We start from the raw sequence: 115,343 nt of genomic DNA, 5'->3' as shown, positions 1-115,343 counted from the left end.
TTCTATTTTATACAGGTAAATATGACATTTTCAAAAGACTTACTCAAAAATCGTATTTAAAGCATTTATTCCGAAGATTTTATATAGTGTATTTTCATAAGGATGCTTCGTTATTCCACTCCTCGCAATGATCCTAGCAATCTAAAAGTTATTATCTTTGTGCCTGTCAAAATAAAATTATGAGTATTCACATCAGTGCCAACAAAGGAGAAATTGCTAAAGTAGTATTGCAGCCGGGGGATCCGCTTCGTGCACAGTATATTGCTGAAAATTATTTAGAAAACGCAAAACTGGTAAGCAAAACCCGGGGGATCTTTTATTATACAGGTCTTTATAAAGGAAAAGAAATTACGGTAGGTGCCAGTGGAATGGGCTTTCCGAGCATCGGGATCTATTCTTTTGAGTTATTTACGGAATATGAAGTAGATACGATCATCAGAATCGGAACCTGCGGAGCTTATCATACAGATCTTAAGCTTTTTGATATTTTAAATATTGAAAATGCAGCCAGCGAAAGTACCTATGCTAAATATGCATGGGGAATTGAAGACGAAATCATTTCCCACCAGGGAAACATTTTTGATACCATTAATGAAACGGCTAAAGAATTATCATTACATGCTAAAGCGATCAATGTACACAGTAGTGACATTTTTTACAGAAAAGATCCTGACACTCCTGCTATTGCTACAAAATATAACTGTCCGGCAGTAGAAATGGAAGCCTTCGGATTATTTGCGAATGCCCAACATTTAGGAAAAAACGCAGCGACTATTCTTACCGTGACTGACATTATTCCAACTCACGAAAAAATTTCAGCTGATGAAAGAGAAAAAGCTTTGAATCCGATGATGGAACTGGCTTTGGAATCAGCATTGAAAAGTTTATAAAGAAGGGCGAAAAGGCAAAACAGGAAAACTGCTGGGTATCTATTCCTTTTTGCAACAATATCAGCCTTTTTGCAATTTGCTAAAAAAAGAGCTTTACTGTATCAGTAGAGCTCTTTTTTATAATCTGAAAAAATTTCTGGAGGTTTCCGTGGTTTCCTCTGCCACTTCGGACAGGCTTATTCTCTTGAAAAGAGCAATCGTTTGTGCTACATAAGGCAGAAAAGAAGGTTCATTACGCCTGTTCCGTATCCTCGGCATATTTTTCGGAAGCATGAAAGGGGCATCTGTTTCAATCATCATTCTGTCCAGTGGAGTATATTTGATAACATCTTCCAGCTGCTTAAATCTCTTCTCATCACTGATGGCTCCCGTAAATCCCAGATAGAATCCTTTATCCAGATACACTTTCGCTTCATCCAACGTTCCGGTAAAACAGTGTACTACCGCTTCAGGCAGTCGGGAAAGATAATCATCTGTTATTTCGTTAAACCTTTTAAAAGCTGATCTTTCATGAAGGAAAAGCGGTTTATCGACTTCTATGGCCAGTTCCAGCTGAGCCTGATAACATTTTTCCTGTATGGGTCTTGGGGAGAAATCACGATCAAAATCCAGTCCGCATTCTCCTACTGAAACTACATGATCTTTTTTCAGGAGTGTCCGAAGTTCACGGATATTTTCAGGGGCAAAAGATGTGGCATCGTGGGGATGAATTCCTGCTGTTGAAAATAAAATCTCAGGATATTCTTCTGCTATTTCAGCAGATGTCCTGCTTCCCCGCACACTTGTTCCTGTAAGGATGATATGTTCCACTCCGCTGTCCAGAGCCCGGTTGATAATTTCGTCATGTTCATTATAGAACTGTTTATTGGTCAGGTTGATGCCAATATCAATGTATGTATTCATTTTTTTAATAATTTTCCATTCATTTCAATAATCCATAGACTCAGTTTTTATAGCGGCGAAGTTATGAACCTGCTGCGCAATCTTTTTACACAGATAAAAATAATGTGTTTTTATTCGTTGATAAATTTTTCGAGGAAACCTATTAATCTGGTTCCTCCATGGCTCCACCTGATCCCGTGGCCTTCTTTTTCCCTGACTTCAAAGACAGGCCCGTGTTGATAATGAAAGAAAACATTCCACCAGGTTTTATGTTCAAGGATATAATGGATCTTATGCATTACTTTCTCCTGTTTCTGACGATTATTTCCCTTGACTTCGCCCCAGAAATGATCATCCATTCTTCCGGTATGTTTTTCCCAGGCTCTTTGGGCAATGGTAATTTCATGGTTGAAAGGTTGCCGGCAGGCTTCAATAAGGACTTCAGCAAGAGGAGGAACTGCATTTTCATCACGAATGCTGGCAGAGGTAAGCCTTTGTCCTAAAGCAATAAGCCAGTCTTCAAACGGTATTTCCTCCAGGAGCTTTGCTTTAGCCTCATCAGAAACATTGTCATTGAGAATATGGATGAATCTGGTGAAAATCTTTTGGTGGTCAATCTTTATTTCTTCATTAAAGTATGGCAGATCCCATGCTAAGCTATGGTCTTTAGATTTCTGAATGTTTTTTTCAAGACATTCCAGATGCTCTTCTGCTAAAACAGCCTGATACTGCTTCTTCCAGGAAGCTGAAATAAAAGGGATATAGTGTTCAAAAAAGCTCATCCTTTACCTTATTTTTACCAGATTGACGGGAAGTTTTTCTTCCTGTATCAAATAACCAATCAGATTAAACCATTCTTTACAGTGATCCAGAATCCAGGCATCCGAGGACACGATGATTTCTGAACTTTCAGCTAAGAATTTATCGGGATTGAACTGCATTGCTGCTTCCCAGTTCAATTGATTTTCTACCGCAAAGTCAAGGATAGTCTGTTTAATTCTTCCGCTGTTGGAAACCGGCTGATCAAAAATCCATACCAGTTTCTGAATTTGATTTTTCTTAAAAAATAAGGCGACAAGCTCAACAGCCCTTAATGTCTGACTGACTCTTTTATACGTCCCGTGAACTCCTGAAAGATCACGATAGCAACCGTCGAGCCCTTCAAAAATATAAGCTTCAGAAAGCAGGCTTTCCAGCAGGATCAGAATATTAAAACCGTCAAGATAAACTGTTTTATTTTTTAAGTATGCCGCTTTTACGTGTTTTAATTGCCTGCCCAGAATCTGGTCTTCAGAAGCTGATGCTCCCCGTAATGCCTGTATCTGTCTCGTTTTTAATCTATACCTGTTTCCGACAAGTTCTGAAGATGCCTTTTCTGCATACCCTCTCGTCAGGAGATACTGCATGTCCTCCACAGCCCACTTCAGTGTACTGACCTGTTTTTCTGAACCGAACAGGGGATCATCACCTGTATTCTTTCCGCGGTTTCTGTTATTCATATTCAAAAATAGTTTTTTAAGGGGAAATAATAATTAAGTGTAAAAGGAGTTTTTATCCGGGATCTCCATCAACCTGACTTTATCAATTCTACAGCATTCAAAATCAGCAGTTATATTTTCTACAACAAAAGAGATACTTTATACAAAGTTTTGATTGTAATTAGAAATATGTTTGCAGAGATTTAATACTATCCTTATGAATACACTGAAAAAATTATGTTATCTGTTGGCAGCAATGCTTTCATCAGCACCTTTGGTATCATGCTCTGATCATGATGACGAAATCGTTATCGAACAGCAGACTCCTTCACAGGTGCTGGCGTCTACTCCATGGGAAACCACAGGGGCCAAAGACAAAAATGGGAATACTGTAGCATTAACGGATGCCAGTGTAGCTGGCTATGTAGGTTTTGCTTACTTCAAAGGAGACGGAAAATTCGCTATTTATGGATTGGATGATGTATTGCGATCAAGAGGAACCTGGTCTGTAGATGCCCAGGGTAAAAAAAGAACGATCACCGCTCTTAACCCTGATGGTTCTACCATCTTCACCCGTGATGTTGATATTCTTGTTTTAAATAAAAATGAATTCACGTACAGAATCTACCCTAGCGCTACTGATCTATCTCTATACTACGACATCATTCATACAAGAACTTCTCATGCTGAACCGGACAATGGACAACTCACCCTGGCGTCTACTCCATGGGAAACCACAGGAGTGAAGGATAAAGACGGAAATAATGTAGCGTTAACAGAGGCCAGCGTTGCCGGATATGTAGGCTTCTCTTATTTCAAGGCGAACGGAACATTTAAAATTGTGGGGCTGGACGATGTTTTCAGATCTCAGGGAAAATGGTCTATTTCTGCTGACGGAAAGAAAAGAACTCTGATCGGGATCAATCCCACGACAGGAGCTGTCATCTTCACCAGAATTGTAGATATCCTTACCCTGAACGAAACGACATTCACTTACAGAATTATTCCTGATACGGCTAATCCAAGTGTATTTTACGATATTATTCACACTAAGGTAAACCATAATGAACCTCAGTAGTGATTGTTTTTTATAATAAGGGAGAACCTGCCGGATACAGGCAGGTTTTTTTTAATATATCAATCTTAAGATCAGATGTATTCTTCCCACCATTTTTTCCAGGGTGCAGTATAAAGCTTATGTAAGTTCACTTTTTCCCCTATAACAGGCAATGTAATAGGCTGATGATTTTCCTCCGCGTATTTTGAAACCAACTCCAGAGGTTCGTACCAGGTGTGCTGAGACAATTTAAATTTTGAATGGTGCACGGGAATAAAGTTTTTAGCTTTCAGTTCCTTCACCTCAGTAATGATCTGTTCCGGCAGAGAATGGATGTAGGGCCATTTTTCATTGTATTGTCCACATTCCATGACTGCCAGATCAAACGGACCATACTGCTCTCCTATTTCGGTAAAGTGATTACCATAGCCGCTGTCTCCTCCTAAAAATAAATTCATGCTTGGAGTTTTCAATACAAAGGAAGTCCAGAGTGATATATTTCTGTTCAATAATCTTCCGGAAAAATGTCTTGCCGGTGTCAGCGTAATCTTAAAACCGTCTGCAATATCAACACTTTCCCACCAGTTCTTCTCTACAATTTTTTCTGAAGGCCATCCCCAATATTCAAAGTGCTGCCCTGTTCCTAAACCACAGATAACCGTTCCCACTTTATTTTTCAAAGCCTGAACGGTCTTATAATCCAGGTGATCCCAATGATCATGGGAGATCAGTAAAAAGTCGATATCCGGCATGTGCTCAGGTTTATAATAGTCTGCTCCCTGAAATGCTTTTACGGACCCGGGCATGGGAGAAGCATTCCCGCTGAAAACAGGATCTATCAAAAAGCGTTTACCATCGATCTGGATGAAATACGAACTGTGTCCAAACCATACCAGAACATTTTCTTGAGGCTGAAGATTTTTCAAGTCTGTGATCACAAACGGGAGCGTTGTGCGGGGGGAGGTATTTTCTATTTTACGTAAGGTTCCCAGAAGAGCCTTTGTCATACTCTCACCTTCCAATAAAGCCGGTGTAATGAGGATATTCTGAAACTTTCCGTTATTGTAATTGGAAAGTGTACTGAAATATTCTTTTCTTTTTTCATCAGGGAATTGCCCGAGCTGTTTTACTAAATTCATTCTTTTATTTTTTACATCCTAAGTCTCTCTTCTTCCAGATCCAGTCTTGTTAAATAATGTCTGATATACTCTTCGTCGATATTCGGATTGCGCCTGTTTTCTTCCCGAAGCCAGATCCGCTGCTGTTCGAGGGTCTCAAAATAAATTTCTTTGGCTTCATCAGACAGCTTATGAACCGAATCTTCCTGATCTTCCTGTTCCCAGCGGTCCATCAGACGGTTAAAATATTCGTTCTCATTTCTCCGTTCTTTATAATTTTCATCAAGATAGTTGAACGCGACGCGACGCATCTCTTTTCGTAAAAAATGTTCTGATTCTTCCTCAGATAGATATCCGCCGTTAGAATCGGATAATTTGAGTTTCTTGATCAATGCCGGTAATGTGAGCCCCTGAAGAATCAAAGTAACCAGGATTACGACAAAAGTAATGAAGAGAATAAGATCACGATGCGGAAAAGGCTGTCCGTTTTCCATAATGACCGGAATGGATAAGGCCGCTGCCAGAGAAACCACCCCGCGCATTCCTGTCCAGCCCATCAGTATGGGAGCTTTCATGCCCGGATCTCTGTCGGCTACGTTAATAAAATTCCGCATGATCAAGGTGATGAATACCGCTCCAAAAGAAGCAATAAAACGCACAATAATCAATACTGCTGTAATCAATAATCCATAGGAGACTGCTTCAGAAAGACTTATTCCCTCTTTATTCAAACCTACCATAATTTCCGGAAGATCCAACCCGATCAGCAAAAATACGATTCCGTTGATAAGAAATACGAAACTCCCCCATACATTAGAGCCTCTCAGCCTGGATTCTGAAGTCCGGAAAATTTCATGTCTCCTCACAGAAAGAAATAACCCGCCGCTTACAACCGCCAGTACACCGGAGGCATGAACTTCCTCAGCAGCGATATACATCACATAGGGAGCTACAAGACTGAGTATGGCATCCATATTGACATCGGTAGGAAATATTTTTTCAATCTTAAGGAAGACAAATGCCAGTATAATCCCTATTCCAAGGCCTCCAAAGACCATCCATCCAAAACTTAAAGCTGCATCCTGCCAGATAAACTGCCCGGTAGCCACAGCCACCATTGCAAACCGGAATATGATAAGAGAAGAAGCGTCATTGAACAGGCTTTCCCCTTCTAAAACAGTGGCTGCATTTTTGGGAACCTTTACAAATTTTAAAATAGCTCCGGCACTCACCGCATCCGGCGGAGATACAATTCCTCCCAATACAAAACCTAATGCCAGTGAAAATCCGGGGATATACAAATTCGCTACAAAAGCCACCGATATGGCCGTAAGGAAAACAACCACAAAGGCAAAACTGGTAATGATGCGCCTCAGTTTCCATATTTCCTTCCACGATACCGCAAAGGCCGCTTCATACAGCAGCGGAGGCAGAAAGATAATAAATATAAGTTCCGGATCAATTTTTATCACCGGCAGCCCGGGAATAAAACTGATCAGCAGCCCTGCCACAACCAATATAATGGGGTATGCCACTTTCAAACGATTAGCCAGCATAATAGACCCAATAATGGCCAGGACGAGTCCTAAATAATAAATAAAATTCTCCACCATTTGTTTTATCAATTAATAATTTTAAACCAAATTAAATAATTTTTGATAAATATTATCTCTATACTTTGATTTTACTTTAACAGAAAAAATAAAGACTATCGCTGCGAAACCTGCCCAATACTTGGGGTAATCAACCGCCTGGCTGCAGGAATCTGTGAAAGAAACCGCGATATCAATTCCGGTACATTATTTTAAAAGATCATTTTTCCAAGTTTATACAGTAAAAAGCCCGATACTGAAGTGATAAGCAGCATGAAGGCAATCATTTTCAAAGTAGTCATCCAATACTTTCTTCTATCAAATCTACCATGGACAGGATTGATATGGTATACCTCATAGATTAACGGATCTATACGCAAATCCGGTCTAAAACAGGTAATCCCCTGAATAAATTTTATCCTCAGTGCTTTCAAATTTCCGATATAATAAGTGAAACCGGCATCCACTCCGTTAAAATCAACCTCAGTTACAGCGCCTCTGTCATTTACTTTCAATGCATATATTTTGTTTCTGGGGCTGATACTCACATCATATTCATCAAAAGACCATTTTTCCAGATAAATATAAAGAATCTCATCCACACTTCCGTCCTCTCTTTCATAATGAATTCCTTTATCATCTACGATAATCCTTTTAACAGCTCTATTCATTGTTTTTTTAAGGTGACGTACAAAACGATAGAGACCTATCGCTAAAACAGGATAATAAAGTATTGAAACGACAGCAAGCACTTCCCACCGTTTACAAATTAGAACAGGAAATACTAAAAGGAAAAGAAACATTCCCAACAATAAAAGGGATCCGAAAATCCTGGCCAGCCAGGTGATCCCCCACCATGGTCTGGAAACTAATGGCAAAAATTCTTTTCTTATATCCTTTTGCATAGGTTCAATATACGAAAAAAGTTAAAAATAAGCATATAGAAAAGAGCTGCAGTGGCATGCTGCAGCTCTTTTAATACAAAATTGAAAATAAGATAAGTCTACTAAAACTATGAATAAAAATAAAATTATATGATTGTATATGTTTTCTCTGTAACCGTATGATAAGTGTCGGAAATTACATTGTCTACAAACCTCCATTCTGCCTGGGAACTTCCTGAGGTAAATGTTACATGCAGGTATCCCCTTTTATACAGATTGGCATATTCCAGATCATCAATCAGTACTGAAAATGCCTGGGCCAACTCTATTGCTTTTGCAGGATCTGCGGTTATTCCCAGGTAACCTTCAAGTCCAGGAGATGAAACTGAACTGCAGGCCAGTTCCGTCCCTACAGAATTCCCTTGGGCATCGGTAAGTTTTCCCAGCCATGCATTGTGGGTATCACCAGCCAGGACAATTACTTTTTTTCCGGCAAGAACAGAATACAGCTGCTCTCTTTCCATAAAATATCCATCCCAGGCATCCAGATTATATGGCAATGTAGCTGTAAGTCTTGCTATTTCCTGCGGAGTAAGGGTGGGATCCTGTTGTTTTTGTCTCATTTTAAGGACGACCAATTGAGAAATGGTATTCTGCAAAGTCAGCATGGTAGCCGGTTGTGCACTTCCATATATCTTTATTTCTGCCAGAATCTGATTCAGGACCATCAGCAATTCGGCAGGGACCATCATTTTGGTCATTAAGATCTGCTGTCCCAATACTTTCCACTTTGCGGTATCGGCATTGATCCGGGAGCTCAGCCATGACATCTGCTCGCTTCCGATCAGCTTTCTGCTGGGGCTTAAAAAGTCTGTTTTAAACTGAGCCTGGTTAAAGTTTCCTGCATTATCCAGATAGTCTGAGTACTCCATCTGCTTATCTCTTGCGATCACCCGGGTATCCATCATGTAAAGGGAAACAATATTTCCGAAGTTGAAACTTCTGTAAATTCTCAGGTCTTTCCCTGTTTTAAGTGGGATATATTCACTGTAAGCCTGGAATGCGGCCATTTTTCTTGCCTGGAAGTCTCCTTCGTCAGGCTGATGATTTTCAGCTCCGGATTTATAGGTATCATTGGCAAATTCGTGATCATCCCATACACAGATAAATGGTTTTTTCTGATGAAGAAGCTGAAGATTTTTATCTCCTCTGTATTGTCTGTATCTTTCCCGGTAGTCATTCAGCGTCAGGATTTCCTTAGCTGGTTGATGTGCCCGCCCAAGCTGGTTGGTATAGGGATTGGTTCCGTATTGTCCGGGGGCATATTCGTAGATATAATCTCCAAGATGTACTACAACATCGGCTTCAGAGCCGGCAATTGCTCCATATACATTAAAAAGTCCGGCAGGAAAATTAGAACAGGATACTACAGCCATTTTCACTTCATTTACAGTATCTGTTTTTGAAGGCAATGTGCGCGTTTCACCAACGACACTGGTTTCTTTGGTCTTTATGTTATAAAATCTGTAATAGTATTTTGTATGGGACGGGATATCCTGCACATCTACTGCAATGGTAAAATCGTTGACCTGTGTTGCGCTGGCCTTTCCTCTCCTTACCACTTCTGAAAAATTACTGTTTCTGCTTATTTCCCAGGTAATCTCAGCATCCATACCTACAGAATATCTTGTCCAGATGATGACTCCGGTTGCGGTAGGATCGAAACTCGCTACTCCGGATTCAAATCCGGCATTTTTAAGACCGCCCGGTGCATTTTCATCACTATGGGTAAAATCATCCTTACAGCTTTCAATTAAAGGAGCAATAAAAATACCTCCTGCTGCCATTAATGAATTTTTAAGAAACCTCCTTCTGTTCAGTTGGCTGTTGTTTTCCATCATTCCTTTTTTTGCAAAGCAACGTTATCTTCGGAAGAAGGCTGTTAACTTAATTTTAATTATTCTTTATGGTTTTTTTAAACATATGTTTAACATAATATCTTAAACAATTCTTAAGATCTGAAACCGTTTCTCATTTAAAAAGCGGCTATCGTAACATAGCAGTCACTCATTCAAATCTTATCAGACCGTTAATAAAAAAAATTCTAAAAAAATATTCAATTATATCCTTTTTTTAATATTTAATTATAAATTAGCAATGAAAATGAAAGAAAGATAAGCGATATGAAGTTTTCTAAAGGATTTATTACCTTTCTGACAGTAGCGGCGGTCTCTTGTGGAAGCAACAGAATGATGAATCTTCCGCAGGAACTCCCGGGTAAAGAGGCTCATCGTATTCACTTTTCTAAAAATGAAAACGGTTATATTCACTTTTCCAAGGAAGTCAACTATATCCCTTACTATCTGGAGGTATATCAGGCTGACAGCTTAAGCATCATAGGCAAAAACCAGGAAGCTTTTGAAAAGTTAGACAAGCTGTTTAAAGTGTATGAACCTTTGAATCAGATCAATTATGAGGAGTATAAAAATTATCTTACGCTCTCTTATCTGACTGATCATAAATCGAGTCTTAAAGAAAATACTCTTTTCTTTATTAAAAGATTTGGCTATCCTTATAATCGTTCAAGAAATGACAGTATTATGGGGCTGATTTTTAAGGAAAACGAGATCGATGAGAACCTTGTGGCCCTAGAAAACAATAAGCTTTTAAAGAAAATAAATACGGGATTAAGAGATACGCTGGCAGATATTTATAAAAAGGATCAATATTACCGGATGAATATAAGCGATCCTGTAAAAATGGACTCCATAGATCAGGTGAATGAAAAAATACTGGTCAGAATTTTTAAAAAATATGGGGTTCCTGATGAGAAACTGATCGGAACTTTTTATATGAATAGTGGAGACAGCAGCTATGCCAATAGTTTTTATATTCCATTATTGCACACTAAGGATTCTATACGGCTTCACTACTTCATTCCCATACTGAAAAAGGCTGTGGCAGAAGGAAAGTTCAGTCCAACCTCTTATGCCAATATGATAGACCAGTATTATCTGTACGGCAATAAGAAACAAATGTACGGAAGCTATTTAAACCGTGATTACACCATAGCTCCCGTACAGAATGAAAAGCAACTTGATTCTTTACGTAAATCAATAGGCTTACCGAGTGTAAGCAATTATTTATGGAAGAATAAAGCATATTTTAAATAAAAACATAATAACCTAAAAACTTTTTTCTATGAAAAAATTACAATCAATCTCTAAGTTTGAGAGCAACATTATTTCAAAAAACACCCAATCATTAATCAATGGCGGCAGCCAAACTCTTCAGCCGCAGGAGAACATCACTTGTGTAAGTTCTCAGGGTTCTGATACACAAACGGTAACTTATGATGATAACCGTACTGTGGTTTCTACCGGACCTATTATTGTCTGGAAAGGCATGTCAAATGACCTGGGATAATTAAGAAACAGATATTAATTGTATCTACACTATGTAATTGAAGAGCATTCTGGAATGCTCTTCTCTTTTTATTGATCACTATGATATTAATTTTTTCTGAGGAAACAGATACCTCTACAAACGATGTCGTCAACTGGTTCAGACATTTAAACACAGATTTTGTAATTATCAACAATCTTTTCCCTGCAAATATCAACTGGATAAAGGATGATATGACTATCGAACAGGATAATCGGATCATCAGATTATCAGAAGTAAAAGCCGTACTTTACAGAAGAGGAAATATGAACTTTGTTCCTGAAAAAGTGGATTTTGCGCCCCTACAATCCCTAATACAGAAGGAATTCGTTAATCTTTCGGAAATATTTAATTATGAGATTTCCTTAAAAAGAAATATCAACAGTTTTAATAATTCAACGGTCAACAAATATATTGTAAGCGATATCGCGGGCAAAGTAAAATTGCGGGTTCCAAAGGATTATATTATTACCTCGGCTGAAGAGCTGCAAAAGATCATGGCTACCACGCCCAGGCTTATTACAAAGACACTTTCAGGGTCTTCCATTGTGGGGCTGGATGACACCAAATTCGGTGTGGTCTATACAAAACTCATCACCCGGAAGATGTTGAAAAATATTGAAATCTTTCAGCCCACCTATTTCCAGGAATATATTGAAAAAAGATATGAACTCAGGATTTTTTATCTGGGAGGAAAATTCTGGACAATGGCTATATTTTCTCAAAATGACAAGAAAACAGCCGTGGATTTCAGAAACTATAATTTTGAAAAGCCTAACAGAACAGTTCCTTTTACCCTACCAAAAGATATTGAAGAAAAACTGACCACCTTAATGAAAACCCTGCAGCTCAATTGCGGCTCTATCGATATGATCGTTTCTAAAGAGATGCAATATTACTTTTTAGAAGTCAACCCGATCGGCCAGTTCGGGATGGTATCCCAGCCCTGCAATTATAATTTAGAAAAGGAAATAGCCCATTACCTCAACCATGAAGAATAAAGATTTTTTTAAAATTATTGATGAAAATAAAGAAAAACTGCCATTGAGCATTAACCATATTGTTCTAAAGGACAGGCGAAAAGAAAAGATCATATCCAAAAAGATAAGTTCCAGCAGGATGCATAAAACCAATACATACGATGTAGTACCCTTTTATAAATCTATTATTTTATTATGAATTATTTTAAAATGTTCTCCAACTGTATCCTGGCCAAAGGGCATAACCGATCGGTTATTTCCGATTTGCAGAGACAGGTATCCGAGACCATTCCCAACGACTTATACGAAATCATTGAATCACTGAATGCTAAAAAAAGCATCAGTGAAATCTATGAGGAATATGGGATAGAAAATCAGGAGATCATCGCTGAATATCTGGAATTCCTTACGGAAAAAGAATTTGGATTTCCCTGTACTGAAGAAGAATATGATTGGTTTCCCGCGCTCAATAAAACATTTAATTATCCCTCGGAAATAAGCAATACCATTATAGAACTAAAGCCGGAGAATATCAATACCTTAGATTTTCTGATTCGGCAGTTATCGGATTTACAATGTGAAAATATAGTCCTGGTATTCTATGAAAGGATTAGTGAACAGGAATTCAGTACCATTGCAGCCTCTTTGCAGACCTATCCTATCAGATCGTTAGAGGTGGTTTGCCCTTATTCCGTTATGGTAGATCAGCTCTTCCTTAAAAATCTTAATACCGTCATACCATTGACGAGAATTACATTTTTTGGAGCGGATCATGATATGGTTAATTACTGGGATGAAGAGGTCTTCTTTGACCGGGTGTATACGACAAAAAAAATCACTTCTTTTAAATATTGTGGAGTCGTTGATTCCAGGTATTTCAACACCAATCTTCCCAAAGTACTGGAGGCCGTTAATCATAATTCCTGCCTCCATAAAAAAATAGCCATTGATGCAGAAGGTCATATTAAAAACTGCCCTGCCATGCCCCAAAGCTTTGGTAATATAAAAGATACAAGCCTGAAAGATGCATTGCAGCGTAAAGATTTTAAGCAGTACTGGGATCTTACTAAAGATCATATGGATACCTGTAAAGATTGTGAATTTCGGTATATCTGCACCGATTGCAGAGCGTATACAGAGCGTACACAAACCAATCACCGGGGGCTTGATATTTCCAAGCCATTGAAATGCGGGTATAACCCTTACACGGGCGAATGGGAAGAATGGAGTACAAATCCGCTAAAACAAGAGGCAATACGGTTCTACCAAATGCAAAATCTTGTATAAAAACTCATATTTGAGTACTTATTTAACAATAACAGGGGTAAAAACCATTTTACCCCTTAATTTTTCAATGTAAATTTTTCGTAACATAACCGTTTCTTAGAAAAAAATAAATCAAATAAAGTGAAAATCAGAACGAACTTACAATCTATTGAAAGCAAGAAATTTAGACCTGCCTATTGCATTGTATCTCAAATTTTTCTAATCCTGAACAGGTACGAATCAATAAAAAAAATTATGTTAAATTGAAAATAAAAACTTATAAAATCAAAACAAAACACAATACAATTAAAAAATATTTAATACATTCGCATCAGAACTAAAAAACTTTTAATCAAAATCAAATTACTCATGAAAAAAACCATGTTATTGCTTGGGTGGCTTTCCCTGGCGTTATTACCTAATCTTGCATGTTCAAATTTAGATTCCAATGACAATGTTGTAGAAAACAGTAATTTTACAGCACAACATACCGGCAACACCGCGGTTACCAACAAAATAGACCTTGACCCGGCTATTATAGTCAAAGCCTCCAATACCATCAGAGATGAGGTAAAAAGCGATCCCAAATTGATAGAAAGGCTGAGAAATCCTCCTATCGTGAACGGACAGGCTCAATATGTGAATCAGACTATTTTGGATCGTTTCCTTGATGTTGCGAATCTTAACCAGTACAGTTCTCAGATCACAGTGGATTTCGTCAATAAAATGATCGCCGAAAGTGTGGAGATGTATAAAGTAGGCGCTGATAACTATATTCAGAATTCAAAACTTCTTTCCGCGGGCTATAAGGATTATTATCAAAGGTTAATTAATGAAGATGTAACGGTAGATGATTTCAAAAACGAGGCTCAGTTTATGAGCTTATCAGCACTTGAGCAGGATAATCTTGTCTATGCCGACAGCCTTATCACTTATCTTAACACTTCAAGACTTGTCAAGTACTGGGAAGTGGGTGTTATTGCAGGAATGAGTATAGGAACAATGATTGGAGGCTACCCGATCGGAACTCTTGTTGGAGGAATTGTAGGCGGGCTTATCGGATCTTGTTTTGACAAATAACAACTTTGGTCTTAGTACTATTCATTATCTGAAGCATCCTGTCTCAAACAGATGCTCAATGCCAATGAAATAACAGCTTAAAATCTAATTCACCATTGAATTTTATAAAAAAACAGAGGGTAACAGGACTCTTTTTAATAGTATTGATCTTCCTTTTTTCTTGTAAAAAGGGAGGTCAGTCCTATTACAGCGGTATTCATTTTCAAAAGGATAAGGTGTATATATTTTACAGGGAAACCAAATCCAAGGCCGGAGAAATTGCAAGATCCTATAATAAAAGTAATTGCAGCTATTCTCATGTGGCCGTTGGAGGATTCCTTAATGGTAAAATGACCTTATTTCATATCCTGTATGATGAGAAGAAACAGAAAAATAAAAAAACAGAGCTTATAGTTCAGGATATTGATGATTTTTATAATCCTGAAGATGAGGATGTAAAATCAGGAGCCATCCTCCAGGTGAACGAAATCACGGCAAAAGATTTTGCTCACTTCAAAAATATAGTAACGAAGCTGTCTGCCCAAAAACTGAAATTTGACACTCATTTTGATCTGAACAATGACAACCAATATTATTGTTCTGAACTGGTCACCCATGTACTGGAATCTGTAAACGGGAAATACACTATAAAACCTTCTGCAAAAAAGATCACCGGTTTGGATGCTGCTATTTTAGGTAAAGATACATTGGTCTATTATCCGGTAGACCAATTCCTGAACGACCACCGTTTTACGCCTCTAAAAAGATGGCAAAGCATTAAGAACTAAAATGAGAGCTTTTATCTTTTAACAATCAAAATATCCTTATAAAAAAACTAACCTTAATTTAAATTAACAACTAACCATGAAAAAAACAATTTATATGCTTGGATGCCTATCCATAGTATTAATGCCTAACATCGCATGCTCTAATCTGGATTCCAATGATAATGCAGTGGAAACCACAAGCATGGCCACGCAAAGCGGAAGTTCAAATTTTTCAACCGGCAAAGACATCGTGGATCCGGCTGTAATGGTTAAAGCCAGCAGCATTATCAGAGATGAAGTAAAGAGTGATCTTCAATTGGTAGAAAGGTTCAGAAATCCTCCTATCGTAAACGGAAAGGCTCAGTATGTGGATAAAGCGATTTTAGACCACATGATCACAGCCGCTAATCTTACACAATACAGCTCTCAGATCACAGTAGATATGGTGAATAGAATGGTAGCCGAAAGTATCGAGATGCAAAAAGTGGGATTTGACAAATATATGAGCAATTCTAAACTCCTTTCACCGGTAATGAAGGACTATGTAAACAGATTGGCCTATGATGATGTGACTATACAGGACTTTCAGGCGGAAAGCAATTTCATCAACTTATCGGATAACGAGCAGAATATCCTGGCGAATATGGACAATTTCAACACTTATTATAACAGCTCAAGACTGATCTTCACAGGTTTCGGCGCAGGATTCGGGATGATCATCGGAGGAATGCTTTTCGGAATGCCGGGAATGATCATCGGAGGAATTGTAGGAGGAATTGTAGGATCCATTTTTGACAAATAATACTTTAAATATACCTTCATTTAAAACAAATAATTTAAATAACTAACCATGAAAAAAACAATCTATATGCTTGGATGTTTATCCATAGTATTGTTACCTAACATTGCATGTTCAAATTTAGACTCTAATGAAAGCACGCCTGCCCAGGTGGAGACTGCCAGTCTTCTGCAGCCTGGCAGCGGTAATGTCTCAACGGGTAAATTCACTGTAGATCCGGCGTTAATTACCAAGGCAGGAAGCATTATGAGGGATGAAATAAAAAACAATGCCCAACTCGCTGCGAGATTAAGAAAACCACCTATCGTCAATGGCCAGGCGCAATATGTTGACCAGGCGATTTTAGATCACCTGATCTCAATTACCAACCTAAGCCAGTACAGCTCCCAGATCACAGTGGATATGGTGAATAGAATGATTGCCGAAAGCGTTGAGATGGAAAAAGTAGGGTATGAAAGCTATATTAAAAACACGAAATATATTTCTACCAATATGAAAGACTATTTTAACAGATTGGCATACGATGATGTAACAGCTGCTGATTTCCAGACGGAAGCCAACTTTATTAATCTATCGGACAATGAACAATCTGTTCTTTACAATATGGATAGTTTAGTTACTTACTCAAATACTTCTAAACTTATAGGAGGCGGCTTCGGAATGCTGTTCGGTGCAGGAATAGGAGGTATGATATTTGGTCCGGCAGGCTTCATAGTAGGTGCTGTCATCGGATTTGCTTTTGGATCGCTTATCGATAAATAAAGAATATAATTATTTTTTTATCAGCATTGAACCTTGCTCAGGCAGGCGGCAACAATGATTATAAAAGTAATTATTTTTAAATGTGTGATATGAATGGTGGCCTTTCCTTTGTGGGAAGGCCGTTTTATATAGAATCAATGATATAGTAAAAGGTGTATAAAATGATTAAAAAAACTGTTTTGGTGATATTCCTTTAATGATTGGATATTATTTTTACCATCCCATGGTTATCCAACTAAAAGAAACGGAAAGTCTGCCATCTATTGATTTTAAACCGGTTTTTGAAAGTGAAATTTCTTTAGAAACCCATAATTTAGGCCTTCAAAACAGCAATCCCGGCTGGATCTCTCCTATTAAAACAATATGTTCGTAAACCTTGTAACCCGATTTGACCGCTATAATCTACCTATTTTAATCATCAGATAACTCTATTTTGAAAAAGAACAGTTTTGATTATAAAAAATGGCAGCAGATTAAGTGAAACAATCATTAAAATAGCAATACAAATTAATTCAAAATTTCAATTTCCATTAAAATCAAAAAAAATAAAATAGTATTTCAATGTAAAGTATTCATCATTATAGATTATTTTTAGTAAACATATATTCACATGACTGTGAATAAAAAAATATTTGTATCCTTGTAAAGACTGCAATCACAAACAGTTATAAATATTGAAACATTCCCAATCATGAAAAAAGTGATTTTAATAGCAGCTTTCGGAGCTGCCGGATTTGTTGGTGCAAAACCCACTGACGTAAAAATTGTAAAAAAAGCTCAAGTAGTATTCCAATTATGTGGAGTAATGGTAACTTATTTTGACTCACAGGGAAGACCATATGATCAAAAATGGTTTACATCTGATCAATCTTCTCTAAGCGCCTGTCAATCATATCAAGATGGAGTTATAGCAAATTTAAAGAGTCAAGGATTTAGAGTTGAAAAGGCTGCAACCGGAGCCAGTACAGATTTAAACTAATTCGTATGAAAAATTACTTTCTTTTTATCGTTTTATTAACAGGAAACGTATTAGCACAAAAACAAATACATATACAATATCTAAATGTCAGATCTGCAATAGCAAATGTTCACGAAGACCTGTATACTGATGGTACAAATGTAATTTCTAAACAGGATGGAAATATTATATATACCAATCCCGAATATAATACAAAAAAGAAAGGAAAAGACTATTTCTTTATTTCAAATATTGACAGCAATACAAAAGTCTTCAAAGATTTTCTATTTACGGAAAGTATTGGATATTCTTCGGAAAATAATTATTTCGTTCATGATAAAGTTCCAAAAATAGACTGGGTAATAGATGAAAATTCTACTAGAACTATCCTAGGATATAATTGTACAAAAGCCACAGCAAAATTTAGAGGGTCAGATATTACAGCTTATTTCACAAAAAAAATTCCATATCCTATAGGTCCTTTTAAATTTTATGGCTTACCTGGAGCAATACTTGATGTAAGAGTTGATAGGCAGGATTATGATTTGTGGAAAGCCATTAAAGTTGAAACTGACTATAAAGCTAAGGTTGATTATCAACCACAATTTCCTGATCTTGAAAAATTACAAATGAAAAGACTTATTGAATTGAAGGATAAAGATCGTGAAAGATTTTCAAGCAAAGTATCAGTCCCTGGAAGTACCGGTAAAAGCGCAGCTAAAAGATTTGGAGTCGAAAAAATATTTGAATGGGAAAACGAGCCCGAAAAATAAAATAACTCATCATTACCCTTTACTACCTTTATTCTTTACTAAAAAGAATGATTTTGGAAAGAAATCCCCAGAATCTTTTCTTAAACCTGACAACCCCGATTTAATCACTGAAAAACAATTTAGTATACACAATCTTTTTTATTCTCAATTTTCTTTTATTTTCTGCGCAAAAAAATAAAGCTGCTATGGAAATAATTATGAAACAAAATTAATTTCTGATAGCTTGGACCGAGATATTTAGCTCAACAATTCCCTAGTCAACCCTAAAAATGAAAATTATGATTCTCACCTTTTTTGGAATTACTTGATTGATAATGTTCATCGATATCTAATTTTTGCTTAAGAAACCGGCTCTTTAACTTTACAACATTTTGATATGCAGCATAGTTGCAGTCAAAAAATAAAAAAAGCACCTACATTTCTGTAAGTGCTTGATTTGAAATGTGGTCCCACCTGGGCTCGAACCAGGGACATATTTCATCTTGATATTTAATAACTTAAAATACTTATCTTAATCAAGGTATGCCTAAAAGTATGCCTTTGGTGCTATATATAAATAATCTACAACAATCCTTCATCATTAAAACTTGTATAATTCTCTTTAGTAATGATGATGCTATCAAGAAGAGCTATATCAAGTAGCTTACAAGCTGTATTAAGCTTCTTTACTATAGCTAAATCTGCATTACTTGGATTAAGATTGCCACCTGGGTGGTTATGTACTAATATTAATCCAGTTGCTAAACATTTCAAGGCTACTGATAAAATCAGTCTAATATCTACTAAGCTACTTGTAATACCTCCTTTAGATAGGCTATAGAAGCCAATGACAGTATTTGAAGAGTTTACGAAGAGTATTTTTACCTCTTCTTGCATTTCTATTATCCTTTTATCCCAGATTGTTCTAATAACTTCTATTACATTAGTACTCATGGTGAGCTTAGTTTGAGATATTTTGAAGGGGTGGTATGTTACCTGTATCTCTGATACTATTGTTTCTGTATTCATTTTTTTTGGAGTATGTGAGGAAGCTTATTTCACATTTTTTGTTACCCCAAAATCATAAAAATTGATTAGATTTCACTATTGATTTCAGAAATAACAGGAAGTCTGTCTAGTGCAATTTTATCATTTAAATTCAATGGAAAATTTTTAATAAAAATAAATTCTATGTTTATATAAACAGCAGATAATAGGTTATTTAATAATAGTAAAAGTTCTTTCTTCAGCTGATCAGTTTTATTCTGGTTTACCAAATAACTGTCATCGTCAGGAACAATGTAAGTAGTGAGTAAATGGGTATCATCTGTCTTTTTTTGAATAGTCGTAAATGATGAAAGGATGCTATCATGAGTGCCAATAATATTTTCTATGTCGGTCAATAAAACGGTAAACTCTCCTACTACAAGCTTCCTTTCCAAACGTCCCAGGCATTCCAGTTCTCCCCGGCTATTCCAACGTCCTAAATCTCCGGATTTATACATTTGTTTTCCTTCAAAAAATGGATCAGGGATAAATCTTTCTACATTCATCTTGGGATTATCCATATATTCTTTTGCAAGACCACTTCCTGCGATATAGATTTCTCCGACCTCATCTCCATCAACTGGCATTAACAAATTATTTAGCAAATATATACGCGAATTACTAATGGGGTTACCAACAGGGATCAACCCTGTCGTATTATTATTTTTATCAAATTCATAGATCATACAGCCTACAGTAGCTTCGGTAGGACCATATTCATTATATATTTTAATTTTTTCACCAAATAGCCGGGTAATTTTATGACATAATTTTGCACTTAAATCTTCTCCTCCTAAGATAAAAGCTTTTACCCTGCTATGAATATATTGCTGTTGAGAAGCTGCAGAAGCTGCAACTGAAAGTAATTGTGAGGGAGTTAATTTGATGATATCTACTTTATTTTCTTTAATAGCCTGTAAAACGGGCGTTTCTTCTTCATCGCCTGTATATACAACAATGGATCCTCCACTGATTAAAGGAACAAAAAGAGAGGTAATGGTTAAATCAAAAGAAACAGAGGTTATCAGGGGAAAATTACAGGTAACCCCGTTGCAATATTTATGCATTGCCCAAAAGCAATAATTGACCAATGATCTGTGAGAGATGGCAACCCGTTTCGGTCTGCCTGAAGTTCCTGAAGTGTACATAACGTATGCCGTACTTTCTATATTGATAGGAGCTTTGCTTTCAACACTTTTATTGATTTTATTTACCGATAATGAGGCATCAACAAGACAAACAAGTGCTCTGCGATTAAAAGAATAATTTAAAGATATTGTATTGTTGGTAAGAATCAAACCGGGATTTGTATCTGAAACCATATAATGAACGTGGGAAACTGATGATCTTATGTCAATGGGTACATAATAGTGTCCTGATCTTTGTACAGCCAGCATCGCTGCCAGTAGTTGAAATCCCGGCTCCAATAAAATAATAACAGCACTACCATCCTCAAGTTGGTAATCTTGCAATATCTGTGTGAGCCGACCGACCTCTGTTTCTAATTCTAGATAGGTATATTGTTTATCTTTTTCTACAATTGCAATATTGTGTGGAACAGATTCTACCTGCTCAAAAAACAGATCTGATAAAGTACATTGGTCAGGAAAAGAACTATATGTATTATTGTAATCTTTGAGATCTTTTTTTACAGATGTCAAATTAAGATCTTGGACTTTTTCTTGTTGCTTCATATATTAAAATCATTATTATTTGGCAAAACCTAAAAACAGACAAAGCATAAAGGATCTTTTAGTATTTTCAGGTAAATGTATTAACCTTTCTTTTGTTGTAAACATATATCATAAAACCTATGGCAACTATAGTTCCCAATACGGAAGGTAAAAACTGACTGAAGGGGTGATATTGTGGAAGAACTGTCCCCGTAAATGCTGACAATATCCCACTAAAAGCACTTATCATTTTTAGTATGTGCTCGTATATCCATAAATTTCCGTATGTGTTTGCCGGAATCAGATAACGAATAAAATCATAGGCAACCATTAATAATAAGTAGCCCACGGTACTATAAATTATGACCGGAGACCAGATAAAACCAATTGATTTTAAATAATACATAAAATAGCACATAGTTATTAATGTAGCCAAAGCAACCACAATATCAATAAGATGTAACTTATTTGATTTAGATTTTAATACCCGATAACCGGAAAATCCCAGATATGCACTTAGCATTGTAATAACCAAAAGAAATATATTTCTTCCAAACACAAAAACCCCCACCAGTCCGGTAAGGACAACTACGGCAAGAAAAGAAAGAAAGATAAGTCCGGCCTTACGATGATTCTTTCCTCCTTTTTTTGTTAAAATTGAGACTAATCCTGCTATAAGAGCTATCGATCCGGCAAAAACATGTATAATAACATTCGCTTGATGTAAAAGTGAGTAATCTTTCATTGTCAAAATACTAATTAAATAATAAAAGCTATAGTGGTTACTAAAAATAATCAAATGATTTTAATGCTTCTGTAATATACCGTGGATCAGTAAAATTTTCAAGAGATTTGATACCCTGAAATAGTTCATCTATACTGTTATAGCTCATAATAATACTACTTCTGATAGGTAGAATGGGCATCCAGGTAATTGGTTTAATATAGCTTATATGCGGATTTTGCTGCAGTTTTTCCAAAAGATCTCCTTCCGGAAGAATGTTCAGTGGAAATTGAATCGCATATTTATGTTCCTTTGTAACTAAATCTTTCCGAGTAGCATTATTGATGCAGATATGAGTAAGTTCTTTATATACATCCGCTCCTCCTGCGGCATTACATAATCTTGTAACTCCTGATATTCTCGGATTGATCTCCATAATAATCGGCTCTCCATTAATAATCAGAAATTCAAATTCAGCGGCTCCTTTTAGCTGAAGATGTTTTACTGCCTCAGACACAATAGTAATGATTTTACTTTCAATGGCTGATCCCGATTTGTAAGGTGAAATTCTAGGTCTATATGCAGGGTGTTCAATGATATTGAGTCTTGTTTCTCCTTTGTAAACCAAAGGTTGAAAAAACACTTCATTGTTCCAGGCAATTACTTCCATGCTAATTTCTGACCCGGAAAGAAAAGGTTCGGCAAATAATCCTTTTTTTATATTTTTAGTGACATATCTAACCAGTTCCTCTTTGCCATTTATTATTCTAACGCCCATACCCGTATAGCTTTTGCGTTCTTTAATAATTATCGGAAAGCTATATTCTTTTACAATGTCATGAATATCTTCAAGATTATTAATTGGTTTACCTGGTGTAACAGGAATGTTAAAATGACTGAGAATAAATTTCATCAACCATTTGTCAAATGTGCTTTCCATTGTAGCAGGTGAATTAGCTACAATATTGACAGGAATTTTGTGATTGACAATATAATCTTTTACTAAACTATCTCTAACACCTTCCGGTTCCAAAAGAGATATAGGTAAGATTCCACTGACATTTTCTTCTAACGCAATCTTAATGATCTCAAAATAAGATAAATTGCCTACTGATCGGATATCAAATTCCTCATTTAGATTTTCAAGAGGGAGCCAGTCTGTATAATTGTGTGTCTTCACAAAAATAGGATGCCACCCCAATAGCTCACACTCTTTTTTTATTTCAGAAATCCCGTCAGTTTCAATTACAAGTAATTTTTTCATGTCTAATTAATTTTTAAGATTGAGCCTCCCATTTAAAAGTTTTTATAGAAATAACACTGAAAACAATCATTAATATGAAAATGATAATATAATTTGTGCTATTACCACTAAATGCAGAGTTGTAATTAACGGCATTATGCATGGCACTTGTAAAATAAGTAAGCGGATGGAAAACTGATATATACTGTAATATTTTAGGTAATGTTTCAATCGGAATGAATACCCCACATAAAAAAGAGGCCGGAAAATTTAAAAACCTGATAATATTATTTCCGGAGTCTATACTAGGGACAATATTGGCAATTGTAATCCCAAGCAATATAAACAAAAGTCCGCAACTAACTATTAATAAACTAATTTGCAAGTAATTACCTGTGAATACATAGCCAAAAACCAACCAGGCAATAAAAATATATAAAATGGCCTGCAGCAATAACAGTATAAAATAACTGGTGATAAAGCCAATCAGAAATTCATATTTTTTAAGGGGGGTAATCTTCAGACGTTTTAAAACATCAGACTTTCGGAAATACAGTAAAGACATTGCTCCTGTAAATGATAAGCCCATAACAGAAAAAACAAGCACCCCTGGAAAAATAGATTTAAAATAGTTTATATTCCTGGATTGTACGGTTTGTGTTTTCAGATTGATTTGTGAAATAATTTTTTTGGAAGTATTATTTGTATTAAGTATAGCGATCTTAATACCCGGTTCCAGCATTTTTACCCACATCATGTTTTCTGAACTCCCATATATTTGTAATTGTTTATGTTTAGATATGGGATCAGCTACAGAATCATCTTTCAAAGCTTCAAAAGGCTTGTCAATTTTTATTCCTGCAACGATTCCACCTTTTTCAATAGCCTTAAAAAGAGCAGCTGTATCATTAAACTTTTTAACTTTTATAGCAGGATCATTGCCAAGAGTTTTTATAAACTGATTTGAAAAGTCAGACTTTAAGTCATCATAAATACCAATTGTACCAACATCAAAGCGGTTACTCACATAAAAACCAAGCATAACCATTAAAAAGGCATTAAAGAAAAAGCTGAAGAAAAGGTTGAGTTTATCCCTGAGAAAAATAACAATAAATATTCTGGATACTACAATAATATTTCTCATGCTATTTCATTTTTTTTATTCATCACCGCTGCTGTATACATCATAAAAACATCTTCGAGATTTGAAGATCTCACACTGACATCACTTATGATCCTCTGATTATGTTTAGTCCACTCAAAAAATTCATTTAAGGTCTTTCCTATATCATAGGTATAAATAAATATTTTTTCTTCTGTATATTTTATTTTAAATCTGTTATTCAGTTCTTCCAAATCTGTTTGGCTAAGCATTTCAATTCCGCTCATTATGATTGTTTTCTCATTTTCGAGCTTTTTGATCAGATTGTGTGGAGTATCATAAACTACAATTTTCTTGTTGCCAAGAATTAATATCTTATCACAGATTTCCTGTGCTTCATCCAAATAATGAGTAGTAACCAAAATCGTAACTCCCAGCTTCTTCAGATCGTTAATTATTGTCCATAATTCTCTTCTCGCAATTGGATCCAATCCTGTAGTAGGTTCATCCAAAAAAAGAATCTTGGGATCATTGAGAATGGCCAGACACAAATTAAATCTCTGATATTGTCCTCCTGATAAATGTTTTACTTTTTTGTGTGCTGCATCAGCCAGACTCACTCTTTCCAACAGTACGGAATTATTAGTTTTCACATTATAAAGTGTTTTAAAAAGAGTCAGAGTTTCATCTAACGTTATATTTCCTATGAGGCTTGTTCTTTGTAATTGAACTCCGATTTCCTGCTGAACGCTTTTATAATGTTTATCTATTGATTTGCCCAGTACAGTAATTGAGCCACTTTCTATTTTTCTCAACCCTTCAATACTTTCAATTAAGGTACTTTTACCCGCTCCATTAATCCCAGCAAGGCCGACTACTTCACCTTTGTAGATGTTAAATGAAATGTCGTCCAGAATCTGGATACCATTGTAACTCTTACTTAGGTTGGTAACTTGTATAACAATAGGTTTTTCCATTTAATTACTTATTAGTTCTTTTTCTAAAACATTAATCGCTAATTTTTCTTTCTCATTGATCTCATCGAGCAACTGGTAAAAAGAAGATTTATCTTTCCATATTTCATGGGTTCCCGGATCTTTAATCAGTATGTTCAGACACTTTTGAAATTCTATCCATAATTTACCCAGATCATAATAGATTTGTGATGATTGATAAAAACCATTGCTATCAATTCTTTCAGACGCTTCACTTAGAAAAATAGAATACTGTGTTCTGAATGCTCCTTTGGTAGCATGGCCATTGGTTACTCCCATCATAAATAATCTTGCATTATCTATTATTTCGGCATCAGTGAATATCTCTCTCCAGTTCTTTACATTACCTGTAAATCGGTCAATTGCCTGAAATCCGGATTTGTGAGCAAGATGTTTTTCTGAATATTTATACACACTGATGACTTTACGGATCGCAAGCTTCACTGACATATGGTATGGAAAGATGGTCTCCGGAAAATAAAACTCCATATGCTTGTTTGTCGGCAAAGTAGGCCCAGAACATCTGGCTTTTACAAAATCATTTATTTTCATACTTATGGGGTTAAACTGCGGGCTATCATAAAGGAATATCTGACCACTTGACAAATCATAACCATATACCACCATCATATGTGATGGAATATACTTAATAAACTCTTTTGAGGTCCGTTTCATCAAACCCTCACAATACAAAGGATCCATCATTACCGGAACAGGCATATTGCTGTCAATTAATTCGAATACTCTGGTCAGTGATTTCTCCTGATCCGAAAATTCAAATTCTTCACCATATGTACCTGTATTTGATAATAGAGAATAGAACAGCTGTGAAGAAATAAATTCAATTCTGTAGTTCTTTTCAAAGGGGTTGTAGCCATAGGCAAACTGAAGGCCCGATCCAAGACCAATAATCTGTTCAGGACCAAAATCCAATCCATTATGTCTATACATCCCGCTTAATGCAGTTACTATACAAGACCCGCCCGGCTTATGCTGATAATCGTTTATTATTACTGGAGTATGTTCCATTTATACCATTGTAAAATTGTCATTACATTCATTCTCCACTTCAATAAGTGCTTCATAATATTGTAAAAGCGTCTCCTCAGAAAGAGAATCATCATTTATGATTTCAAAAAATAATTTCCAAACCTCTATTCCTTTTAATAAACTTTCTATTATCGATCGGATATCATTCCATTCATCCATAAAATCTAATTTTTCAAGGGCTTTGGCATAATCCTGCTTAAGTTTAATTATCCCTTCTTTATTTCGCCATAAATACTGATGTTGCACAGGTAATTCATATCCTTCGACCTTTTTTTCTATACCATTTTTTAAAAATTCCAATACGGCATTCCCGGTAAGTAATGATTTGTTATTTGACCTTAAGTTCAGATTTTGTTTATCAAGGGCTGATTTGATCTTTATTTTGATAAGCTCTTCTGAAAAGGTATTTTTTGAGGGAATGATCCTAAACAAATCCGTATTCATATTACCGGTTTCACTGTACCAATGATCCATAAATTGTCTTCGCGGGATCGTCATTTGATTTTCTTCTGAAAAAACCAGAGATACCTTTATACCATCGGTCACATTATCATCATCTGAAATTTTATCAATTATGGCTAGTACAGGCCGATGAACCACTTCATAATGATCATTAACCATGTTGTTATCTGTATTTGATACAATACTCTCGGCGACTTTAACCAAGGTTTTTTTTCGATTGCCATGCCTGTACTTAAGATAGTCGAAGCTATCTTTAGAATTGGCTCTGCTTGGTATAAATAAACAATTGGCATTAACAGAGAAGTTCTCTAGAAACAAAGGGTTCAAATACGAAATCTCATTCTTTTTAATGGGAAAATAATTCTGTTTTGCCGAAATATTCAAGCCTAACCACAAAGGGCTGCAAAGTATTAGACAAATATCTGCATCCATCTCAACAGAATAATCCTTTAAAACTGTTGATATACAATATCCTATATCATTTTGACTGTTGTACATGATCAGATTTTATAAAATATTGGGGATATACTTTTTCTGCCTGTTTAATTTTGGAAAGATAAAAATCAGGCATCAATAGCTTTAATTTCAGTTCTTTGTTTGCAATCAGAAGGGAAATCTTTGCTGTAGCAAAAATTTTGGATGGGTTTTTCCTGCAACTAATCGTATTGTGCATTGTGAACAAAGCAAATTGATTGTATTCCATTACTGTGCTTACTATAAGCTCATCGTCCCATTTCACATTGTTTTTGTACATAAACTCCAACTTATGGATAGGATTATACAGATCAATTTCAAATAATTGCTTGCGAGAAATATTCAATACCTGTTCTACAAAATTAAAATTAGCCTCTTCAACCCAGGGTATAAATCTGGAATGATGAACAATTAAAAGGGAATCTATTTCACAAAATCTAGGTTTAATTAAAATTTCGTTCAATTCAAGTGTTTTAGAGATAATCATAACTAATTTTTTAATTTTATCCAGTTATTTAAATGAGTAAATTGATTGGTTTCTGCAGTAATGATGGCCGTTGAATGAGCCTCTGCCAATGACTCGAACAAATCAAGTTGACCCGACATAAGGCTGTTGATTGTTTCCGGAGATGAAATAGCGTTAATAAAGCTTGTCCATAATTTGGAAGTTTCTTTGAACTCTCTTGCGATAGACTTCAATGTATTATCATCTATAATCTCTGCAACTTCTGCCAGAAATGAGCTATATAACCTTCGTCCAAATCCACCGCCACTTAAATTCATTTCCAGAATTTTAATATAGAAGATGCTATTTATAGCGCAATTTTTATCAGCACTGTGTCTCCATGTTGTAATATCTTCAAAAAAGTCATGCAATGCCTGTACACCATTATGGTAATATTTTCCTTCAGTAAAAAAGTTGTTGGTTACCTTTTCAATTAGGAACAGTAACGCATTTTTATTTTTATGAGGGTCAAATTTTGGAGGATGAATTGTATAATACTTCCCGTTACAAGCTTGACTGGAATCATATGATGCTCTATTGTGTATCGTATCATAAAACCACAAATTAATAAATGTATCTACGTCATATTCTAATGGTTTTGAATAATCAGTTTCAAAAAATGTAATCTTATCATCTTTTAAACCTGTTATCGTTACAAAGTGAAATCCTGTGTAACTGGAATTGAAAACAAAATATTTCAAATCATTTCCCTTTCTTATATGATTGAGCAAAGGACGATTGATTGCAGCATTAATTACTATATTTTTCTCAAGATTTGTTTTTAACAAAGTCAACACATCTGATCTATCAAAAGAGCAGTTTCCATAAATAAGATAGCTGTCAAAAACAGATGATAGTCCTTCCAGAGTCTGGTCTGTGATTCCTAAAATCGTATAATAGGGAATTCTGTTTCCTTCAGGTTTTGAATAAATAAAAGATAAACACCCTGAAAGTCCGAGCATCATACCATTTGAAAAATTATAACCATAGTAAGCCAGGTTATTCCTAAACGTTGCCATTCTGCAATCAAACCCAGGCAAATAGTTTCGTTTATATAATTCTGTTACCATCATGATTGGTGTTTTAAAAATTGCTCTCTACCTGAATAATCTTTCATACTCATTGAAAACGAAGGAATATTTACTTTTTTCATTCCATACAAATCACAGCACATATCATTAAAATCACACAAAGAGAGTTTGCCATTAGTGAAATTTAGATAGCTGTATAACTCTTTAGGCTTTTGATATTTTTTTATAAAATAGACCGCATTTTTTGTCATCGTATCATAGATGGCTTTTAAATCTCGTGGATGATCCAAATGATACAATAGACACCGACTGTTATAAGCAGCTTTTGCCCCTTTCAGAAAGAGCCGGTAACAAAGATCAGCATCTTCAGGACCCCAACCTTTTATATTACTATCGAACTTGCCGCATGTCTCAAAATAATGCTTAGGGATGCATAAATTTCCTCCTGTCACTACTGCCCACCATATAGCGGTAGTAAAATCATCTTGCTCATTCTGGTAAAAGAAAAGTTGTTTCACAGCCTCAAAAAAGACATGATAGTTTTGCTTTTCTTCTAGTTTATCATAATCAATGTCTTCGTTCTGTAAAAGCTTATCAACAATTTCAGGTGAGTATTCTTTACCAATGTTTGTAAGGTTTCCGATATGAACATGTTCAGGATACTGTTGAACTGCAGTTGTAAGATTGCTGAAGTAATTAGGATGGAATATAACATCATCATCACAAAAAAGTACATAACTGCCAAGGCTCTTCTCTATCCCAAAATTTCTGGCGTTGGACAAACCGGAATTTTCAATATGAAATACCCGAATCGGATATTGTATAGAAAGTGCCTTGATCGCTTCTAATGTATCATCTGTTGAGCCATCAACTACAACAACAACTTCGAATGAGCTGTCATTGTTTTCTTTAACCAACCTATTCATATTGGTTAACACGGCAGCTAATGAGCGTGATTTATTATAGCTGCATATCACGACACTAAACATGATTTCCGACATTTAATTTTCTTTATAATTACAAAGTCTGTAGCCTTCTACTATTTTAAATTTACGGTCTGGTTCATGAGACCATGCATTCACAAGATCTTTACCTCTGGATATCCCGATACATTCGATAATCTTTTCGTAATCCACTGATGCCAGTTGAGATTGATAACATTGAATCCCTGTTATTTTTTTCGCATACGCAGTATCAGTAATTTCAAGAAAAGAATTCATCATAACCGGACCCCAGATTTCATAAACAACTGTTGCCTCAAGTTGCTGAAAACTCTTATTGTTTAATCCTTTCAATATAACCTCCTCCGCAAGTTTCCCAATAATCTGATGATCCGGATGCATTTCATCCCTATTTGGAATAAAAATAGAATCGGGCTGATATGTTAATATCAATTTATCCAACTCCAGACAAAACCGCTTCTGCAAATGGTTATCACTTTTAAGCATAAGTTCCGGAAAATCGAAATAAATCAATTCATCATACCCCAAAACAGACTGAGCCTCATAACTTTCCTCTATTCTCTGTTGAGGTACATAATCATAAGATTTAGCGATGGATCGGTTGCTTTCTTGAGTCACAATCAGGACTATTATATAGGCTCCTTTTTGAGCAAAATATTCAATTGCAGCACCACATCCAATAACTTCATCATCAGCATGGGGTGCTATTATCAGTATTTTTTGATATTCTGCTGATGTAATATCAATCAAACTCTGAGAAAAGTTATCCGGATATATTTTAGACAGCTTTTCAATTAACAGCTTTGTCCTAAATGCTTTTGTATCCATACAATTGAGCGAATTATTTTTTAAAATAAATGACGCCCCGTTTCCTCCGAAGCCAAATGAATTGTTCATAACAACATTAAGTTCCTGACTCTTTGTTGCAGTCACCACCTGATAATCAAACTCAGCAATAGGTGTTTCAAAATTTAAGCTTGGGGGAAGAAAATTATGATGTAAAGAAAGGATACAGATTACTGCTTCAATACAGCCTGCCGCACCTAAGGTATGTCCAATCATTGATTTTGATGAGCTTATTGGTATATGTTTTAACCTTTCTCCGAAAACACGTTCAACTGCTTTTAATTCAGCCTGATCATTATGTTTGGTTCCTGTTCCATGCATGTTGATGTACTGAATTTCGTCGGAGCTAAGGTCTGCTTCATTCAAGGCAATCTTCATCGCCAATACTCCTCCCTCTCCTTCAGGGTGAGGTTGGGTAGCATGATAGGCATCATTGCTTAATCCATAACCGGCTATTTCTGCATATATTTTTGCACCACGTGCCTTAGCGTGTGACTCACTTTCAATAATGATACATCCGGACCCTTCACCAATCAACAGCCCTTCTCTGTTTTTATCCAACGGTTTTGGCTGACCCGGAGACATTGCTCTTAATGTATGGAATCCCATATAAGTTAATTCAGATAGAGGATCAACAGCTCCTACGATAACAACATCAGCTAATCCGTTTCTGATGGTATCCACTGCTATTGCCATAGCATTTCCACTCGCACTGCATGCGGTTATAGAAGATGACAATATTCCGGATATATCATACTCCATGGCGATTTCTGTCGCCAGCAGTGTTCCGGGGATATTATTGATTGATTCCAGGTAATCAATCTTCATATGTTCATTTAATGAAGATTGATACTTTTCATTTTTTTCCTGATAATGGCGTTCAAATAAGCATGTTACAAAACCTCCGTATCCTGTGAGGGAAGTTCCTACAGAAATGGATATTCGGGAGCGATCGACTTCTATATCAAATATATGGGAATCTTCAATTGCCTGATATATAGAAGGCTTCAGGATAAGCGAAGAACGAAGACCAGTGAGAGAATTAATATTCTCAATATCTTTGATTACTCCAGCGTTCGTATTTCTATATCCCTCGGTATGAAATTCATCGACATAATCAAACCCAAGTTTTGATTCTGCCAGTGATTCAACCAATTCATCAACACTTTTTCCGATTGAGCAGTAAACGCCTAAACCGGATATTACAATTTTCTCTTTCATTTCAAATGTATTTTATTCACTTTTTTTTAAATAAATAGTATTCAGAGTTTTACCCCAATTGGGATTTAAAGAATTTAAATTTTGAGATTTATTGTAGATAGATTCTGCTTTCTGAAAAAAAGGTTTTGCCTTAGCAGCTCCTCCTCCAAGGAATCCCGGTTTATTAAACAACTGTATACCCTGAAGTAAATTGATGCGGGGATTGTTGGGATAGGATTTTAATAATCCTTCAATTTCAGTGCTATTTGTCCCAAAGTCACTCAGCCTTGTCATAGGTGATACAAAAAATGTGGACTGGTGGATATAAGCTTGCAGAATGGCAAGTTCTTCCTTGTTTCCAGATTGGGCTTTAGATTTATTAAAATAATTTTGAGCTATTTCAAGGGATTTATCTTTATTATCAGTTTCCTTCTCAAAATGAGCTAATACTGTATAGATATAACTTACATAGTACTTAGGAAGCCAATTATCTTTTTCCACTCTGGAAATAGCCTCAAATTTATTGGCAAGTGCCTTATAAGTTGAAAGATCATTGGCCTTATATAATGCATCCAATGCAGTTGTCATTTCTTTTTCATATCTGGTTTGAGCTTTAAAGCTTAACGAGACGAAGAGAAATGCTAATACAAATAAAAAAGTTCTTTTTTTCATGGGATAAAAATTTATAAATTTATGAATAGAGCTAATAGATAGAACATGTTTGCCTGCGACACCATTGGAATTAAATCATACTTTTTTGTTGCCGAATTAAATGCATTATTATACCCGAAAACATTGTGGCTCCCAAAAATATTACTTACCGAAGCATACAGTGTAACGGGAATTTTTGTAATACCCGATAGATCATATGAATAGTTGAGGCTTAAATTATGATAAGGTTTTGTTTTATCAGACAGAAAAAGATCCGCGGGTTTATTAGGGTCATAATAAGGTCTCCCACTTGCATAGGTATATGACATTCCTATAAAACTTTTTATAGACGAAATCCACTGTTTATAAACAAAACTAAAATTGTGTTTTGAAAAATATATAGGTGTAGAATACAGTAAATAATCACGATATAGTTTTTTGGTATCTAAATAGGAGTAGCTGATCCAGAAATCTCCATTTTTGATAGATTCGTTGTCGCGATAAAAAAAGTCAAATCCTTTTGCATAGCCATATCCATTATTATCATAGTTAGCAGGGTCAGGAAAATTTTCAACCTTATAAGTAATCAGATTTTTATATTCTTTATAGAAAGCCTCCAGTCTTAGAAGCCTGCCTTTATTCTTGTATTGATAATTTAAGATAAAATGTGAAGCTTTTTCAGGAGTAAGTTTATCAGTAAATTTAAGATATTGAAATTGAGGATTTTGATAAAACATTCCGTAAGCCGCAGAAAGTTGGTTTTTTTCTGATAAACGATAAGCAACAGAAGCTCTGGGCATTAGCATGAAATCTTCTCCAAGTGTAGTATTTTCTGCCCTTAGTCCTAATTTAAAAGCCATTTTTGGAGAAACATTATATTCTGTTTCAGTAAAAAAGGCAGTTTGCAAATCATTAAATTTTAAATTTTGTTGCGATTCATCAATTTTAATGCGTTCGGTAAAGTTTTTTATAAAAAGATCTCCACCATAGCTGAGTTTCACTTTTTCTGAAATAGTATGAGCCAGTGTAACTTTAATCTGTCCTGAGAAAAGCTCGTCTTTAATAGCCAGACTATCTAGTCGCAGATCATTTTTATCCATCCCAAATCCTATTCCCGTATTCAGTATCGTCTTTTCGTTCAAACGGGTTCGGAATGAATTTTTAATAAAAAGATTTTTATTAGTAAGGGATAATAATACGTTGGGTTTATTATACCCATAATACGGATAATATAAAGATGAACGGTCATCGTTATAGGAGATCAGTGTTTTACTCACCCCGCCGTTACCTGTATTATTAATTATATTCAATGAGCCTGAAATTGTTTTTGGAGCTTTTTCCCAATTCGTAGTTTGTGGAACCAGCTTAAAGTAAGGCCCCAGATCAGTATAATCAAAGGCTGCTATATACGCCGACTTTTCCATCTTTTTTGTTCCTGCTACTCCAAGACCAATGGAATAGAGATTGATATTTAGTTTATCGTTTGCCGGTGCAGCATCCGTCTTTAATAAAACCACTGATGAAAGTGCCTGTCCGTATTCAGCCGAGTATCCTCCTGTACTGAAAAGCGTTCCAGAAAATAATAAAGGAGAAAACCTGCCTTTTGTGGGGATTCCTCCTGGTCTTTGCTGATAAGGAGATTCTACCTGAAGTCCGTCAATAAATGTTCTTGCTTCATAATCATCCCCTCCACGAACAAATAATTTACCTGTTTCACCGACAGTTTGTGTTCCCGGTAAAGTAGACAATGCTCCATAAATATCCCCTCCAGCACTTGGAGTTGTAACAATATCCATAGGCTTTAAAGCAATAGATTTTTTTGCATCACTGGCATCAAAAGAACCGGCTACAATTGAAACAGCTTCTATGGTTTTTATTTTTTCCTCTTTAGATAAAACATATTTCAGATTCAAGACATCTGTGGTCAGCTCTATCGGTTCTTCTATTGATTTAAAATCATTTAATTCTATAGTAATAACCTGCTTTCCTTCCAAGCTGGTTTTAAAACTAAATGTTCCGTCAGCTAATGAGCTTGTCCCATCATAACTGTCTTTGATATATATACCAGCCGAAGAGATCGGATTACCTTCCTTATCAACTACTTTCCCTGCCACGGTTAACTGTGCGTGCAGAGACGCAGATACAGATATAAAAAGTAAGAATATGTATGAAAATATCCTCATTCTATACTTTATTTTTTATTTTGTCTAAGGACACTTTCTGAATAACCTTTAAAAAGAACTGTTTATCTTTAAAGGCAGCAGATGCGGTCAATGCACCACTTAAAATTGCACCATAAACGCCAGACGTAGTAATATCCGAACCGGTAACATAGACGTTTTCCAAAGGAGTAAAACAATTAAAATCCAGATTCATATATCGCTCGGGGGTATCAGGTATTCCGAAAATATTGCCTTTATAATGTTTCGTATCACGCGTTGCAGACATTGGAGTATATAGATCCCAATTATCTACCAGTTCTGTTAACCCTGGATAAAGTTTTTCAGCTGCGTTCAACAGAGATTCACCTATTTCTTGCTTTATTCTTTTATAATTCTCTCCAAGCTCATCATTACCCAGCCATTCCATGAATGTATCATAATCAACTAAAGTATTGATCTTCATACTATGCTTAGTCGTTCTGTCTTTTTTCAGAGAAGGAAATGATATTGAAAATTGAGAAATAAGTTCTTTGGAAAGAGCTTTTCTTCCTTTAAAATTCTGGTTATGATCATATCCGGGATATACCCAGGAAAGAGATTGATCAGCACCTACAGATTGAGGATCAGACTTTAATGTTGCAAATAATTTGATAAAGCTCACCCCTTGCCTTTTAAATCCATTAAGAGCATTAAGTTTCTCCGGGGCTAAATTTTTATCTAATAACTTTCCATACGTATTGTACAGCCCTATTCCCGAAATAATAATGTTGGCTCCTAAAACAGTTTTTTCGTTGGTTATTTCGTTTAGAATCGTAACAGAATGAGCTGTTTTACCTTCATATATAATTTCTTCTACCCGAGAATTAAAAACGAATTCTCCTCCATTATTTATTATTGTATCTGAAATTGAATCAATAAGTTGAGTTGATCCAAAATTCGGGTAGTAAACTCCATTTTTATGATTATTCACTAATATTGCATGCTTTAAAAATGCGCTCATTTGAGGTGGTAACCCATAGTCTGTCCAATGACTGGCAATTAAACTTTTTAATTTTTCATTGGTAAAGCGATGATTCAAATATGCCTCGGTAGTCATCATTGCCATTTTTCCGGGTTTCAGATCAAGCAACTTCAACATTCTGGACTTATCATTATTCAATGATTCTGTTGTAAAATTTCTGTACCATTTTGTAATCTGCTCTATATCTCTATAATACTGGTGAATATTCACTTCCTCTGAAGGGAATAATCGAGAAAGTTTATAGATTTGATCAGCCTCTCCGGCAGTCACTTCATACACGAAATCCGGAAAATGGAATTTTATAAATGTATCAGGTAGCCTTCTCCAGCTACTTTTACCATCACTTATGTAGGACATCAGCTTTGAAAATATGGAGTCTGCTTCCAACTCGCCGACCTGATGAATACCAATTTCAAGTTCAACATCCTGATCGGTCACAATTGCCTGAGACAATCCGCCTGCCTGCTTATTCTGCTCAACAACAAGTACTTTGAGATTATACATCTGGGCAATAAAGCTCGCACAGGCAATGGAACCCAATCCAGAACCAATAATAATTACATCATATACATTTAATTTGGTGCTCATTTTAAAAACATTGTTTGTTTCCTAATAAAAGCTGTTTAAATTTTTTGCACTGAAAAATCTATATCATGCAATTAAAATTTAAACAACTTTATTAACAGTGGATTTTCTTTCACAGACAGACGACAAATGCCACACAGTAATCTCCATCATGAGATATGCTCAGTTCGATATTCCGGATTTCTTTATTTTCCTGGATTTCCTTTACTATTCCAGAGGTAATAATAAAAGGTTTACCATATGGATCATGTTTCACTTCAATTTCCAGCAGACGGCCAAGCCCCCTGGAAAAACCTACTCCAAATGCCTTGAGAAGAGCTTCTTTTGCGGCAAAGATTCCTGCTATAGAATGAGAACTCTTTTTCATTGCTCTTTCATGGGGAGTGAGAATAAAATCCAATGCATTTCCATTCTCCCTGTCGATGAGTGTTTTAATTCTGGAAATTTTAATGATGTCTGTACCAATTACCATTTTCTGACTGATAGGAAATATGGATAATAACTATAGTTCAACCTGTAATTGTTTTTCAACAAAATCATTTATTGAATTGACAGAATTAAAAATAGACATATCATCATCACTAATGGTAACGTCGAAGGTATTGTTGATTGACACTGCAAGCTCTAAGGCATCCACTGAATCCAGCCCGATCCCATTTTCTTCTTCAGGTACAAATAACATGGCATCATCCTTAATTTCTGATGCTGTAATTTTTAGGTTTAATCTACTTACGATTAAATCCTTAATAACTTTCTTTCTTTCTTGTGAGTTCATTTTTATTGATATTTAAATGTTTGTTTTTTTATGATATTAGCAGGCCGCCATCTATAACCAAAACCTGACCAGTCATATAACTGGCTGCATCAGATAATAGAAATAAAACAACTGAAGAAACTTCTGATGCTTCCCCAAACCTTTTAAGAGGGATTATCTCCTTATATTTTTCATCTTGTTTTGTAGCTTTTTCCAACATTCCGGTGGCAATAAATCCGGGAGCAACAGCATTTACTCTGACATTGAAGTCAGACATTTCTTTTGCCATCACAACAGTCAGAGAATTTAAAGCTCCTTTTGTGGAACTGTATACCCCTTGCCCTTTTAGTCCTCCCATGCCGGCAGCAGAACTGACGTTAACGATTGAACCATATTTCTGGCTGATCATTATTTGTGTAACATATTTGCTCACTAAAAAATTTCCGAGCAAATTGATATCAACAGCATCTTTATATTTTTCAAGAGACTGCATCGCAAGGAACCCTCTCAAAAGAATACCAGCATTATTCACCAGACAATCTATTCGTCCAAATTTTTCTACGATCGTTTTGGTCAACATTTTGACTTCACTTTCAATACGTATATCAGCTTTAATACTTAATGTATTAATACCAAGGGCTTTTATTTTTTCAACCAGATTATCAGCTTCCTGCGAATTGGAATTATAATGCACAACAGGTATTGCTCCGCATTGAGCAAGACTAAGACATATATTCTGACCCAAGCCTCCGGTAGCTCCTGTTACCAACACGACCTTATTTTTTAAATCAATAATATTTTTCATCTTTTTATAATAAGAATAAAAGAGGGTCAAAGAGCGATGATCACACTAATGCAGTTACCACCTATATGATAGCTGTTTATCATTACCCATTTTTTTGAATCCGAGAAGTCTTTGAGATCAAGTCCGATCAGATAACCGATTATTGCGGCAAAACTGCCTGAAGAACCAAAAGTTTCTCCCAAAGTTTGTTTAATATAATGAATGTGAGGTACATCTTCATTCCAAATACTCTTTATTGCAGTTTCTTCAGAAAACACCTGATCACTGTCATTACGAGAAAGAGAGATAATCAATGATATCTGATCCAAACTGACTCCGCTTCTTTTTAAAGCAGATGACATTGTCTTGGCAATTATATCAGGAGCCAGGTATCCGAAATTATCAAGAGAAACCTCGTTTTTCTGCAAATTTGAAGTAACACCATAACCACATACCTCAAAAAGAATATCAGCATTTCTGGACTTGGCAAAAGCCTCAGATTCTATAAACAGCATAGCACTTCCTTCTGAAAGCATGCTAATTGGCGCTGATTTTTTAAGCCCTTCCTTCAAAATAGTCCTTTTTGCATAAGACTCTTCTATCTCAGGAACGAGCTCTTCAAAACCTCCTGCCAGAATAGCTTTAGCCTTACCACTTGATATGACATCATAAGTATAAGCTACAGGATTATGTCCCGAAAGTGTGGTATTGAATCCTCTGGCTCCCATCAGTATCGTTATTGCTCCAGGTGCAGCATTACCTACGGTATAAGGAAATAATAAAGGACTGGCAGAATTGAGTCCCAGTTCAAAACCAGAATTAACAAAATCACGTGCGCTCGCAATAGGCCCGTATTCTGTTGAGAAAATGCCTCCGACATCATTCACAATTGATTCATTAATTTCTAAACGGGAATCTCTTAAACATGAAGCAGCAGCCAACATCGCTATCCTCGTTACCCGATCCATTCTTCTCTGATTTACTTTTTTGAAAGTTGACAATTCTTCTTCTAAAAGAGTATTGTCAATCTTTGATGAAATTTCCAGAGGAGTCGTTTTATAGTGTTCTATAAAGCTTTCTACAGAGTGCCCCAAAGGAGAACATACTCCCAAAGCAGTAACAACTACTTTATGATCTTTTCCGTTCATGATTCTTATTTTTTGAAATTATAAGTAATCATTCCTTTACCGACGATTCTATTATCAACTCTGGCTTCAACAGAGCTTTTCACGAATTTTCCAAAAAGACTGATTAAATTACAGGTTATAAACACAGTATCACCGGGTACGATAAAATCTATAAATTTGAATTTATCAAGCATCGCAATGTACCCTCTTTGGCTATACTCTTCATGTTCGGCAATCATGATACCTCCAACCTGCGCACAGGCTTCAATCAATAATACTCCCGGAAAAATGGGTTCATCAGGAAAATGTCCCACAAAGTACGGATCAGTAAGACTTATATTTTTTATACATACAGCCTTGTCTTTGCTCACCTCAATAATTCTGTCAACAAAAAGAAAAGGATATCGCTGTGGTATCCGCGCAGCAATATTTTTATACTCATTTTCTATAATATTTGATTCATTATTCATGTTAAAAGTTTTTAAAGAATAAATCACTATTCAGTTATTTTTTTCAGAGGGAAATTTATACATATTCGGAAGTAGTGCCATTAATTCAGTATTAATTTTTTGTTAAAAAATCATAAATCAGAAATAATTTTGTATTTCAGTGGGTAAATCAATTTTATACAGTATCAGCACATTCATTTTACAAGCTATTTTGAAAGTGATGAAAATTGTAAGAAGTGTTTCAAAGATTAACAATAATGTAAATAAAAACTACCCCATAATTAATTAAATGGGGCAGTCTATCTAGCTCAGAAACCAACAGTAATCAGAATTACCATTGAGCGTTTTCTGAATACCTTTGCTAAATTCAAAAGCGTTCAGATTCCTATCTAGGAAAGTATCTATATATGAGGACTTATTAGCCTGCGTGAAGAGGTTATAGAGATCCCATAAATTTATCCTCCCATCCTCCTGCCTGCAAAAGTTCTTATCCTCGTAATAATCCTTTGCCATAGTATTGATATGGCTATCATTAAAATTGAGCAATGGAATATTCTGTTTCTCCAGTTTTGGTAAATGCTGATACAACCTGCTTCTGCCTATAAGCTGTGCAAACTGATGTTCAGAAAGAGAATCATGAGGAAGCTCCTTCATCTCCTTTAAATGAAGCTCTGCATCATAATTCTGCATTACATCCAATGTTTTGGAATATAAATCCTGAGTACCAGATACTCTCATATCTTCCTTGAATCCATCTGTTGATACACATAAATTACAGCATACCTGGTTCTGGAAACCAATGAAGAACTTCATTCGCTCCAATGTTTTCTTATTGTAAAGGTTTTCCAGATTATAACTTCTGACACCACCTATTGTAAGTGATAATTCATTTCCATTCACTATATCTGTAATACCAGGAATTCTGATGATGAAGGCCATTCTTTCATAATAAATGGTTTTTTGGTGGCTCAATAGGTCTTTTACATTTAGGTGTATAGCATCTGGTGTCCTGCCTTTAATCTGATGTGATACCCTAATTTCAGGTTCTGTAATATTTTGCATAGGAAATGCCTTTTGTGCAGCATTCATTACCACATCAATTAGCTCTTGGTGAGCAATTGTTTTTTCATTATCTTTACTGAAAACAGGTATTATACAGTCATTCTTTAAATGGTAAAGATTGACCGATTGTGTATTGGCTTCAATGAAGTGTGCTATAACAATAGATTCGCTACAAATTAAGAGAGGGTTTTCTTAGCCATAGAATATACCTGAAATAAAAAGAGGAGACCTTTTGGGTCTCCTTTCCGTATATCTAAAAGCCTATTGCTGGTTGGTTGCTCCCCAGCAGAGCCTACTTCCTCTTGGGCTTTGAAACTAAATTAATATTTTTTTGTTTTATATAACTTAAGTAAGTATAATTTCTGGGCAATATTACTTCATTCGAGTCCCAAAATTTTGCAGTAACATCAGGCTGAATTAGGAATGAGATGTTCCAATGACTGTAATTTTTCCCAAGGTGTTTTTCCATTCAAAGAAGAGTGTGGTCTTTTCTTATTGTAAAACTCCTGCCATTCAATAGCTAAAGCATTTAAATCAAGATCTGTATCAGATAAATCCACTAGCGACCAGAATTCGGATTTGTCAGTCTGTTGGGTTCTTTCTACTTTACCATTTAAATGAGGAGATCTGGGCTTGATGGGTCGGTACTTGATAAAATGCTCATGCAATTCGTATTGAAAGGAATAATTAAAAAATTCCGTTCCCCAGTCGGTTTGAATATGCTGTATAGGAAGATAGAATGTATCCAAAATTTCACCTAAAAAATGTATAGTACTTTCTGCCTTTTTATTAGAATAGATCCTAATAACTTTCATTCTTGTACAGTCATCAATAGCTGTAAATTGATAAGCTTTATTCCTGATTTTAGTAACATCCAGTTGAACTCTATCACCTGGAACTTCTTTGCTGTATCTTTTGTAATCAGATTTTTTACGCCTTTTTACTACAGGATTAACTTTGTGTTTAAAGAGTACCCGCCAAACAGTCATTGCAGAAAGCATAATTCCTTTTCGAAGTAGATGAATTGAGATTCTTGCAGCTCCCCATCTTTTTTTCTCTCTTAAATCAAGGATAATAGATTCAGTTTCTTTTGTAACCTTAGTATTGGTGAGGGTTTTAGGACGTCTTGACTTATCTGACAGTCCTTGTTCTCCTTCTTCTTTATACCTTTTTATCCAACGGTGAAGTGTTGATCTTGCAATTCCACAACGTAAAGCCGTCTTTGTTACAGACCCTGATTCTAAATAGATTTTAAGCCAATCTTTGCGAGCCTTGACTTGCTGTTGTTGTTTATTCATGGATAAAGGTTCTAAACTTTACACCATAAATTTAAGTCATTTTTGTAGCGGATCTATTGATACTTTACAGGTTATGACAGGTCGGTCAAATTAAAGAACCAAATTATTGTTCGAATTAAATTTTAAAAATATAATCTACACATTACATGAATAATGCTTGTGTAATAAAAAATTCATTAACAATATTCATTAAACATATAATATTACCTCTTGCGATATTCTTTTGCTAACTTGACTAAATCAATTAACTGACCTTCTTTTGAGTTTAGTACAGCATAGGTTGAATTAACTAAATTATTGAATTCTTACCAACTATAATTTTTGCAGTGATTTACAACAAAATCTATAACTTCTTTAGTCTGATCAGACAAATTCTCTACACCTTTTTTATCAAGAAATTTTATAATCAACTGCTCTTTATTATTTTCATCAAATCTGACAGAAACATCAAAATTTGAAGATTCATTAAATATGCTTCTTAGGTTTTTATAAAATGGTCCATATTGTGACAGATTCCATTCAATATCTGTAAGTTTTTCGAACTTATTTATTGCAAACCTCCGTTCTATTAAATACAAAAGTTTCATAACTCTTGAAATAGAAAGCTGTCCAGAATTTGGGTATATAGTATATAGATAATCTAAGATATTTATAACTCTTTCCATTTTAAAATCCATTTTGTTCCGCATTCTCAATGTTTGGAAAATTCCAATCTATTTTTTCCACAAATGCAACTAGTTTTTTCTCTTCTTCAATACTCAATTTATCATCAATATCTGCTTCTTGGAATGCGTTATCATTTTTACTTTCAATAACAATAATAGATGTACGGGCTAACTCATTTAGGTCATCAAATGCTCTTAAATAAAAACTTCTACTTTTCATTTTCATTTTCCAAACAGTTTCTTCTTCTATAGGTGCGATATCATTAAGAATTTTATAATATCCTCTCCTAAATTTAGTTCTGTTTGTATCTGGTGAAGGAATACCGTTATTTTTAAAATATTTTTTAAGTTCCCAAGCTTTATTAATTAGACCCTCTTTTTTGTAATTACGTCTCGATTTAATTTTTAGTTCCAGGTTTGAGGAATACCTTCCTAGAACGTAAAATTGATCGTTAATAAATTTATAAATACTTATTCTCTCATTATCACCTAATCCTAACTTAACAAATAAGTATGCCAGATGAATTTCAACAATATCAATAGAGTTTTGATTAATTTTCTGAATTTGGTTTTCTAATTTTTGGATATTTTCTGATTGAATATTATTAATTTTTTCCAAATTTAATATTGACTTATCTTTTTTGTTCTGCTTAAAGAATTGGATTAAACTCAGAATTAATGCCATACATAATAAAACCCATCCTAATGTGTAAGAATGAATTTTCTTTCCAAATATTTCCTTATTGATTCCAAAAAGAATACCTATCAAAGCATACAAAATACCAATGATAATACTAAATAATCCTAATCCATAGTTATATATGTAACGGGTCGATTTACTCCACCAATGATCTTCATCACTCATAAAACAAATCTATATCAAATTAATTACGCAACAATATTTAAAAACAATTAACGAATATATAATCTAGCGATTAATGAAATATTACTTTAATTTATCTCACAATTCTTGCAATAGTCTTGCAATAAAATAAAATCAGACACTCACATTCTTGTAAGTGTCTGATTTTTAGTGGTCCCACCTGGGCTCGAACCAGGGACCACCTGATTATGAGTCAGTCTAGTATATTTATCAATTACGTTCATTTCTTTTCATTTAATTGATTTTCAATAATTTAATCAAATTCTAATTTTTATTCAATTTCAATCATTTTCATCCTTTCATACCAAATGTTGCAGTATTGTTGCAGCAGAAATTAAGTCTATAATTTGGTATGTAAGTATGTAAAAGTTGCAGTTTATGCAAATTGGATTTGGATCACTCTCTATAAAACAAACTTTACAAAAATCAGTTATTCAAATATTCGGTTAATATATGCAAACCTATTAGCAAAGTATATCAACTTTATTTCCCTCGATGGAACATAATAGATATTCCAGTAGGCTATCTTTTCAGTTGTAAACTTGTATATAACAGTACTGTCTGGAAGAGTTTCAGAAGTAAATTCCAGGAATCTTTCTGATAAAGCTTTATTCATCCTGTTGTAATAGTATTCTGATTTATTGTCAAACTCCAATATTACTGCTTCCAAACTATCCCAATAAAATATAAGTTCTGTTCTATGGGGAATAAAGCCCAGAAATTGCTTTACCTTACTTCCAACCCAGAGGTAACTTATATATAAATCATTCTCCGGGATTCTGTCCGGCAGTCTTATTAAGTTCAGTTCCCAATTATCATACTGATAACCTATCCTGAATGGTATTCGTGGTTTCATGATTTGATTTTAATAGTAAAAAACCACCTGCTTTGAGGTGGTTAATGATTGATATTGAGCTATTTTCAGACTCTCTGCTTCACTTACTCTGCTGATAAGTACTGTACCACAATTAATAAAGTAAAGAAGACGAAAAAGCCTGTTAAAAGAGTTTTCCAGAATTCCCCGTCTTTGAGAGCTATGGGCATTGGTCTATGATCATTTAAAGGGCTTTTAAAACGGTCTCCTTCATTAATAAAACGAATAAGGCTACCTAATACCAGACTTATGAATACAGAAACTATAATCAATACCGGTATTATGAGTACCAAGAGTAAATATTTCATATTTGATATTGCTTAATTGGTTTTATGACAAACTGCTTCAAGTAGCCCTTCACTTACTGAACCTGGCACAATTTTTCTTGTAATATTCGAGAATCTTTCATCTCGATTAATAAGTTTTCCAGTAGAGTTATACTGTAATATTTCTCCTCCTGTGTAGGTTCTTCCACTGCAATCAAAGTTCATATATTCTAAATAATGCCCGGTATCGATTTTCTTTGATTTTCCATTCTTACCCTTTGTTTTAGAGGTATAGTTATACTTTACCCAAACATCTACAGACATGATGGTTTTATCAAATAGCTTCTTGGTCTTGTCCATCTTTACATAATACCTTTTACCATCTAAAGATGTGGTTGCATATTGAAAACCTTGGTCATCAAACGATTTATCGTATTGAGGAATATATATTGAATCAACTCCCTGTTGACTGGGTATTGGAATTGATAATAATAAAACCGTAATAAATAGTAGTTTTTTCATAAGTGTATTTAAATGTTAAATTAAAACTTGCCATATATGACATTTATCTAGGCAAATATATCCAGTTTCTTTGACTTGTCAAATAAGTCAAGTTGGAAAAATCTGAGATTCAAATAATCGTAGGAAAAAAATTAAGGAATTGAGAATACGAAAAGGTATTACTCAGGTTGAACTGGTGGGCAGAATGAGAGGTGAAATCGACCCTACTAATATTTCCAGAATGGAGTCTGGCAAAACTAATATTACAATTTATCAGTTGTATAGACTTAGTGAAGGGTTAGAAATTCCAATGAAAGATTTCTTAGATTTTGAGCTACCTGAAAAACAAATTTAGGCTATTAATACTAATCCAAACAACTTTTAAAATCAATAAATACTGGCAAAATATGCCATATTTATGTAGTATATACACTAATTTGAACTATAAAAAATTATCTTCTTTGTTAAGGCTATAATAATCATTTCTTGTAATAATCAAATGATCTAAAAGTGTCAAATTCAGTAAATCACAAGCCTTGCTTAACTTCTCAGTTATGTTTTTGTCTGAATTGCTTGGTGTGAGGCTTCCGCTAGGATGATTATGCACCAGTATCAGTTGAGTAGCGTTACATTTAAGAGCTACCGCCAGAATGATTCTTATGTCTACCACTGAGCTGTCTATACCTCCTTTTGAAACATTGTAAATCCCTAATACGAAGTTTCCTTTATTCATAAGTATTACTTTGCATTCTTCCTGAAATTCAATAGTACCTAGGTTCCAGTTTTCAATAACGAGATTGTAGGCTTGCTTATGGCTGCTTATCCTTATTTTTTCAAAATTACCTGTATTATACGTAACAGATATTTCCATTAACTTATTCATTTAAAATATATTTGTTGATTAAGAATAAAAAAGTGCCAAAGTGCCAGAATATCTGAAAACTTTTATTCATATTTCCACTCATTCCACTTTGTTTGAAGTAAGCAGATTTTGGGTATGAAATTATAAAGTTTTACAAAAATTCGACACTTTGGCACTTTGTATATTGAATGAAGCTGTTATGCTTCTGTTAGTACATGTTTTCCATTTCTTGAAAAGGATTCCATATCAGTAGCGAAGCTACCGCTTATCTGCCTAATAGTAGTATTTTCTTTTCCTGGTTCCTGTGGTGAATAGACAAATGTATGATGTAACATAATTACTTCTCCTGTATCCTTAACTGTATATTCGTAGGGTTCACATTCCTGCTTAATTATACTTCCCTGCATTTGTGTACCAATAAGAGCCTGACAAGTAAGTTCATCAAATGTTGATGAAATGGAAGCCTTTTTGGATGTGGCATAGAACTGATTTGTAGTTTGGCTCATAACCATTTCAATACCTCCCTGAACTTCCAGTACGTAGAATGTAGAACCGTCTTCTTTTTGTCTTTGTTTGTAGTTGATAATTGTTACCATTGTTTTTGATTTTTGAGTTAGAGAAAGCACCAGGAACAAAAGAATTGTGAGCAATAGAACATCAGCTATCGTCTTGATTGTATTATTGTCTGCGAAAATTTTCTTTCTATTATTACTGGTGGGGGGATGTTTTCCATTCCTAAAGATGCGTGGGGGTTTTTACAAGGGGATTTAAGCTTGAATAAATTTTATAGTTATAAAAATTTTTCAAAAAAAAAATCCTAATGTTTTTAATTAAATCTATAAGGTTTATATTTACATAAAAACTAATAATTATGGATTGGACAAAACTATTGTCATCAGAAAGAATAAGGAGATCAACACCAACAGACAGGAGAAATGCGTTTGAAAGTGATTATGGAAGAATAATTTATAGCCCTGCATTAAGAAGAATGCATGATAAAACACAAGTTTTCCCTTTAACAACCGATGATAATATTCATTCTAGATTAACACATTCCAATGAAGTTATGTCTTTAGGTTATACTTTTGGAATAAAATTATCAGAATCTGAAAAGTTTCAAAGAATAACAGGCAAAACAGAATCAGAATTATTTAGAATAATTCCTATATTGTTACAAAATATATGTTTAGTTCACGACATAGGAAATTCACCTTTTGGACATTTTGGAGAAACAATTATTTGCAATTATTTTAAAGAGTTGTTTGAAAAAGAAAAGGAATATTTTAGTGCTCTAACTCCACATCAAAAAAGTGATTTTGTTCATTATGATGGCAATGCACAAGGCTTAAGAGTTCTAACTAAATTACAAATATTAAATGATCCTTTTGGATTAAACTTAACATATGCAACACTTGCTTCATCAATAAAGTATCCTAATTTCAAAAAAATAAATAAGTTAAAGAAAAAAGAAAAAGAAACTATTGGTGAAATTTTTAATGATAATTTTATTGAAAACAATAAACATGGCATTTTTTACTCTGAATTAGAATATTTTGATCTTATTGTTAATGAAACAGGTTTAAAATTAGGAGATAGAGAACTGAGACATCCCCTTTGCTATTTAATGGAAGCAGCAGATACAATAGCATATTTATGTATGGATATGGAAGATGGCTTTAACAAGGGTATTTATTCTTTAGATCATATTGCAAAAAAATTTAGACAGCATAAAGAAATAGAGGTTTGTAAAGAGGTTTATGATATACTAACCGATAAATTTCAAGATGAAACTTACAAAATTGTTAGTGCTAGAATAAAACTAATTGCATATTTTGTCAAAATTAGCTTTGACAATTTTATAAATAATCTTGATAGAATTGAGAATGGGACTTATAATGAGGAATTAATTGAAGATGATAACAACAATGTTTATGAAATTGTTAAAAGCTTTAGTACTGAAATTTTCAAATCTAGAGAAATTAATAATTTAGAATCAACGGGATATTCGGTTATAGTAGGACTATTAGAATTCTACATAGATTTCATATTCTTAAAAAAAGATGATAGTTTTGCAAACAGAACCACAGCTTTAATTTCAAAATCAATAATTGATGCTGCAATAGAAGAAAACTTAATTAAAACATGTGAGAGAAAAATTGAAAATATTATTACAGATTTACAATCAAGACAAAAAATATTTCAAGAAAAAGACAATATTGATAACAAGCTAAATAAGAATATTAATAAAGCTTTAGCTATACAAAATTATTTTTCGAAACTTTCCCCAATATATTTGGAATTATTTGAAAAACAAAAAAAACAAAAACTCACTGCTGAAGAATATAAAAGATTGTCAAAAGTAAGATTTAAAATTATTAAAAATATAAATCCATGTTTTAATGATTTGGATCTCTATTATAAGCTTAGAGTTGTTGTTGATTTCATTAGCGGAATGACTGATCAATATGCATTAAAGCACTACCAAAAAATAAGTGGACAAAGAATTAATTAGTACAGAAACACATATTAAAAATGAAGCTAAATATTTTTTACAATATTTAGAAAAAATTACTGTGGCAGAAATAATAGATTTCATAGAAAGTCTGTCACAGTTTTCTGATATATATATATTTAGTGGGGTAATTAGAAATTTTTTCATACAGTATAATGAAAAAGCAAGAGATATAGATATCGTTTATCAGGGAGATGATTTAGCATTAAATAATTTTTTAAAAAATTATGATTTCCGAATTAATAGTTTTAATGGATATAAGATCAATTTAGCAGGGTTTACTATTGATTTATGGAAAGTTGAATCTACTTGGGCAATCAAGAATGAAAAAATAAGATGGGAATTATTTGATGCTTATGTTTTGCCAAAATCAACATTTTTTAATTTTTCATCAATAATATTTGATTACAAGGCTCAAAGCTTTTTATTTACTAATGATTTTACTAATTTCCTAGATACTAATATTTTAGATTTAGTTTTAGAGGAAAACCCTTTACCTCAATTATGCATTTTAAATACAATTTATTATAAAGAAAAATTTAATTTAAAAATCTCTGAAAGATTAAAACAATTTTGTGTTGATAATTTTAATCATTACTCGAATGAAGACTTTAATAAAATTCAGATTAAACATTTCTCTGAAATTAAATATTCATACAGCGATTTAGAAGAATTTATAAATATTTTTAAAAAGACAAATTCTCTATTAGAACAGCTTAATTTATTTCAAAAAGAAGAATTATTTTATTTTGATGATTTATTTAAAGAAAGTACTGATTTTCTAAATAGTAGAGCCAAACAATCATTGATTGATCTTTCTCCAACTGCCTTTTTCTGTATTAAAGGAGAACCATTAATATTATTTTTTGAAAATTATAGAGATTCTGATAAGCAAGAAGAGATAGAGATACAAATTTGGAATTTTAACCAATCCCCCATAATTTTCATTAATGATGGAAAACAATGGATAATAAAAAATGGATTTAAACTATTAAATAGTAGAACAGGTCTTGATGTAATAAAAAATAGTAATCTTAAGGATTTTGATTATTTTGAAATTATAACAGGAAAAACTTGGGATAAGTTTCAAAAGCAATTTAAACAAGAAAATAGAGTTGATTATTTTCTATTAAATAATATAAGTGAATTTAGAAAAAAGTTAATATTAGATTATAATTTAAATTCTAAAATTGCCAACTCATTAATTGGAAGATCCATCTTTATACGCTATTTAATAGATAGAGAAATAAATCTAGATAAATATAAAATCAAGAATCAGAATGATTTTCATAATATACTCGCAGAAAAAGAAGATTGCTATAAATTATTCACTGAAATTTTAGAAGATTTTGGAGACAATCTTTTTCCGTTAAAGTATAAAATTGATGAGGAAATAATTTCAGAGAATGAATTTGTTACTAATGAACATTTATCAATTTTAATAGCTTTATTAAAAGGTGGAAAATTACTAAAAGATTCAACAATATTATCATTATTTAACTTATATGATTTTTCTATAATTCCAATTGAATTCATTAGTAATATTTATGAGAGATTTATTGGAGCCGAAAATCAAGCAATAAAGGGAGCATACTATACACCTTTATTCCTAGTTGACTATATTGAAAAAGAGACAGTTAAACTTTTTTTCAACAATAATAATGAAACTTTTAACTGTAAAGTTTTAGATCCAGCATGTGGGTCTGGAGTTTTCTTAGTTGAGACTTTAAGATTAATAATCAATCAGTATAAGAAAATAAATCCTTCATATAAAGATAGTGAAGACAATTATAAAAAATATAAGATTGACTTAATAAATTTATTAACTGCAAATATTTTTGGAATTGATAAAGACGAAAATGCTGTTAGTGTTGCTATCTTTTCCCTATACATAACTTTATTAGATAATCTTGTTCCTAAAAGCATTAAAGACTTTAAACTACCAACATTAGTTAACAAAAATTTTTTTGTTGCCGACTTCTTTGATTTAAATCATGATTTCAATATTAAATTGAAAAAGCATTCTTTTGAATTTATTTTAGGAAACCCTCCCTGGAAAACTAAACATGCTAAGGAAAAACAGTTGTTTGAAAAATATGTTGAAAATAGAAAAAGAAAAGAAGGATCTAATCTTGAGATTGATAATAGAGAAATTGCAGAAGCATTTTTAGTCAGAGTTTCAGATTTTAATTTTAATGAAGCTGCTTTAATAGTTGTAAGTAAAATTCTATATAAAATAAGTAGAAAAAATAAAAAAGGAATTTTTAGAAATTATCTATTAAATAATTTCTCTCTTAGAAAGATTATTGAACTCTCATCTGTCAGACACCAAATATTTAACCAATCAAGTGATAGTGCAATTGCACCTGCAACTATAATATTTTATAAAAAACAGAGTGATGAAAACCTATTAAGAGAAAATATAATAAAACATATCTCACTTAAGCCAAACATATTTTTTGAAGTATTCAAGTTAATGATTATTGAAAAATATGATATAAAAGAAATCACACAAGGTTTTCTTATAGATGAAGATTGGATATGGAAAGTATTAGTTTATGGAAATATATTAGACTACCAATTTATAAAAAGATTTAAGTCAACAAAATCTATTTATGACTATATAAATAATGAAAAAAACTTTTTGTTTGGCAAAGGTATAATTGTGAATGGTGGTGATGAAAATAAAATTTTAGATCATAAGAAGATAGATCATTCTATTATTTCAAAACAGAAAGGGTTAACACCTTTTAATATTGAATATTCAGCAAATTTTCTTAAAAATCTACAATATGTCCATAGACCAAGAAAATTGTCTCTATTCAAAGCACCTGTATTACTTGTAGGTAAGGGTATAACTAGTGAATTTAGAGCTAAAGCAGCTATTTCATCAATAGATGTTATTTATACTGATGCAATAACAGGCATAAAACCATTGAATGATTATGCTAAAAATATTATATATACTCTTGAGAGCTTATTTAATTCTGATTTTTTTAGTTACTTCTTATTACAAACTAATTCTTCCATAGGAATTGAGAGGGAGCAATCACATGATAAAGATGACAAATTTTCAATTCCGCTCATAATTGATGAGAATGGTGTCTTAAAAACATACTCTGAGGAATTGAAACTTTTATTTAGTCAGAGAAATGCTAGAGATTTTTCAGATTATGAAAGTCAAGACTTAGAAAAACAAATATTAAAAGTAGAGAAACAAATCAATAATTTTCTAAATAAGCTATACAACATTTCACCAAGTGAAAAGGCTTTAATAAGTTATGCAAATGATGTCACAATTCCCTTATTAAAAGGAAGTATTGAAAGTAAAAGAAAGCTTATAGGTAAAATTAAATATAAAGAGAACTTTCTGGAAAATTATGCTGACATATTTAATGATCACTTTAGTAAAAGATTTAAATCTGATGGCAACTATTTTGAAACAGAGATCCTATGGTCTGAATTTACCATTTTAATGAAATTCAAAATAATACCAACCCCTTCAACAAGTATTAATGCTATTCAATGGAGTAAAAATGATAATAATGAATTACTAACCTTCCTAATTAAATTAGGTTTTGAAAAATTAAGTGAAAATTTATATTTACAAAAAGATATTAAAGGCTTTGAAGATGATTTCTTTTATATTGCAAAACCAAATCAATACAAATCTTGGCACACAGCATTAGCATACCTAGATCTAGCTGAATTTATTGAGGCTTTTTTCAAACTTGATAATGGAGAATATATAAAAAATGAAAATTAATAAGCCTAAATATATAAGACAATATATTAACGAGAATTTTGAGTATATCTTATCTCAAATATATCTATGTTATATAAAAATGCTAGAAGATTTTGATTGTATTGAAAATAATGAGAATAAAATTAAGAATAGACTTTACAAAGATTATTTAAACAATCAAATTATAAGAGATCAACTAGGATTAAATAATTTTATTTTTAAAACAGAGACAGCTTTTATAGATGATAATTATAATGAGAGAGGTTATTCTGATATTGAAGTGATTGATTTAAAAAAAAGCTTCTACTCTACTGAATCATCTTACATCATTGAATGTAAGAGATTGAATGGTAAATCACCACTTAATAAAAGTAGCTTATATAATGCATATGTAAAAGAGGGTATAGATAGATTTGTTGATGAAAAATATCCAACATATTATGGTGTTAATGGGATGTTAGGTTTTTTTGTAGAGAAAACAGATATTGAGAAGCAATGTAAATTTTTCACTAAATTCTCTGAATATAAATTCATAAGCAACTTTGAATTTTCTTATAAATCAAAACATATAACTAAATCTGGTAAAAATTTAACATTATATCATATAATGTTAGACTTTTCAAATAAAATAAAATAAAATAAATGGAAGATAAAATAATTTGTAGCATTAATTCCATGAAAAAAGGAATGCTTGATAATGATTATACATTTTATGAGAGTGGCAAAATAAAACATTTATATGATAAGAGTCAATGGAATCTTAATCATGAAGAATGGCTAACTGAAAATGAAATAAGTGAAAATGAAAAAGAAAGGTTAATAATAGACTGCCCAGAAGAATTTAAAGATAGAATAAAAAAAATATTATATCCTTAGTGTAAAAACCTCTTCCATAATGGAAGAGGTTACAAGAATTAACTCAAAAACCAATGATAATCAGAATCATCATTGAGTGCTTGTTGAATACCTTTTGAAAACTCAAAGGCATTCAAATTTCTATCTAAAAATGTATCTATATAACTACTCTTATTAGCTTGCGTAAAGAGATTATATACATTCCATAGGTTAATATCTCCATTATCAGCCTTACAGAAACTTTCATCATCATAATAATCTTTAGCAATGGTATTGAGCTGGCTGTCATTAAAAGTAAGTTGTGGAATATTCAACCTTTGCTTTTCAGGTTTAGAAATATGCTGATACAGTCTTGTTTTACCTAATAATTGAGCAAACTGATGCTCAGTTAAGTAATGATCTGAGAATTCTTTCATTTCCAATAGATGCTTTTGTGCATTGTATTCTGTTAAAATGTTCATAATTTTATTCTGCAACTCTTGGTATGAACTTACTCTCATGTCATCTACAAAGCCATCACTCCAAACACACAAGTTGCAACATACTTTGTTTTGGAAGCCAATGAAGAACTTAAACTTTTCAAAAGTCTTTTTATTATATAAGTTCTCTTGATTATAGGCTCTAACTCCCCCTACTGTTAATGATAGATCATTACCATTAATAGTGTCAGTTATACCAGGAATTCTGATAATAAATGCCATCCTCTCAAAATACTGTGTTCTTTCATGGTCTAATAAATCTTTTGCATTCTTGTAAATGGCATCAGGAGTTCTGCCTTTAATTTGGTGTGAAACTCTTATTTCAGGCTGCATAAAAAATTGATGAGAAAACACCTTACTAATACAGTCCTGTGTAATGTCAATAAATTCCTGATGAGCAATGGTTTTTCATTATCCTTGGAGAATACAGGAATGATACAATCATTCTTTAGCTGGTAGAGATTGACTTCTTGTGTATTTGCTTCAATGAAAGGTTTGTACTCATATGTTTTCTCTTCCATTGGTTTATTTTCCTGGTGAACTTCAATTCTTTGAAGAGAACTATCAAACTCTTGCCAGACTTTATCTTGTTCTAATTCAGTTGAAACAGCACCAGGAATAAAATAATCCTGATTTGAATGATGAGCTGTGCCATTGTTCATCTTGCTTTCATACAGAGAAATTTCTTTGAGATTCTGTGCTGGTTTAAGCTCAAATGCTTCTTCTAATGTAGCTGGTCTGATTTTATTAATGGTGTCCATTGGTTGAAAAGTTTTGAGGGTTGGATAATTTGATTAAGAATGATTTTCTGGCTTCATATTGAGGTCTTAGTTCTTCCTGGTATTCAGGATATTGTTTATAGATAGCTAAAAGCTCTGCAATCGTATTACTGGTTTTAATCTTAGTTAGAATATCATCTTTAGATAAGTAATTTATACCAGGATCAAAAGTAATAGGTTTGATAGAGCTTTGAGGACTGGCAGGGGAATCAATACTATTTGAAGCAGTTGCAGTTTCTGCAATTCCAGAATTACACCAGTTCAATATTAATTTACCTGTTTCAGAGGTAATAATAAATTCAGGTTTATTCATAAACAGTCCTGTTCTGTCTTTACTTGCTTTAGCCAGATGGTTTTCATTGACTAGCTCAAAGTTGATGGTTAATTCATATTCAAAACCATCTCTGGTAATCTCTTTTGTTCCATGCTTTACTACTTGGGTTTTACCATTGCTCCCAACATCTAAAGAATAGTCTATTTTTCTCCTGGTGGTAGTAATGATATGGCAACTTGACTGTAATATCTTATTGATAAAAGCTTGGTGGCGCGGTGTGACATTGGCCCAATCTTGAAACCTCCCACCTAGTTTCTCGTGAATATCAAGACATCCACCTGTACCATTCCATTCATGGCTAACTGAATCTATGATAATTAAGTCAATTCCTGATTTCTCACACAATTCAATAGCCTGAATATACCTTTCAGGGGAGTAAGGTGCTTGTAGATCGAGAACGTTGTAATTCCCCAAATCTGAATATAAAGAAGCAGAGGAATTTTCTGTATCTATAACAGCTATTTTATTCCAATCTTGTGTCATTCCATAAGCTAATAATAAGGCTGATTTAGTCTTTCCAAACCCTGATGCACCAGATAATCCTAATCTGAGCTTTACTTGTTGTCTTTGTGACTGTTTTAATTGCATACGTTTTAAAATTTAATTGTTAATATTTTCTGTTTAATGATTCATCTTTTAAATGAAAAAAGGTTAATCTCATATTGAAATTAACCTTAATAAATTTTTAATATATTAGCCTTCAAGCCAATTATCTGGACTTCTACACCATCTATCCTTTACATATTTTAATCCTTTTGGAGTAATCAAAGTTGTATAATCTCCCGGATTATTTTTTTTACTTATCAAGTATCCCTCTTTCATTAATTCTTTATGTGGAAAACCATTTTTATAGATCATTCCTTTAACTCTCATAAAATGATATAAAGTCATGTCATCAAGATTTCTCGGATCTATTTTCTCAGCTGCCTGTTTTATTGTATAAATATAGTTTATGCAATCCTCTTCATTAACTAAGAAAAAGTTTTTCTGTTTTTTATTATTCATATTTATAATTCTATTAATTTTGTCATTTCCTTATCTAAATCTTCATTTTCAAAATCTTTAAGATATGTCATGGTAATCTGAACATCACTATGCCCCATCATTTCTGAAATTTTTGACACACTTGTTCCTGAATATTTAAGTATCGTTGCAAAACTATGCCTAGCAACATAAGAAGAAAGTGGTTTATCAATCTCTGCCAATTTTCCGACTTCTTTTAGTTTGGAGTTATAGCGGCTTAATACTTTATGCTTCCTATTAGCAATCTGAATAGGGGTTAAATCATCTTGCAAGAGAATAGGAAATACATACTGGGAATTCCTTTTCTGGGCTTTGTAAAAATCAATAATATCTTGCATAGGCTGGATAATCTCGATATTAAAACTGGCTTTCGTTTTAGACCTTACGTAATAAATCCTACCGTCCTGAATATCTGACCATTTAAGCTTCATCATATCAATAAAGTTCATTCCCCTTGCATAGATGGAAAACATAAAATAGTTGTATGCTTCACGCAGATGTGGCGACTTGGATAAATCAACATCTTTCAGCTTTTTAAATTCATCTATACTAAGCGCCTTCTTATTGTTTACTGATTTAAGCTTTGAAACTTTATAAGTCTCAAATGGATAATGTTCTTTCGTGATAAGCTTACGTTTTATAGCTTTATTAACCAATGCTCTCAAATGCCTCATCTTAAAGCTTATTCCACCGTTACCATTTCCTCTTTCCCTTAAACTGACTTCGTACTTTTCCAGCAAAACAGGAGTTATATCATTAATTCTTAACTTCTTACCTCCAAAACCAACAAAAGAATCTTTAGTATCTTTATATGCTCTTGCATTTCCAATTCTTCCTGAACGAGTTAATTCATCAATAATTTCATCAAAGAACCCAGCTACAAAGACATTCTGTTCCGTTGTTTTATTTTTGAACTTATATTCAAACTCTTCAAGACTGAAGTTTTTACCTTCATTCTGAAAGTCTCTTATAATCTTATTGGCTCTTGCCTTGAAGCTGATAAGCAGGTCATTTTCGACTTTATAGTCTGGATGCCCTTTCAGGAACTGTTCATTTTCAAAGTATTCTTTCCTACATTTTAAGCCTAAAGCAATATTTTTTCTTTTTCTGTCTTTGATGATTCGAAGGTAAACAGTGTACAAATTATTAGACATAGGTCTACTGTCAAGTACGATTTTAATACTTGTATTCATTATTTTATCTTTTAAATATTTTAGAGAAATAACTGCCCAATAGAATGTTCGATAAATTGGGCAGTTGATTTAAGTATAATTTTTTGAAATTGCAGAAATTGCAACTTTTACATCCTTTACATGAAGTTTCTGCTTCGTCTATAAAGCCCTTGCCTTATGGGAGTAATGATGTTTTTTTTCTTCCATTGTTTGAGCTTATCATCCATCGTTCTTTTAGGTATATTATGCATTTCTGCTAACTTAACAGCTTCGGCTCTGGTAAATTGAAAAGGCAGTCCAAATAATAATTTTTCATCATTTTCTGACAATATACCATCATCGAATGTATTATAAGTAATCAATGAGTGTTTTAGAAAAACCTTTGTTATCTCTAATGCCAATATAAAATCCACATTGGAACACACTAATTTTTTACCAGCAACAGAAATATTATTAATATTACGTAAAGCTGTTAATATCATTGCTACTCTGAATAAAATAAGTCCATGCCTATTGAGATTGGATATAAAAGATTGGGGATGAAAGTCCATTATTACCCCATGCATAACAGTAAGTTCTTTTAGAAATTTTCTTACCTGATTTTCAGTGAGCTTAAATTCTATCTCTCCCTTTTTTAAACCTACTAGTGTTTCATAAAGATTAAATACTTTTTTCGCTTCTTCTTCAAATACAGCATTATTGTTCCTGGTGCTGATCGAAAATACATTCTTAAACTGACTGATTTCATCAAAGGTATATACAATAAACCTTGAATACAAACCGTTTTCTTTGGATTTAATCAATGTTTTTAATTGTTCCGGCGTTCCACTCATCACCAGAGACAGTTTCGGCTCTTTAATATCTTCAAATATTTTCTCCATTTTTCGACTTATAGATATAGGCTCGTGGTGGAAACACTTCCTCAATATATCAGAATAATTACTCCAGTCATTATTGAGCATATTACTCATAGTATCTGCCTCCGATTCCATAATCAACAATCCATAATTAGAGGCTCCCATATACGTATACATTTCTGCTGTGGAAATATTTGCAGGCATTATTTTGATCTCTATTGATGGGCATGGAGCATCATCTTTTTCTTTGGATTCTTTCTTTTTTTCTTTACATTCTTTTTCTGCTTTAATACTGTTTTTCAAAGTCTGATCGTGAATTTTATCAATTAAAATCCTTGATTTATTCATCACTCCTTTACCTGATGCTGCCGGAGCAATAATCATTACATACAGATTGGAATAAATTTTATCTCCATCATAAATCCCATACAGATTGGGTAAACAAGCACTTAATACTCCAATAGATGATGTTAATATTATATCTCTTTCACGTCCTGTAAATGGATTAGTAATATTTTGCAATATTTTAGGAAGCCTACGATATACTCCTTCTTTAATCAGTTCGTTGATCACTCCGCCGTTTATTTTAAGCTGTTCCATTTTCTTGATATTTTTGAATTAATTCACCTGAATTAAGGGTAGGTTGCTTAATAACAGAATAACAATAATTATCATGCTCTAGTGCATTATCATAAGGCAAATCTATCTTCTTTTCAAATGTCTGATTTTCAATACACCCATTTGAATAGAAAGCTAAGTAACCTAATAATAAATCTGCCAACTTATAATCAAACTCATTACTAAATACAGGGATTGTAATTTCAAATATGTCATCATAAAAATGAACACAAATTCCGCGATATGTTTTACCCTCTAATTCATAATTAAATAGATTATCACCAAAACGAGTGATGATAAGCCCCTTAATCATCTTTGAAATTCTAGCATTAAAACCTTCTCCATCCGTTTTACCTATATCATATCTATCATCTTGTTCATAATGAACCAAATATTGCAACGTCCAACTATTCATGTTTTTTACTTTTAATTTTTGTTAATAATTCTTCTTCTAAAAGCTCCTTGCTTTTATTTTCATTTTGAAGCATCCAATAGTCTAAATCTGCTTTCTTGAAATAGATTTTACCGCCATTGGGTTTAAAATACGTGATTGTTCGCTGGGATGTTAATTTGTAAAGTAAACTTGGTGATACATCTAAGTACGCTAATGCTTCTTTAAAGCTTAAAATCTTTTTTTCGGATTTTATTTCCATTTTAATTTTATTTTATGATGCTGCTTGTGCGCACAATTTGCATCGATTTCTGATGTAAAATTAGTTTACTTCAAAAATGGAACACCGAAAGTGTGAGTGAGTTTGTGAGGGGAAATGTGAGTACTATAGTATTTCTTCAAAAATATCTTGGATATCCTCTGATAAATTATTTACCTCAGATAAAGGATTCCCATTTATGAGTCTTTGTTTTGAAGAATCGTAATTAGTAATAGTGAGAAATTTGCCTTGTTTCGTGAGAAATCGGTGTGATTGTTCAATTGAAGTAGGCTTAAAATTAGTGAATGCCTCTCTAATTTCTTCAAGAAAAGTAATCATGAGAGAATTGGAACATATAAACTTAATAGTTTTAGATGTTTCTACTTCTGTAAATACATCAATAAAATCTTCTTTTGAAAAATCAGAATCTATAATAAAGTGCCTTTGTGAAATATCATATAATTTATAGAAAAAAGAACGTTTGATATTTTCTTTTATTTTAAATGGAGATTCTTTAAAAATAGTGTTATCTTCGGAAATACTTTCTGAATTCCTATAAAATTTAAATTCAGAGGCAATGATCTTCAGATGTTGATTCAAAAATGTAAATTCTTGAATACTTTTATTGTTTAGAAGTAATTTAGAAGATTCTTCTATCTTATCCAAATAATTCGATATAGATTTATTGTTTATAAAACATATATTTATTCCCTCCTGAATCATATTTATAGACTCATATATTAAGTTGTCAAGAGTACGTTTAATATGATTTTCAAAAGAAAATTCAGCAAAGTCATTTGCACCAACAGAATATGAATCTTTATAAATTTGAAATATATGAGTATCCTTATTTTTTGATTTAATTCTATGACCAATTACTTTATTTTCAAAAGAAGCATAAAAACTCTTTAAGTCTTTATAAATACCAATATCTAAATAGGTATGTAATTCTCTAAAAGGATATAATATGCTACTTTTAATTTCCATTACTCAAAAATAATAAAATGTTGCAGTATTGTCGCAGTCAAAAAATAAAAAAGCACCTACATTTCTGTAAGTGCTTGATTTAAAAAGTGGTCCCACCTGGGCTCGAACCAGGGACCACCTGATTATGAGTCAGGTGCTCTAACCAACTGAGCTATAGGACCTCAAAACTTGGTTAAATTTTGTGTTTGCAAAAATAGTAAAATTTATTTCACTACAAAATTTTTTATTGCTTTTCTTGACAAAGTTCTACCAGCACGCCGTTTGTGGACTTTGGATGAAGGAATACAACTAATTTGTTATCAGCACCTTCTTTCGGTTCCTCGGAGATAAACTGAAATCCTTCATTTTTTAATCTTTTTACTTCTTCAAGGATATTTTCAACCCCAAAGGCCAGATGATGGATCCCTTCCGCCTTCTTTTCGATAAATTTTGAGATCGGGCTTTCAGGATTGCTGGCTTCCAACAGCTCAATTTTACTTTCTCCGGTCTCATAAAAAGAAGTCACTACCCCTTCCCTTTCTACCGTTTCTTTTTTGTAAGATTCTTTTCCTAATAACTTGGCAAAAAGCTCATCAGAGACTCCTAAAGACTTTACGGCAATACCGATATGTTCTAGTTTCATAAATACTAATAAATATAATTAAATCGTAAATTTGATACTGTAGCTTAATTTGAAAGTATCAATTCAAACAAAAGTACTAAATTTGCATAAATTATGGAAAGTAACAGACAAAGAAAAGTAGCACAGATCATTCAGGAAGACTTCGCAGAGCTTTTCCGAAAACAGGCTGCAGATAGCAAGCAGAGCATATTGGTATCCGTTTCAGACGTAAAAGTGACCGCAGATTTGGGTATTGCTAAAATTTATTTAAGCATTTTCCCACAGGAGTTCCGTTCTGCCGTAATGAAAGAAATCGAGGAAAATAAACCTCAATACAGAAATTTCATTGGCCAGAAAATGGCAAAACAGGTGCGTATCATTCCACAGCTTAACTTTTATTTAGATACGGCTCTTGATGATGTTGAAAAACTGGAAAGAGAATTAAGAGGCGAAGGCGACAATCCTGTTCTATAGATCTTGAAGAATATTGCATTTTACATAGCATCCAGATACCTTTTGGCTAAAAAAGGCAGTACTGCCGTTACGTTTATTACGTGGCTGGCGGTAGGCGCTATGACGGTTGCTGTGACTGCAATGTTCGTTATTATTTCAGTTTTTTCAGGACTGGAAGACCTGAATAAAGACCTTATTTCCAACCTTCATGCTGATTTAACGTTAAAAAGTACTTCGGGAAAAACCATTAAGAACCTGGACAAGGTCAATAGAATTTTACTCAGCAATAAAGAGATCAGCAGCTTTTCCCGCGTTATTGAAGAAAAAGTATACGTCAGCTTCAACGGGAAAGGAGACATTGCCTATTTAAGAGGAGTAGATTCCGCTTATATCAAAGTAAACCCTATCAATAAGGACGTTTTTTACGGAACCTTTCCCAGTTTCAAATATTCCAATGAGGTATTAATGGAAAACAGTCTGGACAACAGGCTTTCCATTCCTGTGGATTCTTCCAACCATTACGCCACCATCTTTATGCCTAAGCCGGGAACCGGTATTATTAATAAAGAAGAGGATATTTATAATAAAAGAGATATTCTCGTGACCGGTGTTTTCCCGGGAAAAGATCAATTGGACAATTACATTATTTCCCCTATTGAACTTACCGAAGAACTGCTTAGTTTACCAAAAAAGTCAGCTTACCAGATTGTTATTAAACTTAAAAATCCGGAAAATGCAGATGCTGTGAAACAAAGCTTACTTTCTGCTCTTGGCAAAAATATTGATATAAAAACCAAAGAAGAAGAAAATGCAGCCTTCTGGAAGATGATCAATACGGAAAAACTATTTATCTATTTAATATTTGCCTTGGTTATTTTTATTACGACCTTTAATCTTGCGGGAGCTATTATTATCCTTCAGCTGGATAAGAAAGAACAGGCAAAATCTCTTATCTCATTAGGTTTCCCTTTAAGCCATTTAAGGAGAACGTATTTCTATACCGGAATTCTCATTGTCATTTCGGGAGTGATCTCAGGATTAATTCTGGGTACAGCACTATGTTACTTCCAGCTTTACACAGAATTCTTCAGAGCCAATGAAGTACTTCCCTTCCCTGTAAAGATTGTTGGAAAAAATTATTTCATCGTCGCATGTACCGCTTCTCTATTTGGTATTGCAATCTCCTGGTTCTTCTCAAAAATCAGCAAAGAGTATATTACTAAAAATTAATATATTAAGTTTATATATTTAATACAACCTATCTTTTTCACTTTCGTTTTTTCGTACCTTTACGCCCCAATTTTAAAAAATGAAACGAATTTTATCCTTTTTTCTACTGAGTGTGATTTTTATCAACACTTTGGCACAGGCTCCGGCAGGATATTATGGCCCTGCAGCAGGTCTAACAGGGGCCGCTCTTAAAACAGCCCTTAAAACCATTATTACTAATGGGCATATAGATCATGGTTATAATGGCTTGTGGAACGGCTATGCTACTACTGACCGCGATTACTTTTATGAAAATGACGGAACGATTCTGGATATCTATTCTGAAAATCCAAATGGAGCGGATCAATACAGCTACACTTTAGGAGTCAACCAGTGTGGGACATATTCAGTTGAAGGGCAGTGCTACAACAGAGAGCACGTTATTCCTCAGAGTTTATTCAGCAGTGCTTCTCCAATGGTAGCAGACATTAATTTTATCCGCCCTACCGATGGGAAAGTAAACGGTATGAGATCCAACTATCCTTACGGTGTTGTGGGAAGCGCTTCTTTCACTTCTAAAAACGGATCAAAATTAGGATCATCCGTATCTCAGGGGTATTCAGGTACTGTATTTGAACCTATCGATGCTTTTAAAGGAGATATTGCCCGAATGATTCTTTATTTCGTTACAAGATATGAAGATAAGCTTGCTAATTTCACTTCCGGTGGAATGCTTGCCAATACTACATTTCCCGGTCTGCAGCCTTGGGCCCTTAATCAATATATAGCGTGGCACATCATGGATCCTGTATCCCAGGAAGAAATTGCAAGAAACAACGCTTCTTATAGCTATCAGGGAAACAGAAACCCTTTCATTGACCACCCTGAATATGTGGCTCAGATCTGGGGAACTCCGGTTCTCGATACACAGGCACCTACTGCAGCGACCAATCTGGCTGCCAGCAACCCTACTTCAAACTCTGTCGCATTAAGCTGGACAGCAGCTACCGATAACGTAGGAGTAGCTTCTTATCAGATTTATGCCAACGGTACTTTAAGAGCGACTGTTTCAGGTACTGCAACATCTACAACCGTAACCGGATTATCTCCGCTTACCCAATATACATTCTATATCATCGCAAAAGATGCAGCCGGAAACTCTTCACCACAAAGTACAACAGCCACAGCAACTACTCTGGATGGCCCGGTTGGCGGAAGTTGCGGAACAGAAGATTTTGAAATGATTACCGGTGCTGCAAACACTTATCTGACAGCCACCTGGACGAATAACGGAATTTCATGGACTGCAACAGACGCTAGAGTTGACCAGACCATCAACAATAAGGCTATAACAATCAGAAATGGTAATTTAACAAGCTCAACACTTTCAGGTGGAATTCAGAGCTTAACTTTAACAACACAGCTAAAATTTACAGGAATTGCTGGTAATATCAATGTTTTGATAAATAATGTTAATGTAGGAACCATCCCTTACAGTGATGTTGCAACCACTACCACCATTAACAACATAAACGTAAGCGGAAATATTGTGATTAAGCTGACAAATTCGTCTACTTCAAACAGAGTAGCCCTGGATGATCTTAGCTGGACATGCTACAGTACATTAGCCACTTCTGAAACTCAAAAGAACAAGTCAGACTTCACCATCTACCCTAACCCGGTAAGAAATAATGAGCTGTTTGTGAAAGGAGAAAACCTGGGCAAAATTTCAAAAGCTGAGATCTATGATCTTGCAGGAAAATTAATTCAAACGATTGCCCATCCTTTTAAAAATTCAAATAAAATCAACCTTCGGGAGTAATAAAAGGAACATATATCTTAAAAACAGATAATACAGCTACGAAATTTATCGTCGATTAATTATTAAAAAATATTTCAAACCAAAGGCCGGATTTATCCGGTCTTTTTTTTATTTTTGATCAATGGATTCCAATAAAAAATTAGGGTTGATAGGACGAAATATTTCCTATTCCTTTTCTAAAAAATTCTTCGAAAATAAGTTCCAAAAGCTTATGCTTAAAGATTTCTCCTACGATATTTTCGACCTGAACGAGATCAATGAAGTAGAAGATCTTCTTGCTTCCCCGGAACTTGTAGGTTTCAATGTAACCATTCCCTATAAAGAGAAAATTATGGATTATCTGGATGAATTAAGTGATGAAGCAGAAAAAATAGGCGCCGTCAATTGTGTTCTTATCCGGAATGGTAAAAAAACTGGATATAATACCGATGCCTTCGGTTTCGAAAAAACACTTCTCCTTCACAGAAAACCATCCCATGACAAAGCATTGATCTTAGGAAACGGAGGTGCTGCAAAGGCTGTAAAATATGTTTTAGACAAGCTGGGTATTCCATCCCAAACCATCTCCAGAAGTACAGAAATTAATTTTGAAAACCTGGACAAAGAAACCGTTCAGGAGCACAAAATAATCATTCAGTGTACTCCGGTGGGAACATTCCCCAACGTTGAGGATTGCTTGAATTTTCCTTTTGACGCCCTTTCTTCAGATCATCTGGTGATCGATTTAATCTACAATCCCAATTATACCCAGTTTATCATCAATGCTTCGGAAAAAGGAGCAAAAACAGTCAACGGTTATTATATGCTTGAACAACAAGCAGAAAAAGCCTGGGAAATTTGGAATGTTTGAAAAAAATAACATAAATTAGTACTTTAATTGGCTTTAGAGCTATATTCAAAGGATATTATTAACGCCACTCACATAAAAGATTTGCTATGATTACAGAAAACAATCTTTCTGACAACGAAGAAAAGAAAAATGCTAACGAAGTATCCCAGGAAACATCGGAAAATAAAGATTCCCATGATGTAGCTCCTCATGAAGATGATGCTGAGCATGCGGAAGAACATGAAGATGTTGACATTTCCCTGGCTGATGCTTTGAAAGAAATGGAAAAAATCATCAACACTCCCAACGCCGGTGAAAGCTTTAAAAAATTCAACCAGCTGAAGGAAAAAGCAAGTCATTACATCCACGATGAAGTGGAAGATAAAAAACATGAATATGTAGAAGCCGGAAACGCACCTGAAAACTTCAGTTACGAGCACTCTTTACAGTCCAGACTTTCTGCTTTGATCAATATTTTCAGAGAAAAGCATGATGACTTTCAAAAAGGACAGGAAGAGGAACAGAAAAAGAACCTTGAACACCGTCAGAACATCATTGAGAGACTTAAAAACCTGTACACCAGTTCTGAACCGGGAATCAACCTCTTTAAATCCATTCGCGAAATCAAAGAAGAATGGTCAAAAGCAGGACAGGTTGCAAAATCTGAATTTAAAATACTCAACAACAATTACTTCCACCATTTAAACCAGTTTTATCAGATGCTGGATTTAAATAAAGAATTTTTGGAACAGGAATACAGCCATAATTTAGAAAAAAGACAACATATCATTGCCCGCGCCCAGGAATTGGAAAACGAGCCGGTGATTCAGAAAGCTTTGAATGAGCTTCAGTATCTGCACAAACTTTGGAAAGAAGAAGCTGAGCCTGTGGCAGAAGAGTTCCGTGAAAAAACATGGGAAGAATTCAAAGAAATCTCCAATAAAATCCACGAAAGAAAATCTGAACTGTCTGCTGTTATCGAAAAAGAACAGACTGCCAATCTTGAAAAGAAAAATCAGATCATTGCTGAGATCAAAAAACTTTCCGAGCCTTCAGAAACACCCAACCACAGCTACTGGCAGAATGCCATTAAAAGAGTGGAAGATCTTCGTTCCGATTTCCTGAAAACAGGAAGTGTTCCAAGAAAACTTTCCAACCAGAACTGGAATGATTTCAAAACAACCCTGAGAGGCTTTAATACAACAAAAAACAATTATTACAAGTCTTTAAAAGGCTCCCAACAAGCCAATCTGGAAGAGAAATTAAAACTGATTCAAACGGCCAAAGACAATATGAACAATGAAGAATGGGATATTGTCGTTCCCCTGTTTAAAAAACTCCAGGAAGACTGGAAAAAAATTGGGCACGTTCCTAAGAGCATGACCAATAAAATCTGGGATGAATTCCGTGATGCATGTAATGCTTTCTTTAACAACTACAGAGAAAAAAGCAATACTTCTACCGATAACTGGAAAGAAAATTATAAAAATAAAAAAGCTCTTCTTGACGAACTGAAAATGGTTTCCAACGAAGAAGGGAGCATCGAAAAGATAGAACAGATTAAAACATCATGGAACAATATCGGAAAAGTTCCGCGTGATAAAATTTCAATCAATACAGAATTCAATAAGACTTTAAGAGAGAAACTGAAGATCAATAAGATCAATGAACTTGAACTGAAAGAAGAAGGTTTATCTGAAAACCAGCTTACCGATAAAGCAAGAAAGATCAAAAACCAAATCTCTGATCTTGAAGCTGAAATCGTAAAACTGGAAAACAACCTTTCTTTCTTCAACAAACCGTCAAGAGAAAATCCTCTTTTAAAAGATACATACAACACCATTGATGAGAAAAAAGCTCATCTGGAAACATTAAAACAGAATCTCCACAGCATTATCAGCGGAGATTAATTGATAACAAAATAAATAAAGGCGGAGCAAAGCAATTTGTCTTCGCTTTTTCTTTTTAACGAATATGACTAACGACGAATTCTACATTAAAAGATGCATTGAACTGGCCCGAAAAGCATTGGGCAAGACCTATCCGAATCCTTTGGTGGGAAGTGTAATTGTCCACAACGGAGAAATCATTGGCGAAGGTTACCATCATAAAGCCGGAGAAAATCATGCTGAGATCAATGCCATCAATTCCGTTAAAAATAAAGAGCTAATTCCAGAATCCACGATCTATGTTTCCCTGGAGCCCTGTGCCCATTATGGGAAAACGCCACCATGTGCATTAAAAATTAAAGAATTAGGCTTTAAAAAAGTGGTTATCGGCGCGATGGATTCCCATGATAAAGTCAACGGAAAAGGGAAAAAAATCATTCAGGATGCCGGGATTGAAGCCGTTTCAGGTATTCTGGAAGGGGAATGCCTTGAGCTGAATAAACGATTCTTCACGTATCATGAAAAGAAGAGACCTTATATTATTCTAAAATGGGCAGAATCCGCTGATGGCTTTTTAGATAAAGATTTCAAACCTACTGCGGTTTCAAATGTTTTGGTAAACCAGTTTGTCCATCAGTTAAGAGCTGATGAGCATGCCATTTTAGTAGGAACTCAAACCGCACTCAATGACAACCCGGCTTTAACCGTCAGAAATACTGAAGGAATCAATCCTGTAAGAGTATTAATTGATTTTGACCTCAAAGTCCCGGTTGATTTCAGGATTTACAACAATGAAGCGGGAACATTGGTTTTAAATTCCATTAAAGAGGGGACTGAAGGATCTATTCAGTTTATCAGGATAAAAAAAGAAAATTTTCTGCCGGAATTAATGGAAGCCCTGTATAAACAACAGATCCAATCTATCATTATTGAAGGCGGCCGCTTTACCCTGCAGCAGTTTATTGATGCGAAACTTTGGGATGAAGCTATTGTGATTAAAAATAATACTCTGAAACTGGAAAACGGCACAAAAGCTCCGCAATTTAATTATCCAGCTGGCAAAACGGAACAGTTCAGGGATAACCTAATTTCTTTTTTTAAATTAAAATAGGATTTTACCCTCAAAAAATAGAATACCGTCAAAATGACGGTATTTTTCATGGAATCCATACTTAGTTTATAAAGCATTTAATACTTTTGCAGATACAAAGCCGGTATCAGGATGACGTTCGAGTACAAAACCATAGAAAAACCTATAGAAAACACTTTAATAAAGGAGAAAGGAAGCAAATTCATCGGATTTGCTTATCCTGTGAATAATGAAAGTGAACTGAAAAATGCATTGGAAAAGATCAGAGAGGAGCATCCAAAAGCAACTCACCACTGCTATGCCTTCAGAATGGGACTGAACGGGGAAAACTACCGTGCCAATGACGATGGAGAGCCCTCAGGAAGTGCGGGCCTGCCGATCTATAATCAGCTGCTCGCCCATGAAATTACCAATGTACTGGTTATTGTAGTCCGTTATTATGGGGGAACCAAACTCGGGGTTTCAGGGCTGGTAAAAACGTACAAAGAATCTGCAAAGATCACTTTAGAAGAAGCCAGCATCATTACTAAAGAACTGGAAACAGAAGTTGAGATCCGGTTCAACTTTAACCAGCAGAATACTATTTTCACGCTGCTTTCAAAATTTGATGCTAAAGTTTTAAATTTTGATGCCAACGAAAACTGTATCCTTACCGCCTCATTAAAATTGGTCCAAAAAGAAAACATCTCGGAAAAATTATCCGAGATGCAATATGTTTCATTTGAATTTAAAGATTAATCCCTTCTTCCGCCAAGAAGCAGAGAACCCCAGTATAAAAGCTGGGCCAAAGATCCTATTGCGGCGACCACATATGTTCTTGCCGCCCATTTCAGACTATCCTGTACTCCGACAAATTCTTCGGCAGTTACAGCTCCTGTATCTTTAAGCCATTTCATCGCCCTGTTGCTGGCATCATATTCTACCGGTAAGGTTACAAAAGCAAAGAGTGTGGTCATCGCAAACATAGCCACTCCAACAGCCAGTACCGTAGTATTGCCATTGGGGTTTTCAATGGTCCGTGATGCTGCCATGATGGCGATCCCCGCTATAAGAACAAACTGCATCAGATTGGAACTTATGTTGACAATCGGAACCAGTTTTGAGCGTAAATTCAGCATTGAATATCCTACCGCATGTTGTACAGCGTGCCCGCATTCGTGAGCCGCCACTGCAGCTGCCGCTGCATTTCTCTGCATGTAAACTCCTTCGGAAAGGTTTACAGTCTTATCTGCCGGATTATAGTGGTCCGTCAACTGCCCGGGAACTGATATTACCTGAACATCATTAATCCCGTTATCTCTCAACATCTTTTCCGCTACTTCTTTCCCCGAAAGGCCATTTCGGAGATGGACATTGGAATAATATTCAAATTTCGATTTCAACCTGGACGAAACCCACCAGCTCACCAGCATTGAAATACCAATAATGATATAATAACCCGTCATTTTATATAGATTTTGTGTTTAATTTTTATCCATAATCATATAAAAACTGTGCCAAAGTATACAATATTATTATTTATATTTGTCCTTAAATTACCATCAAAAGTTATGTCTAAGGTTTCAATTATTGAAGTAAAAACAGCCGGTCAGCTCAAACAATTCGTAAAATTCCCGATGGATCTGTACAAAAACAATCCGTACTATGTTCCATCTTTTATTAAAGACGAAATGAAAATATGGGATGCAAAAGAAAATCCGGCATTCCATTATTCCGAATCCAAGCAGTTTCTGGCCATAAAAGACAGTAAGGTAGTGGGAAGAATTGCAGTAATTATAAATCATAAGGAGGAAAAAGAGCTAGATATCAAAAAAGTACGCTTTGGCTGGATAGATTTCACCGATGACACTGAAGTTTCTAAAGCGTTGATCCAGACAGCCATTGATTATGCCAAAGAACAAAACATCAATAAGATTGAAGGGCCAATGGGATTCACCAATCTTGACAAAGCAGGCATGCTGACAATGGGATTTGATAAACTGGCAACAATGATTGGAATTTACAATCATGCCTATTATCCTAAACATCTTGAAAATCTTGGATTAACCAAAGAAAAAGAATGGGTAGAATATGAGATGAATTTCCCGAAAGTACTTCCTGAAAAAGTAGAAAAATTTAGTGGGCTAATCGCGCAAAAATACAAATTAAGCGTTCTTAAATTCAAATCAAAAGAAGAAATTCTGCCTTATGTAGAACCTATGTTTAAGCTATTGGACGAAACCTATAAGCACCTTTCTACCTATACTCCAATTTCTGATGAACAGATCAAAACATACAAAGAAAAATATTTCCCATTCATTGATAAAAATTATGTGATCTGTGTAGTGGATGAAAACAAACAACTGGTTTCTTTTGCAATTACGATGCCTTCTTATTCTAAAGCTTTACAAAAATCAAAAGGAAAACTATTTCCTTTCGGATGGTGGCATTTCTTACAAGCCGGCAAAAAAAATGACAGAGCCAATTTTTACCTTATTGGGATTCATCCTGAATATCAAAGACGTGGTGTAACGGCTATTATCTTCAAAGAAATTTTCGTTCGATTTACCAGTATGGGAATTAATTTCGCAGAAACCAACCCAGAATTGGAAGAAAATAAAAGTGTTCAGCTTCTTTGGCAGGATTACAATCCGGTGAATCATAAGAGAAGAAGGACCTATTCACTGATGATTGATGATCAATACTACATGATCAATCGGTAAGCAAAAAATCCTGTTACTCATCAATAACTCAAACTATCCCCACTTTAAAACTCCTGATTACAGAACGAAAACCAGCTCTTAACTCACAACTAATTTTCCTACCTTTACTGTATGAAACCACAGCTTATTATTTTTGCTATTTTAATCGCAGGATTTATCGCCTATAACTTATTTTTCCGGTCTTTAGATGACAGGACCAATACGGCAATCAACATTGTATTTGCCAGCGTTCTTTTTGGATATATTTCATTTATGGCATACTCTCTCCTTAAAAAAATGAAGAAATAAGCCGTTATTTTTATTGATTCTAAATTGTAAAATTTCTCTATTTTCATCCTACTTTTAAGCTGATAAATTTCATGCTTTCTTGTTTATTCGCTAAATTTGCAAATTGAGATAATAATGCAAAAATGAATTTACCTGAAAGTTATATTCCAATCCTTATCCAGGCTGGTGTAGCAGTAGGATTTGTAGCTGTTTCTTTGCTTGGGGCACATTTCTTAGGGCCACAACAGAAAAAAGGAAACTCTGTAAAAAACCAAAGCTGGGAATGTGGAGTTCCTGCAGAAGGAAATGCAAGAACACCGTTTTCTATCAAGTACTTCCTGACTGCGGTATTGTTCGTACTATTCGATATTGAAATCGTATTTTTTTATCCCTATGCGGTAAACTTCAGAGAATTCGGCATGGAAGGATTTCTTGCTGTACTTACGTTCGTTGCGATCTTCTTCGTAGCATTTTTCTACGTTTGGAAACGCGGCGCGCTGGATTGGGATAAATAAAAGTAAAATTATGAATTGTGAATAATGGATTTTGAATCGCAATTCTTCAAAAGAGGATTTCACAGAAAATCATCCCCTATTTATAATTCAAAATCTAAAATTTAAAATCATCTACAAGATGTCAGATAAAAAACCAGTAATAAGAACAGATGCACCTGCTCCCGAAGGATATGAAGGAGAAGGGTTTTTCGCAACAAAACTGAGCAGTGTAATCGGGATGGCAAGAAAGTTTTCACTTTGGCCATTGCCATTTGCTACCTCTTGTTGTGGTATCGAGTTTATGGCTACCCTGAACCCAACGTATGATGCTTCAAGATTTGGTATGGAAAGAAACTCTTTCTCTCCAAGACAAGCAGATATGCTGATGGTTTGCGGAACTATATCAAAGAAATTAGGACCAGTCCTGAAAGAAGTTTACACTCAGATGGCAGAGCCGAAATGGGTAGTAGCAGTGGGAGCTTGTGCTTCCAGCGGTGGTATTTTCGATTCATATTCTGTACTTCAGGGAATTGATAAAATTATTCCGGTAGACGTTTATGTTCCTGGATGTCCTCCAAGACCTGAGCAGATCATTGAAGGAGTAATGCAGGTACAGGCTCTTGCAGAAAGCGAAAGCATCAGAAGAAGAGACATGCCTGAATATCAGAAATTATTAGATTCTTACAACATAAGCAACTAAACGGAAATGACGAACGAATTTGTATTAGAAGCAATCACCAGAGAATTTCCGGAATCTGTCATTTCAAGCTCAGAACCTTATGGAATGCTCACGATTGAAGTGAAGAAAGAAGATATCAAAAAGATCATTCACTATCTTAAAGATTCATCATTGGAATTTAACTTCCTTACGGATATCTGTGGTATTCACTACCCTGAATTTCCTGAAAAGGAAATAGGCGTTGTATACCATTTGCATAATATGATGGCCAATTTCAGATTGCGTCTGAAAATATTCATGTCCAGAGAAAATATCGAAGTAGATTCTCTTACAGATCTATATGCCGGTGCCAACTGGATGGAAAGAGAAACCTATGATTTCTATGGGATTAAGTTCAAAGGACACCCGGATCTGAGACCTATCCTGAATATGGAAGATCTCGGATACCACCCTATGTTGAAGGAATATCGCCTTGAAGACGGTACAAGAACCGACAAGAACGATAGCATGTTCGGAAGATAAAAAATAATGCAATAAGCAATAAGCAGTAAGCAATAAGCTTAAAGCCTATAGCCTATAGCCTAAAGCATTTAAATTATGAAAGATAACTCATTATCTAATATACTAAACCAGTACGAAAGTAAGGAACAGATTGACGGACAATTGTACACCCTCAATTTAGGACCTACCCACCCTGCCACTCACGGGATTTTCCAGAATATCTTAACGATGGACGGAGAAAGAATCCTTCACGCTGAGCAGACTGTGGGATACATTCACAGAGCATTTGAGAAAATTTCTGAAAGAAGAAACTATTCTCAGATCACGACCCTTACTGACCGTATGAATTACTGTTCTGCACCGATCAATAACTTAGGCTGGCATATGACAGTGGAGAAGCTGATCGGCATTGAAGTTCCTAAGCGTGTAGATTACATGCGTGTTATCCTGATGGAATTAGCCAGAATCGGTGACCACCTGATCTGTAACGGGGTAACCGGAATGGACTCGGGAGCGATTACAGGGCTTACCTATATGTTCATCGAAAGAGAACGTATTTATGATATGTATGAGCAGATCTGCGGGGCAAGGATGACGACCAATATGGGAAGAATCGGAGGTTTTGAAAGAGATTTCACACCTAAGTTTCATGAGTTATTACAGGATTTCTTAAAGACTTTCCCGGCAAGATTCAAAGAATTCGGTACTTTATTAGAAAGAAACAGAATTTTTATGGATAGAACCATCGGTACAGGAGCTATTTCTGCCGAAAGAGCATTAAGCTATGGTTTCACAGGTCCAAATTTACGTGCAGCAGGAGTAGATTATGATGTAAGAGTTGCACAGCCTTACTCTTCCTATGAAGATTTCGACTTCATTATTCCTGTAGGAACTTCAGGAGATACTTACGACCGTTTCATGGTTCGTCAACAGGAAATCTGGGAATCAATCAAAATCATCAAACAAGCATACGAAAATCTTCCGGAAGGTCCATTCCATGCGGATGTTCCTGACTTCTATCTTCCTGAAAAGGCAGATGTGTATCAGAAAATGGAAGCATTGATCTACCATTTCAAAATTGTCATGGGAGAAACTGATGTACCGAAAGGAGAAGTTTACCACGCTGTAGAAGGTGGAAACGGAGAATTAGGATTCTATCTTGTGAGTGACGGAGGAAGAAGCCCTTATAGACTTCACTTCAGAAGACCATGCTTCATCTACTATCAGGCATACCCTGAAATGATTACTGGTTCTGTCATTTCAGATGCCATTGTAACGATGTGTAGTATGAATATTATTGCGGGAGAATTAGACGCATAACAATAATTATAAATGTTGGATTATGAATTTTGAATTAATCCAAACTACTATAAAAATTGAAATTATTTAGATTCAAAATCTAAAATTCAAAATTTAAAATTTAAAAAAGTGAGCGAAACAATAGCTTTTAAACCGGAAAGTTTAGCACAGGTACATAAAATTATCGCAAGATATCCTGAAGGAAGACAGAAATCTGCTCTTCTTCCTGTACTTCACTTAGCACAGAAAGAATTCGGAGGATGGTTAGACGTGCCTGTGATGGATTATGTTGCCGGACTATTAAGTATCCAACCCATTGAGGTATATGAAGTGGCTACTTTCTATACGATGTTTAATATGAAGCCGGTGGGTAAATATGTTTTGGAAGTTTGCAGAACAGGACCTTGTATGGTTTGTGGAAGCGAAAAGATCCTTAAGCATATCAGAACCAAACTGAACATTAAAGACGGAGAAACTACTGAAGACGGTATGTTCACATTAAAACCTGCTGAATGTCTTGGCGCATGCGGATATGCACCTATGATGCAGCTGGGGAAATTCTTTCATGAAAATTTAACAATAGAAAAAGTAGATGAAATCCTTGATCTTTGCAGACAGGGACAAGTTGCTTTGGACTAAATAAATTTTAACAAATTAAAATAGCCATAAGCTAAAAGCCATAGGCCAATAGCTGACCGCTAAAAGCATAATAAACAATGAGTAAAAAACTTTTACTTAAAGACGCACATATAGAAGGTATTCGCTACTTTGAAACCTACCGTAAACAAGGAGGTTACACTGCAGCAGAAAAAGCCTTGAAGATGACTCCTGACGAAATTCTTGAAGAAGTAAAAGCTTCAGGACTAAGAGGACGTGGTGGAGCTGGATTCCCAACAGGAATGAAATGGAGCTTTTTGGCAAAACCTGAAGGTGTTCCAAGACACCTTGTTGTCAATGCGGATGAATCTGAGCCTGGAACATTCAAGGACAGATATCTGATGGAGTTCCTTCCTCATGTATTGATTGAGGGAATGTTAATTTCATCTTACTGTTTAGGTTCCAATGTTTCTTATATCTACATCCGTGGAGAGTATTCATGGATTCCTGATATTTTAGAAGAAGCTATTGAAGAAGCCAAAGCAGCAGGATTTTTAGGTAAAAATATCCTGGGAACAGGTTTCGATTGTGAAATTTATGTTCAGAGAGGGGGTGGAGCATACATCTGTGGTGAAGAAACGGCATTGCTTGAATCTCTTGAAGGAAAAAGAGGTAACCCAAGATTAAAACCGCCATTCCCTGCTGTAAAAGGTCTGTGGGAAAGACCAACGGTAGTAAATAACGTTGAATCTATTGCTGCAATTGTTCCAATCATTGACATAACAGGTGCTGAATACGCTAAAATAGGTGTGGGAAGATCTACAGGTACGAAATTGATTTCTGCTTGTGGAAATATCAACAAACCGGGAGTATACGAAATCGATATGACGATCACCGTAGAAGAATTCATCTACTCTGATGAATATTGCGGAGGTATTAAAGACGGAAAAAAATTAAAGGCTTGTATTCCTGGAGGAAGTTCTGTTCCTATTGTTCCAGCTAATCTATTGCTGAGAACAGTAAACGGAGAGCCAAGATATATGAACTACGAATCCTTGGCAGACGGTGGTTTCGCTACCGGAACCATGATGGGTTCAGGAGGTTTCATCGTTTTAGATGAAGACCAGTGTATCGTAGAACACACCATGACGTTAGCAAGATTCTACAACCACGAAAGCTGTGGTCAGTGTACTCCTTGCCGTGAAGGGACAGGATGGATGTACAAGATCTTAAAGAAAATAGAAAACGGACAAGGTAAAATGGAAGATATCGATCTGCTTTGGGATATCCAGAGAAAAATCGAAGGAAACACGATTTGTCCGTTGGGTGATGCAGCAGCTTGGCCGGTTGCAGCAGCGATCCGTCACTTCAGAGATGAATTTGAGTGGCACGTGAAAAACCCTGAGCTGTCTCAAACTCAAAACTATGGATTGGCACATTATGCAGATCCTATTCCGGCTGTTGAAAAGAATGCATAGATGAAAAAAAATTATTGGTTGTCGGCTTAATGATGTCGAGTTTTGCTTTCGGGCAAAAGAAAGAAAAGGATACTTTGATAGACAGAAGTATGATGGATTGGTTTACAGCGGTTTCTGACAAAAAGCCAGAACCGTTAAGCAAAAAAGGCCAGATGTTCGTTTTCTTTGGATGGAACAGAGCAGCCTTCAGCAATTCTGATATCCATTTTAAAGGAAATGGCTATGATTTTCAGCTGAATAATGTAACGGCTCAGGACAGACCAACAAAATTTGGGATCGTGTATATTAATCCGGGTTGGTTTACGGTAGTACAGTACAATTTCAGAGCGGGTTATTTTATTAAAGATAATTTAGCGCTTGTTTTGGGGATCGACCACATGAAATATGTGATGGATCAGAACCAGACCGTTGGCTTTAAAGGTCATATATCAGATCCTGAATATGCAGGAATGGTCCAGAACGGACAGGTAAACCTTGCAGACGAGAAGTTCCTTACTTTCGAGCATACAGACGGACTTAATTATGAAAACCTGGGTCTTGAGCGATACCAAAATCTTATTAATAAGAAAAATGTTGATTTAGTTTGGTCTTACGGTGCAGGAATCGGGGTTATGTTTCCGAAAAGTAATGTCAAACTTTTTGGAAATGAAAGAAGTGACCGTTTTCACGTAGCAGGTCTTGGAACTGACCTAAGAGCCAGTCTTAACCTGGTTTTATGGGATCATGTGATGGTAAGGTTAGAAGGAAAAGCGGGTTATATCAATATGTGGGACATTAAAACTACATTAAATAACAAGCCGGACAAAGCCCAACAGGATTTTGTTTTCGGACAGATCCTTGCAGGAATTGGATATACATTTAATACGAAAAAATATAAATAACAAAGCCTATTGCTTAATGCATAAAGCTTAAAGCATACAATATGAGCGAAGAAGTTAAAAAATTCAAAATAACTATAGACGGACAGACTACTGAAGTTTTGCCGGGTACTTCTATTTTGGAAGCCGCAAGACAAATCGGTGGAAAATCTGTACCTCCTGCTATGTGCTACTACAGCAAGTTAGAGACCAGCGGAGGGAGATGTAGAACATGTCTGGTAGAAGTTTCCAAAGGATCTGAAGCCGATCCTCGTCCTATGCCGAAATTGGTAGCAAGCTGCAGAACGAATGTAATGGATGGGATGGAAGTAAAAAACCTTACTTCTGAGAAAGCTCAGGAAGGAAGAAAAGCCGTTACCGAGTTTTTATTGGTCAATCACCCGCTGGACTGCCCTATCTGTGACCAGGCAGGAGAATGTCATCTTCAGGACTTAGGATATGAGCATGGTGTAGACAGTACAAGAACAGAATTTGAAAGAAATACTTACGAAGCAGATGATCTTGGACCGAACATCAAATTGAACATGAACCGTTGTATTCTTTGTGCAAGATGTGTGTTGACAGCAAACCAGCTTACAGAAACAAGAGAGCACGGTATTCTTTTCAGAGGAGATCATGCTGAAATTTCAACCTATTTAAATAAAGCTTTAGACAATGACTTCATTGGAAACATTATCGACGTTTGTCCGGTAGGAGCATTAACAGACAGAACAGCCCGTTTTGCAAGCAGAGTATGGTTTACAAAACCCATGAACGCTTCTTGTAAATGTGATAAGTGTTCCGGAAAAGCAGTAGTATGGATGAAAGGTGACGAAATTGTAAGAGTAACTGCAAGAAAAGACCAGTGGGGTGAAGTGGAAGAATTCATCTGCGATACATGCCGTTTCGAAAGAAAAGCATTATCAGACTGGAACATCGAAGGTCCTAGACATATCGACAGACACTCTGTCATTTCATTGAACCACTACGAAAAACCTAAGGACGAGCTAAGAGTTTTAGACAATCCAATGGCTAAAGAAATCAGTGAAAAAGACGAAAAATAATTTTAATAAAGACAATTAGATTTCAGACACAAGACATCAGACTTAATCTCATATCTAGTATCTGACATCTCACATCTAAAAATCTTTGCAATAAAAAATGGATTTACTTACATTTAAACTTATACTTGTACTAGCACTTTTCCTGCTATCGCTGACGATTGCAGCCTACTCTACCTGGGCAGAAAGAAAGGTTGCCTCTATCATGCAGGATAGAATTGGTCCTAACAGAGCTGGACCTTTCGGACTATTGCAGCCTCTTGCTGACGGTGGAAAGTTTTTCTTTAAAGAAGACTTTACCCCGGCTAATGCTGAAAAATTCCTTTTCGTATTAGGGCCTGCTTTGGTCATGTTTATTTCATTGATCACAGGAGCTGTTATTCCTTGGGGTAAAAGTTTAAATATTGCAGGTACTTCTTTTGATCTTCAGGTAGCTAACATCGATGTTGGTGTACTTTTCATCATCGGAATGGCTTCAATCGGGGTTTACGGAATTATGATCGGAGGTTGGGCTTCGAACAACAAATATTCATTATTAGGTGCTATCCGTGCTTCTTCTCAGATGATTTCTTATGAATTGGCAATGGGATTAGCACTTCTTTCTATCATTATGATGTCTGGAAGTTTAGACTTAAAAGTGATTACTGAAAGCCAGACTACCGGGAAATTATGGGGAGTCATTCCTTGGGTTTCGGGTATGAACTGGAATGTTTTCTACCAGCCAATTGCTTTCCTTGTTTTCTTTGTTGCAGCATTAGCAGAAACCAACAGACACCCGTTCGATTTACCTGAGTGTGAATCTGAATTGGTAACAGGATACTCTACAGAATACTCTTCCATGAAATTAGGGCTGTATATGTTCGGGGAATACGTGAACATGTTTATCTCTAATGCTTTCATGGTCGTTCTTTTCTTCGGGGGGTACAACTATCCTGGTATTGAATGGGTAACTCAGAACTGGGGTGAGAACACAGCAGGAATCTTGAGTATCGTAGCATTCTTAACGAAGACTGTAATCGGAATTCTGATCTTCATGTGGATCAGATGGACGCTTCCAAGATTCAGATACGACCAGTTAATGCACTTAGGATGGAAAACATTAATCCCAATGGCATTGGTAAACCTATTGATTACAGGAGCTGTAATTTTAGCATTCCAGTAAATTTGAGATTTGATGTTTGAAATTTGAGATTCAACGAATTGACTTTAAATTAGTAATTTTAAGAGTAATAATTTCAAATATCAAAAATGGCAACGATAAATAATTTTGAAGATTTAGAAATATGGCAGCAGTCGAGAAGTCTTTGCCGGTTGATTCAGAAAGAATGTTTGTTGAATCCAAAATTTCTAAACCACGATAAAAACCAAATTGACAGATCATCTGCATCAATTATGGATAATATAGCCGAAGGGTTTGAAAGAGAGGGAAATAAAGAATTTATAAACTTTCTTACCATGTCTAAAGGCTCTGCAGGAGAAGTTCGCTCCCAATTAATCAGAGCTTTTGACCGAGATTATTTAGATGAAGATATTTTTAATTTTTTAAAAAGCCAAACAATATCTTTGTCTAAAAAACTGTCAGGATTTATAAATTATTTAAAAATGACAGAACATAACGGAAATAAATTTAAAAGAAATAATAATTAATAATTATAAGGGTTTGGGAGATAAAATTTTACAATAAATTTCAAATCTCAAACTTCAAATTTCAAATTATATAATGAAATTAACTAACAGATCAAAAGTTGTTTCCAATAAAGAAATGACCCTTGCTGAAAAAATCTACCTTCCTGCGATCTTTACAGGGATGGGGATTACATTTAAGCATGCTGTAAGAACCGTGATAAAGGGTGCTCCCGCAGTATATTCGTATCCGGAAGTACAGAAGCCAAGAACCACCATCTGGAGAGGCCAGCACGTTTTGAAAAGAGACGAGGAAGGCAGAGAAAGATGTACAGCTTGCGGACTTTGTGCGGTAGCTTGTCCTGCAGAAGCCATTACGATGACTGCTGCTGAAAGAACTAAAGAGGAAAAAGGCCTTTACAGAGAAGAAAAATACGCCTCAGTATATGAAATCAATATGCTAAGATGTATTTTCTGCGGAATGTGTGAAGAGGCTTGTCCTAAATCTGCGATCTATCTTACAGACAGGTTGGTAGATGTGGAGACCAACAGAGGTTCTTTCATCTATGGAAAAGATAAATTAGTTGAAAAAATAAATGAAAGGATTGATATCACGACAAGACAATCCGAGAAACAAAAAAATGCGGTAAAATAATGGATCAGTTTTTATTTTTCTTGGTGGCGTTTTTAGCAGTAGCAAGTGCAGTTTACTTTGTATTTGCAAGAAATCCTCTCTATGCTATTTTGTCATTGATTGTTACGATGTTTTCAATTGCGAGTATGTACATTCTTTTAAATGCACAGTTCCTGGCAATTATCCAGATTATAGTGTACGCAGGTGCCATCATGGTACTTTTCCTTTACATCCTGATGATGCTTAACCTTAATAAAGGAGACGAAAGTAAAAAGAACAATACGTTGAAGTTTGTTGGAGTTTTTACAGCAGGGCTTCTTTTAGTAGGTGTACTGGGAGTTTTCAGAGGAGTACAAGACAACCACATTGTTGTTGAAAATGTAGACAGAGGTATAGGTCTTACGAAAAATCTGGGTAGACTTTTGTTTAATGAATATGTTTTACCGTTTGAGCTTGCTTCCATCCTAATTTTGGCAGGTATTGTAGGCGCGGTATTAATCGGTAAAAAAGATTTATAAAATTATGGGAGAAGTAAATACATTTATACAAAGCATCCCTTTGGACTACTTCATCATTCTTTCATCAGTATTGTTCTGTTTGGGAGTAATGGGAGTATTGCTTAGAAAAAATGCTATTGTGATTCTGGGCTGTGTAGAGCTTATGCTGAATTCTGTAAACCTTTTATTGGCAGCTTTTTCAGCGTATAAAGGCAACGGCGACGGACAACTTTTAGTTTTCTTCATTATGGTGGTGGCTGCTGCTGAAGTAGCGGTAGGTTTGGCAATTATTGCTATGCTGTATAGAAATACCCGTTCTGTAGATGTAAGTATATTTAATAAATTAAGAGGATAAGAATGGAAAATTTAGTATATGCAATAGTACTTTTACCACTTTTAGGGTTTCTTATTAACGGTTTATTCGGGAAAAATCTTCCAAAAATATTGGTTGGATCTTTGGCAACAGCAATGGTTTTCGGATCTTTCTGTATTGCTGTAAGTCTTTTCATGAATTTCAATTCTGAAAGCCAGCCTGTAATCGTAAAAGCTTTTGAATGGTTTAGAGTCAATGGGGTTCAAATCAATTTTGGATTTCAGATTGATCAGCTTTCTTTAATGATGGTGATGATCATCACGGGTATCGGTTCTTTGATCCACTTATACTCTATCGGATATATGAGTCATGACAAAGGATTCTATAAGTTCTTTACTTATTTGAATCTTTTCATCTTCTCTATGTTACTTTTGGTAATGGGAAGCAACTACCTTATCCTATTCATCGGATGGGAAGGTGTAGGTCTTTGTTCTTATCTGTTGATCGGATTCTGGTATACCAACGAAGAATATGGTAAAGCGGCAAGAAAAGCTTTCATCATGAACAGAATTGGTGACCTTGCGTTATTAATCGGTATCTTCATGATCGCTTCTCAGACCAATGCTGTAGATTATCTTTCTGTAGCAGAAAACGCTTCAAAATTTGAATTGGACGGAACAGTGATTATCTTTATCACAGCGAGTTTATTCATCGGTGCTACTGGTAAATCTGCTCAGGTTCCATTATATACATGGCTACCGGATGCGATGGCCGGCCCAACTCCTGTATCAGCGTTGATCCACGCGGCAACGATGGTAACTGCAGGGATCTATTTGGTAGTAAGATCCAACTTCTTATTTACTTTGGCACCTACAGTACAGGGAGGAATTTTATTCATCGGATTCTTGACAGCTGCTTTGGCAGGATTCTATGCACTACGTCAGAACGACATCAAAAAAGTATTGGCTTACTCTACCGTTTCACAGCTTGGATTTATGTTCATTGCTTTAGGTCTTGGAGCGTATACAACAGCGATGTTCCACGTAATGACGCATGCATTCTTCAAGGCTTTATTATTCTTGGGTGCAGGTTCTGTAATCCACGCGATGAGCAACGAGCAGGATATGCGTTTCATGGGAGGTCTTAAAAAATATATTCCTCTTACCCACGCTACATTCCTTATCGGAACATTAGCCATCTCAGGTTTCCCTTTACTATCAGGGATGATCTCTAAAGACGAAATTTTAGTAGCAGCTTTCGCTAAAAATCCGGTTTACTGGGTAATCTTATTTGCTTTAGCGGCAATGACTGCAACCTATATGTTCAGATTGTATTACCTGACATTCCACGGAGAGTTCAGAGGTACTGAAGAACAGAAACACCACTTACATGAAAGCCCGTCCAATATGACATTACCATTGATCGTATTGGCAATCCTTTCTGTAATCGGAGGTTTCATCAACCTGCCACATTTCATCGGTCACGGTCATTATGCCAAACTGATGGAATGGTTAAAGCCTGTTCTTACAGAACAAAGCTACAGCCAGATGGAAGCTACTCTTTCAGGAGTACCTTTCAATACTGAAATGATCTTATTAGCAGCTACAGTGATTATGTTCTTCTCTGTATGGTTCATCGTTAGAAATACTTATCTAGGTAAGAAAAAGATGGCTGTTGCAGAAGAAAACTATACCGGATGGGAAAAGCTTTCTGCTAAAAAATTATACGTTGACGAACTTTACAACGCATTGATTGTAAAAACTGTTGAAGGATTAGGACGCGGAGGAAAGATGTTTGATAAAGGTATCTTAGACCGTTTTGTAAACTTTGTAGGTGATGGTGCTGAAGACAGCGGAAAAGCTATGAAGCGTGTTCAAAACGGAAATGTAGAGACGTATATTCTTATCATGTCTTTAGCTGTGGGAATTATATTAATTGTTAACTTTTTATTACAATAATAATGTCTTGTTTATTATTAACATTATTACTATTACCTCTAGTAGGTTCGGGATTAGTTTTTGCGTGGAAGAGTAATTCCAGCAAATATTTGGCACTGGGAATTGCATTGGTCCAAATGCTTCTTACATTTTATATACTTTCGGATTTCGATTTTACGCCGACAGTAGATAGTGTACTGCAGCATGAGATCAATTATCCTTGGTCACAATTTATGAAGAGCTCTCTTCACTTCGGTATCGATGGGATGAGCATGCTCCTATTATTGCTGACCAACATTCTGGCTCCAATTATTATTTTATCATCTTTCAACGAAAACGTAAACTACAGAAATACATTCTATGGTTTGATCCTGCTGATGCAGTTCGGACTTGTAGGAGTGTTCACTTCTTTAGATGGATTGTTATTCTACATTTTCTGGGAAGTAACTTTGATTCCAATTTGGTTCATTGCCGGACTTTGGGGACAAGAGAATAAAAGGTTCGAATTCACTACGAAATTCTTCGTATATACATTCGTTGGATCTTTGTTTATGTTAGCCGGATTGATCTATGTGTACAACCACTCTGCATCATTCGCTTTAACGGATCTATACAATGCACAATTGAACGAAACACAGCAGACTGTGGTATTCTGGTTTATTTTCTTTGCATTTGCAGTGAAATTACCGGTATTCCCTTTCCATACCTGGCAGCCTGATACCTATACCTATTCTCCTACTCAAGGATCAATGTTGTTATCAGGGATCATGCTTAAAATGGCAGTATATGGGGTAATGCGTTACTTACTTCCAATCACTCCGCTTCCGATAGCAGGAATTTCAGGGCAGATTGTGATCATCCTTGCGATTGTAGGAATTGTTCACGGTGCGCTGATCGCTATTATCCAGACGGATATGAAGAGAATCATTGCGTATTCATCTTTCTCTCACGTAGGATTGATGGTAGCTGGTATCTTTGCTTCAGCAGTAGTTACTCTAAGAGGAACGTTCAATGTTGAAGGTGCTGAAGGAGCATTGGTACAGACTTTTGCTCACGGTATCAACGTAGTAGGATTATTCTACTGTTGTGATATTTTATACAAGAGATTTAAATCAAGAGACATCAGACAAATGGGTGGTTTAGCTAAAGTAGCGCCTAAGTTTGCCGTATTGTTCCTGATCATTATATTAGGTTCAATGGGAGTTCCATTAACTAATGGATTCATTGGGGAATTTATTTTGTTGAAATCTGTTTATGATTTTAACGGAACAGCAGCAGTAATTGCGGGTCTTACGGTAATTCTTTGTGCGGTGTATTTATTGAGATTCTACGGAAAAGCTATGTTTGGAGAAGGAGATGCAGCGGTTCTAAGCACAGCAAAAGATCTATCTGGTGTAGAATTTTCTGTATTGGCAAGTTTAGCGGTTTTTGTGATCTTATTAGGTATTTTCCCACAACCGGTAATCGACATGGTGAGCAGTTCTGTGAAGTTTATCTACATGGCGATGGCTAACTAAAAAAATTAAAAGATTTAAAAATTAAAAAATTAAGAGATTAGAAGAGAGCAAAAGAAAGAGACAAAGAAATGAAAGCAGGAAATCTTTAAACCTGAAATTCTAAACTTTGAACCTGAAACTTTAAACTTCAAATCTCACATCTCAAATCTATATTATGAGTGTTTTAATTATTGTTTTCCTAACGGCAGTTATTGCGTTATTTTCAGGAGTTTTTGAACAAGGAAAATTCGCAAGATACATTGGGATTTTGGGATTAATCATCGCATTGTACGTAAGTTTTATGCCGGAATGTTCGTTCTTCGACCATTACAAGCATATGTATGAGTACAGTGGCAATACCGCATTATTCACTAAAATATCCATCGTAACAACTTTATTATTATTCTTCCTGGGAGGTTTTGCATTCAGCAACCATAGAAGCCACCAGTCGGAATTATATGCATTGATGCTATTTGCATTATGTGGAGGGATCATCCTTTTCGGATATCAGAACCTGGTGACGATGTTCTTGGGAATTGAAATCCTTTCCATTCCATTATATGTAATGGCTGGAGCTAACAAAACTGATCTGAGATCAAACGAAGCTTCTATCAAATATTTCCTTATGGGTGCATTTGCGACAGGTTTCTTACTGTTCGGGATTGCGTTCATCTATGGAAGTGCCGGAAGTTTTGATCTGTACAAGATTCATGATTTTGGAGTAGCTAATTCAGGGAATGTAATGTTCATCTTAGGAGTATTACTGATTCTTTGTGCATTAGCATTCAAAGTAGCTTTAGCACCTTTCCACATGTGGAGCCCTGATGTATATGCAGGTTCTCCCTCATTAATCACAGCTTTCATGGCGAGTGTGGTAAAAATCTCAGGATTCTTTGCACTATTCAGATTGATGACTCTAGGTTTCACTGGAGTTACCCAAGAATGGATCAACGTTTTAGGGGTATTCTTAATCATTACTTTACTTTTGGCAAACGTTATGGGTCTTGCTCAGACAAATGCAAAAAGAATGCTGGCTTACTCTTCAGTGTCTCATGCAGGATATATCGGATTGGTATTCTTCGGAATGACCAGCCTTTCTACGTATAACCTTGCCTTTTATTTATTTGCTTATTCTTTATCTACAGTAGGCGTTTTCATGTGTCTGATCTGGGTAGAGAAATTAAAGAGAGAAACGTCTTTCGGAGCATTCAAAGGATTGGCAAAAACAGAACCTTTATTAGCAACAGCAGCAGCGATCTCTATGCTTTCAATGGCTGGAGTTCCGTTAACAGCCGGTTTCATGGGGAAATTTGCTTTATTCTCCCAGGCTATGAACGGCGCCGCTTTCTTAGTATTGGTAGCAGTATTAGGTTCTGCCCTATCTATCGCTTACTATTTACGATTGATCATCGCCATGTTCTTCTTTAAAGAATCAACATTCAAATCTTCAGAAAAAGTAACCCTTACTTACAATATCATTGCAGTAATTATCATTGCTTTGATTATCATCCTTGGGGTTTTCCCGGATCTGTTTGCAAGAATATTCGGATTATAAAACTTATCCACATTATATCAAAACCTTCCAGAAATCTGGAAGGTTTTTTTGTATTTCTTGCCAGGTAAAAATGTTGTGCAGCAAATACACCATTATTTATTTATTGCATATTATCCGTATTTATTATCATTTCAACATAAAACATTACATTTAAATAATAAACCACTCATTTGTTAAAACATTAAAAAATAAGCAATTAAATATATTATTAGTTAAAATATTTTTAAATATCAATCAAATTAATGATTTTTATACATTTAAATAAAAATAAATCTTATATTTGTGAGCTAACCAAAACTAATAATTACTATGAAAAAATTAATTCTTGCTATTGCAGTATTGACATTATTTTCTTGTGAAACAGAATCCAGAACAGATTCAAATGATCTCAATTCAAACTTAACTAAAACAGAGAAGGTTAAAACAAATTCTACAGCAAAGCTATCTATATTCCAGGCGAGCTGGGATGAATGGGGAAGAGCTTCAAAAAGCTGTGCTGGATGGGGATTATGTAACTTCCAGTCCTGCTGGTTCTGTAAGCTGGGAAAATATACCGGAAAAGTGGAAGTGGATGAGTTTACGATGGAAGGCTTCCTTTATGTAGCGCTGGACCCAACAGATGCAACTCAGGCGCAGGCTATAAAAACCCAGGAAACCTTTTTTGTAGACCAGGACATCAATAATTCAAATGCTGTGGTATACAAAGGAGAATATAAATTTGATGCTTCAATTGGAAACTACGGAGGATATCAAATCCCGGTTACAGTGAAGGATGCAACAAAATAAAATCAGATGGTGGAGAGTAATCTCCACCATTTTTATCATATGAAAAAGTTATTTACAATACTTCTATCAGCAATTTTTTTATGCTCGCTGAATTCCTGTAAAATCAATGGTAATTTTAAAGGGCTCTACAGTTATTATGAGACCACTAAAAAAGAAAACCCAGGCTTATTTATCAAAAATGATAATAAAATCTGCAGTTTAAAGTATTCCAAAAATATTTTTATCATCAATGGGAAAAGCCTGAAAGATTGCTTACAAGAAGATGACAAAAGCCTGGTCTACATCTGGGGGCCTAAATGTTCAAGCAAAGTCTGCATCCCGTTAAGTTCCGTTCAGGAATACTGTACCCGTAAAAATATCAGATTATACATTGTTGCAGAATACTTTGATTCAGAAATGATGAATAAAGAATATGCCATCGAAAGACCCATATTGGGTATTGACACAGAATATTACAAGACTAATCTCACTAAGAAATACCTTACCGCCTTCATTAACGATATTGCGCAGACCAATTATTCAGAAAAAAGATATCTGTACTTTGAAAAAGGAGAATTAAAAGATGTGCAGGAAGAAATCCTCCTTTACCATAACTGACCGCTCACAAAAAATTCTGCTTTAGAGCAGAATTTTTATTATTGCTAAAATCAATATATTTCCTAAATCCATAGTGATTTTATAAAAAAAAGAATCTCTGACAAATAATGGTGCAGACATTTTAAAAATTCGTTCAAAAAAAGAATAAATTTGAATTAAAGAAAGGCATATCTTCCCAATAAGACAGCCATTGAAAATGGTGTTTTTTTCATAACTTTACTCTAAATTTCAGCGTTGGCTAATCTTTACAAAAAAGACTCACCTTTTCAGGTTTATATTTCATTCAAAAAATATTTGGATGTACTGGAACATATCCGGTATAATGACCGTCTGGAATATAGGGTCAACTATGCTGAATCCCTGATCGACAGCACTAAGAATTTCAAAGAAATAAGAGACGGCTTCCAGGATATAACACTCCTTGAAAAACATGAGGACCTCATCAGGCTGCTTCTTGCAGACCTGTTCCCCACCGGCCTTACCCATAATGAGATAAAAGCGGCAAGTATTCCCCTTTCCAACATTACTTTTAATTATACCGAAAGGTTTAAAAATATCCTGAAGGACGCAGGAAAAGATTTTGAAATAGAGCTTAGAAATATTAGTGACAACGACTTTTATGTATTCTGCTGCTGCCTGATTCTTCAAAGCTATTTCAAAAAAGACATTAAAAGTACAATCCCATTCTATTATGATATCCCGAACCAACAGGGAATCATGAAGCATTATAAGATTACTGTAAACTCAGACTTTACCGAAGTTTACCCCACAGAAGATGCTAAAATTCCTTCTGACGAAGTACTGGATATGCTTCTCGAAAATCTGGATGATTTTAAACTTTGGAAGAAGTATTTCCCTTCCCAGTCATGGATACTGAAAGGATTTACCATTATTTCCCTGGTAGACTGTACTTCGGAAGTTGCACTTTCTGATCTTAAATCAAGCATGATAGAGATTGATCCTGAAGATTTAAATCCCAATGAGAATCTGACTGAAATTTTCAAATCTTATTTCGATGTTCCGGACCTCAGCTTCGGACTCATGACCTTTAATAAGAAAGAACAGAAACTTGATAAGCTCCCGATCTACGAAAGTCTCCTGACCAATCATATTCTTGATTTCTGGATCAATAATTTTGATGAAGAAACCCGTAAGAATACCTTCAACAATTTAAATCACAATTCAAAACCCATTGTGGTCTCCAATGTCAATAATCTGGATGAAAACGTCAGACAGCTTCCTTCTTTCAATATTTTAAGAGATAATAATGTCAACAGCTTCATGGTAATCCCTATCATGAAAGATAACGACCTCCTTGCCATCATGGAATTCACCTCTCCTATAGCAGGCAGCTTTAACGGTTTAAAACTCAAAAAAATGGAGTTTTTTACCGATATGATCCTTTTCTCTCTCAGCAGGTTTTACTTTGAGAAAAACTATCAGATAGAAGCCATTATCCAGCGTGAATACACCAGCATTCATGATAGTGTGGTATGGAAATTCAGAAATGAAGCGGAAAAGTATTTCACAGCCTCTCTCGGAAAGAAAATATATACATTAAAGGAAATATCCTTTAAAAATCTCACGCCACTGTTTGGAGTTTCAGATATCCGTTCTTCTTCAGAAAAACGTTTTAACCTGATGCTGGAAGATCTCACCCAACAGATTGAATGTCTCAAGGAGATTTTGGCTGCCACCAATTCTGATTCGGAAAAATTCATACTGGCATTGGATATTTTTGAAAATGAACTCAGCCACGAAATCAAAGCGGATACCGAACAGCGTTTTCAAAGATTACTGAGAGAAGAAATCCATCCTTTTTTACAGGGAAAACTGGAAGTAAGGTCATCCAGAGAATTAAAAGTAAAGATTAAAGATTACTTCTTAGGAGTACGGTCACAAACAGATCTGTTTTATACCCACAGAAAAAAACTGGACGATTCCATTACCCTTGTCAACAGGAAGCTGGCCGATATGCTGGATGAAAACCAGATCAAAGCCCAGCAGGTCTTTCCCCATTACTATGAAAGATTCAAATCTGATGGTGTAGAACATAATCTTTACATTGGAACTACCATTGCTCCGGAATTGCATTATACCTCAAAAGTAGTCCATAAACTAAGGTACTGGCAGCTGAAGACCATTTGTAAAATGGAACTTGAATTCCAGTCTTTTAAAAAAAACCTTCCTATTCCGTTAGATATTGCTTCCCTGATCTTTGTATACAATGAGAAGATCGATATCCGATTCAGAATGGATGAAAAGCGTTTTGATGTAGACGGCGCCTACAATTCCTATTATGAGATCATTAAAAAACGACTGGATAAAGCCCACATCAAAGACTCTTCTGAACGAATTACCGCTCCTGGAAAGATCACTATTGTGTATTTCGGGATGGAAAATCAAAAGGAGTACCTGGAATATATAGCCAAGCTCCAAAAGAAGCACATTCTTCAGCATGATGTAGAATTTCTAAAGGTGGAAGACCTCCAGGGAATTACGGGACTTCTGGCTTTAAGGGTTTCAATATACCAGAACGATTAATAAAAAAACCGAACAGTATTGCACTGTCCGGTTATTATGATATTTATTTTTTATTAAAGGCTCAAAAAAGCGAATCCAAAAGACAATACGGAAATGATAATCCCGGCCATAAAGATCTTATAGGTGATCGATAAAAGTTTATACTTCCTGTCGAGAACTTTCCCCAGGTAATATAAATCTTTCACCATAGAATCATAAATATAGTCTCTGTCTTTGATCAGATCCTTCATTGCATTGTGGTAATCTTCAAACAGCATTTGCTGGAAGTTTCCGAAAAACAGAAGATTTACTTTACGGTTGGCAATATCCTGATTTGTAAAAGTTGTCTTGGTCACATTCGGTTTGGTAGAAAGGATGGCAAAGATGATCGTCAGCACACTGGACAGCAGCAGTATAAAACTGGGAAGGATCAGATGGGAGTTTTTAGGGGCATCCAGCTTCGGAACCAATACAGAAAGACAAACAGAAATAATAATGGCATTTACAGATAACAGAATATTTGCTTTGCTGTCTGCAATATCACTCAGCCTTGTATGGTTATTGAGTGTTACTCTGAATAAAGTATCTACGCTTCTATCAGATTTTTCTTTCTCTTTTTTACCTTCAGAATTATCTTTTTTAACTTCTTTCTTATCCTCTTCTTTTTCCAGCTTCTTTTCAATTTTTTTGATATTCTTCTTTTTTAAAGGTTCCCAGTTTTCCTTGGCATAGTCTGTATAAAAAGTATGTTTATTTTTCAACATATCCAGATTGCCGGCATTCCATTCTTCATTAGAAAAGCATCTTACATTGGTAAGCTCCCATTCTTTTCTTAACGCATCAGAAATATCGTTGTAATCATGACCTGCAAAATGACTGAAGTCTGCATCTTTTACTATTTTTTCCAATACATTCTGAGGCTCGTAAGTAATTTTTGTCGCCAGGATCAGCTTTTCAATATCTTGGATATACTCTTCAGGATAATTTTCCTGATGCAGGAAGCCCTTCATAATTTCCACACTCCTCTCCTCATGATTCTGTGCGCATTCTATATACCCGGTATCGTGAAACCAGAGAGCAACCAGCACCTTCTCCTGATCCTGTTCGGAAACCGGAGTATTTTTCATGATTTCTTCTGCCTTGTTTACAGTGTAGGCAGTATGAATAAAATTATGATAAAAATATACTGAAGATAACTTATCTTTGAATAAGATTTCAACATAATTTTTAGCTTTGTCTAGAATGCTCATTCCTGAATTTTTGTTAATGTAAATTTATGAATTTATCCTTTAAAACTCATCTAAAAAATACTTCTATTGTTCTGAGAACAGTATTGTCCGCAGGAGCCCTTTATTCCTGTGCAACATATAACGTACAAAAGGGCAAAAACTTATTTGAAGTAAAAAATTCCGAGGTAAAATCTGAAAATGATTTTAAGATTTTTCTGATCGGAGATGCAGGAAATGCAGATGAGGCCCAGTCGAAAAAGACATTAAACTTACTGAAGAGCAAACTCGATTCTGCAGACAGCAATTCTATGCTGATCTTTTTAGGGGATAATATTTATCCCCGCGGAATGCCTAAAAAAACAGATAAAGATTATGCGCTGGCCGAACAAAAACTGAATAATCAGCTTACCATTACCAAAAATTTCAAGGGAAAAACACTGGTCATCCCCGGAAATCATGATTGGTATAACGGATTGGAGGGACTGGGAGCTCAGGAAGATTTTGTGAAACAGTATTTTAATGATAAAAAATCCTTCCTCCCAAAAAACGGCTGCCCTATTGATGACATCAGTATCTCTAAAGATATTAAATTAATCGTTGTTGATACAGAATGGGCAATTACCAACTGGGATCAGTCTCCGGGAATCAATAAGAACTGTACGATCAAAACCAGGGAAGACTTTTTCACAGAGTTCAAAGATCTGATCATTAAAAACCAGGGGAAAAGGATCATCGTGGCATTGCACCACCCTATTATCAGCAGCGGAACCCACGCTGGGTTCAGTTCTGCAAAATCGCATCTCTTCCCTCTTAACAGTAAAGTTCCTGTTCCTATTGTGGGCAGTATGCTTAATGTACTGAGAAGTTCTTCCGGGGCCAGTCCTGCAGACCTCAACAATCAGCATTATGCAGATTTAGCCAACAGACTCAAAAGTATCGTTCAGGATAAAGAAAACATCATTTTCGTCTCCGGGCATGATCATAACTTACAGTATCACGAAGACAGAAATATAAGACAGATCATCAGTGGTGCAGGTTCTAAAACAGATCCTTCCACCATTGTAGAACAGACCGACTTCTCTTACGGAAACAGCGGTTTTGCCGTTTTGAATATCAGAAAGGACCAAAGTACAGATGTTGAGTTTTTCTCCACAAAAGATGCTCAGCTTCAAAAACTGACCCATATATCAGTCATTTCAAAGCCGGATGTATTTATTAACAACTTTCCCAATACTTTCCCGGCTACGGCCACTTCAAGCATTTACCCGGTTCAGCTTACCCAAAAACGGAAATTTTACCGGTGGCTCTGGGGTGATCACTACAGGAGGTATTACGGAATTCCCATTGAAGCACCCACTGTTAATCTTTCAGAACTTAATGGAGGCTATATCCCGTTCCGGGAAGGTGGAGGAAACCAATCCAACAGCTTAAGATTAAAGTCAAAAGACGGACAGGAATTTGTTATGCGCGGAGTAAAGAAAAGTGCAATCCGGTTCCTCAACAATATGGCTTTCAATAAGAGTACTTTAGGAGATGAACTTACGGATACCTTCCCTGAAAAGTTTTTATTAGATTTTTATACGACCAATCATCCTTTCACGCCGTTTACCATAGGAAATATGGCAGATAAACTGAATATTTTCCATAGTAATCCCAAATTATATTATATCCCGAAGCAGCAGGCATTAGGCAGGTATAACGAAAATTACGGGGATGAAATGTATATGATAGAAGAGCGTTTTTCTTCCGACCCTAAAACACTGGCCTCTCTCGATAATGCCAAAGATATCGTCTCTACGGATGATGTATTAAAGAATCTGAATAAAAATTATAAATATTCCGTTGATAAAGAGTCTTATATGAGAGCAAGACTCTTTGATATGCTGATCGGTGACTGGGACAGACATTCAGATCAATGGAAATGGGCAGAATATGAAGACGGAGACAAAGTTATTTATAAACCTATCCCAAAAGACAGAGACCAGGCTTTCAGTAAATATGACGGTGCTGCATTTAAAATCATTATGAATGTTCCGGCGATCCGTCATATGAAGACTTTTACCGAAGACATAAGCAGCGTCAAATGGGTAAATATGGAGCCCTATCCTATGGATCTGATCTTCTTGAAAGGGGCTACCCAGGAAGAATGGATAGAACAGGCAAAATATATTCAGGAACATTTGACAGATACGGATATCGATGAAAGTTTCCATAATCTTCCGAAAGAAGTAAAGGATGAAACCATCGCCGATATCCAGAAAAAGTTAAAAATAAGAAAGACGAAGTTACAGAATTATGCCACTCAATATTACGATGTACTTCAGAAAAAAGTTCCATTGGCAGGAACAGTACATCCTGATAGATTTGTCATTACAAAAAACGGAAATTCTGTACTGGTACAACAGTATGAATTAGGTAAAAATAAAGATAAAAACAACCTGGTCTTTGAAAAAACATATGACGATTCAAAAACCAAGGAACTCTGGATCTATGGACTGGAAGATGATGATGTCTACGAGGTTACCGGAAACGGGAGGCCAAAAATGACGATCAGACTGATCGGTGGCTATAATCATGATGTATATAATGTAGCGGATGGTAAAAAAGTAAAAATCTATGACTTTAAATCCCAAAAGAATACCTACAACACAAAGAATACAACGAAAAACATTACGGACGATTATGACATCAATACTTACAATTACAAACATCCGAAGTACAATTCATGGGCTGGCTATCCTAACGCTGACTACAACCCTGATGACGGTGTGATTCTTGGGGTGCTGGCCAATTATACGGTAAACAATTTTATCCGTGATCCTTTTACGCAGAAACACAGTTTAAAAGCTAATTTCTACACGGCGACAGCCGGTTTTAGCCTCGTCTACAAAGGAATTTTCAAAAAAGCAATCTCAGGATGGGACATCAATCTCGATGCCGGATACACCACTCCCAGGTTCTCTCAAAACTTCTTTGGCCTGTCCAACGAAAGTGAATATGATAAAGAAAATACGGAAAGAGAATACAACAGAGCCCGGATTTCCAAATTTAATTTGGCTCCGTCTATTTCCAAAAAAAGCTGGATGAACCTTAGCCACCAGTTTCAGCTTACTTTTGAAGATAATAAAGTACAGATAAAAAATGGACGTTTCATCAACCAGTCTCCGGACGTAAGACCTGAAGTTTTCAATAGCCAGCAGTTTGTAGGAGCCAACTACACATTCGGCTATAAAAATGCAGACAACACTGCTTTTCCTACCCTGGGAATGGAATTTATGCTGAATGCCGACTGGAAAGCGATTCTTACCGATTTTAACCGCAACTTCCTGACCTTAAGAGGCAGGCTTGCCATTGATCACAGAATTGATAAAAAAGGAAATTTTGTATTCGCTAATTCCAGCAATGTGATGTGGATCAATAATAATCATTTTGAATTTTATCAGGCCGCTTCTATCGGGGGAAGTAATGGAATGAGGGCTTTCAGAAATGACAGGTTCTCCGGAAGATCTTACTTTACTAACAATTCAGAAATCCGCTGGGACTTTGGAAGAATAAGAAATAATATTGTTCCCGCCAATATGGGAATCCTTATAGGCTATGATATCGGAAGGGTATGGAACGATACAGAAAATTCCAGAAAATGGCACCAGTCTGCCGGAGCCGGTGTCTGGCTGAGTATTGTGGAAATGATCTCTGCCCGACTGAATTATTTCTACGGATCAGACGGCGGAAGGGTTTCCGCCGGAATTGGAATGAAATTCTAAATACAGCCATAAAAAAACAGCCGGAAATAAGCAAAATTGCGATTATTTCCGGCTTTTATATTTCATAGGTATCTTCAAGCATCAAAAAGCAAACTGATATACATTTCCGCCCTCATTTTTTTCTTTTTCGTCTGCAATCAGCAAAGTCTTATCATTGATAAAAACCACCGCTTCTTTCTGTGAATTGTGATCCAGGGGTACTTTCTGAATTTTAGCAGTATTAAAATCACTGGCTGTAAATCCTGTAAGGATATGAATATTCTTGTGGGTCAGCAATACGATCTTGTCTTTTGCCGCATTGATTGTTGCAGATGTGATCGCGGCATCATTATAGCCTCCCTGCAGCTTAAGTTTACCGATAAGCTTTGCTTCAAAATCGCCCTCTTTGTTGGGCACTTTGAACACCAGGAAAGTTCCGTCAAATCCTTTACTTCTGTTTTTTGTAAAAAGATAAAAATTACCATCCATCTCTACAAAAGCCTCACAGTCATATAATAAATTTGATTTTTGGGAGGAAATTCAGTCTGTCCTTCATAATGAAATTTCGTGGTCTGAATGACCTTTGTTGAAGCCTGGCCTGCATCTTTTAAATCTGTTTTTAAAATAGCAAGATCCTGTCTGTTGTTATCATTGTTACCAAAATCCCCGATATAGATATTTCCTGCAGCATCTGATATAATATCTTCCCAGTCTGTATTTTCAGCATTATCAACCGGAATTTTACCTATCATTTCCCCTTTATCATTAAGAGCATAGACTGCATTTTTATTGCCTTTATCCTCTATCACCCAGATCGTTTTTTTATCTTTCGATACGGTGATACCGGAAACTTCTTTCAGTTTTTTAGGTAAAGAAAACTGTGTTTTTAAGAGATTTTCGTTAGACGGTTGATTCTGAGCCTTAGGGTTGCAGCTCAGTAAAAAGATAAAAGGTAAAATAAGAAATCGCAACATGTTGTTTGTTTTAAAATTAACCGAAAATAAAAAGGAACCATTCTCCTTTATAAAGTTTATGATAATTGCTTGGCTTTTTCCCAAAGGACATCCATTTCTTCCAAAGACATATCGGCAAGCTTCAGGCTCTGCTCCTCAGCAAGACCTTCCATTTTTTGAAATCTGGAAATAAATTTAAGATTGGTCCTTTCCAGGGCAGAATCCGGATTAATCCCGGAAATTCTGGCGTAATTAATCAATGAAAAGAACACGTCTCCCAATTCCTGTTCTTTTTTGTCGGGATCGATTTCTGCATGAAACTCCTGAATCTCTTCATCCACTTTTTTCCAGGCATCTTCAGCATCGTGAAACTCAAAACCTATTCCCTTAACTTTATCCTGGATTCTATAGGCTTTCACCAAGCTCGGTAAGCTTTTTGGAACCCCGCCTAAAATAGATTTGTTCCCTTCCTTCAATTTTAATTTTTCCCAGTTCTGTTTTACTTCTTCTTCATCTTTCACCTCCGTATCACCATAAATATGGGGATGGCGGAAAATCAGTTTTTCATTCAGGGAATTGATGACATCTGCAATGTCAAAACTTTCTTTTTCGGAACCTATTTTTGAATAGAAAACCAGATGAAGTAATACATCCCCCAGCTCTTTTTTTATTTCCTGTAAATCTTCCTGAAGAATAGCATCCGAGAGTTCATAAGCCTCTTCAAGAGTCAGATGACGGAGTGATTGTAAAGTCTGTTTCTGGTCCCACGGGCATTTTTCACGCAAATCATCCATGATATCCAGTAATCTTCCGAAGGCTTCTAGCTTTTCCTGTTTCGTGTTCATAAGTAATTGGAAATTCAATCTTATACAAATGTAAGGGTTATTTTGACTCTACCGCAACCCTTGGAGTTGAAAGTTGAGAGTTAAGGACTGAAAGCATCAGTAGGAGCAATCAATTGTGAGGAATCAATTTGCCTTGCTTGTCAATTTTGATCGATTCACTATTCCCTTGCACCCCAAATTCACTATACCCTTTCCACTTGAAACTGTATCCCAATCTCAAATATCTGAAATCTGATGTCTGAAATCTAATATCTTGGCTCTTGATTCTTCCCGGCTCCCGGCTCTCAATTCTTACAGCAATAAAAAACCTTGTCAAGAAAACTCTCAACAAGGCTTATTTCTAAAATCCGCTAAGTGGATTATCCTTTTTTAGTGTGCGTGCTTTTCGGAGCCGATTTAGCAGCTGAAGTCGCCTTTACTTTTGGAGCAGCAGCCTTTTCTGCTTTAGGTGCTTTTTTAGGCGCTTCCTGTTCGATGCTTACTTCTTCCTGAGCCGGGTCTAATGTTTCAGGCTCTGCTTTAACAAAGCTATCAGGAGTAATATATCCTGCCTTGTGAAGAATATTGTACCACTGAGCCAATTTCTTGATATCTGAAGAATATACTCTTTCAGTATCATAATTAGGAAGGGAAGTTAACATAAACTCCTTCAATTCTGCATCAGAAGATTTGTGAGAAATCGTTTCCTTATAATCGTTGTTTTTAGCAATATTTTCAAAAACTTCGAACAAAGGAACTTCTTTATCAAATGTAAACATGGCAATATTATCCAATAAGCTTACCTGGCTAGAGTTGCCGATGCTTACTTTTTTCTTGTTGGTAACATCTTCAATAATGAAACCATTTCTTAATTGAGAAACGAGTTTGTAAAGTCCTGGTTTTCCAGAAATTGAAATTATTTTTTCTAACAGCATAATTTTATTTTTTGTAAATTTTGCAACCAGCTTTCGCTTTTTGCTCTTTATTATTTCTTTTTATCCTTGATTAAATTATTTTGGAAATCTCATTTTGTAGCCAATGCTTACATCGCCCTGAGAGATCTTCGTCAGCTTTCCTTTTACCAATTTCTTTTTCAAAGCACTTAGATGATCCGTAAATAAGATTCCTTCAATGTGGTCATATTCATGTTGAATTACGCGGGCTCTAATATCGGAAAAAGTTTCTGTATGTTTCACAAAATTTTCGTCATAATATTCGATAACGATTGTCCCTTTTCTTTTTACATCTTCTCTTACATCCGGAATCGATAAACAGCCTTCATTAAACTTCCATTCTTCACCGGATTCTTCAAGAATTCTGGCATTGATGAACACTTTTTTGAAATCAGCCAATTCATCTTTAATATCTTCATAATCCTCATCTTCCGCAAGAGGAGTCACATCTATTACAAACAGACGGATATCCAGCCCGATCTGAGGTGCTGCAAGACCAATGCCATTTGCACTGTACATCGTTTCGAACATATTATCTACCAGTTCCTGTAAACCGGGATAATCTTTCTCTATATCTTTTCCCACTTTTCTCAAAACAGGATCTCCAAAAGCTCTTATCGGTAAAATCATCTTAATCTTTGTTCTAAAAAATTCTGCAATATAATCGTTGCACTTACTTTATCTATTAATCCTTTTTCCTGTCTCTTTTTCTTACTTTTTCCACTCTGAGAAATAAAAAAAGAGGCCATTTTGGAAGTAAACCTTTCATCAAAACGATGAACCGCAATATCCGAAAATTCTTTCTTAAATTCTTCAATGAATTTTAAAATATCCGTTTCCACTTCTGAAATGTTTCCCTTCAAATCTATGGGAAGCCCAATCACTACTTCATCCACCTTATTCGCATGGAAATATTTTTTTAAAAATTCCATTAAAGAAGGCGTATTAACAGTCTCCAGACCACTGGCAATAATCTGCATATCATCTGTTGCAGCAAGGCCACAACGCGCTTTTCCATAGTCTATTGCAAGGATTTGTCCCATAAGTCTGCAAATTTAGTAAAATTTAATGATTTTATTCATAACGCAGTTTTTTTATGTAAATCATGTTTTATTCCATATTTTTTTTTATAATTTTAATCTTCCAAAAAAACAAATATATGAAGAGACTCATCCTCGTACGACATGCGAAAAGCGACTGGCCGGAAGAAACGGAGGACTTTGACAGACCTTTGGCAGACAAGGGTTTGGAGGATGCTATGAACATGTCCAGATTCCTGAAAAACAATCATATTTCCATTGATCATTTCATTTCAAGCCCGGCAGTCCGTGCACTGAATACCTGTAAGATTTTCAACCAAACCTATCAGCTTGATTTTTCAACTGATGAAAAACTGTATAATCCTTCGGAAAGAAATTTTGAATCTGTAATTTATGACCTGGATGACAAGCTTAGCTCAGTAGCCTTTTTCTCCCATAACAACGGAATTTCCAATTTCGCCAATTCCATTTCTGAAGATATTTTTCATTTTCCAACCTGTGGTGTAGCAGGCTTTGAAGTAGACTGTGATTCATGGTCCGAATTTGACGGTGCCAAAAAGAAACTTCTGTTCTTCTATGAGCCGGGGAAAATATAATTTTGCTTTAGCCTTCTTTTATTCCGCAGTATGGACACTCTTTTTTTCATGTCAAAAAAGAGAGAAAACCTATTTTGAAGCAATTGCAGTAAATGATGTAAAACTTTCTGAGCCCAAATCCGGAAACTGGAGATACAGCCATAAGGAAAACGTTCAGCAGTTTGAAGATTTCCAAAAATCAAAAAGGATAAAACCGGTACCCGGAAAAAATATAATATATCTTCAGCCTATCGGAAGCTTCAATGAAATTCAGCAAAAAGAGATAGAGCTCACCAGAGAATATATAAGAATTTATTTTCAGCTGGAAACAAAAGTACTGCCCGCTTTATCCAATACTCTTTTCCCTAAAACGGTCAGAAGAATTTCCAGAGAGGGACAGGAGCAAGTGCTAGCCAGCTACGTCCTGGACAGTATTTTGATGAAAAGAAAACCTAAAGAGGCTGCCATCGTAATGGGAATCACTGAAAAAGATCTTTTCCCGAGACCCGACTGGAACTATGTTTTCGGATTTGCTTCTTATGAGAAGGGTGTGGGAGTCACTTCCATCTATCGGCTGGCTGAAGGCCACCTGACAGCATCTAATTTTAATGAAAGTCTTGTAAGATTAATGAAAATCGGTTCTCACGAAATTGGACATATGTTTGGAATCAGCCACTGTCTGAACGCCAACTGTGTCATGAACGGGACCAATTCACTTACGGAAACAGACGATCATGTAGCCAGAGCCTGCTCTCTTTGCCAGATGAAATTAAATTCAAGCATACACTATGATAATAAAAAAAGATTACTTGAATTAAAAAACTTCTTTGAAAAGCTACATCTCAATACAGAATCGTCCTTAGCGCAACAGGACCTGAACCTTCTACAGTAAAGCGCTATACCTTTTACAAACCGTATATCCCCTGCTCCGGAAGGCTGGTAATTTTTTTGACCGGATGGCTAAATAAAAAGAACGGACCAAAGCCCGTTCCTCGTATATATTTTCAGCAATTTTGCCTTTCCTCCTTTTTGTGATTTTGCTTTCACCCCCTTATTTCTTCTTCAAATCCAGGTCATCAAAATCAAAACTGAAATCCGTAACATCGGAAATGGCTTTCAATTTCGCCGATTGTGCTTTGCCGTTCTCATCATAGCTGAAAATAATGTAAGCATCGGCATCATAGCTTCTGTCATCCCATTTTATAATGAATGAATTATTGGAATAAGGAAGCAGCTCCCCTTTTAATCTTGGAGCGTTTTTACATGCAATTCTATAGCTATTTCCCTGCTGGGTAATCTCCACATCACCAAACCAGGTATCATGATAGTTCCCTGTAAACTGCTCTGCTTTAGGCTGAAGGCCTTTCTCTTTTTTAAAGGCCTCAGACTTTGCAAATGCCTCTTTCTTCTGCTTTTCAAATTCTCCATTCGCTTTGGCCATTCGCTCCTCATATGTTTTCAGCCAGTTTCTGTCGGCCACTCCCAGATATGAGTCTTTTACCGTATTGGTAATGGTATTGAATGCAGCCCCTGACTGCTGGTTCGTCAATACCACAATTCCCAGTTTCAGGTCCGGTATCAAAGTGAACTGAGTAACGGTTCCGATCAATCCTCCTGTATGCTGTACCTGTTTGTGCCCTTTAACATCGCTTAAAAACCATCCCAGGCCATATCCGTAAAAGCTTGTATCATATGGATTTTTAGCAGCTACTTTATCTGGAATCTGCATGCTCCAAAGCTGCTGAACGTTTTTATCGGATACTAATTTTTTACCGTCTTTTGTTGTGAAATTATTCAACAGGCATTCTGCCCAGGTAGTCATGTCTTTAATGTTACTCATAATTCCTCCGGCGGCATTGGCTGTTTCATTCCAGTCATGCGGGACGGCAACAGCTTTTCCCTCTACAGGAGCGTGAGCATCAATTTTGTTAGAACTGGCCTTAGCCCTGTTATAACTTCCAAAACTGGATGTCATTCCCACAGGTTTCATAATCCGCTGTTCTATAAATTCTGCCCAGCTCAATCCGGAAACTCTGTGAATCACTTCTCCCGCCACAATAAACATGATATTATTATAGTCCAGCGTTGTTCTGAATGGATTTTCCGGCTTCAGATATCTTACATTATGCACGATATCATTTACGGTTAAACTTCCTCCTTCCGGAAAAAACATCAAATCCCCCTGTCCCAGTCCCAGTCCGGCTCTGTGGGTAATCAGGTCTTTTATGGTTACATTCTGGGAAACATAAGGATCATACATCTGAAATTCCGGAATGTATTTTGAAACTTTATCCTCCCAGTTCAACTTTCCTTCATCTGCTAACATAGCCAATGCTACACAGGTAAAACCTTTGGAGTTGGAAGCAATTCCTACCAGTGTATTGTCATCCATCGGCTGCTTTGTGGTAAGGGAACGTACTCCAAAGCCTTTGGAATAGGTCACTTTTCCATCCTTTACAATTCCTACAGACATTCCGGGAACATCAAAGGTTTTCAAAGTATTCTGAATTAATTCATCCAGTTTTTTTTCTTCCACCTGAGCATTTGCCAGCCCTACGGTTAAAAGAAAAACAAAAAAAGAAAGTTTCTGCTTCATTGCTTTTTTAATTTTTCCAAATGTAGTAAATAACCTTAAAGCTTCTTTATATTTGCAGTCTAAAAAGCATTAAAAATGGCAATAAGCAGGTTATTCGCTTTATTCTTGCTGATCATAAGCTGTAATTTATATTTCTCCCAGGAGATAGTCATCAAAGATGATAAGGTGCTGCTGGATGGTAAGCAGATTCTCAAAGCAGAAAAAATCAATGCAGCCCAATATTCATTTTTTTCTATGAAAGATGATGAAGAGGTTCTGCTATACAGGTACATGGATCATGAAACCCCAAGATATGTAAATGATGATGATTTTATTTTAAATTTTCTGACTGAAAAGACTCAAGTAGAATCGACAGCTATGGCTAAAACAGCCCATTTTATGAATTCCAGAAAAGGAATGGAAAAATTGGTAAGAGGGTTGCTTAAAGAAAGAATGATCAACCATGATGGCGAATTGAATCCTGAGCGCGTTGCCGTTTTCAAAGACAAATACCACGAAAACATCACTGAAATACCCCTTAGATCATGACAAAAATACTTCTCCTTTCCGACTCCCACTCTTATATTGATAACAGGATCTTAGAATATGCGGCCCAGGCGGATGAAGTCTGGCACTGCGGGGATTTTGGGAGTATGGAGGTGATTGAGCAGCTGGAAAAGATAAAACCATTACAGGGAGTTTACGGAAATATTGACAATGCTAAGATCCGTTCTGAGTTTCCGGAAGTCAGCCGTTTTTTCTGTGAAGACCTTGAAGTGTTGATGATCCATATCGGGGGATATCCTGGAAAATATACTCCGCTAACCAAGAAGGAAATTGCTGATAAGGCTCCCAAGCTATTCATTTCAGGACATTCTCATATTTTAAAGGCTATGTATGATGAGAAGAACCAGCTTTTGCATCTTAATCCGGGGGCCTGTGGAAAGCAGGGCTGGCATAAGATGAGAACGATGATGCGGTTTGTCGTTGAGGGTTCAGAAATCAAGGATCTGGAAATTATTGAACTGGGTCCGAAAGTTTAACCGGGAAAAGGCGGGGAAAACCAAGATGGTAAAGGAATGCTGACCGTTCAAGTCCTGTGATTTTCCTAGCCCCGATAGTAGCGGTTACCCCGCAACAGGAGCAGGCCAAAGGATGGAGTGAGGAGTAAGAGCGGATAGCGGGAAAAAGCTCCTTAAAAACAAGATGGATCCGGACTGATAATTGCAGCAGTAATGTGGAAGTCTGGAGGCAAAATAGGTTAAAAAACTATGAAAATTGGTAATAAAGTTTCTGTAGTAGATGAAGATTTAAGCGGAGTGGTCACTTCCGTGAACGGAAATATTGTTGTTTTCAAAGATGAATACGGATTCACTTATCAATATCCAAAAGAAAAGCTCGTTCCCAAAGATGAAGAGCTTTACGAAAACATCAGGGTGAAAAAAAGCAGAGCCCCGAAAAGTTATTTCTAAAAAGCATCAGAAAAATCATTTGGTTTTAGACCTTCATTTTCATAATTTAGTGAAGAATCCGAATGATTATGACAGCTTTGAAAGATTGTTTATTCAAAAGGAAAAACTAATAGAAGTATTGGAATTCTGCAGAAAAAACAATTTAAAAAGACTGGAAATCGTTCATGGCATCGGAGACGGGATCTTACAGAGAATGGTTCGGGATGTTTTGGAAAGCCAGGTCAATATTGATTTTTATAATAAGGAAATACTTCATCACCAATCAGGTGCGGTAATGGTAGAATTTCACTAAATTTGCAGGAATTGAATTATGAACGTACTTAATTTACTTTTTACCAAAGACGGATTAATCTACCAGATTGTCAAAAACAAAAACATTCTGGAAGAAAAATCTTATTTCGTCACAGAAGAAACCCCGGCTAACCTTATTGAAGATAAACTGGATGAGATCCTTATCAGACAGCGGTTTGATGAGATTCAGATCATCTCTGCGCTGAATCATTTTACCCTGATGCCGGAAGGATTTTCAGAGCATGAGGCAGGATTTGACCTGATCGCCTTCAATGCACCTGCTGACAGAGAGAAAGAGGAGCTGATGCTTTCTATTAACAAAAAATTCAATATCCAGTTTTATTATACTTTTCCTAAATACTATTATAAAAAAATAAAGGAGCTTGCTGTTCCTGTTCATTTTAATTTTTCGGGGGAAAAGTTTTTAAGTTCTCTTAACAATAAAGGCAATAAGGAGATTCATATTAATCTTTATCATAATCAATGTGAGTTTTTTGCGATTGATCAGAAAAAAATCATCCTTTACAACAACCTGGATGTCAACTCGGAGGTTGACTTTCTTTACTTTATCATGTTTACCCTCAGCAAAATAGGTTTCGGAATCAATGAAACCAGCTTTTTTGCCTATGGCGAAACGACAGAGAACGAAACCTTTATTTCAGAGCTTCAGAAATTTGTTAAAAACCTGAAGATTGTTTTTGACAATATTCCCAATAAGAATTTTATACTTAACTAGGTTACTGGCCGCAGGTAATAGGGATTAGAACCCAAACATAATCACCTGCCTCCTATAATCTACTCCCTAAACCCTAAGAAAAATATGTTCAGAATAATATCAGGCAAATGGAAAGCCAAAAAAATAGCAGCCCCTAAAAACTTCGACGTAAGACCCACCACAGATTTTGCCAAAGAAGCTTTATTCAGCATTCTGGAAAACAAATATGATATGCAGTCGGTTTCCGTTCTTGACTTATTTGCGGGAATAGGTTCCATTTCATTAGAATTTGCTTCCAGAGGATGTCAGGACGTAACCTCAGTAGAAATGAATCCAAAACACACCGCTTTCATCAATTCTACCGCTTCTGAATTGCATATGGGACTTCAGATCAATGTACAGAGAGGGGATGTATTTGACTGGCTTAAAAAGTTCAGAAATAAAAAATCTTTTGAAATCGTTTTTTCTGATGCACCGTTTGAAATGGAAGAGAAAAAATATCGCGAATTGATTTCCCTGGTGCTCAACAATAAATATGTAAAAGAAAACGGAGTTCTTATCGTAGAGCATCAAAGCCGTATGAAGCTCGAGCATCCTAATCTGACAGATACCCGAAAATACGGAAACGTAAGTTTCAGTTTTTTTGAGCCCAATAAAGAAAATGATAATCAGGAAATTTAGTTCCTGATTATTTTTTTTGAGTTCCCGGGAGCCTCTTCGCCCCACTTAGTAATGGCCTGCAAAACAGGCAGCAACGTTTTTCCAAAGTCTGTTAGTTCATATTCAACAACCAAAGGAGGTTTTTCAGTAAAAACAGTTCGGTTGATAATCCCGTCTTCCTCCAGCTGCTTAAGCTGCAGACTTAAGGTTCTTTCTGTAATCGTAGGAATAGATTTCCTTAATTCATTGTATCTTTTTGCGCCACCCATTAAATGATGCAGCATTACCGCTTTCCATTTACCGCCTATAAACCTCATGGTTACACTGGTGCAGCAAGGGTAAGACTTATTATCTACTGTATACATTGATACTATCATTTTTTACCGTTATTGCAAATTTAATAAACTTAAATTAATTTTGTAACTATAAAAATGATAGTATAAAATTATGAACTTTTTAGACAAAATGAAAAACAGGTATACTGTAAAAAAGTATAACCCGCAGGGAAAAATCAGCGAAGAGCAAATTGCAGTATTGAAAGAGATTTTGAACCTCAGTCCTTCTTCCATCAACAGCCAGCCATGGAATTTTATTTTTGTTAATGATAATTCTAACGTAAAGGACCGATTGGCAGAAGCTTCTTACTGGAATAAAGAAAAAATTGTAGACAGCAGCCATCTGATTGTTTTCCAGGTTCTTAAAAATCCCGAGGATTTTGAAAAACAGATTGAAGAAAATCTTCCTGAAGGATCTGTGAATTATTATAAAAATTTTGTAAAGCCCAAAGGAGAGGCCGGGATAAAATCGTGGCTCAGGCATCAGGTTTATTTATCATTAGGAGTCTTCCTTTCGGCTTGTGCTGATCTGGGAATAGATTCTACTCCTATGGAAGGAATTGAGCCTGAAAGATACGATGCTGTTCTGAACAATGAAAAATACGAAACCCTTTTTGCAGTAGCTATCGGAGAAAGAGACGAAACAGATGCCAACCAGCCAAAGTTCAATCCCAAGAAAAGGCTTACCGCTGAAAAAGTAATCGTAGAAGCGTAAATAATTTTACGTCGATTGAGCAGGCTTTTGAGAATAATTCTGCGTTATCATACAATCCGCGGGAGAAAAAATAAAAAAGCGGCTTCGGATGAAGCCGCTTTTTGTATTATAATACTTTCAATTCCAAATCAATTGTTTTACCGAAAAACTTCTTGGAAATCTTTTCAAAATTCTTCGTAAGATCTGAAAGATAAAAGTGGTAATTCGGTTTAGGATTAGCTTCATTCAAAAGGCTGTACTTATCCAAAATAATTTTCAGGTGATTGGCAACAATATTCGGAGAGTCAATCACACGAACCCTGTTTCCGTAATATTGTTTGATTTCATCGATTAAAAGAGGATAATGCGTACATCCAAGAATCAGTGTTTCAATATTCTTCAGTTTATTATTACTGAGATAATTGTAAATGATAGCATGTGTAATCGGATGGTTTTTAAATCCTTCCTCTATGGCCGGAACCAGCAAAGGAGTGGCTAGCTCATCCACCTTAATCCATTTATTATGCTTACGGATACTCTTTTTGTACAATCCTGAATTCACTGTGGCTTTGGTTGCAATAACGCCTACATTATTATGAATTTCATAGGCCACTTTTTCAGCAACAGGATTAATAACATCAATCACCGGAACCTTACCCGCAACAGACTGCATTACTTCATTCAAAGCATTGGCAGTAGCCGTATTACAGGCAATTACTATAGCCTTACAGTTTTGTTCGAGTAAGAAATTCGTAATCTTTGTAGAATACTCAATAATCGCTTCCCTGGATTTCTCTCCGTAAGGAAGGTGTTTGGTATCTCCAAAGTAGATTAGATCTTCATTGGGAAGCAGTCTTTTGATCTCTTTAGCCACGGTAAGTCCTCCTACTCCACTGTCAAAAATACCAATAGGCTGGCTGGAAGAAAGATGCGAATAATCTTGTTTTTTAGTTTTCAAATTGTGAACTGAAATTTTATACAAAAATACGAAGATTTTAGATTCAAAATTTCAGTTTTGAGACTTTATTTACGGTAATGTCAACCTATTCTACGATGAACAAATCAGAAGCAATTCCGTCTGCCATAAACCAGTGTCTTTCAGGGATCTTTAAATGATCGTTTTCAATGATTAAAATACCTTCTTCAAGTTTTGGTTTCATTTCATCTTGAAAATGCTCAAGAATATGATCATTGAATTTACTTCTGAGATTTTCAAGGTCTACTCCCCAGATCGTTCGTAAGCCAATCATAATCATTTCATTGAACTGGTCTTTCTGAGAAAGAATCTCTTCTTCTTTAGCCCAGTTTCTGGCAAGCAGCTTTTTTATATACTGCTGGTTATTAGCAACATTCCAGCTTCGGACATCAAATCCGTTATAGGAATGCGCAGATGGTCCAATTCCTAAGTATTCCTGGTACTTCCAGTACGCAGAATTGTGCCGGGAGTAGAATCCGGGTTTTGCAAAGTTGGAAACTTCATAATGTTCAAAACCATGATCTTTCAGAAAATCTGACAGATAGTAAAACTCCCTGTTTTGCTCTTCTTCTTTCGGGCTGATCACTTTTCCCTTTGAGATCCAGTTTTCCAGAGCTGTTTTGGGTTCAACAGTTAATGCATAGGATGAAATATGAGGCACATCCAGGCTTATTGTTTTATTCAGGTTTTCTTTCCAGATCTCAAGATTGGAGGTCGGCGAACCGTAGATTAAATCAATACTTAGGTTTTCAAATCCAAAATCCTGAGCCCTTTTAATAGAGCTTTCCGCTTCCGAAGCAGTATGGGCACGATTCATCAGCTTTAAATCCTCTTCAAAGAAACTCTGGGTCCCTATTGACAAACGATTAACCGGAGTTCCAGATAAGTCTTTTAAGAACTTCTTATCCAGGTCATCCGGGTTCGCTTCTAAGGTAATCTCAATATCATTTTCAAAACTAAAGTATTTTAAAGCTTCATCCATTAAGGAATTGATCTCATCCACTGAAAGAATAGACGGCGTCCCTCCTCCAAAGTACAAAGATTTTAAAGCTTTATTTCTAAGCTCATCTTTCCGAAGCATCATTTCAGTTTTCATCGCATGGAGCATTTCATCCTTAAAATTCAGGGATGTTGAAAAATGAAAATTGCAGTAGCTGCATTTTTGTTTACAGAAAGGAATGTGAATATAGATCATAAAAAAGCTCTGAAAAAATTCAGAGCTCAAATTTATTTAAATTATATTGATTAATATCTAAATCCTCTAACATTAATAAAGTTATCGAAGTTATAACCGAGACCGATCATGAAGCTGTTTCCTCCATAGCTCTGAATGTCAGACATTCCCAAGTTATACGTTGCTCCAATCATAAATTTGTTGAATCTTACTTTAACGATCGGAGAGATACTCAGGTTCTGGTTATCAAATCTGTTTTGAACAGTTCTGTAACTTAATCCAAAAGAGAATGCATTGATATCATTAGAGAATGTCGCCATTAAATTCCAGTCGATCATTCTTGTTGAGTTGGTATTTAAGTTGATCAATGCTGATGGAGCTAAAGTAATATTATCAGCAATATTCCAGTTATATCCTAAGTTTAAGAAGAATTTGATGGGTGAAGGCTCATAGTTGTTCACGATAGAGGCATCGTTGCTCAATGCGATATCATTCACGGAAACACCCCCGAAAAGCCCTCTGTACGTAGCCGCCAAACCGAAATTCGCATATACCATAAAGATATTGCTTTCCTCCCCTCTTAATAATGGGTCACCACCTTCTTCAGTATTAATTTTTGAATAATCAAAGTTCATGTTATAGAAGTTAACACTGGTACCGAAAGAAAACTGATCCTTTCTGTCCCCTTCACTGCTTAATGGAATAAAATAAGAAGCACCAGCTGTAATACCTCCGGCAGAAATAGGCCCGTTACTGTCTCTGAATACAGAGATACCGGCACCTACCCTATCAAATATGTTCGCATTGATCCCGATTGACTGTACATTCGGAGAATTGTTGAACTTTGAAAATTGTTGTTGATAATTGGCGTTGAGCTGTACGTAATCTGTCTTTCCGTATTGAGCTGGGTTGAACAGGAACTCACCATCCAAAAGATATTGCTGATAGTATGGTAGTGATTCTTGTGCTTTGTATGCATTTGACAAAAGAGCTAAACATACGATAGCATATAGTTTTCTCATAACAAATCTTGATTTCAATTCAACAAATATAAAAAAATTCTCAATATATTTTTAGTTTTCTAAATAATTTCTCCATTTTTTTACGGCATCCACCATATCTTTGGGCATTGGGCTCTCAAAATATAATTCCTTTTTAGTTGTTGGGTGTACAAATCCCAGGGTATGGGCATGAAGGGCGTGTCTTGGCAGAATTTCAAAAACATTTTTTATAAACTGCTTATACTTAGGAAGGTTGACTCCTCTTAAAGGAGTATGTCCCTCGTATCTTTCATCATTAAACAAGGTATGCCCAATATGTTTGAAATGTGCCCTGATCTGATGCGTTCTTCCGGTCTCCAGTTTACACTCTACCCAAGTCATATATCTGAATCTCTCCAGTACTTTATAATGCGTCACCGCATGTTTACCCTGGCTTCCATCTTCATAAACGGACATCTGCATTCTGTTTTTAGGATGCCTTCCGATATGCCCTTTGATAGTTCCTTCATCTTCCTGCAAATTTCCCCATACAAAAGCCCAATACAGTCTCTTAGTCGTCCTGTTAAAGAACTGCTTGGCCAGAAAACTTAATGCATATTCATTCTTGGCGATCACTAATAATCCGGAAGTATCTTTATCAATCCTGTGTACAAGCCCTACCCTGTCAAGGTCAGACTTTTCTCCGTTCTGTTCAAAATGATAGGCCAGTGCATTGACCAGTGTCCGATCCCAGTTTCCAAATCCCGGATGCACCACCATTCCCGGCTCTTTATCCACCACGATTAAATCATCATCTTCATATACTATATTAATAGGAATATCCTGTGGAATAATAACATTCTCTCTCGGAGGATGGGTAAGCAATACCGAAATCTGGTCCCCCGGTTTGACCCGGTAATTTTGTTTTACGGCACTTCCGTTCACTACAACATTTCCGGCTCTGCAGGTTTGTGAAATTTTATTTCTTGAAGAATTCTGTCTGTATATCAACAGGAATTTATCGATTCTTAAAGGTTCCTGTTTAGCGTCAACAGTGATATTAAGATGTTCATACAATCCTTTATTTTCTTCATCAATATCGATATTCTCAATACTGTTGGATTCTAATAATTCTTCATCTAAAAAATCTTCGTTATCTTCTGACATTGTTTTATATTTTTTACACAAAAGGCTTCAACATTTTGCAGTTGAAGCCCGTATTTTTTAATACTATTTTTGATATTATTCTACCACTACTTTTTTAGCCTTTGGCTTTTGAGCGGGCTGTTGTCCCGTATTGGCAGGAGCAGCAGGCTTGGCTGTACTTCCTGTAGCCTGATTGTTAGTGGAAGTTTTAGGTTTTTCGGTTCCTGATGCAGCTGGCTTGGGAGCTGTGGTCTGCACTTTTGGAGTCTCGGTTTTTACTGGTTCAGCTTTAGGGACTTCTTTCTTAGGAGCAGGCGCTGGTATCACAGGAGGTTCATAAGCAGGTTCATTATGAACTTCTTCATATCGTACCGGTGGCAGAGAAGTATCTACTTTCATACGGTAAATAGAATTCAGCTGTTCCACTTTAGCTCTTAGCTCAGCCGGAGTTCGCTTACTTGCCCATAAGTCGATCTGCATCCCCTGGTCACGTACATCTCCGGCAGCCGGATCCTGATAGTAAATGATATCAGATTCATCCTTTCCGCCATCTTCATACTCTACCAATCCTACTTCAAACATACTTTTTGTAATAACGGCTCTGGCTTCTTTTACCGAAAGCCCTACAACGTTAGGAATTGAAATATTTCTCATAGGACCCGTTCCTACCACTACATCAATGACAGAGAACCTAGGTAAACGTGTTCCGGGATTCACTGCATTTCCTTTATATAAGATTCTCAAAAGAGCATCTTTCTGAATACTTGGTTCATAGATGGTATCCCCGATCTTAAGACCTACCTGGTCCAATCTCTGGAAAGCCAGTCCCGAATATTTATTGATAACATCAGGAACAGCGATCTGAGCCCATGTTCTAGGATTAACCTTCAACCGTACTGTCCTTCCGTCTTTTACACGGGAACCTGGTGAAGGATAAATCTGAAGTACCTGAAATGGTCTGTATTTGGGATCATAATTTGCACTGTCTACTTCATATTCCAACCCGGTATCATCCAGTATCTTGATGGCATCATGTACAGATTTATTAACAACATTGGGAACAGGTATTTCCTGGCCATGATTTGTATGATATTCCAACCAACGAAACGTGAGCCATACCAATCCCACGAAAACGCCGATGGCTATTACTAAATTCAGTAAAACTTTCCAATTGAAAAGTGATTTAAGCATATTTAAAAATACTTTAATTACAACGGCAAATATAACTAATAATTTTAGAATGTGCTTTTTATTTAACAATTCATTTTTGATTTTAAAATTTACGGATTTCCCATATTGCATTGCATAAAATGATTAAATTTGCCTTAATTGATACTATATGGTTATGAACAAAAAAAGTGTTGCCGTAGTAATGGGAGGCTATTCTGATGAATATGTTGTTTCTTTAAAAAGCGGGCAGTTGATTTATGATTCTTTAGACAGAAATCTTTATGATGTATATAAAGTAGTAATCCTGAAAGATGAATGGTATTTTTTAGGGGAAAATGATAAAAAATATGACCTCAATAAAGGTGATTTTTCTGTAATTTTAGATAATGGCGGAATATTGAAATTTGATGTCTGCTTCAATATCATTCATGGAACACCGGGTGAGAATGGTATTTTACAAGCTTACTGGGATGCAATAGGCCAAAAATATACAGGGTGTGACTTTTACCAGAGTGCTCTGACTTTCAACAAAAAAGATACCCTGGCCGTATTATCAAAATATGGAATCCCTTCTGCTAAAAGTGTTTATTTAAGAAAAGGAGAAAACATCAATGCAGAGGAGATCATAGAAGAATTAGGGTTACCGGTTTTCGTAAAACCTAACCAGTCCGGATCATCTTTAGGTATTTCAAAAGTAAAAGAAAAATCAGAGTTGATCGCTGCTACAGAGATTGCTTTCAAAGAAGATGACGAGATCCTTATTGAAAGTTTTCTAAATGGGATGGAAGTTTCTGTAGGAGTTATCGATTTCAAAGGCGAAACCATTGTATTGGGAATCACTGAGATCGTTCCTAAAAATGAGTTCTTCGATTATCAGGCAAAATACGAAGGCGCTTCAGAAGAAATTACCCCTGCAAGAATTGACGATGAAACCACAAAAAGAGTGGAAGACATTGCCAAAAGGGCTTACAATTCCCTTGGAATGAGCGGCTTTTCACGAAGCGAGTACATTTTAATGGACGGAATTCCTTATATGCTTGAAATGAATACCAATCCGGGATTCTCTCCTGCCAGTATTCTTCCTCAGCAGGCTAGGCATTACGGAATTTCCATTATGGATCTTTGCGGAAATGAAGTTGAAAAAGCGCTTAATAAACAAAAGTAATGATCAGGCTTCTTACCATTTCATTATGTATTTCTTCTTTAGCATGGGCTCAAAACAATAAGACCCTTGAGCTGCACCTGCCAAAGAATCAACTTGAGCCAAAGCACATCAATTTTACCGGTGATGCCATCTATCTGGATGATCAAAAGTGCTTCAATTATGTCAAAAAAAATGATGTTATCATTGACAATGAAAAAGTTCCCAATTATTTTGAAATCATATCACTGGACAATAAAGTATTGTTTTCAGGAATAATAAAGAAAAACGAAATTGGAAATTTTGAAAGCAGGATTAAATTTCATCCGATGGATAAGTTTTATAAAAATTCAAAAATTATAGGGAGAAATGATTTGATTTTAAATCTTTCTTCCAATCAGGTTCTAAATAACAACTGCAGCCTAAATATTGAAAATCTAAGGCTGTTCTACGAAAAATCAAACGAAAACAACTAGGATATGAAAATTGCTGTTTTCCCAGGATCCTTTGATCCTATTACCTTGGGACATTATGACATTATAGAAAGAGCGGCCCCGCTATTTGATAAATTAATTATTGCTATTGGGCAGAATTCTCAAAAGAAATACATGTTTCCTCTTGAAAAAAGAATGGAATTTATTCAAAATTCTGTTGCAGAATTCCCTAATGTAGAAGTAGACTCATTTGAAGGTCTGACCGTAGACTACTGTTTTGAAAAAAATGCACAGTACATTATCAGAGGGCTGAGAAATCCTGCTGATTTTGAATTCGAAAAAGCAATCGCCCATACCAACAGAACTTTAGCCCACAAAAAACTGGAAACCGTATTTTTATTGACCTCTTCCGGAAAATCCTTTATCAGCAGCAGCATTGTAAGGGAGATTATCACTCATGGCGGAGAATATGAACTGATGGTTCCGGATTCGGTGAGGGTGGAGAGATAAATATAAGTAATGAGCAATAAGTAATGAGTAATTTTGATAGGATAGATTTTAACCAAATTTTCCGGGAAAGAACCAAAAGTTTTTCTATTGCTATCATTAGAACTCTTTCTTTATTACCTTATTCGGATGATTTTTCAATAATAAGGAAACAAATTGTCAGATCCGCAACTTCTGTGGCTGCTAATTACAGAGCGGTATCCAGAGCAAGATCGGAGAAAGAAAAATGTGCTAAAATGTGCATAGTAGTTGAAGAAATTGATGAAACTCAACTTTGGCTTGAAATTATTGAAGAATTAGAATATTTAAATCCGGAAAAAATTCTACATTTAAAGACAGAATGCGAAGAACTTGTAAAGGTTATGACTACTTATAAGTTTAAATTATCTCAAATTTAAATGGCATAATTTTTATTACTCATTGCTCATTATTGATGACTCACATTATATGCACGAACAGTTCAACTTTGCCATAGAAGTACTTGGAACCATCTCCTTTTCCATGTCAGGAAGTTTCGCAGCCATGCAGAAACGGCTTGATCCGTTTGGGGTGCTTATCATTGCCTTTGTGACTTCTGTAGGAGGAGGAACTGTAAGGGATCTTCTCCTGGATATTCCTGTATTCTGGATGCATGACCTGCTGATGTGTTCATTAATCCTGATTACCAGCATATTTTCAATGGTATTCAAATCTCTGGAAAAGAATTTTAAGGTAACCCTGTTTATCTTCGACAGTTTCGGACTGGGACTGTTTACCATCATTGGTGTTCAGAAAGGATTGAATGCCGGTATTCATCCTATGATCTGCATTGCCTTAGGTACTATTACAGGCTGCTTCGGAGGGATTATCCGGGACATTCTACTTAACAGGATTCCTTTGATTTTCAGAAAAGAAATCTATGCTACAGCATGTATTGTGGGAGGAGCAGCATTTTTATTGATGACCCAATACACCCCGCTATCATTTACTTTTATACAGATCTTTACCATTTTGCTGATTGTTGCCATTAGGACTTTCGCAGTGAAATACCACTGGCAGATGCCTAAGTTTTACGGCTATGATCAAAATTCGGAAATGTAAATTCTTTGAAATAAAAAAAAACACCTATTGGATTAGATGTTTTTATTTTTATGGTTTTCTTCATTAAAAGAATTTTCCTCTCTGTCTCATATTCGGATTGTGCATATGCTTCTGCATGGATGGCATTTTCAACTGATCTTTCATCATTTTGATCTGGTCCGTCATCATTCCTGCGCTGTCTAAACGCTTAGCTTCTTCCAACAGCTTCTGCCCTTCCTGTTTTCTTCCTTTAGAAATAGCCGCAGCGGCAAGATTTAAAGTAGCCATTGCTCTGTCATGCTTCATATTCAAGCCGTACTCCAATGCTTTTTTCATCAGAGGCTCTACTTTCGCTGGATGGTCCTGGGCTTGTGTCAATCCTAATAAATAGTGGAAGTATCCGTATTGAGATCGATGAAGCTGAGTCTGATAATTGGTGATCTTAGTCAGCCATTCTGCAGCCTTTTCCATATTCTGTTTTCTCAATTGCCAGAAAGCCAGAAGAATATATTCATTTTTAAAGAAAAGCAAAATAGGGAATGCAGCAAGAAGGAATATGACAACCCCCAACCGATATTTCTTGTAAAAAACATCATATAAGCTCCTGTAAGGATAAGAAGCGCTGCTATTACAATTTTGATGTATTTATTCATTATTAAATTTTAGAAGTGCAAAGATAAATAAATTAGAGATTAGAAGCTAGAAGTTAGCCGTTAGAATTCCTACAACTCTTCGCCCTTTATCTTTTCATAGGTCTGAAAGCAGAAATCATATGAGTTTTTCTCATCTTTTTCGTGGCAGGTCTCATTTGTTTTTTTCCAGATTTTCCCATCTATTGTAGGGAAGAACGTATCTGCTTCAAGATCCGCCTTTACTAAAGTAACTTCTAACTTATCCACAAAATCCATTGTTTGCTGATAAATATTACCACCCCCGATAATAAAAACTTCT

120 protein-coding genes, 1 tRNA gene and 2 pseudogenes (1 of these 123 only partly in view) are annotated in these 115,343 nt (G+C 35.4%); 61 read left to right on the top strand and 62 right to left on the bottom strand.

The window, feature by feature from the left end; translation table 11 throughout:
- The first annotated feature begins 179 nt into the window (after positions 1 to 179).
- Complete coding sequence (gene deoD / locus MUW56_RS14565; protein ID WP_292013860.1) at positions 180 to 890, top strand: purine-nucleoside phosphorylase; 711 nt, start codon at positions 180 to 182, stop codon at positions 888 to 890.
- Positions 891 to 1,007: 117 nt separating this feature from the next.
- On the opposite strand, the gene MUW56_RS14560 is transcribed toward deoD, so the two are convergent.
- The 3 genes from MUW56_RS14560 to MUW56_RS14550 form a co-directional block, all read right to left on the bottom strand.
- The gene (locus MUW56_RS14560; protein ID WP_292013859.1) at positions 1,008 to 1,793 is read right to left on the bottom strand and encodes a TatD family hydrolase; all 786 of its coding nucleotides are present in this window, start codon (positions 1,791 to 1,793) and stop codon (positions 1,008 to 1,010) included.
- Positions 1,794 to 1,903: 110 nt separating this feature from the next.
- Complete coding sequence (locus tag MUW56_RS14555) at positions 1,904 to 2,554, bottom strand: hypothetical protein (protein WP_292013858.1); 651 nt, start codon at positions 2,552 to 2,554, stop codon at positions 1,904 to 1,906.
- 3 nt (positions 2,555 to 2,557) lie between these two features.
- The gene (locus MUW56_RS14550; protein WP_292013857.1) at positions 2,558 to 3,271 is read right to left on the bottom strand and encodes a DUF434 domain-containing protein; all 714 of its coding nucleotides are present in this window, start codon (positions 3,269 to 3,271) and stop codon (positions 2,558 to 2,560) included.
- Between the two features lie 196 nt (positions 3,272 to 3,467).
- Here MUW56_RS14550 and MUW56_RS14545 point away from each other — a divergent pair, with 196 nt between their 5' ends.
- The gene (locus tag MUW56_RS14545; RefSeq protein WP_292013856.1) at positions 3,468 to 4,328 is read left to right on the top strand and encodes a DUF4822 domain-containing protein; all 861 of its coding nucleotides are present in this window, start codon (positions 3,468 to 3,470) and stop codon (positions 4,326 to 4,328) included.
- A gap of 71 nt (positions 4,329 to 4,399) precedes the next feature.
- Here the strand turns inward: MUW56_RS14545 and MUW56_RS14540 are convergent, their stop codons facing one another.
- From MUW56_RS14540 to MUW56_RS14525, 4 genes are all read right to left on the bottom strand, one after another.
- A complete protein-coding gene (locus tag MUW56_RS14540; RefSeq protein WP_292013855.1) occupies positions 4,400 to 5,446 on the bottom strand; it encodes an MBL fold metallo-hydrolase in 1,047 nt (348 codons plus the stop codon).
- A gap of 11 nt (positions 5,447 to 5,457) precedes the next feature.
- Positions 5,458 to 7,038: a Na+/H+ antiporter gene (locus MUW56_RS14535; RefSeq protein ID WP_292015417.1), complete on the bottom strand. Its 1,581-nt coding sequence runs from the start codon at positions 7,036 to 7,038 to the stop codon at positions 5,458 to 5,460.
- A 191-nt stretch (positions 7,039 to 7,229) separates the two neighbouring features.
- On the bottom strand, positions 7,230 to 7,922 hold the full coding sequence (locus MUW56_RS14530) for a hypothetical protein (protein WP_292013854.1): 693 nt from the start codon (positions 7,920 to 7,922) through the stop codon (positions 7,230 to 7,232).
- 125 nt (positions 7,923 to 8,047) lie between these two features.
- Complete coding sequence (locus tag MUW56_RS14525; protein ID WP_292013853.1) at positions 8,048 to 9,802, bottom strand: alkaline phosphatase D family protein; 1,755 nt, start codon at positions 9,800 to 9,802, stop codon at positions 8,048 to 8,050.
- A gap of 282 nt (positions 9,803 to 10,084) precedes the next feature.
- On the opposite strand from MUW56_RS14525, the gene MUW56_RS14520 reads away from it, so the two are divergent.
- The 11 genes from MUW56_RS14520 to MUW56_RS14470 all read left to right on the top strand — a co-directional run bounded on the left by MUW56_RS14520 (position 10,085) and on the right by MUW56_RS14470 (position 18,709).
- A complete protein-coding gene (locus MUW56_RS14520) occupies positions 10,085 to 11,074 on the top strand; it encodes a hypothetical protein (protein ID WP_292013852.1) in 990 nt (329 codons plus the stop codon).
- A gap of 28 nt (positions 11,075 to 11,102) precedes the next feature.
- On the top strand, positions 11,103 to 11,327 hold the full coding sequence (locus MUW56_RS14515) for a hypothetical protein (protein ID WP_292013851.1): 225 nt from the start codon (positions 11,103 to 11,105) through the stop codon (positions 11,325 to 11,327).
- Between the two features lie 80 nt (positions 11,328 to 11,407).
- Positions 11,408 to 12,346, top strand: coding sequence for a grasp-with-spasm system ATP-grasp peptide maturase (gwsG, locus tag MUW56_RS14510; protein WP_292013850.1), 939 nt, complete (start codon positions 11,408 to 11,410; stop codon positions 12,344 to 12,346).
- A 174-nt stretch (positions 12,347 to 12,520) separates the two neighbouring features.
- Positions 12,521 to 13,612 (top strand): grasp-with-spasm system SPASM domain peptide maturase, encoded by a 1,092-nt coding sequence (gwsS, locus tag MUW56_RS14505; RefSeq protein ID WP_292013849.1) that lies wholly within the window; start codon positions 12,521 to 12,523, stop codon positions 13,610 to 13,612.
- Positions 13,613 to 13,960: 348 nt separating this feature from the next.
- Complete coding sequence (locus tag MUW56_RS14500) at positions 13,961 to 14,671, top strand: hypothetical protein (protein ID WP_292013848.1); 711 nt, start codon at positions 13,961 to 13,963, stop codon at positions 14,669 to 14,671.
- 95 nt (positions 14,672 to 14,766) lie between these two features.
- Positions 14,767 to 15,438 (top strand): hypothetical protein, encoded by a 672-nt coding sequence (locus MUW56_RS14495; RefSeq protein ID WP_292013847.1) that lies wholly within the window; start codon positions 14,767 to 14,769, stop codon positions 15,436 to 15,438.
- 76 nt (positions 15,439 to 15,514) lie between these two features.
- On the top strand, positions 15,515 to 16,219 hold the full coding sequence (locus MUW56_RS14490) for a hypothetical protein (RefSeq protein WP_292013846.1): 705 nt from the start codon (positions 15,515 to 15,517) through the stop codon (positions 16,217 to 16,219).
- Positions 16,220 to 16,267: 48 nt separating this feature from the next.
- Entirely contained in the window at positions 16,268 to 16,978 is a 711-nt protein-coding gene (locus MUW56_RS14485; RefSeq protein WP_292013845.1) for a hypothetical protein, read from the top strand.
- Positions 16,979 to 17,201: 223 nt separating this feature from the next.
- A complete protein-coding gene (locus tag MUW56_RS14480) occupies positions 17,202 to 17,351 on the top strand; it encodes a hypothetical protein (protein ID WP_292013844.1) in 150 nt (49 codons plus the stop codon).
- A gap of 318 nt (positions 17,352 to 17,669) precedes the next feature.
- Positions 17,670 to 17,957: a hypothetical protein gene (locus tag MUW56_RS14475; RefSeq protein WP_292013843.1), complete on the top strand. Its 288-nt coding sequence runs from the start codon at positions 17,670 to 17,672 to the stop codon at positions 17,955 to 17,957.
- Between the two features lie 5 nt (positions 17,958 to 17,962).
- Positions 17,963 to 18,709 (top strand): GLPGLI family protein, encoded by a 747-nt coding sequence (locus MUW56_RS14470; RefSeq protein ID WP_292013842.1) that lies wholly within the window; start codon positions 17,963 to 17,965, stop codon positions 18,707 to 18,709.
- Positions 18,710 to 19,270: 561 nt separating this feature from the next.
- Here MUW56_RS14470 and MUW56_RS14465 read toward each other — a convergent pair.
- From MUW56_RS14465 to MUW56_RS14340, 26 genes are all read right to left on the bottom strand, one after another.
- Positions 19,271 to 19,717, bottom strand: coding sequence for a RadC family protein (locus MUW56_RS14465; protein ID WP_292013841.1), 447 nt, complete (start codon positions 19,715 to 19,717; stop codon positions 19,271 to 19,273).
- 65 nt (positions 19,718 to 19,782) lie between these two features.
- Positions 19,783 to 21,429 (bottom strand): AMP-binding protein, encoded by a 1,647-nt coding sequence (locus MUW56_RS14460; RefSeq protein ID WP_292013840.1) that lies wholly within the window; start codon positions 21,427 to 21,429, stop codon positions 19,783 to 19,785.
- 67 nt (positions 21,430 to 21,496) lie between these two features.
- A complete protein-coding gene (locus MUW56_RS14455) occupies positions 21,497 to 22,153 on the bottom strand; it encodes a hypothetical protein (RefSeq protein ID WP_292013839.1) in 657 nt (218 codons plus the stop codon).
- A gap of 40 nt (positions 22,154 to 22,193) precedes the next feature.
- Entirely contained in the window at positions 22,194 to 23,396 is a 1,203-nt protein-coding gene (locus MUW56_RS14450) for an acetyl-CoA carboxylase biotin carboxylase subunit family protein (RefSeq protein WP_292013838.1), read from the bottom strand.
- Between the two features lie 13 nt (positions 23,397 to 23,409).
- Positions 23,410 to 24,519, bottom strand: coding sequence for an ABC transporter permease (locus tag MUW56_RS14445; RefSeq protein WP_292013837.1), 1,110 nt, complete (start codon positions 24,517 to 24,519; stop codon positions 23,410 to 23,412).
- Complete coding sequence (locus MUW56_RS14440; protein ID WP_292013836.1) at positions 24,516 to 25,454, bottom strand: ABC transporter ATP-binding protein; 939 nt, start codon at positions 25,452 to 25,454, stop codon at positions 24,516 to 24,518. Before MUW56_RS14440 ends, MUW56_RS14445 begins: the two co-directional genes overlap by 4 nt.
- Positions 25,455 to 26,501, bottom strand: coding sequence for a DUF4872 domain-containing protein (locus MUW56_RS14435; RefSeq protein WP_292013835.1), 1,047 nt, complete (start codon positions 26,499 to 26,501; stop codon positions 25,455 to 25,457). It abuts the gene before it with no gap.
- Entirely contained in the window at positions 26,502 to 27,482 is a 981-nt protein-coding gene (locus MUW56_RS14430) for a hypothetical protein (RefSeq protein WP_292013834.1), read from the bottom strand.
- The gene (locus MUW56_RS14425) at positions 27,463 to 27,945 is read right to left on the bottom strand and encodes a thioesterase family protein (RefSeq protein ID WP_292013833.1); all 483 of its coding nucleotides are present in this window, start codon (positions 27,943 to 27,945) and stop codon (positions 27,463 to 27,465) included. Before MUW56_RS14425 ends, MUW56_RS14430 begins: the two co-directional genes overlap by 20 nt.
- Before the next feature lie 2 nt (positions 27,946 to 27,947).
- Entirely contained in the window at positions 27,948 to 29,036 is a 1,089-nt protein-coding gene (locus MUW56_RS14420; protein WP_292013832.1) for a DUF4872 domain-containing protein, read from the bottom strand.
- Positions 29,033 to 29,995 (bottom strand): glycosyltransferase family 2 protein, encoded by a 963-nt coding sequence (locus MUW56_RS14415; RefSeq protein ID WP_292013831.1) that lies wholly within the window; start codon positions 29,993 to 29,995, stop codon positions 29,033 to 29,035. The genes MUW56_RS14420 and MUW56_RS14415 overlap by 4 nt, the downstream gene beginning before the upstream one ends.
- Entirely contained in the window at positions 29,996 to 32,023 is a 2,028-nt protein-coding gene (locus tag MUW56_RS14410; protein WP_292013830.1) for a beta-ketoacyl synthase N-terminal-like domain-containing protein, read from the bottom strand. It abuts the gene before it with no gap.
- A 12-nt stretch (positions 32,024 to 32,035) separates the two neighbouring features.
- Positions 32,036 to 32,674 (bottom strand): hypothetical protein, encoded by a 639-nt coding sequence (locus MUW56_RS14405; RefSeq protein ID WP_292013829.1) that lies wholly within the window; start codon positions 32,672 to 32,674, stop codon positions 32,036 to 32,038.
- 11 nt (positions 32,675 to 32,685) lie between these two features.
- A complete protein-coding gene (locus MUW56_RS14400; protein ID WP_292013828.1) occupies positions 32,686 to 34,767 on the bottom strand; it encodes a TonB-dependent receptor in 2,082 nt (693 codons plus the stop codon).
- 70 nt (positions 34,768 to 34,837) lie between these two features.
- Positions 34,838 to 36,424 (bottom strand): NAD(P)/FAD-dependent oxidoreductase, encoded by a 1,587-nt coding sequence (locus MUW56_RS14395; RefSeq protein WP_292013827.1) that lies wholly within the window; start codon positions 36,422 to 36,424, stop codon positions 34,838 to 34,840.
- 109 nt (positions 36,425 to 36,533) lie between these two features.
- The gene (gene acpS, locus MUW56_RS14390) at positions 36,534 to 36,893 is read right to left on the bottom strand and encodes a holo-ACP synthase (RefSeq protein WP_292013826.1); all 360 of its coding nucleotides are present in this window, start codon (positions 36,891 to 36,893) and stop codon (positions 36,534 to 36,536) included.
- A gap of 30 nt (positions 36,894 to 36,923) precedes the next feature.
- Positions 36,924 to 37,196 (bottom strand): acyl carrier protein, encoded by a 273-nt coding sequence (locus MUW56_RS14385; RefSeq protein WP_292013825.1) that lies wholly within the window; start codon positions 37,194 to 37,196, stop codon positions 36,924 to 36,926.
- A gap of 28 nt (positions 37,197 to 37,224) precedes the next feature.
- Positions 37,225 to 37,980 (bottom strand): SDR family NAD(P)-dependent oxidoreductase, encoded by a 756-nt coding sequence (locus MUW56_RS14380; protein WP_292013824.1) that lies wholly within the window; start codon positions 37,978 to 37,980, stop codon positions 37,225 to 37,227.
- Positions 37,981 to 38,006: 26 nt separating this feature from the next.
- On the bottom strand, positions 38,007 to 39,107 hold the full coding sequence (locus MUW56_RS14375) for a beta-ketoacyl synthase N-terminal-like domain-containing protein (RefSeq protein ID WP_292013823.1): 1,101 nt from the start codon (positions 39,105 to 39,107) through the stop codon (positions 38,007 to 38,009).
- A 5-nt stretch (positions 39,108 to 39,112) separates the two neighbouring features.
- Positions 39,113 to 39,556: a 3-hydroxyacyl-ACP dehydratase FabZ gene (gene fabZ / locus MUW56_RS14370; RefSeq protein WP_292013822.1), complete on the bottom strand. Its 444-nt coding sequence runs from the start codon at positions 39,554 to 39,556 to the stop codon at positions 39,113 to 39,115.
- Positions 39,557 to 39,838: 282 nt separating this feature from the next.
- Positions 39,839 to 40,741 (bottom strand): DUF3871 family protein, encoded by a 903-nt coding sequence (locus MUW56_RS14365; RefSeq protein ID WP_292015416.1) that lies wholly within the window; start codon positions 40,739 to 40,741, stop codon positions 39,839 to 39,841.
- Positions 40,742 to 41,004: 263 nt separating this feature from the next.
- Positions 41,005 to 41,895 carry an IS481 family transposase gene (locus MUW56_RS14360; protein WP_292013821.1) on the bottom strand — a complete coding sequence of 297 codons (891 nt, stop codon included), beginning with the start codon at positions 41,893 to 41,895 and terminating at the stop codon, positions 41,005 to 41,007.
- Positions 41,896 to 42,200: 305 nt separating this feature from the next.
- The gene (locus MUW56_RS14355) at positions 42,201 to 42,560 is read right to left on the bottom strand and encodes a type II toxin-antitoxin system antitoxin SocA domain-containing protein (RefSeq protein ID WP_292013820.1); all 360 of its coding nucleotides are present in this window, start codon (positions 42,558 to 42,560) and stop codon (positions 42,201 to 42,203) included.
- 1 nt (position 42,561) lies between these two features.
- Complete coding sequence (locus MUW56_RS14350) at positions 42,562 to 43,425, bottom strand: hypothetical protein (protein ID WP_292013819.1); 864 nt, start codon at positions 43,423 to 43,425, stop codon at positions 42,562 to 42,564.
- Between the two features lie 448 nt (positions 43,426 to 43,873).
- Positions 43,874 to 44,299: a hypothetical protein gene (locus tag MUW56_RS14345; RefSeq protein WP_292013818.1), complete on the bottom strand. Its 426-nt coding sequence runs from the start codon at positions 44,297 to 44,299 to the stop codon at positions 43,874 to 43,876.
- A gap of 338 nt (positions 44,300 to 44,637) precedes the next feature.
- Positions 44,638 to 45,105 carry a surface-adhesin E family protein gene (locus MUW56_RS14340; protein ID WP_292013817.1) on the bottom strand — a complete coding sequence of 156 codons (468 nt, stop codon included), beginning with the start codon at positions 45,103 to 45,105 and terminating at the stop codon, positions 44,638 to 44,640.
- Between the two features lie 139 nt (positions 45,106 to 45,244).
- Here MUW56_RS14340 and MUW56_RS14335 point away from each other — a divergent pair, with 139 nt between their 5' ends.
- Positions 45,245 to 45,439, top strand: coding sequence for a helix-turn-helix transcriptional regulator (locus MUW56_RS14335; RefSeq protein ID WP_292013816.1), 195 nt, complete (start codon positions 45,245 to 45,247; stop codon positions 45,437 to 45,439).
- 87 nt (positions 45,440 to 45,526) lie between these two features.
- Here the strand turns inward: MUW56_RS14335 and MUW56_RS14330 are convergent, their stop codons facing one another.
- Together MUW56_RS14330 and MUW56_RS14325 are read right to left on the bottom strand one after the other, a co-directional pair.
- The gene (locus MUW56_RS14330) at positions 45,527 to 45,955 is read right to left on the bottom strand and encodes a JAB domain-containing protein (protein ID WP_292013815.1); all 429 of its coding nucleotides are present in this window, start codon (positions 45,953 to 45,955) and stop codon (positions 45,527 to 45,529) included.
- Positions 45,956 to 46,143: 188 nt separating this feature from the next.
- Positions 46,144 to 46,542 (bottom strand): hypothetical protein, encoded by a 399-nt coding sequence (locus tag MUW56_RS14325; RefSeq protein WP_292013814.1) that lies wholly within the window; start codon positions 46,540 to 46,542, stop codon positions 46,144 to 46,146.
- Positions 46,543 to 46,817: 275 nt separating this feature from the next.
- On the opposite strand from MUW56_RS14325, the gene dgt reads away from it, so the two are divergent.
- From dgt to MUW56_RS14305, 4 genes are read left to right on the top strand one after another with little or no spacing between them, the layout of a single operon-like run.
- Positions 46,818 to 48,458 (top strand): dGTP triphosphohydrolase, encoded by a 1,641-nt coding sequence (gene dgt, locus MUW56_RS14320; RefSeq protein ID WP_292013813.1) that lies wholly within the window; start codon positions 46,818 to 46,820, stop codon positions 48,456 to 48,458.
- A complete protein-coding gene (locus MUW56_RS14315) occupies positions 48,439 to 52,224 on the top strand; it encodes an N-6 DNA methylase (RefSeq protein WP_292013812.1) in 3,786 nt (1,261 codons plus the stop codon). The genes dgt and MUW56_RS14315 overlap by 20 nt, the downstream gene beginning before the upstream one ends.
- Positions 52,214 to 52,840, top strand: a complete 627-nt coding sequence (locus MUW56_RS14310) for a hypothetical protein (RefSeq protein WP_292013811.1) — start codon at positions 52,214 to 52,216, stop codon at positions 52,838 to 52,840. The genes MUW56_RS14315 and MUW56_RS14310 overlap by 11 nt, the downstream gene beginning before the upstream one ends.
- Positions 52,841 to 52,845: 5 nt before the next feature.
- Entirely contained in the window at positions 52,846 to 53,079 is a 234-nt protein-coding gene (locus tag MUW56_RS14305; protein WP_292013810.1) for a hypothetical protein, read from the top strand.
- A gap of 38 nt (positions 53,080 to 53,117) precedes the next feature.
- Here the strand turns inward: MUW56_RS14305 and MUW56_RS14300 are convergent.
- The 10 genes and pseudogenes from MUW56_RS14300 to mce form a co-directional block, all read right to left on the bottom strand.
- Positions 53,118 to 54,058, bottom strand: a pseudogene (locus MUW56_RS14300) (DUF3871 family protein).
- 226 nt (positions 54,059 to 54,284) lie between these two features.
- Positions 54,285 to 55,238 carry an AAA family ATPase gene (locus tag MUW56_RS14295; protein ID WP_292013809.1) on the bottom strand — a complete coding sequence of 318 codons (954 nt, stop codon included), beginning with the start codon at positions 55,236 to 55,238 and terminating at the stop codon, positions 54,285 to 54,287.
- 105 nt (positions 55,239 to 55,343) lie between these two features.
- Positions 55,344 to 55,655, bottom strand: a complete 312-nt coding sequence (locus tag MUW56_RS14290; protein ID WP_292013808.1) for a phage antirepressor KilAC domain-containing protein — start codon at positions 55,653 to 55,655, stop codon at positions 55,344 to 55,346.
- A 2-nt stretch (positions 55,656 to 55,657) separates the two neighbouring features.
- Positions 55,658 to 56,866 (bottom strand): site-specific integrase, encoded by a 1,209-nt coding sequence (locus tag MUW56_RS14285; protein WP_292013807.1) that lies wholly within the window; start codon positions 56,864 to 56,866, stop codon positions 55,658 to 55,660.
- A 116-nt stretch (positions 56,867 to 56,982) separates the two neighbouring features.
- Positions 56,983 to 58,302, bottom strand: coding sequence for a DUF3987 domain-containing protein (locus tag MUW56_RS14280; protein ID WP_292013806.1), 1,320 nt, complete (start codon positions 58,300 to 58,302; stop codon positions 56,983 to 56,985).
- Positions 58,289 to 58,735, bottom strand: a complete 447-nt coding sequence (locus MUW56_RS14275) for a hypothetical protein (protein ID WP_292013805.1) — start codon at positions 58,733 to 58,735, stop codon at positions 58,289 to 58,291. Before MUW56_RS14275 ends, MUW56_RS14280 begins: the two co-directional genes overlap by 14 nt.
- Positions 58,728 to 58,973 (bottom strand): helix-turn-helix domain-containing protein, encoded by a 246-nt coding sequence (locus MUW56_RS14270; protein WP_292013804.1) that lies wholly within the window; start codon positions 58,971 to 58,973, stop codon positions 58,728 to 58,730. The genes MUW56_RS14275 and MUW56_RS14270 overlap by 8 nt, the downstream gene beginning before the upstream one ends.
- 123 nt (positions 58,974 to 59,096) lie before the next feature.
- Positions 59,097 to 59,957 (bottom strand): hypothetical protein, encoded by an 861-nt coding sequence (locus MUW56_RS14265; protein ID WP_292013803.1) that lies wholly within the window; start codon positions 59,955 to 59,957, stop codon positions 59,097 to 59,099.
- An 87-nt stretch (positions 59,958 to 60,044) separates the two neighbouring features.
- Positions 60,045 to 60,118, bottom strand: a tRNA-Ile gene (locus MUW56_RS14260).
- 62 nt (positions 60,119 to 60,180) lie between these two features.
- Positions 60,181 to 60,579: a methylmalonyl-CoA epimerase gene (gene mce, locus MUW56_RS14255; RefSeq protein ID WP_292013802.1), complete on the bottom strand. Its 399-nt coding sequence runs from the start codon at positions 60,577 to 60,579 to the stop codon at positions 60,181 to 60,183.
- A 93-nt stretch (positions 60,580 to 60,672) separates the two neighbouring features.
- Here mce and rbfA point away from each other — a divergent pair, with 93 nt between their 5' ends.
- The 7 genes from rbfA (at position 60,673) to MUW56_RS14220 (ending at position 68,588) form a co-directional block, all read left to right on the top strand.
- On the top strand, positions 60,673 to 61,032 hold the full coding sequence (gene rbfA, locus MUW56_RS14250; RefSeq protein ID WP_291934406.1) for a 30S ribosome-binding factor RbfA: 360 nt from the start codon (positions 60,673 to 60,675) through the stop codon (positions 61,030 to 61,032).
- A gap of 3 nt (positions 61,033 to 61,035) precedes the next feature.
- Positions 61,036 to 62,241, top strand: a complete 1,206-nt coding sequence (locus MUW56_RS14245; RefSeq protein WP_292013801.1) for an ABC transporter permease — start codon at positions 61,036 to 61,038, stop codon at positions 62,239 to 62,241.
- Positions 62,242 to 62,320: 79 nt separating this feature from the next.
- Entirely contained in the window at positions 62,321 to 64,042 is a 1,722-nt protein-coding gene (locus MUW56_RS14240) for an endonuclease (RefSeq protein ID WP_292013800.1), read from the top strand.
- 121 nt (positions 64,043 to 64,163) lie between these two features.
- Positions 64,164 to 64,892, top strand: coding sequence for a shikimate dehydrogenase (locus MUW56_RS14235; RefSeq protein WP_292013799.1), 729 nt, complete (start codon positions 64,164 to 64,166; stop codon positions 64,890 to 64,892).
- A gap of 86 nt (positions 64,893 to 64,978) precedes the next feature.
- Complete coding sequence (locus tag MUW56_RS14230) at positions 64,979 to 66,781, top strand: DUF349 domain-containing protein (protein ID WP_292013798.1); 1,803 nt, start codon at positions 64,979 to 64,981, stop codon at positions 66,779 to 66,781.
- A gap of 64 nt (positions 66,782 to 66,845) precedes the next feature.
- A complete protein-coding gene (gene ribD / locus MUW56_RS14225) occupies positions 66,846 to 67,871 on the top strand; it encodes a bifunctional diaminohydroxyphosphoribosylaminopyrimidine deaminase/5-amino-6-(5-phosphoribosylamino)uracil reductase RibD (RefSeq protein ID WP_292013797.1) in 1,026 nt (341 codons plus the stop codon).
- A 111-nt stretch (positions 67,872 to 67,982) separates the two neighbouring features.
- On the top strand, positions 67,983 to 68,588 hold the full coding sequence (locus MUW56_RS14220; RefSeq protein WP_292013796.1) for a YigZ family protein: 606 nt from the start codon (positions 67,983 to 67,985) through the stop codon (positions 68,586 to 68,588).
- Here the strand turns inward: MUW56_RS14220 and MUW56_RS14215 are convergent.
- Complete coding sequence (locus tag MUW56_RS14215; protein ID WP_292013795.1) at positions 68,585 to 69,295, bottom strand: zinc metallopeptidase; 711 nt, start codon at positions 69,293 to 69,295, stop codon at positions 68,585 to 68,587. The genes MUW56_RS14220 and MUW56_RS14215 overlap by 4 nt on opposite strands.
- 105 nt (positions 69,296 to 69,400) lie before the next feature.
- Between MUW56_RS14215 and MUW56_RS14210 the strand changes: the two genes are divergently transcribed.
- The 21 genes from MUW56_RS14210 to MUW56_RS14110 all read left to right on the top strand — a co-directional run bounded on the left by MUW56_RS14210 (position 69,401) and on the right by MUW56_RS14110 (position 89,767).
- Complete coding sequence (locus tag MUW56_RS14210) at positions 69,401 to 70,552, top strand: GTP cyclohydrolase (protein ID WP_292013794.1); 1,152 nt, start codon at positions 69,401 to 69,403, stop codon at positions 70,550 to 70,552.
- Positions 70,553 to 70,663: 111 nt separating this feature from the next.
- A complete protein-coding gene (locus tag MUW56_RS14205; protein ID WP_292013793.1) occupies positions 70,664 to 70,840 on the top strand; it encodes a hypothetical protein in 177 nt (58 codons plus the stop codon).
- A gap of 122 nt (positions 70,841 to 70,962) precedes the next feature.
- Positions 70,963 to 71,334: an NADH-quinone oxidoreductase subunit A gene (locus tag MUW56_RS14200; protein WP_047382179.1), complete on the top strand. Its 372-nt coding sequence runs from the start codon at positions 70,963 to 70,965 to the stop codon at positions 71,332 to 71,334.
- Positions 71,335 to 71,452: 118 nt separating this feature from the next.
- A complete protein-coding gene (locus MUW56_RS14195) occupies positions 71,453 to 72,013 on the top strand; it encodes an NADH-quinone oxidoreductase subunit B (RefSeq protein WP_047377761.1) in 561 nt (186 codons plus the stop codon).
- 6 nt (positions 72,014 to 72,019) lie between these two features.
- Complete coding sequence (locus MUW56_RS14190; protein WP_292013792.1) at positions 72,020 to 72,514, top strand: NADH-quinone oxidoreductase subunit C; 495 nt, start codon at positions 72,020 to 72,022, stop codon at positions 72,512 to 72,514.
- Between the two features lie 75 nt (positions 72,515 to 72,589).
- Complete coding sequence (nuoD, locus tag MUW56_RS14185; protein ID WP_292013791.1) at positions 72,590 to 73,813, top strand: NADH dehydrogenase (quinone) subunit D; 1,224 nt, start codon at positions 72,590 to 72,592, stop codon at positions 73,811 to 73,813.
- A 108-nt stretch (positions 73,814 to 73,921) separates the two neighbouring features.
- Complete coding sequence (nuoE, locus tag MUW56_RS14180) at positions 73,922 to 74,431, top strand: NAD(P)H-dependent oxidoreductase subunit E (protein WP_292013790.1); 510 nt, start codon at positions 73,922 to 73,924, stop codon at positions 74,429 to 74,431.
- A gap of 77 nt (positions 74,432 to 74,508) precedes the next feature.
- Positions 74,509 to 75,867, top strand: a complete 1,359-nt coding sequence (nuoF, locus tag MUW56_RS14175) for an NADH-quinone oxidoreductase subunit NuoF (RefSeq protein ID WP_292013789.1) — start codon at positions 74,509 to 74,511, stop codon at positions 75,865 to 75,867.
- 89 nt (positions 75,868 to 75,956) lie between these two features.
- On the top strand, positions 75,957 to 76,748 hold the full coding sequence (locus MUW56_RS14170; protein WP_367118566.1) for a hypothetical protein: 792 nt from the start codon (positions 75,957 to 75,959) through the stop codon (positions 76,746 to 76,748).
- Positions 76,749 to 76,789: 41 nt separating this feature from the next.
- Complete coding sequence (locus MUW56_RS14165; protein ID WP_292013787.1) at positions 76,790 to 77,788, top strand: 2Fe-2S iron-sulfur cluster-binding protein; 999 nt, start codon at positions 76,790 to 76,792, stop codon at positions 77,786 to 77,788.
- A 97-nt stretch (positions 77,789 to 77,885) separates the two neighbouring features.
- Positions 77,886 to 78,947, top strand: a complete 1,062-nt coding sequence (gene nuoH / locus MUW56_RS14160; RefSeq protein WP_292013786.1) for an NADH-quinone oxidoreductase subunit NuoH — start codon at positions 77,886 to 77,888, stop codon at positions 78,945 to 78,947.
- A gap of 86 nt (positions 78,948 to 79,033) precedes the next feature.
- Positions 79,034 to 79,432 carry a four helix bundle protein gene (locus MUW56_RS14155; protein WP_292013785.1) on the top strand — a complete coding sequence of 133 codons (399 nt, stop codon included), beginning with the start codon at positions 79,034 to 79,036 and terminating at the stop codon, positions 79,430 to 79,432.
- A gap of 73 nt (positions 79,433 to 79,505) precedes the next feature.
- A complete protein-coding gene (locus MUW56_RS14150; RefSeq protein WP_040996950.1) occupies positions 79,506 to 80,063 on the top strand; it encodes an NADH-quinone oxidoreductase subunit I in 558 nt (185 codons plus the stop codon).
- Positions 80,063 to 80,560, top strand: a complete 498-nt coding sequence (locus tag MUW56_RS14145; RefSeq protein WP_292013784.1) for an NADH-quinone oxidoreductase subunit J — start codon at positions 80,063 to 80,065, stop codon at positions 80,558 to 80,560. The genes MUW56_RS14150 and MUW56_RS14145 overlap by 1 nt, the downstream gene beginning before the upstream one ends.
- Positions 80,561 to 80,564: 4 nt before the next feature.
- The gene (nuoK, locus tag MUW56_RS14140) at positions 80,565 to 80,894 is read left to right on the top strand and encodes an NADH-quinone oxidoreductase subunit NuoK (RefSeq protein ID WP_002983557.1); all 330 of its coding nucleotides are present in this window, start codon (positions 80,565 to 80,567) and stop codon (positions 80,892 to 80,894) included.
- A gap of 2 nt (positions 80,895 to 80,896) precedes the next feature.
- Positions 80,897 to 82,810 (top strand): NADH-quinone oxidoreductase subunit L, encoded by a 1,914-nt coding sequence (gene nuoL, locus MUW56_RS14135; protein WP_292013783.1) that lies wholly within the window; start codon positions 80,897 to 80,899, stop codon positions 82,808 to 82,810.
- Between the two features lie 2 nt (positions 82,811 to 82,812).
- Positions 82,813 to 84,306: a NuoM family protein gene (locus MUW56_RS14130; RefSeq protein ID WP_292013782.1), complete on the top strand. Its 1,494-nt coding sequence runs from the start codon at positions 82,813 to 82,815 to the stop codon at positions 84,304 to 84,306.
- A 154-nt stretch (positions 84,307 to 84,460) separates the two neighbouring features.
- Positions 84,461 to 85,840, top strand: a complete 1,380-nt coding sequence (locus MUW56_RS14125; protein WP_292013781.1) for an NADH-quinone oxidoreductase subunit N — start codon at positions 84,461 to 84,463, stop codon at positions 85,838 to 85,840.
- Positions 85,841 to 86,149: 309 nt separating this feature from the next.
- Positions 86,150 to 86,626, top strand: a complete 477-nt coding sequence (locus MUW56_RS14120) for a hypothetical protein (protein WP_292013780.1) — start codon at positions 86,150 to 86,152, stop codon at positions 86,624 to 86,626.
- 39 nt (positions 86,627 to 86,665) lie between these two features.
- On the top strand, positions 86,666 to 87,223 hold the full coding sequence (locus MUW56_RS14115; RefSeq protein ID WP_292013779.1) for a hypothetical protein: 558 nt from the start codon (positions 86,666 to 86,668) through the stop codon (positions 87,221 to 87,223).
- Between the two features lie 234 nt (positions 87,224 to 87,457).
- Complete coding sequence (locus MUW56_RS14110) at positions 87,458 to 89,767, top strand: GAF domain-containing protein (protein ID WP_292013778.1); 2,310 nt, start codon at positions 87,458 to 87,460, stop codon at positions 89,765 to 89,767.
- A gap of 53 nt (positions 89,768 to 89,820) precedes the next feature.
- Here the strand turns inward: MUW56_RS14110 and MUW56_RS14105 are convergent, their stop codons facing one another.
- Positions 89,821 to 90,996, bottom strand: coding sequence for a Pycsar system effector family protein (locus tag MUW56_RS14105; RefSeq protein WP_292013777.1), 1,176 nt, complete (start codon positions 90,994 to 90,996; stop codon positions 89,821 to 89,823).
- Between the two features lie 26 nt (positions 90,997 to 91,022).
- On the opposite strand from MUW56_RS14105, the gene MUW56_RS14100 reads away from it, so the two are divergent.
- The gene (locus MUW56_RS14100) at positions 91,023 to 94,739 is read left to right on the top strand and encodes a metallophosphoesterase (protein ID WP_292013776.1); all 3,717 of its coding nucleotides are present in this window, start codon (positions 91,023 to 91,025) and stop codon (positions 94,737 to 94,739) included.
- Between the two features lie 81 nt (positions 94,740 to 94,820).
- On the opposite strand, the gene MUW56_RS22845 is transcribed toward MUW56_RS14100, so the two are convergent.
- The 6 genes from MUW56_RS22845 to ruvX form a co-directional block, all read right to left on the bottom strand.
- The gene (locus MUW56_RS22845) at positions 94,821 to 95,207 is read right to left on the bottom strand and encodes a hypothetical protein (RefSeq protein WP_367118525.1); all 387 of its coding nucleotides are present in this window, start codon (positions 95,205 to 95,207) and stop codon (positions 94,821 to 94,823) included.
- Between the two features lie 2 nt (positions 95,208 to 95,209).
- Complete coding sequence (locus tag MUW56_RS22840; protein WP_367118524.1) at positions 95,210 to 95,692, bottom strand: SdiA-regulated domain-containing protein; 483 nt, start codon at positions 95,690 to 95,692, stop codon at positions 95,210 to 95,212.
- A 56-nt stretch (positions 95,693 to 95,748) separates the two neighbouring features.
- Positions 95,749 to 96,516: a nucleoside triphosphate pyrophosphohydrolase gene (gene mazG, locus MUW56_RS14090; protein ID WP_292013775.1), complete on the bottom strand. Its 768-nt coding sequence runs from the start codon at positions 96,514 to 96,516 to the stop codon at positions 95,749 to 95,751.
- 359 nt (positions 96,517 to 96,875) lie between these two features.
- Complete coding sequence (locus MUW56_RS14085; protein WP_292013774.1) at positions 96,876 to 97,430, bottom strand: DUF5606 domain-containing protein; 555 nt, start codon at positions 97,428 to 97,430, stop codon at positions 96,876 to 96,878.
- Between the two features lie 75 nt (positions 97,431 to 97,505).
- On the bottom strand, positions 97,506 to 98,078 hold the full coding sequence (def, locus tag MUW56_RS14080; RefSeq protein WP_292013773.1) for a peptide deformylase: 573 nt from the start codon (positions 98,076 to 98,078) through the stop codon (positions 97,506 to 97,508).
- A complete protein-coding gene (gene ruvX, locus MUW56_RS14075) occupies positions 98,075 to 98,491 on the bottom strand; it encodes a Holliday junction resolvase RuvX (protein WP_292013772.1) in 417 nt (138 codons plus the stop codon). The genes def and ruvX overlap by 4 nt, the downstream gene beginning before the upstream one ends.
- Positions 98,492 to 98,607: 116 nt before the next feature.
- Between ruvX and MUW56_RS14070 the strand changes: the two genes are divergently transcribed.
- A complete protein-coding gene (locus tag MUW56_RS14070) occupies positions 98,608 to 99,084 on the top strand; it encodes a histidine phosphatase family protein (protein WP_292013771.1) in 477 nt (158 codons plus the stop codon).
- Positions 99,065 to 99,955 (top strand): archaemetzincin, encoded by an 891-nt coding sequence (locus MUW56_RS14065; protein WP_292013770.1) that lies wholly within the window; start codon positions 99,065 to 99,067, stop codon positions 99,953 to 99,955. The genes MUW56_RS14070 and MUW56_RS14065 overlap by 20 nt, the downstream gene beginning before the upstream one ends.
- A gap of 159 nt (positions 99,956 to 100,114) precedes the next feature.
- Here the strand turns inward: MUW56_RS14065 and MUW56_RS14060 are convergent, their stop codons facing one another.
- Complete coding sequence (locus MUW56_RS14060; RefSeq protein WP_292013769.1) at positions 100,115 to 101,659, bottom strand: serine hydrolase; 1,545 nt, start codon at positions 101,657 to 101,659, stop codon at positions 100,115 to 100,117.
- 75 nt (positions 101,660 to 101,734) lie between these two features.
- On the opposite strand from MUW56_RS14060, the gene MUW56_RS14055 reads away from it, so the two are divergent.
- From MUW56_RS14055 to rsmD, 6 genes are all read left to right on the top strand, one after another.
- Entirely contained in the window at positions 101,735 to 102,187 is a 453-nt protein-coding gene (locus tag MUW56_RS14055; protein WP_292013768.1) for a hypothetical protein, read from the top strand.
- Positions 102,184 to 102,681, top strand: a complete 498-nt coding sequence (locus MUW56_RS14050; protein WP_292013767.1) for a metallophosphoesterase family protein — start codon at positions 102,184 to 102,186, stop codon at positions 102,679 to 102,681. The genes MUW56_RS14055 and MUW56_RS14050 overlap by 4 nt, the downstream gene beginning before the upstream one ends.
- A 228-nt stretch (positions 102,682 to 102,909) precedes the next feature.
- The gene (locus tag MUW56_RS14045) at positions 102,910 to 103,110 is read left to right on the top strand and encodes a hypothetical protein (RefSeq protein ID WP_292013766.1); all 201 of its coding nucleotides are present in this window, start codon (positions 102,910 to 102,912) and stop codon (positions 103,108 to 103,110) included.
- Positions 103,111 to 103,159: 49 nt separating this feature from the next.
- Entirely contained in the window at positions 103,160 to 103,402 is a 243-nt protein-coding gene (locus MUW56_RS14040; protein WP_292013765.1) for a Smr/MutS family protein, read from the top strand.
- A gap of 18 nt (positions 103,403 to 103,420) precedes the next feature.
- The gene (locus tag MUW56_RS14035) at positions 103,421 to 104,137 is read left to right on the top strand and encodes a DUF3822 family protein (RefSeq protein WP_292013764.1); all 717 of its coding nucleotides are present in this window, start codon (positions 103,421 to 103,423) and stop codon (positions 104,135 to 104,137) included.
- 84 nt (positions 104,138 to 104,221) lie between these two features.
- Positions 104,222 to 104,797, top strand: coding sequence for a 16S rRNA (guanine(966)-N(2))-methyltransferase RsmD (gene rsmD / locus MUW56_RS14030; protein ID WP_292013763.1), 576 nt, complete (start codon positions 104,222 to 104,224; stop codon positions 104,795 to 104,797).
- Here rsmD and MUW56_RS14025 read toward each other — a convergent pair.
- Complete coding sequence (locus MUW56_RS14025) at positions 104,794 to 105,141, bottom strand: helix-turn-helix domain-containing protein (protein ID WP_292013762.1); 348 nt, start codon at positions 105,139 to 105,141, stop codon at positions 104,794 to 104,796. The two genes, rsmD and MUW56_RS14025, sit on opposite strands and share 4 nt — an antisense overlap.
- 82 nt (positions 105,142 to 105,223) lie before the next feature.
- Here MUW56_RS14025 and MUW56_RS14020 point away from each other — a divergent pair, with 82 nt between their 5' ends.
- Positions 105,224 to 105,826, top strand: a complete 603-nt coding sequence (locus MUW56_RS14020; protein ID WP_292013761.1) for a nitroreductase family protein — start codon at positions 105,224 to 105,226, stop codon at positions 105,824 to 105,826.
- Positions 105,827 to 105,932: 106 nt separating this feature from the next.
- Here MUW56_RS14020 and murI read toward each other — a convergent pair whose 3' ends face one another.
- The 5 genes from murI to MUW56_RS13995 all read right to left on the bottom strand — a co-directional run bounded on the left by murI (position 105,933) and on the right by MUW56_RS13995 (position 111,272).
- Positions 105,933 to 106,763 (bottom strand): glutamate racemase, encoded by an 831-nt coding sequence (gene murI, locus MUW56_RS14015; protein ID WP_292013760.1) that lies wholly within the window; start codon positions 106,761 to 106,763, stop codon positions 105,933 to 105,935.
- 85 nt (positions 106,764 to 106,848) lie between these two features.
- Entirely contained in the window at positions 106,849 to 107,976 is a 1,128-nt protein-coding gene (gene hemW, locus MUW56_RS14010) for a radical SAM family heme chaperone HemW (RefSeq protein ID WP_292013759.1), read from the bottom strand.
- Between the two features lie 50 nt (positions 107,977 to 108,026).
- Positions 108,027 to 108,977, bottom strand: coding sequence for a PorP/SprF family type IX secretion system membrane protein (locus MUW56_RS14005; protein WP_292013758.1), 951 nt, complete (start codon positions 108,975 to 108,977; stop codon positions 108,027 to 108,029).
- 51 nt (positions 108,978 to 109,028) lie between these two features.
- Positions 109,029 to 110,102, bottom strand: coding sequence for an RluA family pseudouridine synthase (locus tag MUW56_RS14000; RefSeq protein WP_292013757.1), 1,074 nt, complete (start codon positions 110,100 to 110,102; stop codon positions 109,029 to 109,031).
- Positions 110,103 to 110,177: 75 nt separating this feature from the next.
- Positions 110,178 to 111,272: a PASTA domain-containing protein gene (locus MUW56_RS13995; RefSeq protein ID WP_292013756.1), complete on the bottom strand. Its 1,095-nt coding sequence runs from the start codon at positions 111,270 to 111,272 to the stop codon at positions 110,178 to 110,180.
- A gap of 154 nt (positions 111,273 to 111,426) precedes the next feature.
- Between MUW56_RS13995 and MUW56_RS13990 the strand changes: the two genes are divergently transcribed.
- The 5 genes from MUW56_RS13990 to MUW56_RS13970 are packed head-to-tail and all read left to right on the top strand — an operon-like array spanning position 111,427 to position 114,413.
- Positions 111,427 to 112,416 carry a D-alanine--D-alanine ligase gene (locus tag MUW56_RS13990; protein ID WP_292013755.1) on the top strand — a complete coding sequence of 330 codons (990 nt, stop codon included), beginning with the start codon at positions 111,427 to 111,429 and terminating at the stop codon, positions 112,414 to 112,416.
- Positions 112,416 to 112,868 (top strand): hypothetical protein, encoded by a 453-nt coding sequence (locus MUW56_RS13985; RefSeq protein ID WP_292013754.1) that lies wholly within the window; start codon positions 112,416 to 112,418, stop codon positions 112,866 to 112,868. The genes MUW56_RS13990 and MUW56_RS13985 overlap by 1 nt, the downstream gene beginning before the upstream one ends.
- A gap of 3 nt (positions 112,869 to 112,871) precedes the next feature.
- Positions 112,872 to 113,336 carry a pantetheine-phosphate adenylyltransferase gene (coaD, locus tag MUW56_RS13980; protein ID WP_047098871.1) on the top strand — a complete coding sequence of 155 codons (465 nt, stop codon included), beginning with the start codon at positions 112,872 to 112,874 and terminating at the stop codon, positions 113,334 to 113,336.
- Positions 113,337 to 113,359: 23 nt separating this feature from the next.
- The gene (locus MUW56_RS13975; protein ID WP_292013753.1) at positions 113,360 to 113,731 is read left to right on the top strand and encodes a four helix bundle protein; all 372 of its coding nucleotides are present in this window, start codon (positions 113,360 to 113,362) and stop codon (positions 113,729 to 113,731) included.
- Positions 113,732 to 113,780: 49 nt separating this feature from the next.
- Positions 113,781 to 114,413, top strand: a complete 633-nt coding sequence (locus MUW56_RS13970) for a trimeric intracellular cation channel family protein (RefSeq protein ID WP_292013752.1) — start codon at positions 113,781 to 113,783, stop codon at positions 114,411 to 114,413.
- A gap of 63 nt (positions 114,414 to 114,476) precedes the next feature.
- Here MUW56_RS13970 and MUW56_RS13965 read toward each other — a convergent pair.
- A pseudogene (locus MUW56_RS13965) lies at positions 114,477 to 115,045 on the bottom strand (DUF2892 domain-containing protein).
- Between the two features lie 69 nt (positions 115,046 to 115,114).
- Positions 115,115 to 115,343, bottom strand: partial view of a dihydrofolate reductase gene (locus tag MUW56_RS13960; protein ID WP_292013751.1) — the 3' end only. Its footprint extends 272 nt past the window's final position; only the last 229 of its 501 coding nucleotides appear in the window; its start codon lies beyond the right edge, outside the window; it ends in the stop codon at positions 115,115 to 115,117.

It is taken from the genome of Chryseobacterium sp. (assembly GCF_022869225.1).
Taxonomy (GTDB): Bacteria; Bacteroidota; Bacteroidia; order Flavobacteriales; family Weeksellaceae; genus Chryseobacterium.
The sequence above is the reverse complement of the archived record's forward strand: the minus strand, read 5'-3'. Positions and strand labels throughout refer to the sequence as shown.

Coding starts and splice junctions, on each gene's coding strand:
- MUW56_RS14145 (WP_292013784.1), top strand. CDS start 80,063: ATGGATCAGTTTTTATTTTTCTTGGTGGCGTTTTTAGCAGTAGCAAGT.
- MUW56_RS14410 (WP_292013830.1), bottom strand. CDS start 32,023: ATGAAAGAGAAAATTGTAATATCCGGTTTAGGCGTTTACTGCTCAATC.
- MUW56_RS14220 (WP_292013796.1), top strand. CDS start 67,983: ATGACGTTCGAGTACAAAACCATAGAAAAACCTATAGAAAACACTTTA.
- MUW56_RS14405 (WP_292013829.1), bottom strand. CDS start 32,674: ATGAAAAAAAGAACTTTTTTATTTGTATTAGCATTTCTCTTCGTCTCG.
- MUW56_RS14380 (WP_292013824.1), bottom strand. CDS start 37,980: ATGAAAAATATTATTGATTTAAAAAATAAGGTCGTGTTGGTAACAGGA.
- MUW56_RS14290 (WP_292013808.1), bottom strand. CDS start 55,655: ATGAATAATAAAAAACAGAAAAACTTTTTCTTAGTTAATGAAGAGGAT.
- MUW56_RS14395 (WP_292013827.1), bottom strand. CDS start 36,424: ATGAGCACCAAATTAAATGTATATGATGTAATTATTATTGGTTCTGGA.
- MUW56_RS14190 (WP_292013792.1), top strand. CDS start 72,020: ATGACGAACGAATTTGTATTAGAAGCAATCACCAGAGAATTTCCGGAA.
- MUW56_RS14000 (WP_292013757.1), bottom strand. CDS start 110,102: ATGTCAGAAGATAACGAAGATTTTTTAGATGAAGAATTATTAGAATCC.
- MUW56_RS14350 (WP_292013819.1), bottom strand. CDS start 43,425: ATGAGTGATGAAGATCATTGGTGGAGTAAATCGACCCGTTACATATAT.
- MUW56_RS14295 (WP_292013809.1), bottom strand. CDS start 55,238: ATGCAATTAAAACAGTCACAAAGACAACAAGTAAAGCTCAGATTAGGA.
- coaD (WP_047098871.1), top strand. CDS start 112,872: ATGAAAATTGCTGTTTTCCCAGGATCCTTTGATCCTATTACCTTGGGA.
- MUW56_RS14475 (WP_292013843.1), top strand. CDS start 17,670: ATGAAAAAAGTGATTTTAATAGCAGCTTTCGGAGCTGCCGGATTTGTT.
- ruvX (WP_292013772.1), bottom strand. CDS start 98,491: ATGGGACAAATCCTTGCAATAGACTATGGAAAAGCGCGTTGTGGCCTT.
- MUW56_RS14425 (WP_292013833.1), bottom strand. CDS start 27,945: ATGATTATCTCTAAAACACTTGAATTGAACGAAATTTTAATTAAACCT.
- MUW56_RS14230 (WP_292013798.1), top strand. CDS start 64,979: ATGATTACAGAAAACAATCTTTCTGACAACGAAGAAAAGAAAAATGCT.
- MUW56_RS14285 (WP_292013807.1), bottom strand. CDS start 56,866: ATGAATACAAGTATTAAAATCGTACTTGACAGTAGACCTATGTCTAAT.
- MUW56_RS14275 (WP_292013805.1), bottom strand. CDS start 58,735: ATGAATAGTTGGACGTTGCAATATTTGGTTCATTATGAACAAGATGAT.
- MUW56_RS14120 (WP_292013780.1), top strand. CDS start 86,150: ATGAAAAAATTAATTCTTGCTATTGCAGTATTGACATTATTTTCTTGT.
- MUW56_RS14125 (WP_292013781.1), top strand. CDS start 84,461: ATGAGTGTTTTAATTATTGTTTTCCTAACGGCAGTTATTGCGTTATTT.
- MUW56_RS14020 (WP_292013761.1), top strand. CDS start 105,224: ATGAACTTTTTAGACAAAATGAAAAACAGGTATACTGTAAAAAAGTAT.
- MUW56_RS14525 (WP_292013853.1), bottom strand. CDS start 9,802: ATGATGGAAAACAACAGCCAACTGAACAGAAGGAGGTTTCTTAAAAAT.
- MUW56_RS13985 (WP_292013754.1), top strand. CDS start 112,416: ATGATCAGGCTTCTTACCATTTCATTATGTATTTCTTCTTTAGCATGG.
- MUW56_RS14055 (WP_292013768.1), top strand. CDS start 101,735: ATGGCAATAAGCAGGTTATTCGCTTTATTCTTGCTGATCATAAGCTGT.
- MUW56_RS14265 (WP_292013803.1), bottom strand. CDS start 59,957: ATGGAAATTAAAAGTAGCATATTATATCCTTTTAGAGAATTACATACC.
- MUW56_RS14165 (WP_292013787.1), top strand. CDS start 76,790: ATGAGCGAAGAAGTTAAAAAATTCAAAATAACTATAGACGGACAGACT.
- mce (WP_292013802.1), bottom strand. CDS start 60,579: ATGAAACTAGAACATATCGGTATTGCCGTAAAGTCTTTAGGAGTCTCT.
- MUW56_RS14235 (WP_292013799.1), top strand. CDS start 64,164: ATGGATTCCAATAAAAAATTAGGGTTGATAGGACGAAATATTTCCTAT.
- MUW56_RS14375 (WP_292013823.1), bottom strand. CDS start 39,107: ATGAACGGAAAAGATCATAAAGTAGTTGTTACTGCTTTGGGAGTATGT.
- fabZ (WP_292013822.1), bottom strand. CDS start 39,556: ATGAATAATGAATCAAATATTATAGAAAATGAGTATAAAAATATTGCT.
- nuoH (WP_292013786.1), top strand. CDS start 77,886: ATGGATTTACTTACATTTAAACTTATACTTGTACTAGCACTTTTCCTG.
- MUW56_RS14330 (WP_292013815.1), bottom strand. CDS start 45,955: ATGGAAATATCTGTTACGTATAATACAGGTAATTTTGAAAAAATAAGG.
- MUW56_RS14270 (WP_292013804.1), bottom strand. CDS start 58,973: ATGGAAATAAAATCCGAAAAAAAGATTTTAAGCTTTAAAGAAGCATTA.
- MUW56_RS14155 (WP_292013785.1), top strand. CDS start 79,034: ATGGCAACGATAAATAATTTTGAAGATTTAGAAATATGGCAGCAGTCG.
- rbfA (WP_291934406.1), top strand. CDS start 60,673: ATGGAAAGTAACAGACAAAGAAAAGTAGCACAGATCATTCAGGAAGAC.
- MUW56_RS14385 (WP_292013825.1), bottom strand. CDS start 37,196: ATGAACTCACAAGAAAGAAAGAAAGTTATTAAGGATTTAATCGTAAGT.
- MUW56_RS14210 (WP_292013794.1), top strand. CDS start 69,401: ATGTCTAAGGTTTCAATTATTGAAGTAAAAACAGCCGGTCAGCTCAAA.
- MUW56_RS14435 (WP_292013835.1), bottom strand. CDS start 26,501: ATGGAACATACTCCAGTAATAATAAACGATTATCAGCATAAGCCGGGC.
- MUW56_RS14520 (WP_292013852.1), top strand. CDS start 10,085: ATGAAGTTTTCTAAAGGATTTATTACCTTTCTGACAGTAGCGGCGGTC.
- MUW56_RS14415 (WP_292013831.1), bottom strand. CDS start 29,995: ATGTCGGAAATCATGTTTAGTGTCGTGATATGCAGCTATAATAAATCA.
- MUW56_RS14535 (WP_292015417.1), bottom strand. CDS start 7,038: ATGGTGGAGAATTTTATTTATTATTTAGGACTCGTCCTGGCCATTATT.
- MUW56_RS14480 (WP_292013844.1), top strand. CDS start 17,202: ATGGTTATCCAACTAAAAGAAACGGAAAGTCTGCCATCTATTGATTTT.
- MUW56_RS14555 (WP_292013858.1), bottom strand. CDS start 2,554: ATGAGCTTTTTTGAACACTATATCCCTTTTATTTCAGCTTCCTGGAAG.
- MUW56_RS14035 (WP_292013764.1), top strand. CDS start 103,421: ATGAACGTACTTAATTTACTTTTTACCAAAGACGGATTAATCTACCAG.
- MUW56_RS14150 (WP_040996950.1), top strand. CDS start 79,506: ATGAAATTAACTAACAGATCAAAAGTTGTTTCCAATAAAGAAATGACC.
- MUW56_RS14485 (WP_292013845.1), top strand. CDS start 16,268: ATGAAAAAAACAATCTATATGCTTGGATGTTTATCCATAGTATTGTTA.
- MUW56_RS14195 (WP_047377761.1), top strand. CDS start 71,453: ATGTCAGATAAAAAACCAGTAATAAGAACAGATGCACCTGCTCCCGAA.
- MUW56_RS14490 (WP_292013846.1), top strand. CDS start 15,515: ATGAAAAAAACAATTTATATGCTTGGATGCCTATCCATAGTATTAATG.
- rsmD (WP_292013763.1), top strand. CDS start 104,222: ATGTTCAGAATAATATCAGGCAAATGGAAAGCCAAAAAAATAGCAGCC.
- MUW56_RS14200 (WP_047382179.1), top strand. CDS start 70,963: ATGAATTTACCTGAAAGTTATATTCCAATCCTTATCCAGGCTGGTGTA.
- MUW56_RS13990 (WP_292013755.1), top strand. CDS start 111,427: ATGAACAAAAAAAGTGTTGCCGTAGTAATGGGAGGCTATTCTGATGAA.
- MUW56_RS14545 (WP_292013856.1), top strand. CDS start 3,468: ATGAATACACTGAAAAAATTATGTTATCTGTTGGCAGCAATGCTTTCA.
- MUW56_RS14050 (WP_292013767.1), top strand. CDS start 102,184: ATGACAAAAATACTTCTCCTTTCCGACTCCCACTCTTATATTGATAAC.
- MUW56_RS14430 (WP_292013834.1), bottom strand. CDS start 27,482: ATGTACAACAGTCAAAATGATATAGGATATTGTATATCAACAGTTTTA.
- def (WP_292013773.1), bottom strand. CDS start 98,078: ATGATTTTACCGATAAGAGCTTTTGGAGATCCTGTTTTGAGAAAAGTG.
- MUW56_RS14465 (WP_292013841.1), bottom strand. CDS start 19,717: ATGAATACAGAAACAATAGTATCAGAGATACAGGTAACATACCACCCC.
- MUW56_RS14280 (WP_292013806.1), bottom strand. CDS start 58,302: ATGGAACAGCTTAAAATAAACGGCGGAGTGATCAACGAACTGATTAAA.
- MUW56_RS14550 (WP_292013857.1), bottom strand. CDS start 3,271: ATGAATAACAGAAACCGCGGAAAGAATACAGGTGATGATCCCCTGTTC.
- hemW (WP_292013759.1), bottom strand. CDS start 107,976: ATGATCTATATTCACATTCCTTTCTGTAAACAAAAATGCAGCTACTGC.
- MUW56_RS14005 (WP_292013758.1), bottom strand. CDS start 108,977: ATGAGAAAACTATATGCTATCGTATGTTTAGCTCTTTTGTCAAATGCA.
- MUW56_RS14065 (WP_292013770.1), top strand. CDS start 99,065: ATGAGCCGGGGAAAATATAATTTTGCTTTAGCCTTCTTTTATTCCGCA.
- nuoK (WP_002983557.1), top strand. CDS start 80,565: ATGGGAGAAGTAAATACATTTATACAAAGCATCCCTTTGGACTACTTC.
- MUW56_RS14205 (WP_292013793.1), top strand. CDS start 70,664: ATGAAACCACAGCTTATTATTTTTGCTATTTTAATCGCAGGATTTATC.
- MUW56_RS14340 (WP_292013817.1), bottom strand. CDS start 45,105: ATGAAAAAACTACTATTTATTACGGTTTTATTATTATCAATTCCAATA.
- MUW56_RS14060 (WP_292013769.1), bottom strand. CDS start 101,659: ATGAAGCAGAAACTTTCTTTTTTTGTTTTTCTTTTAACCGTAGGGCTG.
- MUW56_RS14025 (WP_292013762.1), bottom strand. CDS start 105,141: ATGTATACAGTAGATAATAAGTCTTACCCTTGCTGCACCAGTGTAACC.
- MUW56_RS14445 (WP_292013837.1), bottom strand. CDS start 24,519: ATGAGAAATATTATTGTAGTATCCAGAATATTTATTGTTATTTTTCTC.
- MUW56_RS14500 (WP_292013848.1), top strand. CDS start 13,961: ATGAAAAAAACCATGTTATTGCTTGGGTGGCTTTCCCTGGCGTTATTA.
- MUW56_RS14560 (WP_292013859.1), bottom strand. CDS start 1,793: ATGAATACATACATTGATATTGGCATCAACCTGACCAATAAACAGTTC.
- MUW56_RS14420 (WP_292013832.1), bottom strand. CDS start 29,036: ATGATGGTAACAGAATTATATAAACGAAACTATTTGCCTGGGTTTGAT.
- MUW56_RS22845 (WP_367118525.1), bottom strand. CDS start 95,207: ATGGATGGTAATTTTTATCTTTTTACAAAAAACAGAAGTAAAGGATTT.
- MUW56_RS14450 (WP_292013838.1), bottom strand. CDS start 23,396: ATGAAAAAATTACTTGTAATTGAAACTGACGGGATTTCTGAAATAAAA.
- MUW56_RS13970 (WP_292013752.1), top strand. CDS start 113,781: ATGCACGAACAGTTCAACTTTGCCATAGAAGTACTTGGAACCATCTCC.
- acpS (WP_292013826.1), bottom strand. CDS start 36,893: ATGGTAATTGGTACAGACATCATTAAAATTTCCAGAATTAAAACACTC.
- ribD (WP_292013797.1), top strand. CDS start 66,846: ATGACTAACGACGAATTCTACATTAAAAGATGCATTGAACTGGCCCGA.
- MUW56_RS14170 (WP_367118566.1), top strand. CDS start 75,957: ATGATGGATTGGTTTACAGCGGTTTCTGACAAAAAGCCAGAACCGTTA.
- MUW56_RS14540 (WP_292013855.1), bottom strand. CDS start 5,446: ATGAATTTAGTAAAACAGCTCGGGCAATTCCCTGATGAAAAAAGAAAA.
- MUW56_RS14530 (WP_292013854.1), bottom strand. CDS start 7,922: ATGCAAAAGGATATAAGAAAAGAATTTTTGCCATTAGTTTCCAGACCA.
- deoD (WP_292013860.1), top strand. CDS start 180: ATGAGTATTCACATCAGTGCCAACAAAGGAGAAATTGCTAAAGTAGTA.
- MUW56_RS14360 (WP_292013821.1), bottom strand. CDS start 41,895: ATGAATAAACAACAACAGCAAGTCAAGGCTCGCAAAGATTGGCTTAAA.
- MUW56_RS13995 (WP_292013756.1), bottom strand. CDS start 111,272: ATGCTTAAATCACTTTTCAATTGGAAAGTTTTACTGAATTTAGTAATA.
- MUW56_RS14345 (WP_292013818.1), bottom strand. CDS start 44,299: ATGAAACCACGAATACCATTCAGGATAGGTTATCAGTATGATAATTGG.
- nuoF (WP_292013789.1), top strand. CDS start 74,509: ATGAGTAAAAAACTTTTACTTAAAGACGCACATATAGAAGGTATTCGC.
- MUW56_RS14130 (WP_292013782.1), top strand. CDS start 82,813: ATGTCTTGTTTATTATTAACATTATTACTATTACCTCTAGTAGGTTCG.
- dgt (WP_292013813.1), top strand. CDS start 46,818: ATGGATTGGACAAAACTATTGTCATCAGAAAGAATAAGGAGATCAACA.
- MUW56_RS14070 (WP_292013771.1), top strand. CDS start 98,608: ATGAAGAGACTCATCCTCGTACGACATGCGAAAAGCGACTGGCCGGAA.
- nuoD (WP_292013791.1), top strand. CDS start 72,590: ATGAAAGATAACTCATTATCTAATATACTAAACCAGTACGAAAGTAAG.
- MUW56_RS14440 (WP_292013836.1), bottom strand. CDS start 25,454: ATGGAAAAACCTATTGTTATACAAGTTACCAACCTAAGTAAGAGTTAC.
- MUW56_RS14325 (WP_292013814.1), bottom strand. CDS start 46,542: ATGGTAACAATTATCAACTACAAACAAAGACAAAAAGAAGACGGTTCT.
- MUW56_RS14310 (WP_292013811.1), top strand. CDS start 52,214: ATGAAAATTAATAAGCCTAAATATATAAGACAATATATTAACGAGAAT.
- gwsG (WP_292013850.1), top strand. CDS start 11,408: ATGATATTAATTTTTTCTGAGGAAACAGATACCTCTACAAACGATGTC.
- MUW56_RS14045 (WP_292013766.1), top strand. CDS start 102,910: ATGAAAATTGGTAATAAAGTTTCTGTAGTAGATGAAGATTTAAGCGGA.
- MUW56_RS14305 (WP_292013810.1), top strand. CDS start 52,846: ATGGAAGATAAAATAATTTGTAGCATTAATTCCATGAAAAAAGGAATG.
- MUW56_RS14115 (WP_292013779.1), top strand. CDS start 86,666: ATGAAAAAGTTATTTACAATACTTCTATCAGCAATTTTTTTATGCTCG.
- MUW56_RS14085 (WP_292013774.1), bottom strand. CDS start 97,430: ATGCTGTTAGAAAAAATAATTTCAATTTCTGGAAAACCAGGACTTTAC.
- MUW56_RS14105 (WP_292013777.1), bottom strand. CDS start 90,996: ATGAGCATTCTAGACAAAGCTAAAAATTATGTTGAAATCTTATTCAAA.
- MUW56_RS14460 (WP_292013840.1), bottom strand. CDS start 21,429: ATGAAGCAACAAGAAAAAGTCCAAGATCTTAATTTGACATCTGTAAAA.
- nuoL (WP_292013783.1), top strand. CDS start 80,897: ATGGAAAATTTAGTATATGCAATAGTACTTTTACCACTTTTAGGGTTT.
- MUW56_RS14100 (WP_292013776.1), top strand. CDS start 91,023: ATGAATTTATCCTTTAAAACTCATCTAAAAAATACTTCTATTGTTCTG.
- MUW56_RS14515 (WP_292013851.1), top strand. CDS start 11,103: ATGAAAAAATTACAATCAATCTCTAAGTTTGAGAGCAACATTATTTCA.
- MUW56_RS14215 (WP_292013795.1), bottom strand. CDS start 69,295: ATGACGGGTTATTATATCATTATTGGTATTTCAATGCTGGTGAGCTGG.
- gwsS (WP_292013849.1), top strand. CDS start 12,521: ATGAATTATTTTAAAATGTTCTCCAACTGTATCCTGGCCAAAGGGCAT.
- mazG (WP_292013775.1), bottom strand. CDS start 96,516: ATGAACACGAAACAGGAAAAGCTAGAAGCCTTCGGAAGATTACTGGAT.
- MUW56_RS13975 (WP_292013753.1), top strand. CDS start 113,360: ATGAGTAATTTTGATAGGATAGATTTTAACCAAATTTTCCGGGAAAGA.
- MUW56_RS14470 (WP_292013842.1), top strand. CDS start 17,963: ATGAAAAATTACTTTCTTTTTATCGTTTTATTAACAGGAAACGTATTA.
- MUW56_RS14240 (WP_292013800.1), top strand. CDS start 62,321: ATGAAACGAATTTTATCCTTTTTTCTACTGAGTGTGATTTTTATCAAC.
- MUW56_RS22840 (WP_367118524.1), bottom strand. CDS start 95,692: ATGTTGCGATTTCTTATTTTACCTTTTATCTTTTTACTGAGCTGCAAC.
- MUW56_RS14455 (WP_292013839.1), bottom strand. CDS start 22,153: ATGAAAGATTACTCACTTTTACATCAAGCGAATGTTATTATACATGTT.
- MUW56_RS14355 (WP_292013820.1), bottom strand. CDS start 42,560: ATGGAAAGAGTTATAAATATCTTAGATTATCTATATACTATATACCCA.